The organism is Streptomyces sp. NPDC020422 (genome assembly GCF_044386705.1).
Lineage (GTDB): Bacteria > Actinomycetota > Actinomycetes > Streptomycetales > Streptomycetaceae > Streptomyces.
Genome location: NZ_JBIRVJ010000002.1, coordinates 163203 through 275939 on the forward strand (window position 1 = coordinate 163203; position 112737 = coordinate 275939).

At 73.0% G+C, this 112737-nt stretch carries 101 protein-coding genes and 3 tRNA genes (2 of these 104 running past the window's edge); 46 read left to right on the top strand and 58 right to left on the bottom strand.

Annotated elements, in window-relative coordinates; translation table 11 throughout:
• The 3 genes in view from ACH414_RS04830 to ACH414_RS04840 are tightly spaced (at most 20 nt apart) and all read left to right on the top strand, a layout consistent with a single transcriptional unit that may run on beyond the window.
• Positions 1-298 carry the end of a nitrate/nitrite transporter gene (locus ACH414_RS04830; protein WP_382543440.1) on the top strand. 935 nt of this gene lie to the left of the window's left edge, so 298 of the gene's 1233 nt are visible here — the last part of the coding sequence; its start codon lies beyond the left edge, outside the window; its stop codon occupies positions 296-298.
• A 20-nt stretch (positions 299-318) separates the two neighbouring features.
• A complete protein-coding gene (locus ACH414_RS04835) occupies positions 319-1806 on the top strand; it encodes an acyl-CoA synthetase (RefSeq protein ID WP_386564015.1) in 1488 nt (495 codons plus the stop codon).
• Positions 1799-3268, top strand: coding sequence for a carboxyl transferase domain-containing protein (locus ACH414_RS04840; RefSeq protein ID WP_398940800.1), 1470 nt, complete (start codon positions 1799-1801; stop codon positions 3266-3268). Before ACH414_RS04835 ends, ACH414_RS04840 begins: the two co-directional genes overlap by 8 nt.
• 94 nt (positions 3269-3362) lie before the next feature.
• Here the strand turns inward: ACH414_RS04840 and ACH414_RS04845 are convergent, their stop codons facing one another.
• From ACH414_RS04845 to ACH414_RS04865, 5 genes are all read right to left on the bottom strand, one after another.
• On the bottom strand, positions 3363-3542 hold the full coding sequence (locus tag ACH414_RS04845) for a hypothetical protein (RefSeq protein WP_382543449.1): 180 nt from the start codon (positions 3540-3542) through the stop codon (positions 3363-3365).
• A gap of 115 nt (positions 3543-3657) precedes the next feature.
• On the bottom strand, positions 3658-7329 hold the full coding sequence (locus ACH414_RS04850; RefSeq protein WP_398940801.1) for a S8 family serine peptidase: 3672 nt from the start codon (positions 7327-7329) through the stop codon (positions 3658-3660).
• 725 nt (positions 7330-8054) lie between these two features.
• The gene (locus ACH414_RS04855) at positions 8055-9311 is read right to left on the bottom strand and encodes an MFS transporter (protein WP_398940802.1); all 1257 of its coding nucleotides are present in this window, start codon (positions 9309-9311) and stop codon (positions 8055-8057) included.
• Positions 9308-9766 (bottom strand): GNAT family N-acetyltransferase, encoded by a 459-nt coding sequence (locus ACH414_RS04860; protein WP_386564025.1) that lies wholly within the window; start codon positions 9764-9766, stop codon positions 9308-9310. Before ACH414_RS04860 ends, ACH414_RS04855 begins: the two co-directional genes overlap by 4 nt.
• Before the next feature lie 82 nt (positions 9767-9848).
• On the bottom strand, positions 9849-10346 hold the full coding sequence (locus tag ACH414_RS04865; RefSeq protein ID WP_382543460.1) for a MarR family winged helix-turn-helix transcriptional regulator: 498 nt from the start codon (positions 10344-10346) through the stop codon (positions 9849-9851).
• 104 nt (positions 10347-10450) lie between these two features.
• Here ACH414_RS04865 and ACH414_RS04870 point away from each other — a divergent pair, with 104 nt between their 5' ends.
• Together ACH414_RS04870 and ACH414_RS04875 are read left to right on the top strand one after the other, a co-directional pair.
• The gene (locus ACH414_RS04870; RefSeq protein WP_382543463.1) at positions 10451-10867 is read left to right on the top strand and encodes an organic hydroperoxide resistance protein; all 417 of its coding nucleotides are present in this window, start codon (positions 10451-10453) and stop codon (positions 10865-10867) included.
• A gap of 252 nt (positions 10868-11119) precedes the next feature.
• A complete protein-coding gene (locus ACH414_RS04875) occupies positions 11120-13174 on the top strand; it encodes a phosphocholine-specific phospholipase C (protein ID WP_398940803.1) in 2055 nt (684 codons plus the stop codon).
• A 78-nt stretch (positions 13175-13252) separates the two neighbouring features.
• Here the strand turns inward: ACH414_RS04875 and ACH414_RS04880 are convergent, their stop codons facing one another.
• Both ACH414_RS04880 and ACH414_RS04885 read right to left on the bottom strand, forming a co-directional pair.
• The gene (locus ACH414_RS04880) at positions 13253-13687 is read right to left on the bottom strand and encodes a barstar family protein (RefSeq protein WP_398940804.1); all 435 of its coding nucleotides are present in this window, start codon (positions 13685-13687) and stop codon (positions 13253-13255) included.
• Positions 13688-13734: 47 nt separating this feature from the next.
• A complete protein-coding gene (locus ACH414_RS04885; protein WP_382543471.1) occupies positions 13735-14463 on the bottom strand; it encodes a hypothetical protein in 729 nt (242 codons plus the stop codon).
• 178 nt (positions 14464-14641) lie between these two features.
• Here ACH414_RS04885 and ACH414_RS04890 point away from each other — a divergent pair, with 178 nt between their 5' ends.
• From ACH414_RS04890 to ACH414_RS04900, 3 genes are all read left to right on the top strand, one after another.
• Positions 14642-14992 (top strand): hypothetical protein, encoded by a 351-nt coding sequence (locus tag ACH414_RS04890; RefSeq protein WP_382543473.1) that lies wholly within the window; start codon positions 14642-14644, stop codon positions 14990-14992.
• 19 nt (positions 14993-15011) lie between these two features.
• Complete coding sequence (locus ACH414_RS04895; RefSeq protein WP_398940805.1) at positions 15012-15503, top strand: hypothetical protein; 492 nt, start codon at positions 15012-15014, stop codon at positions 15501-15503.
• A 92-nt stretch (positions 15504-15595) separates the two neighbouring features.
• A complete protein-coding gene (locus ACH414_RS04900; RefSeq protein WP_398940806.1) occupies positions 15596-16327 on the top strand; it encodes a hypothetical protein in 732 nt (243 codons plus the stop codon).
• A 143-nt stretch (positions 16328-16470) separates the two neighbouring features.
• Here the strand turns inward: ACH414_RS04900 and ACH414_RS04905 are convergent, their stop codons facing one another.
• Positions 16471-17172, bottom strand: a complete 702-nt coding sequence (locus ACH414_RS04905) for a substrate-binding domain-containing protein (RefSeq protein ID WP_398940807.1) — start codon at positions 17170-17172, stop codon at positions 16471-16473.
• Between ACH414_RS04905 and ACH414_RS04910 the strand changes: the two genes are divergently transcribed.
• The 3 genes from ACH414_RS04910 to ACH414_RS04920 all read left to right on the top strand — a co-directional run bounded on the left by ACH414_RS04910 (position 17063) and on the right by ACH414_RS04920 (position 23989).
• Entirely contained in the window at positions 17063-18697 is a 1635-nt protein-coding gene (locus ACH414_RS04910) for a sigma-70 family RNA polymerase sigma factor (RefSeq protein WP_398940808.1), read from the top strand. The two genes, ACH414_RS04905 and ACH414_RS04910, sit on opposite strands and share 110 nt — an antisense overlap.
• Before the next feature lie 251 nt (positions 18698-18948).
• Entirely contained in the window at positions 18949-21318 is a 2370-nt protein-coding gene (locus ACH414_RS04915; RefSeq protein ID WP_398940809.1) for a non-reducing end alpha-L-arabinofuranosidase family hydrolase, read from the top strand.
• Between the two features lie 43 nt (positions 21319-21361).
• On the top strand, positions 21362-23989 hold the full coding sequence (locus tag ACH414_RS04920) for an RICIN domain-containing protein (protein ID WP_398940810.1): 2628 nt from the start codon (positions 21362-21364) through the stop codon (positions 23987-23989).
• Between the two features lie 24 nt (positions 23990-24013).
• Here ACH414_RS04920 and arr read toward each other — a convergent pair whose 3' ends face one another.
• The 4 genes from arr to ACH414_RS04940 form a co-directional block, all read right to left on the bottom strand.
• A complete protein-coding gene (gene arr / locus ACH414_RS04925) occupies positions 24014-24424 on the bottom strand; it encodes an NAD(+)--rifampin ADP-ribosyltransferase (RefSeq protein ID WP_398940811.1) in 411 nt (136 codons plus the stop codon).
• Positions 24425-24696: 272 nt separating this feature from the next.
• Positions 24697-24773 (bottom strand) — tRNA-Ile (locus ACH414_RS04930).
• A gap of 165 nt (positions 24774-24938) precedes the next feature.
• Positions 24939-25011, bottom strand: a tRNA-Asn gene (locus ACH414_RS04935).
• Between the two features lie 5 nt (positions 25012-25016).
• A tRNA-Asn gene (locus tag ACH414_RS04940) sits at positions 25017-25089 on the bottom strand.
• A 136-nt stretch (positions 25090-25225) separates the two neighbouring features.
• Between ACH414_RS04940 and ACH414_RS04945 the strand changes: the two genes are divergently transcribed.
• The 4 genes from ACH414_RS04945 (at position 25226) to ACH414_RS04960 (ending at position 30780) form a co-directional block, all read left to right on the top strand.
• A complete protein-coding gene (locus tag ACH414_RS04945) occupies positions 25226-25510 on the top strand; it encodes a YtxH domain-containing protein (protein ID WP_382543497.1) in 285 nt (94 codons plus the stop codon).
• A 79-nt stretch (positions 25511-25589) separates the two neighbouring features.
• Complete coding sequence (locus tag ACH414_RS04950; RefSeq protein WP_382543500.1) at positions 25590-27026, top strand: FGGY family carbohydrate kinase; 1437 nt, start codon at positions 25590-25592, stop codon at positions 27024-27026.
• Between the two features lie 95 nt (positions 27027-27121).
• Positions 27122-28855: an ABC transporter ATP-binding protein gene (locus ACH414_RS04955; RefSeq protein ID WP_382543503.1), complete on the top strand. Its 1734-nt coding sequence runs from the start codon at positions 27122-27124 to the stop codon at positions 28853-28855.
• Positions 28855-30780, top strand: coding sequence for an ABC transporter ATP-binding protein (locus ACH414_RS04960; RefSeq protein ID WP_382543506.1), 1926 nt, complete (start codon positions 28855-28857; stop codon positions 30778-30780). Before ACH414_RS04955 ends, ACH414_RS04960 begins: the two co-directional genes overlap by 1 nt.
• A 92-nt stretch (positions 30781-30872) precedes the next feature.
• On the opposite strand, the gene ACH414_RS04965 is transcribed toward ACH414_RS04960, so the two are convergent.
• The 6 genes from ACH414_RS04965 to ACH414_RS04990 form a co-directional block, all read right to left on the bottom strand.
• Positions 30873-32021, bottom strand: a complete 1149-nt coding sequence (locus ACH414_RS04965) for an RNA polymerase sigma factor (RefSeq protein WP_382543509.1) — start codon at positions 32019-32021, stop codon at positions 30873-30875.
• A 55-nt stretch (positions 32022-32076) separates the two neighbouring features.
• Complete coding sequence (dnaG, locus tag ACH414_RS04970) at positions 32077-33975, bottom strand: DNA primase (RefSeq protein WP_398940812.1); 1899 nt, start codon at positions 33973-33975, stop codon at positions 32077-32079.
• Between the two features lie 61 nt (positions 33976-34036).
• Positions 34037-35299, bottom strand: coding sequence for an NAD(P)/FAD-dependent oxidoreductase (locus ACH414_RS04975; RefSeq protein WP_382543514.1), 1263 nt, complete (start codon positions 35297-35299; stop codon positions 34037-34039).
• Between the two features lie 128 nt (positions 35300-35427).
• Positions 35428-36801, bottom strand: a complete 1374-nt coding sequence (locus ACH414_RS04980; protein ID WP_398940813.1) for a deoxyguanosinetriphosphate triphosphohydrolase — start codon at positions 36799-36801, stop codon at positions 35428-35430.
• A 35-nt stretch (positions 36802-36836) separates the two neighbouring features.
• The gene (locus tag ACH414_RS04985; RefSeq protein ID WP_386564065.1) at positions 36837-37664 is read right to left on the bottom strand and encodes a sirohydrochlorin chelatase; all 828 of its coding nucleotides are present in this window, start codon (positions 37662-37664) and stop codon (positions 36837-36839) included.
• A gap of 120 nt (positions 37665-37784) precedes the next feature.
• Positions 37785-38489, bottom strand: coding sequence for a hypothetical protein (locus tag ACH414_RS04990; protein ID WP_382543520.1), 705 nt, complete (start codon positions 38487-38489; stop codon positions 37785-37787).
• Positions 38490-38564: 75 nt separating this feature from the next.
• Here ACH414_RS04990 and ACH414_RS04995 point away from each other — a divergent pair, with 75 nt between their 5' ends.
• The 3 genes from ACH414_RS04995 (at position 38565) to ACH414_RS05005 (ending at position 42232) form a co-directional block, all read left to right on the top strand.
• A complete protein-coding gene (locus ACH414_RS04995) occupies positions 38565-39308 on the top strand; it encodes an aquaporin (RefSeq protein WP_382543523.1) in 744 nt (247 codons plus the stop codon).
• A gap of 41 nt (positions 39309-39349) precedes the next feature.
• On the top strand, positions 39350-40063 hold the full coding sequence (locus tag ACH414_RS05000) for a vancomycin high temperature exclusion protein (RefSeq protein ID WP_382543526.1): 714 nt from the start codon (positions 39350-39352) through the stop codon (positions 40061-40063).
• 72 nt (positions 40064-40135) lie between these two features.
• Positions 40136-42232 (top strand): molybdopterin oxidoreductase family protein, encoded by a 2097-nt coding sequence (locus ACH414_RS05005; RefSeq protein WP_398940814.1) that lies wholly within the window; start codon positions 40136-40138, stop codon positions 42230-42232.
• On the opposite strand, the gene ACH414_RS05010 is transcribed toward ACH414_RS05005, so the two are convergent.
• The 4 genes from ACH414_RS05010 to ACH414_RS05025 all read right to left on the bottom strand — a co-directional run bounded on the left by ACH414_RS05010 (position 42198) and on the right by ACH414_RS05025 (position 47921).
• A complete protein-coding gene (locus ACH414_RS05010; protein WP_382543532.1) occupies positions 42198-42605 on the bottom strand; it encodes a gamma-glutamylcyclotransferase family protein in 408 nt (135 codons plus the stop codon). The two genes, ACH414_RS05005 and ACH414_RS05010, sit on opposite strands and share 35 nt — an antisense overlap.
• Positions 42602-42946 carry a divalent-cation tolerance protein CutA gene (cutA, locus tag ACH414_RS05015; RefSeq protein ID WP_398940815.1) on the bottom strand — a complete coding sequence of 115 codons (345 nt, stop codon included), beginning with the start codon at positions 42944-42946 and terminating at the stop codon, positions 42602-42604. The genes ACH414_RS05010 and cutA overlap by 4 nt, the downstream gene beginning before the upstream one ends.
• Positions 42943-47229, bottom strand: coding sequence for a trypsin-like peptidase domain-containing protein (locus ACH414_RS05020; protein WP_398940816.1), 4287 nt, complete (start codon positions 47227-47229; stop codon positions 42943-42945). Before ACH414_RS05020 ends, cutA begins: the two co-directional genes overlap by 4 nt.
• 83 nt (positions 47230-47312) lie before the next feature.
• The gene (locus ACH414_RS05025) at positions 47313-47921 is read right to left on the bottom strand and encodes an NADPH-dependent FMN reductase (RefSeq protein ID WP_398941120.1); all 609 of its coding nucleotides are present in this window, start codon (positions 47919-47921) and stop codon (positions 47313-47315) included.
• Between the two features lie 121 nt (positions 47922-48042).
• Here ACH414_RS05025 and ACH414_RS05030 point away from each other — a divergent pair, with 121 nt between their 5' ends.
• The 3 genes from ACH414_RS05030 to ACH414_RS05040 all read left to right on the top strand — a co-directional run bounded on the left by ACH414_RS05030 (position 48043) and on the right by ACH414_RS05040 (position 50298).
• Positions 48043-48816 carry an aminotransferase class IV gene (locus ACH414_RS05030; protein WP_398940817.1) on the top strand — a complete coding sequence of 258 codons (774 nt, stop codon included), beginning with the start codon at positions 48043-48045 and terminating at the stop codon, positions 48814-48816.
• A 245-nt stretch (positions 48817-49061) separates the two neighbouring features.
• Positions 49062-49601: a hypothetical protein gene (locus ACH414_RS05035; protein ID WP_382543544.1), complete on the top strand. Its 540-nt coding sequence runs from the start codon at positions 49062-49064 to the stop codon at positions 49599-49601.
• 73 nt (positions 49602-49674) lie between these two features.
• Entirely contained in the window at positions 49675-50298 is a 624-nt protein-coding gene (locus tag ACH414_RS05040; RefSeq protein WP_386564085.1) for a class F sortase, read from the top strand.
• A gap of 10 nt (positions 50299-50308) precedes the next feature.
• Here ACH414_RS05040 and ACH414_RS05045 read toward each other — a convergent pair whose 3' ends face one another.
• Entirely contained in the window at positions 50309-51094 is a 786-nt protein-coding gene (locus ACH414_RS05045) for a sulfite exporter TauE/SafE family protein (RefSeq protein ID WP_398940818.1), read from the bottom strand.
• Between the two features lie 501 nt (positions 51095-51595).
• Here ACH414_RS05045 and ACH414_RS05050 point away from each other — a divergent pair.
• The 6 genes from ACH414_RS05050 to ACH414_RS05075 all read left to right on the top strand — a co-directional run bounded on the left by ACH414_RS05050 (position 51596) and on the right by ACH414_RS05075 (position 58570).
• On the top strand, positions 51596-52795 hold the full coding sequence (locus ACH414_RS05050) for an NAD(P)/FAD-dependent oxidoreductase (protein WP_398940819.1): 1200 nt from the start codon (positions 51596-51598) through the stop codon (positions 52793-52795).
• Positions 52795-55314 (top strand): nitrite reductase large subunit NirB, encoded by a 2520-nt coding sequence (gene nirB, locus ACH414_RS05055; RefSeq protein WP_398940820.1) that lies wholly within the window; start codon positions 52795-52797, stop codon positions 55312-55314. Before ACH414_RS05050 ends, nirB begins: the two co-directional genes overlap by 1 nt.
• Positions 55314-55658, top strand: a complete 345-nt coding sequence (gene nirD / locus ACH414_RS05060) for a nitrite reductase small subunit NirD (protein ID WP_382543559.1) — start codon at positions 55314-55316, stop codon at positions 55656-55658. The genes nirB and nirD overlap by 1 nt, the downstream gene beginning before the upstream one ends.
• Before the next feature lie 47 nt (positions 55659-55705).
• Positions 55706-56290, top strand: coding sequence for a TetR/AcrR family transcriptional regulator (locus ACH414_RS05065; RefSeq protein WP_382543561.1), 585 nt, complete (start codon positions 55706-55708; stop codon positions 56288-56290).
• Between the two features lie 86 nt (positions 56291-56376).
• The gene (locus tag ACH414_RS05070) at positions 56377-57729 is read left to right on the top strand and encodes an MFS transporter (protein ID WP_386564095.1); all 1353 of its coding nucleotides are present in this window, start codon (positions 56377-56379) and stop codon (positions 57727-57729) included.
• Between the two features lie 43 nt (positions 57730-57772).
• Positions 57773-58570: an SDR family NAD(P)-dependent oxidoreductase gene (locus tag ACH414_RS05075; protein ID WP_398940821.1), complete on the top strand. Its 798-nt coding sequence runs from the start codon at positions 57773-57775 to the stop codon at positions 58568-58570.
• 3 nt (positions 58571-58573) lie between these two features.
• Here the strand turns inward: ACH414_RS05075 and ACH414_RS05080 are convergent, their stop codons facing one another.
• From ACH414_RS05080 to dusB, 5 genes are all read right to left on the bottom strand, one after another.
• Positions 58574-58984, bottom strand: a complete 411-nt coding sequence (locus ACH414_RS05080; protein WP_382543570.1) for a VOC family protein — start codon at positions 58982-58984, stop codon at positions 58574-58576.
• A gap of 99 nt (positions 58985-59083) precedes the next feature.
• Positions 59084-60670: a right-handed parallel beta-helix repeat-containing protein gene (locus ACH414_RS05085; RefSeq protein ID WP_386564102.1), complete on the bottom strand. Its 1587-nt coding sequence runs from the start codon at positions 60668-60670 to the stop codon at positions 59084-59086.
• A 125-nt stretch (positions 60671-60795) separates the two neighbouring features.
• A complete protein-coding gene (locus tag ACH414_RS05090) occupies positions 60796-61818 on the bottom strand; it encodes an ArsR/SmtB family transcription factor (protein WP_382543576.1) in 1023 nt (340 codons plus the stop codon).
• A 577-nt stretch (positions 61819-62395) separates the two neighbouring features.
• Positions 62396-65107, bottom strand: coding sequence for a pyruvate, phosphate dikinase (gene ppdK, locus ACH414_RS05095; RefSeq protein ID WP_382543874.1), 2712 nt, complete (start codon positions 65105-65107; stop codon positions 62396-62398).
• 356 nt (positions 65108-65463) lie between these two features.
• Entirely contained in the window at positions 65464-66600 is a 1137-nt protein-coding gene (gene dusB, locus ACH414_RS05100) for a tRNA dihydrouridine synthase DusB (RefSeq protein ID WP_382543579.1), read from the bottom strand.
• A gap of 52 nt (positions 66601-66652) precedes the next feature.
• On the opposite strand from dusB, the gene ACH414_RS05105 reads away from it, so the two are divergent.
• On the top strand, positions 66653-68134 hold the full coding sequence (locus tag ACH414_RS05105) for an MFS transporter (protein ID WP_382543581.1): 1482 nt from the start codon (positions 66653-66655) through the stop codon (positions 68132-68134).
• On the opposite strand, the gene ACH414_RS05110 is transcribed toward ACH414_RS05105, so the two are convergent.
• A complete protein-coding gene (locus tag ACH414_RS05110) occupies positions 68104-69084 on the bottom strand; it encodes a helix-turn-helix domain-containing protein (RefSeq protein ID WP_382543584.1) in 981 nt (326 codons plus the stop codon). The two genes, ACH414_RS05105 and ACH414_RS05110, sit on opposite strands and share 31 nt — an antisense overlap.
• Before the next feature lie 101 nt (positions 69085-69185).
• On the opposite strand from ACH414_RS05110, the gene ACH414_RS05115 reads away from it, so the two are divergent.
• From ACH414_RS05115 to ACH414_RS05125, 3 genes are read left to right on the top strand one after another with little or no spacing between them, the layout of a single operon-like run.
• Positions 69186-70625, top strand: a complete 1440-nt coding sequence (locus ACH414_RS05115; protein WP_398940822.1) for an MFS transporter — start codon at positions 69186-69188, stop codon at positions 70623-70625.
• A 46-nt stretch (positions 70626-70671) separates the two neighbouring features.
• Positions 70672-71709 (top strand): aldo/keto reductase, encoded by a 1038-nt coding sequence (locus tag ACH414_RS05120; protein ID WP_398940823.1) that lies wholly within the window; start codon positions 70672-70674, stop codon positions 71707-71709.
• A 16-nt stretch (positions 71710-71725) separates the two neighbouring features.
• On the top strand, positions 71726-72313 hold the full coding sequence (locus ACH414_RS05125) for a TetR family transcriptional regulator (protein ID WP_382543593.1): 588 nt from the start codon (positions 71726-71728) through the stop codon (positions 72311-72313).
• Between the two features lie 80 nt (positions 72314-72393).
• On the opposite strand, the gene ACH414_RS05130 is transcribed toward ACH414_RS05125, so the two are convergent.
• Positions 72394-73776 carry a glycine--tRNA ligase gene (locus ACH414_RS05130; protein ID WP_382543596.1) on the bottom strand — a complete coding sequence of 461 codons (1383 nt, stop codon included), beginning with the start codon at positions 73774-73776 and terminating at the stop codon, positions 72394-72396.
• Between the two features lie 164 nt (positions 73777-73940).
• Between ACH414_RS05130 and ACH414_RS05135 the strand changes: the two genes are divergently transcribed.
• From ACH414_RS05135 to ACH414_RS05150, 4 genes are all read left to right on the top strand, one after another.
• Complete coding sequence (locus tag ACH414_RS05135) at positions 73941-74906, top strand: metal ABC transporter substrate-binding protein (protein ID WP_398940824.1); 966 nt, start codon at positions 73941-73943, stop codon at positions 74904-74906.
• A 23-nt stretch (positions 74907-74929) separates the two neighbouring features.
• Complete coding sequence (locus tag ACH414_RS05140) at positions 74930-75694, top strand: metal ABC transporter ATP-binding protein (RefSeq protein WP_382543602.1); 765 nt, start codon at positions 74930-74932, stop codon at positions 75692-75694.
• Between the two features lies 1 nt (position 75695).
• Positions 75696-76589: a metal ABC transporter permease gene (locus ACH414_RS05145; RefSeq protein WP_398940825.1), complete on the top strand. Its 894-nt coding sequence runs from the start codon at positions 75696-75698 to the stop codon at positions 76587-76589.
• Between the two features lie 71 nt (positions 76590-76660).
• Positions 76661-77071 (top strand): Fur family transcriptional regulator, encoded by a 411-nt coding sequence (locus ACH414_RS05150; RefSeq protein WP_046905672.1) that lies wholly within the window; start codon positions 76661-76663, stop codon positions 77069-77071.
• A gap of 68 nt (positions 77072-77139) precedes the next feature.
• On the opposite strand, the gene ACH414_RS05155 is transcribed toward ACH414_RS05150, so the two are convergent.
• Genes ACH414_RS05155 through ACH414_RS05175 form a run of 5 tightly spaced genes read right to left on the bottom strand, consistent with a single transcriptional unit; the run spans position 77140 to position 79516 of the window.
• Positions 77140-77391 carry a hypothetical protein gene (locus ACH414_RS05155; RefSeq protein WP_398940826.1) on the bottom strand — a complete coding sequence of 84 codons (252 nt, stop codon included), beginning with the start codon at positions 77389-77391 and terminating at the stop codon, positions 77140-77142.
• A gap of 47 nt (positions 77392-77438) precedes the next feature.
• Positions 77439-78263 (bottom strand): isoprenyl transferase, encoded by an 825-nt coding sequence (locus ACH414_RS05160; protein WP_382543612.1) that lies wholly within the window; start codon positions 78261-78263, stop codon positions 77439-77441.
• A 13-nt stretch (positions 78264-78276) separates the two neighbouring features.
• Positions 78277-79026, bottom strand: a complete 750-nt coding sequence (gene recO / locus ACH414_RS05165) for a DNA repair protein RecO (protein WP_382543615.1) — start codon at positions 79024-79026, stop codon at positions 78277-78279.
• Positions 79027-79073: 47 nt separating this feature from the next.
• On the bottom strand, positions 79074-79289 hold the full coding sequence (locus ACH414_RS05170) for a hypothetical protein (RefSeq protein WP_382543618.1): 216 nt from the start codon (positions 79287-79289) through the stop codon (positions 79074-79076).
• Positions 79286-79516, bottom strand: coding sequence for a hypothetical protein (locus ACH414_RS05175; protein WP_382543621.1), 231 nt, complete (start codon positions 79514-79516; stop codon positions 79286-79288). The genes ACH414_RS05170 and ACH414_RS05175 overlap by 4 nt, the downstream gene beginning before the upstream one ends.
• A gap of 117 nt (positions 79517-79633) precedes the next feature.
• Here ACH414_RS05175 and ACH414_RS05180 point away from each other — a divergent pair, with 117 nt between their 5' ends.
• From ACH414_RS05180 to ACH414_RS05190, 3 genes are read left to right on the top strand one after another with little or no spacing between them, the layout of a single operon-like run.
• On the top strand, positions 79634-80467 hold the full coding sequence (locus ACH414_RS05180) for a Scr1 family TA system antitoxin-like transcriptional regulator (RefSeq protein ID WP_382543624.1): 834 nt from the start codon (positions 79634-79636) through the stop codon (positions 80465-80467).
• Entirely contained in the window at positions 80449-80718 is a 270-nt protein-coding gene (locus tag ACH414_RS05185; RefSeq protein WP_386564124.1) for a DUF397 domain-containing protein, read from the top strand. Before ACH414_RS05180 ends, ACH414_RS05185 begins: the two co-directional genes overlap by 19 nt.
• Complete coding sequence (locus tag ACH414_RS05190; protein ID WP_398940827.1) at positions 80715-81512, top strand: hypothetical protein; 798 nt, start codon at positions 80715-80717, stop codon at positions 81510-81512. Before ACH414_RS05185 ends, ACH414_RS05190 begins: the two co-directional genes overlap by 4 nt.
• On the opposite strand, the gene ACH414_RS05195 is transcribed toward ACH414_RS05190, so the two are convergent.
• A complete protein-coding gene (locus tag ACH414_RS05195; protein WP_382543633.1) occupies positions 81496-82068 on the bottom strand; it encodes a DUF1707 domain-containing protein in 573 nt (190 codons plus the stop codon). The two genes, ACH414_RS05190 and ACH414_RS05195, sit on opposite strands and share 17 nt — an antisense overlap.
• Positions 82069-82072: 4 nt before the next feature.
• Positions 82073-82696: a TetR/AcrR family transcriptional regulator gene (locus ACH414_RS05200; RefSeq protein ID WP_382543636.1), complete on the bottom strand. Its 624-nt coding sequence runs from the start codon at positions 82694-82696 to the stop codon at positions 82073-82075.
• A 98-nt stretch (positions 82697-82794) separates the two neighbouring features.
• Between ACH414_RS05200 and ACH414_RS05205 the strand changes: the two genes are divergently transcribed.
• The 4 genes from ACH414_RS05205 (at position 82795) to ACH414_RS05220 (ending at position 87692) form a co-directional block, all read left to right on the top strand.
• Positions 82795-83349: a GNAT family N-acetyltransferase gene (locus ACH414_RS05205; protein WP_382543639.1), complete on the top strand. Its 555-nt coding sequence runs from the start codon at positions 82795-82797 to the stop codon at positions 83347-83349.
• A gap of 57 nt (positions 83350-83406) precedes the next feature.
• A complete protein-coding gene (locus tag ACH414_RS05210; RefSeq protein WP_398940828.1) occupies positions 83407-84582 on the top strand; it encodes an esterase-like activity of phytase family protein in 1176 nt (391 codons plus the stop codon).
• Between the two features lie 273 nt (positions 84583-84855).
• Positions 84856-86229, top strand: coding sequence for an FAD-dependent oxidoreductase (locus ACH414_RS05215; RefSeq protein ID WP_398940829.1), 1374 nt, complete (start codon positions 84856-84858; stop codon positions 86227-86229).
• 59 nt (positions 86230-86288) lie between these two features.
• A complete protein-coding gene (locus ACH414_RS05220) occupies positions 86289-87692 on the top strand; it encodes a LuxR family transcriptional regulator (protein ID WP_398940830.1) in 1404 nt (467 codons plus the stop codon).
• 66 nt (positions 87693-87758) lie between these two features.
• On the opposite strand, the gene ACH414_RS05225 is transcribed toward ACH414_RS05220, so the two are convergent.
• From ACH414_RS05225 to leuA, 3 genes are all read right to left on the bottom strand, one after another.
• On the bottom strand, positions 87759-88454 hold the full coding sequence (locus ACH414_RS05225) for a TerB family tellurite resistance protein (RefSeq protein ID WP_398940831.1): 696 nt from the start codon (positions 88452-88454) through the stop codon (positions 87759-87761).
• 132 nt (positions 88455-88586) lie between these two features.
• A complete protein-coding gene (locus tag ACH414_RS05230) occupies positions 88587-89882 on the bottom strand; it encodes a choice-of-anchor A family protein (RefSeq protein ID WP_391769109.1) in 1296 nt (431 codons plus the stop codon).
• A gap of 226 nt (positions 89883-90108) precedes the next feature.
• The gene (gene leuA, locus ACH414_RS05235) at positions 90109-91872 is read right to left on the bottom strand and encodes a 2-isopropylmalate synthase (RefSeq protein WP_382543656.1); all 1764 of its coding nucleotides are present in this window, start codon (positions 91870-91872) and stop codon (positions 90109-90111) included.
• A 295-nt stretch (positions 91873-92167) separates the two neighbouring features.
• Between leuA and ACH414_RS05240 the strand changes: the two genes are divergently transcribed.
• Together ACH414_RS05240 and ACH414_RS05245 are read left to right on the top strand one after the other, a co-directional pair.
• Entirely contained in the window at positions 92168-93214 is a 1047-nt protein-coding gene (locus ACH414_RS05240; protein WP_382543659.1) for a M4 family metallopeptidase, read from the top strand.
• A 20-nt stretch (positions 93215-93234) separates the two neighbouring features.
• A complete protein-coding gene (locus ACH414_RS05245) occupies positions 93235-93501 on the top strand; it encodes a protealysin inhibitor emfourin (protein WP_382543662.1) in 267 nt (88 codons plus the stop codon).
• A 12-nt stretch (positions 93502-93513) separates the two neighbouring features.
• On the opposite strand, the gene era is transcribed toward ACH414_RS05245, so the two are convergent.
• The 6 genes from era to ACH414_RS05275 all read right to left on the bottom strand — a co-directional run bounded on the left by era (position 93514) and on the right by ACH414_RS05275 (position 99050).
• The gene (gene era / locus ACH414_RS05250) at positions 93514-94464 is read right to left on the bottom strand and encodes a GTPase Era (RefSeq protein WP_382543665.1); all 951 of its coding nucleotides are present in this window, start codon (positions 94462-94464) and stop codon (positions 93514-93516) included.
• A 21-nt stretch (positions 94465-94485) separates the two neighbouring features.
• On the bottom strand, positions 94486-95439 hold the full coding sequence (locus ACH414_RS05255) for a WxL protein peptidoglycan domain-containing protein (RefSeq protein WP_386564140.1): 954 nt from the start codon (positions 95437-95439) through the stop codon (positions 94486-94488).
• A gap of 25 nt (positions 95440-95464) precedes the next feature.
• A complete protein-coding gene (locus tag ACH414_RS05260) occupies positions 95465-96811 on the bottom strand; it encodes a beta-xylosidase (protein WP_382543671.1) in 1347 nt (448 codons plus the stop codon).
• Positions 96812-97055: 244 nt separating this feature from the next.
• Positions 97056-97535 (bottom strand): hypothetical protein, encoded by a 480-nt coding sequence (locus ACH414_RS05265; RefSeq protein WP_386564144.1) that lies wholly within the window; start codon positions 97533-97535, stop codon positions 97056-97058.
• A gap of 206 nt (positions 97536-97741) precedes the next feature.
• Complete coding sequence (locus tag ACH414_RS05270) at positions 97742-98104, bottom strand: cytidine deaminase (RefSeq protein WP_386564147.1); 363 nt, start codon at positions 98102-98104, stop codon at positions 97742-97744.
• Between the two features lie 124 nt (positions 98105-98228).
• Positions 98229-99050 carry a helix-turn-helix transcriptional regulator gene (locus tag ACH414_RS05275; RefSeq protein ID WP_382543877.1) on the bottom strand — a complete coding sequence of 274 codons (822 nt, stop codon included), beginning with the start codon at positions 99048-99050 and terminating at the stop codon, positions 98229-98231.
• Between the two features lie 158 nt (positions 99051-99208).
• Between ACH414_RS05275 and ACH414_RS05280 the strand changes: the two genes are divergently transcribed.
• Positions 99209-100612, top strand: a complete 1404-nt coding sequence (locus ACH414_RS05280; protein WP_398940832.1) for an MFS transporter — start codon at positions 99209-99211, stop codon at positions 100610-100612.
• 59 nt (positions 100613-100671) lie between these two features.
• On the opposite strand, the gene ACH414_RS05285 is transcribed toward ACH414_RS05280, so the two are convergent.
• From ACH414_RS05285 to ACH414_RS05305, 5 genes are all read right to left on the bottom strand, one after another.
• A complete protein-coding gene (locus ACH414_RS05285; protein WP_382543683.1) occupies positions 100672-101025 on the bottom strand; it encodes an MmcQ/YjbR family DNA-binding protein in 354 nt (117 codons plus the stop codon).
• On the bottom strand, positions 101022-102329 hold the full coding sequence (locus ACH414_RS05290) for a hemolysin family protein (protein ID WP_382543686.1): 1308 nt from the start codon (positions 102327-102329) through the stop codon (positions 101022-101024). Before ACH414_RS05290 ends, ACH414_RS05285 begins: the two co-directional genes overlap by 4 nt.
• Positions 102330-102339: 10 nt before the next feature.
• Positions 102340-102837 (bottom strand): rRNA maturation RNase YbeY, encoded by a 498-nt coding sequence (gene ybeY, locus ACH414_RS05295; protein ID WP_041129173.1) that lies wholly within the window; start codon positions 102835-102837, stop codon positions 102340-102342.
• 12 nt (positions 102838-102849) lie between these two features.
• A complete protein-coding gene (locus ACH414_RS05300) occupies positions 102850-103899 on the bottom strand; it encodes a PhoH family protein (protein ID WP_382543689.1) in 1050 nt (349 codons plus the stop codon).
• Between the two features lie 104 nt (positions 103900-104003).
• Positions 104004-105134: a carbohydrate kinase family protein gene (locus tag ACH414_RS05305; RefSeq protein WP_382543880.1), complete on the bottom strand. Its 1131-nt coding sequence runs from the start codon at positions 105132-105134 to the stop codon at positions 104004-104006.
• A gap of 241 nt (positions 105135-105375) precedes the next feature.
• Here ACH414_RS05305 and ACH414_RS05310 point away from each other — a divergent pair, with 241 nt between their 5' ends.
• A complete protein-coding gene (locus ACH414_RS05310) occupies positions 105376-106563 on the top strand; it encodes an MFS transporter (protein WP_398940833.1) in 1188 nt (395 codons plus the stop codon).
• 179 nt (positions 106564-106742) lie between these two features.
• Here the strand turns inward: ACH414_RS05310 and ACH414_RS05315 are convergent, their stop codons facing one another.
• The 7 genes from ACH414_RS05315 to hrcA all read right to left on the bottom strand — a co-directional run.
• On the bottom strand, positions 106743-107747 hold the full coding sequence (locus ACH414_RS05315; protein WP_382543694.1) for an adenosine deaminase: 1005 nt from the start codon (positions 107745-107747) through the stop codon (positions 106743-106745).
• A gap of 10 nt (positions 107748-107757) precedes the next feature.
• A complete protein-coding gene (locus tag ACH414_RS05320) occupies positions 107758-108660 on the bottom strand; it encodes a ribonuclease Z (protein WP_382543697.1) in 903 nt (300 codons plus the stop codon).
• A 14-nt stretch (positions 108661-108674) separates the two neighbouring features.
• On the bottom strand, positions 108675-109034 hold the full coding sequence (locus tag ACH414_RS05325; RefSeq protein WP_382543700.1) for a histidine triad nucleotide-binding protein: 360 nt from the start codon (positions 109032-109034) through the stop codon (positions 108675-108677).
• A gap of 98 nt (positions 109035-109132) precedes the next feature.
• Positions 109133-109876 carry a 16S rRNA (uracil(1498)-N(3))-methyltransferase gene (locus ACH414_RS05330; protein ID WP_382543704.1) on the bottom strand — a complete coding sequence of 248 codons (744 nt, stop codon included), beginning with the start codon at positions 109874-109876 and terminating at the stop codon, positions 109133-109135.
• Complete coding sequence (locus ACH414_RS05335) at positions 109873-110952, bottom strand: nitronate monooxygenase (protein ID WP_382543707.1); 1080 nt, start codon at positions 110950-110952, stop codon at positions 109873-109875. Before ACH414_RS05335 ends, ACH414_RS05330 begins: the two co-directional genes overlap by 4 nt.
• A 359-nt stretch (positions 110953-111311) precedes the next feature.
• Positions 111312-112451: a molecular chaperone DnaJ gene (gene dnaJ / locus ACH414_RS05340; RefSeq protein ID WP_382543710.1), complete on the bottom strand. Its 1140-nt coding sequence runs from the start codon at positions 112449-112451 to the stop codon at positions 111312-111314.
• On the bottom strand, positions 112452-112737 hold the end of the coding sequence (gene hrcA, locus ACH414_RS05345; RefSeq protein ID WP_382543712.1) for a heat-inducible transcriptional repressor HrcA. It continues 734 nt past the right edge of the window; the window shows 286 of its 1020 coding nt (coding positions 735-1020); its start codon lies beyond the right edge, outside the window; the stop codon is at positions 112452-112454.

Here is a 112737-nt window from a genome sequence, read left to right on the forward strand (position 1 = left end):
CGGCCTCGGCACCGCGAGCGGCTCCGTCTTCGCCCTGGTCTCCCAGGTCACCCCGCAGTCCCAGGTCGGCAGCGTCACGGGCATCGTCGGCGCCATGGGCGGTCTCGGCGGCTTCGTGCCGCCGCTGGTCATGGGCGCCATCTACAGCGCCAAGGGCTCGTACTCGATCGGCTTCATGCTCCTGTCCGACCTGGCGCTCGCCGGCTGCGTCTACGCCTACGGACGGATGCGGAACGTCCGGCCGGAAGGCGAGGCGCCGCGCCCCGAGGTGAGCAAGGTCGCAGAGCGCAGCTCCTGACGCCTGGGCAGAATGCCACCATGAGCGCCCTCTTCCCGGCCCTGCGGGCCGGTTCCGGCCGGCCCGCCCTGCGCTTCGGCGCGGACACCCTGACGTACGAGGAACTGGCCGTCGCCGCCGGGTCCCTGGCGGTACGGATCCGGGACGCGGTGGGCGCGGCCCCGGCCGGCGGCCCGGCGCCCGTCGCGGTCTGGGCCACGCCGACCGCCCGCACCGCCGTCGCCGTCGTGGCGGCCCTGCTCGCGGGCGTGCCCGCCGTACCGCTCAACCCGCGGATCGGCGCCCGCGAACTCACCCACATCCTCGGCGACAGCGAGCCGGGCGCGGTCCTCGCCGGGGCGGCGGACGAACTCCCGGACCCGCTCGCGCGGCTGCCCCGCGTCGACGCCGGCGTCCGGGTGGCCGCCGACGGGCCGCGGCCCGGACCCGACCCGGACCCCGAGTCACCCGCCCTGATCGTCTACACCTCCGGGACGACCGGCCCGCCCAAGGGCGTCCTGCTCTCCCACCGGGCCGTCGCCGCCTCGCTGGACGCCCTGGAGGAGGCCTGGCGGTGGACCGCCGACGACGTCCTCGTCCACGCCCTGCCGCTGTTCCACGTCCACGGCCTGGTCCTCGGGATCCTCGGCCCGCTGCGCCGCGGCGGCGAGGTGCGCCACCTGGGCGCCTTCTCCGTCGAGGGGGTCGCGAAAGAGCTCGGCGACGGCGGCGGCACGATGCTCTTCGGCGTCCCCACCATGTACCACCGGCTCGCCGAGGCGCTCCCCGACGACCCGGCGCTCGTGCGGGCGCTGACCGGCGCCCGGCTGCTCGTCTCCGGCTCGGCGGCGCTGCCCGTGCACGACCACGAGCGGATCACGGCGGCGACCGGCCGGACGGTGATCGAGCGCTACGGCATGACCGAGACCCTCATGAGCACCTCCGTCCCCGTCGGCTCGGGCCCCCGCCCCGGCTCGGTCGGACTTCCGCTGCGCGGGGTCGAACTGCGCCTGGTGGAGGAGGACGGTTCGGTCCTCGACGCCCGGGACGGCCAGACCGTCGGCGAGATCCAGGTGAAGGGCCCGAACCTGTTCACGGCCTACCTCAACCGCCCGGACGCGACCGCTGCCGCCTTCGCCGACGGCGGCTGGTTCCGCACCGGGGACATGGCGGTGCGGGAGGCCGACGGGTACGTCCGGATCGTCGGCCGCAAGGCGACCGACCTCATCAAGAGCGGCGGCTACAAGATCGGGGCGGGCGAGATCGAGAACGCCCTGCTCGACCACCCCGGGGTCCGGGAGGCGGCCGTCACCGGCGAGCCCGACCCCGACCTGGGCGAGCGGATCGTGGCCTGGGTGGTGCCCGCCGACCCGGACCGGCCCCCGGCCCCCGGCGCCCTGGCCGACCACGTCACCGCCCTGCTGGCGCCGCACAAGCGCCCGCGCGAGGTCCGCTACCTGGCGGCGCTGCCCCGCAACGACATGGGCAAGATCCTCAAGAAGGCGCTGCCCGGGGCGCTCCATGCCTGAGCGGCTCACCGCCCGGCAGGCCGTCGCCCTGCTCACGGACTCCTTCACCCCCGACACCGCTCCCCCGCCCGCCCAGGCGCCTGACGGGCCGCTCGCCTGGACCGGCTACGACGCCTCCCGCGCCCGCGCCGCCGAGCGCACCGGCGAGGACGAGTCGGTCCGCTTCGGCACGGCGACCGTCGGGGGGCGGGCGTGCGTGCTCGTGGTCTTCGAGTTCGGCTTCCTGGGCGGCTCGCTCGGCCGGGCCGCCGGGGACCGGCTGGTCGCCGCCTACGCGACGGCGGCCGAGCGGCGGCTGCCGCTGGTCTCCCTGGTGGCGACCGGCGGCAGCCGCATGCAGGAGGGCATGGTCGCGCTCGCCCAGCTCCAGCGCGTGGCCGCCGCCGCGGTCGGCCTGCGGGCGGCGGGCCTCGCCCATCTGACGGTGCTCCGCGACCCGTCGACCGGCGGCGGCTGGGCCACCGTCGGCGCGGGCGCGGACGTCGTCCTGGCCCTCCCCTCCGCCCAGGTCGCCTTCGCCGGCTCCCGGGTCCGCCCGCGGGACGCGGACCCGGCGGCGTACACGGCCGAGGAGCAGCACGCGCACGGCCACGTGGACGCGGTCGTCCCGCCGGAGCGCCTGCGGGAGACGGTCGCGCTGTGGCTGCGGCTGCTCGGTGCGGGCGGCGGGGCGGGGGCGGGGGCTCCCGCTCCCCCGCCGCACGCGCTCGGGCCCCTCGGTCTGCCCGCCACCGGCTGGGACGCCGTCCGGCGGGCCCGCGGCGCGGGTCGCCCACGGGCCGGGGCCTACCTCGACGCGTACTTCACGGAGCGGGCGGCGATCCACGGCGACCGGGCCGGGGGCGTGGACCCCGGGGTGGAGTGCGGCTTCGGGGTGCACGAGGGGCGGGTCGTGGCGTACGCGGCGCAGGACGGCGGCGCGACCCGGCCGGCCGGCTTCCGGACGGTCGCGCGGCTCGTGCGGCTGGCCGGGCGGCTCGGCGTGCCGGTGCTCACGCTGATCGACACCCCGGGCGCCGCCAACGACGCCGAGGCCGAGCGGGCGGGCGCGGGTCCGGCCATCGCGGAGGCGTTCACGGCGATCGCGGAGGCCCCCGTGCCCGTCACCTCGCTCCTGGTCGGCGAGGGCGGTTCGGGCGGCGCCCTGGCGCTCGCGGCCCCCGGCAACACCTGGGCGGCGCCGGGCGGTTACTTCTCCGTCATCGCCCCCGAACTCGCCGCGCAGATCCTCAAGCGGCCGCCGCAGGAGGTCCCGGGGACGGCGGAACAACTGCGGCTGCGCCCGCAGGACCTGGTGGAGCTGGGGGTCGTCCGGGGGATCGTTGGTGGGGCTGATGGTGGGGCTGACGGTGGGGCTGACGGCGGCGTCGGTGGAGCGGCCGATGGCAGTGCCGGTGGAGGTTCCGGTGGGCCGGCCGACGGCGGTTCGACCGGTGGCGGTGCCCATCCGGGGGGCGGCTGAGGCGGCCGGCCCGGAACGGCACGAGGCCCCCTGCACCGGAACGGCACGAGGCCCCCTCCACCGGGAGGGGGCCTCGCAGCGCTTCAGGTGACGATCAGCCGTTGTCGCCCGTGCAGATGCTGAAGTCCTCACAGACGACGACGGTGTGGTCCACGACCGTCACGACGGTGTCGTCGCCCCCGTCCCCGTCCCCGTACCCGTGGGCGAGAGCGGTGCCCGAGCCCGAGAGGACGACGGCGGCGGCCAGGGCGGCCGTGGCGATGAACTTGCGCATGGAAACCTCCTGAAGAGCGGAATTGCTCGACCGGAGCCTGTCCGGCGCATAGGCCCGCGGCAAGCGCCCGCGCCCTGACCGAGGGTCGGGATGACCCGTTCGGGCGGCGCATTCGCTACTTCACGCCCACCGCCCGGATGATCTCCTGCGTCACCGCGCCGCCCTTGTCGTCGCGCGCGCCGGCCCGCAGCGAGACGGATTCCGCTCCGACCGGAACGCGCAGCTCAGCGCGCCAGGAACGGTCGAGCCCGACCTTCTTCCAGGTCTTCCCCGCGTCGTAGGAGACCTCCAGCGAGCCGCCGCCGATCCGTCCGGTGCCGGCCGCGCCCGTCACGTACGCGGCGAAGATCCGGACGGGGACCCTGGCGCCGGCCCGGACGTCGCCGACGAGGTCGGTGTCGAGGTCGAAGCCGAGGTTGATCAGCGGCAGGCGGGTGATCCGGTCGGCCGGGGTCTCGGCCGACCGGAAGGTCCACTCGGCGTGGCCCCTCGTGCCGAGCCGCCAGCGGCCCTCGTCCAGGGCGGTGTCGGTGACGACCTTGTACGTGGCCTCCTCGGCGGGGGCGTCCCAGGCGTAGGCGCCGGAGCTCGTCCTGCGGTCGACGCGGACGCCGTTCACGTACACCTCGGTGTACTGCGTCATCGAGTCGTCGCTCCACACGTTGCCGAAGCCGGTGTGGTCGGGGCCCGAGTCGCCCCAGCCGGGGGTGTTGAACTGCAGGTTGTTGCCGCTGCGCTCCTGGCCCCAGCCGAGGCCGCTGCCGAGCCAGGGGTGCCAGACCGGCTCGAACCAGTCGAGCGTCCGCTCGCTGCCGCCGCGGTAGACGGACTGTCCGCCGCGCTGCTCCAGGGAGTCGCCGAGGTCGACGGACTCGTGCCAGCGCTGGCCGGTGCCGGTGGAGACGTATTCGTTCCGCTGCGAGGGGAAGTCGATCCGCTCCTTGAAGCCGAAGCCGATCGGGAAGGTGTCGGTCAGCGAGTAGCGGAACTCGCCGCCGGTCTCCTTCCTGGCCGTCGGCATGTGGAAGTTGCTGTGGATGGTGGCCAGTTCGTTCCGCTCGGGACGGAACACCAGATCGGTGCCGATCGCCCCGGGATGCCCCTCGGAGAGGTCGTAGGTGTACGGGGTGTTGCGGGTGCCCGTCAGGTCGAGCGCTGCCCCGCGGGCGGCGGCGGTCGCGAGGCGCGCCGCGTCGACCGTGTTCACGGTGGCGACGGCGAGCGGCCGGTCCTGGTAGTCGGCCGTGCCGAACCAGGCCATCAGGCGCCCGGGTCGGGCGTCGGTCACGAACAGCGCCTTCGCACCCGCGTCCTGGGCGGCCTGGGCGAGCTCGACGGCGTCGGCGCCCTCGGTGCGGCGGACCAGGACGGCCTTGCCGGTGACGTTCCTGCCGGCGTACTCGGCGGGGGTGCCGGTGCCCGCGTCGACGACGCCGAGGCGGTGGCGCCCTTCCAGGAGGGCGGTGCCGGGCTGCGGGGTGGCGTCGGAGAGCCGGACCCCGCCGGCCTTCGCCTCCAGGAGCGGCTTGCCGAGCCGCCAGACCGTCCGGTACTCGAAGCTGCCGGTGGCGGGGCGGCGGGTGGGCGCGGCGAAGATCGAGTCGTAGGCCGTCGGGACCTGGACGGCGCCGCCGTAGGAGGCCCCGTTCGCCTTGCGGTCGAACTCCATCAGGAGCTGCCGGGTCTCGGTGCGCCGCTCGACCTCGGCGCGGATCTCGCGCAGCCGCCGCCCGTCGAGGGTGATCTCGCGGTCGCGGTCGAGGACGATCTCCGGCTCGGTGAGGAAGCCGAGGCCGAGGGAGTCCGCGCCGTGCGAGCCGCGGACGTCGAGGAAGGTGTCGACGGTGTACGTGCCGGGCCGCAGGCGCAGTTGGAGAGTTCCGGACTCGCCGACGTCGGCCGGGAACGGGTCGGTGTCGGCGGCCAGCCGCTGCACGCCGAGGCGGGCGGCGGCGGGGGCGCCGTCGCGGTCCTTGACGTGGACGGTGAGGGTGTAGCGCTCCTCCTCCTTGACCAGGCCGAGCGCGGTGTGGGCGACGGCGGTGCCCGCCGAACTCGCGGTGATCCGACCGGAGCTGTTGCCGACGGGGGCCTTGGCGCCGTCCCCGGTGACGGTGGTCGCGGCGGTGCCGTGGGCCGGCACGGTGAGGGTGGTGTCGGCGAGGGCCGCGGTGCCCTCGGGCATGCCCTCGACGGCCAGGTCCAACCGCACGGGCGCGTCGGAGGAGTTGGCGTACGTGACGGTCTTCGTCACGGGCTTGTTCGCCTCGTACGGCCAGGAGTAGAAGCCCAGGTCGGCGGAGCCGGTGGCGGTGACGTTCGCGGAGATCGCGGCGGCCACGTCGACGCGGCCCGCGCCGAGGTCGTACGCGGAGTCGGCGAGCGGCTTCGAGCTGGACATGAGCGCGTTCTTCAGCTGGGCTCCGGTCCAGTCCGGGTGCCGCTCGGCGAGCAGCGCGGCGACGCCGGCGACGTGCGGGGTCGCCATCGACGTACCGCTCATGGAGGTGTAGAGGCCGCTGCCCGCGACGAGCCGGGAGCGGGCGGCGAGGATGTCCACGCCGGGGGCGGAGACATCGGGCTTGAGCGCCTGGTCGCGGTAGCGGGGGCCCTTGCTGGTGAAGTAGGCGGCCTGGTCCTCGGAGTCGACGGCGCCGACGGTGAGCGCGGCGTCGGCGGCGCCGGGCGAGCCGATGGAGCCGGGGGCTCCGGTGTTGCCCGCGGCGATGACGAAGAGGGCGCCGGTCTCGGCGGAGAGGGTGTCGACGGCCTGGGCCATGGGGTCGGTGCCGTCGCTCGGTTCGGGCGACCCCAGGCTCATCGACACGATCTTCGCGTCGACGTCCCGCGCGGCCCACTCCATGCCGGCGATGATCTGCGACTCGCTGCCGGAGCCCTGGTCGCTGAGGACCTTGCCGACCGCGAGGGTGGCGCCGGGCGCCACGCCCTGCTCCCGGCCCGCGGAGCCCGCGCCGCTGCCGCCGACGGTGGAGGTGACGTGGGTGCCGTGGCCGTTGCGGTCGGCGACCTCCTGCCCCTCGATGAAGGAGCGGGTCTCGGCGACCCGACCGGCGAGATCGGGGTGGTCGGCGTCCACACCGGTGTCGAGGACGGCGACCTTGACGCCCTTGCCGGTGAGCCCGGCCTCCCAGGCCTTGGGGCTGCCGATCTGGGCGTTGGACTCGGCCATGTCCGCGGTGACCCTGGCGTCGAGCCAGACCTTGGCGGGACGGGCCGCCCGGGCGGTGGACCGTCCGGTGAACTCTCGCCAGAACGCGCCCGGTTCGGTGGCCGTGACGGCGACCCCGCCGATGCTGGGCAGCGCGCGCACGGACTCGGTGCCGCGCGGGGCGCCGACGGCGGCGCGGGCGCCGCGGCCGGAGCCGTACGTGACGATCAGCGGCAGCTCGCCGGTGACGCCCTGCTCGACGAGTCCGGTGACGTCGAAGAGGCGCCGGTCGAGGACCCCGGACTCCAGGTAGGGCAGGGCCTCGTCGGGTATGACGGTGACCCTGCCGTTCACGGTCTCGCTGCGGACGGCCCCGGTGGCGCCCTTGGCCCGCTCGACGGTCACGGTGCGCTGTCCGCCGCCGAGTTCGGTGAGCGTGACGCGGTCGCCGGTGAGGAGCGTGACGGTGGTGGAGGCGGCGGCGGGCCGGGCTCCCGTGAAGGTCGCGGGCACGGGCGCGACGGGGCCCGCGGCCGCCTGCCCGGTCGAGAGCAGCACCAGGGAGAGGCCCGCGGCGAGCAGGCCGGCTGCCCTTCCTCCTGCGGAAGGTCTGAACACGGAGACACTCCTCGGACGCCCGGGGGAAGGGATGGCTCCGGGCGTTGCGAGGAGTCTGGTCCGTGGCAGACGAGTTGAGCCCGTCCACGGCTGGCGGCTATGCGCCGTGGCGGCGAACCGCCAGGGGGCGGGGGGCGGGGGGCGACTGGCAGGGGCGAGGGGGGCGGGGGGTGACTGGCAGGGGCGAGGGGGGCGGGGGCGACTGGCAGGGGCGACGGGGGCGGGGGGTGACTGGCAGGGGCGAGGGGGGCGGGGGCGACTGGCAGGGGGGCGGGGGGGCCGGTGGTCGGGGGCGGGAGGCACAGGGGCCGCCGGCCCCGCCGGTCGCCTGTCGCCTGTCGCCTGTCGCCTGTCGCTGGTCGCTGGTCGCTGGTCGGGTCGGCCGCCGGTCAGGTGGCCGGGTCGGCCGCAGGCCAGGCGAACCGACCGGACACCGTTCAGGCGGTCCAGGCGGTCCAGGCGGCCGCAGGCCGTGCGGGGGCGGGGGGGGGGACGCCGGTCAGGCGGCTGGATCGGCCGCAGCCCAGGCGGTCCGACCAGCCACCAGCCACCGGTCACCGGCCACCGGTCACCGGCCGCCGACCAGGCGGAACGCCGGGGCGGCCGCCGGCCGGAGGCCGCGTCGCACGGCGCTCAGGCGGCTCGGGCGGTCAGACGGCCAGGCGGCTCAGACGGCAGACGGCAGACGGCAGACGGCAGACGGCAACCGGCAACCGGCAACCGGCTCAAGCGGTCGGGTTGTCCGCGTCGTACCGGCGGAAGCCCTTCGCGTACAGCGCGAGGACGCCGATCGCCACGACGCAGGCGAGGCCGCCCCCGGTGATGGCCACGGCCGGGGAGGTGAGGTCCGCGACGGACCCGGCGAGGAAGTCCCCGAGCCGCGGGCCGCCGGCCACGACCACGATGAACACGCCCTGCAGCCGCCCCCGCATCTCGTCCGGGGCGGCGACCTGCATCATCGTGTTGCGGAAGATCATCGAGACGGTGTCGGAGTATCCGGCGACGGCGAGCAGGAGCAGCCCGACCCAGAGGTTGCGGGTGAGGCCGAAGGCGGCGATGGCGGTGCCCCAGGCGCCCACGGAGAGCAGGATCGCCTGCCCGTGGTGGCGGATCCGTCCCTGCCAGCCGGAGAGCACCCCGCCCAGGAGCGCGCCGAACGCCGGTGCGGCGACGAGGAGTCCGGTGGTGCGGGCGTCCCCGCCGTACCAGAGGACGGCGACGGCCGGGAAGAGGGCGCGGGGGTGGGCGAGGATCATCGCGCAGAAGTCGGAGAAGAACGTCATGCGCAGATTGGGCCGGGTGGCGAGGAACCGCAGCCCGTCGAGGACGGAGGCCCGCTTGGCGCCCGTCCGCTCCGGCAGCATCGAGGGCAGCCGCCACATCGCGTAGAGGGAGGCGGAGAAGGCGACGACGTCGATGGAGTACGCCGCCTGGTAACCGGCCAGTCCGACGATGAGGCCGCCGAGGCTGGGCCCGACGAGGGTGCCGAAGGTCGTGGTCATCGCGTTGAGCGCGTTGGCGGCGCGCAGCTGCTCGGCGGGCAGCAGGCGCGGGATCATCGAGCTGCGGGCGGGCGCGTTGAGCGCGGCGCAGACGGCCTGGAGGGCGACGATCCCGTACAGGAACCAGACCCGGTGGAAGCCGGCGAAGGCGGCCGTCGCGAGCGCGGCGGAGAGCAGCGCCGAGCCGCCGGCGCTGGCGAGGCCGAGCTTGCGCCGGTCGAGGGTGTCGGCGACGGCACCGCCGTACAGACCGAAGACGACGAGCGGGACGAGCGAGAACAGTCCGACGAGCCCGACGGAGAAGGGCGAGCGGGTGATGTCGTAGACCTGGAGCGAGATGGCGAGGGTCGTCATGCCCTGGCCGACCCAGGTGACGGCGTTGCCGAACCAGAGGCGCCGGTAGTGGGCGGAGGTGCGCAGCGGGGTGAGGTCGGCGAGGAACCGGCGCTTGCCGGGTCCCGCCTCCTGGGTGGCGGTCACGCGGCGTCGGCCGTGACGTCGTAGCGGAGCTCGGGGCGTGCCCAGTGGATCCGGCCGGAGGGCGGGACGGTGCCGGTCCGGCGGGCGCCGGTGCGCAGGTAGAAGTCCTCGGCGGGCGGGTGGGCGACGACCCGTATGGAGCCGAGCCCGGCGGCCCGCGCCTCGCCGATCATGTGTGTCACGAGCAGCCGCCCGATGCCCAGCCCCTGGGCCTCGTCGGCGACGAACGCGAGGTCGAGCTCGGCCTCGTCGAGGAGCAGCGCGTAGAACCCGAGCACCTTCCCGTGGCCGTCGACGGCGACGTGTACGGGGTGGTGCTCGATGTACGTGCCGCCCACCTGGTAGCCGTCGACCATGGGCGCGTAGTCGCCCCGGTAGGCGCCGGATTTCCGGACGATCTGGGTGAGGCGCTTGGAGTCGTCCGCGGTGGCGCGCCTGAGGGTGATCTCGACCATGAAGGGAGTATAGGACCGCAACTGGAAACCGATCCTTACATTTAGATGTCGTCGCTCTCTGTTCGGCAGATACCGCCGCTCTCTATTCGCGCACCGCGCAGTCGGCGAGCCGGTCGGGGTCGACGGCGTCGAGGCGGGTGGCGAGGGCGTGCAGCCGGTCCCGCAGCTCGACGATCTCCTCCAGGTCGAGGCCGGTGGCGGCGGCGATGCTCCGGGGCACGCCGAGCGCCTTCTCGCGCAGCGCGGCCCCGTCGCCGGTGAGGCGCACGGTGACGGACCGCTCGTCCTCGACGCTCCGCCGCCGCTCGACGAGGCCGGCCGCCTCCAGCCGCTTGAGCAGCGGCGACAGGGTCCCGGAGTCGAGCCGGAGCCGCTCCCCGATCCCCTTGACGGGCAGCTCGCCGTGCTCCCAGAGCACGAGCATCACCAGGTACTGCGGGTAGGTGAGGCCGAGCTCCTTGAGCGCACCGCGGTAGACGCCGTTGAAGGCGCGGGTGGCGGCGTGCAGGGAGAAGCAGATCTGGTTGTCGAGCCGCAGGAAGTCCTCGTCCATGGAAGCCAGGGTACGGGAGACCCACATCACACGCGATTAAGTTGTGCACAACTAAATAGCCCACTAACAATAGAAGGGCACCACAGCACGCCCCACCCGCTCCCCTCCGGACAGAAACGGAAGAACGCCCCATGGACGCGATCTACACCGCAGTCGCCACCGCCAACGGCCGCGAGGGCCGCGCCGTCAGCTCCGACGGCCACCTGGACCTCCCCCTCGCCCACCCGACGGCCCTCGGCGGCAACGGCCAGGGCACCAACCCGGAGCAGCTCTTCGCCGCCGGCTACGCGGCCTGCTTCGCCAGCGCGATGGGCGTGGTGGCCCGCCAGGAGAAGATCGACATCTCCGACGCCTCCATCACCGCCGAGGTCTCCATCGGCAAGGACCCGTCCGACGGCGGCTTCGGCCTGGCGGTCGTGATGCGCGCGGAGTTCCCGGACCACCTCCAGGGCGAGGCGGGCGCGGCCCTCCTGGAGAAGACCCACGCCTTCTGCCCGTACTCGAAGGCGACGCGCGGCAACATCAAGGTGGAGCTGGTGGTCGAGTAGAGACCCCAAGCCCCCCTGGGTGCCGCCCTGTTCGTAACTGATCGCCCCCTGTGCGCTTTTCGCGCACAGGGGGCGTTCGTGTGTGGTCGTTCATGTTCGGGCACGGGGGATTCGCCTGCCGTATGGCGGGCAGTCATGGGACGGCCGCCGGGCGGTGGCTCAAGGGCGCTCTCCTTGGGGCGCCCCGAGCCGGCCCGTCGGCTCCGCACCCGCACTCCCCGTCCGATCCCATCCCCGGAGGACAACTCCCCCATGGCCGACCTCAATCGCCGCCGGTTCCTTCAACTGGCGGGCGGCACCGCCGCGTTCACCATGCTGTCCGACAGCATCGCCCGCGCCGCCTCCATACCGGCACAGGGATCAACCGGAACGATCCAGGACATCGAGCACATCGTCGTCCTGATGCAGGAGAATCGTTCCTTCGACCACTATTTCGGTGCGATGAAGGGCGTACGGGGCTTCGGCGACCCGCGCCCGGTGACGCTGCCCAGCGGCAAGCCCGTCTGGAACCAGTCGGACGGCAAGACCGAGACCCTGCCCTTCCGGCCGACCAGCGACAAGCTCGGCATGGAGTACCTCCAGGGCCTCAACCACGACTGGCAGGGTGGCCAGAGCGCGTTCAACAAGGGCAGGTACGACAACTGGGTGCCGGCCAAGACCAAGGCCACGATGGCGCACCTGACCCGCGAGGACATCCCGTTCCACTACGCGCTCGCCGACGCCTTCACCATCTGCGACGCGTACCACTGCTCGTTCATCGGCGCGACCGACCCCAACCGCTACTACATGTGGACCGGGTACGTCGGCAACGACGGCACGGGCGGCGGCCCCGTCCTCAACAACGCCGAGGCGGGCTACGGCTGGACCACCTACCCCGAGCGCCTGGAGGCGGCCGGGGTCTCCTGGAAGATCTACCAGGACGTCGGCGACGGCCTGAACGCCGCCGGCTCGTGGGGCTGGATCAACGACGCCTTCCGCGGGAACTACGGCGACAACTCGCTGCTCTACTTCAACAACTACCGCAACGCGCAGCCGGGGAACCCGCTCTACGACAAGGCCCGCACGGGCACGAACGCGAAGGCGGGCGAGGGCTACTTCGACAGGCTGCGCGCCGACGTGCAGTCGGGCAACCTCCCCCAGATCTCCTGGATCGCCGCCCCCGAAGCCTTCTCCGAACACGCCAACTGGCCCGCGAACTACGGCGCCTGGTACATCGCGCAGGTCCTGGACGCGCTGACCTCGAACCCGGACGTGTGGGCGAAGACGGCCCTGTTCATCACGTACGACGAGAACGACGGCTTCTTCGACCACGTCGTCCCGCCGTACGTCCCGGCCTCGGCCTCGCAGGGCCTGTCGACGGTCGCGACGACCCTGGACTACTTCCCGGGCAAGACCGGCTACGCGGCCGGCCCGTACGGCCTGGGCCCGCGCGTCCCGATGATCGTCGTCTCGCCCTGGTCGACCGGCGGCTACACCTGCTCGGAGACCTTCGACCACACGTCGATCATCCGCTTCATGGAGACCCGCTTCGGCGTCCGGGAGCCGCAGATCTCCCCGTGGCGCCGCGCGATCTGCGGCGACCTTACGTCGGCGTTCGACTTCACCCGCACCCAGACCCAGCCGGCCGCCCTGCCGCCCACCGCCGGCTACTACCCGCCGGACAAGAACCGCCACCCGGACTTCCTGGCGACGGCCCCGGCGGTGGGCACGATGCCCCGCCAGGAACGGGGCGCGAAGCCGACCCGCCCCCTCCGCTACGCCCCGTACGTGGACGGCACGGCGGACGTGGTCGCCGGCACCTACCGCCTCACCTTCAGCGGCGGCCCGTCGGCGGGCGCCCAGTTCTACGTCACCTCGGCGAACCGCACGGACGCCCCGTGGACGTACACGGCAGAAGCGTCCAAGTCCATCACGGACACCTGGAACACCAAGTACAGCAAGGGCGTCACAGACCTCACGGCCCACGGCCCCAACGGATTCCTCCGCCGCTTCCGCTCCCCCGGCAAGACGGCGGTCCCGGAGGTGGTGGCCCGCCACAACGCGACGACGGGCAACCTGGACCTGACCTTCACCAACGCGGGCCCGACGACGACGGTGACGATCACCAACGCCTACGCGGGCACCCCCCGGACCCTCACGATCCCGAAGGGCACGACGACCACCCACACCGTCGACCTCACGGGGTCGTCCCGCTGGTACGACGTGACGATCACGACGGCCGCCACGACGGACTACCTCCGCCGCCTGGCGGGCCACGTGGAAACGGGCACGGCGGGCGTCTCGGACCCGGGGATCCTGACGTACTGATCCCTGCACGCCCCTGAAACCACAGCCGCCCCGGCACCGTACGCACGGTGCCGGGGCGGCCGCGTCAGACGCGCCGACCTACTCCGGGGACCCCCAGTCCTGTCCCCAGTAGAGGAACTCGAGCTGCCAGGCTCCCTCTCCCTCGGACGCGATCGTCTCCGTCGCGCCCTGGAGCTGCCACGAGGTGTGCACGAACAGGCGGAGATCCCGCTGCGCGAGCTCGTCCGCCCCGGTCAGGCAGACGGCGATCCGGTCAGGCCGCTCCTGGAACTCGCTGACCAGCAGGTCGAAGAACCCGTCCCAGCCCCCACGGTAGAAGTCCGGGAAACCGAGGGCCCGGGCGACGGCCAGCGACGCCTCGCGCTCCGACCAAAGGCCGCTCACGTCGACGTGGCGCACCGTGAACCCGGCGCCGTCCAGCGCCTTCTCGTACCGGTCCCGGTCCCGCTCCCGGAGCAGATACGGCTCCCGGGCGGCCTCCGCGATCGCTCCGGAGACCGGACGCCACTTCATGCCACGCACCAACGTGCCCTCCCCTGTCGCCTGGAACGTCCGCAACCCTAGAAGATCTTCTTCCCTCCCTCGAAGAGCTTCTTGTGGTACATCGCGAAGTAGCCGCCGAGGTCCCCGCTGGTGACGCTGAAGCCCTGGACGGTCTCGTCGTCCGTCGTGAAGGCGCAGAACACCGTCTTCTCGTCGAGGACGGCGATGCTCAGGGCGTCCACCTGGGAGGTGGCGCGGGTGTCGTGCAGTTGGATCGAGTGGAGGCGGTACTTGCCGTTCTTGACGGACTTGGCCTGCTCCCGCTGTTCCTCGACCCACTCCCGCATCGCGTCGGTCTGCGGCTCGGCCATGACGCGCAGGAGGGCGCGGTCGGAGTCGGCGTTGGCCCAGGCGACGCAGGCCTTGAAGTAGTCCCTCGCGGCCTTCTCGTTCCCCGGCGGGACACGGCGGAAGTAGCTGGACCGCACCTCGTCGGTGGTGTCCTTGAGCGCGGTCTTCAGCGCCCCGTAGAACTCCCGTCCCGTCTTGTAGTGGGTGACCGAGGACGCGGACGCGATGATGGCGTCGACCTTCTCCTCGACGCTCTTCTGCTGCTTCTGGACGAGGTCGAGCCGCTGGAAGACCAGCCCGGCCAGGAACAACGCCACCGGCGCAGCCCAGCCTTCGGCGGACCAGGCCGCCGTGAACACGTTGCGGAGGGTGAGGATCGCGGCCCCCATGAGCGGGATCCACACGGTGGCGACGTGGGCCACCTTCTCCGCGGTGCGACTTACCTTCGCTTTCACCACAGGCTCCCTACTGCGATCGGGCGATGGCTGCCCTGGAGCAACGCTATGCGCGTAGGCACCCGCTCCATAGGGGTCCGGACCCTGAGACGTCCCGGAGCGCACGGAGGGGGCGCACGGAGGGGGATGAGTACGCGCACTCATGCGCCGTCGGCGGGCCCTGAGCTGTGCTGGGGCCATGCCCACCGACCTTCGCGAGACCCGTGCCACCCGCACCTGGGTCCCCCCGTTCCTCTCGACCCTGGTCACCCTCCCGCTGGGGTTCCTCGCCCTCGTGTACGCGATGCTCTCGCCGATGGCCTGCGACTCCTGCGGGCAGGAGGAGGGCCGGCGCTTCACCGACAGCTTCATGCCGGCCTTCACGACCTTCGTGGTGGGCCTGGTGGTGGCGCTGGTGCTGTTGGTGGTCAGCTGGGCGCTGCCCCGGCGGGCCCGGCACACCCCGCGCCGGCTGGTCCTCGCCGTGTGCGCCCCGGTCGCCGTCGTCTGCGCCTGGCTGGTCTTCCTCGGGCTCGTCGACTGGCCGTGAGCCCGTAGGGTGTGACGCCGTGAGCGAATGGCAGATATCCGATGAGGCGGGCGGCGCGCTCGCCGCGCGCTGGTGGCAGTGGGCGCTGTCGGCACCCGACGAGCTGAGCCCGGTCGCCGACGAGACCGGCGAGCACGCGGGCTGGCGGCAGCCCGAGGACGTGTGGTTCCTGGCGGGGACCTACGGCGGGCGGGTGGTCCGGCGCTGCGAGGTGCCCTCCGGGCGGAGGGTGTTCTTCCCCGTCGTCAACGTGCAGCACACCAAGCTCCTCTCCCGGAAGCCGATGAGCCTCGACGTCGCCCAGGCGAGCGCCCACCTCAACGGCGTCCCGCTGCCGCTGACCGAGTTCATCGCGCCGCCGTTCCGGGTGGGGCTGCGGATGCACCTGGCGTGGGGCCTCTGGACGGGGCTCGCCCCGCTGACGCCCGGTCAGTACGTGCTGGAGATCAAGGCCACCACGACCGAGGGCTTCTGGGTGGACACGACGTACCACCTCACCGTCACCGACTGAGGCGCCGCCTTGGGCGCCTGGGATGATGGCTGATCGTCCACGCGCCTGATGTTCAGGGGGAGTTGCAGGTGCCCACCGTCACGCCACCGCCCATGCCGTCCCGTCCGCCCTCGGTGCCGGCGCCCCCGCGTGAGCCCTCGCCGCTGCGGAACCGCGCGACATGGGTCACCGTCGTCGTCCTGCCGATGGTCGGCGCCCTCGTGCTGTGGCTCGCCCAGGGAGGGCTGTCGTGGGTGGCGGCGAAGATATCCGGGCCGCCCGGTCTCACCGTCTACGACGGGGGACTCGGCGGCTGCGTGCCCCGGTACGTGGACGCGTCGCTGGATGAACTGAAGCGGAATCCGGATGCCGCCGAGACGGGGGTGCCCGTCCACGGCGGCCGGTTCGATCCAGTCGAGCTGCCGCTGACCCTGCAGGCGAAGACCTCGCAGGCCATCGTCGTCACCGGCATACGGATCAAGATCCTCTCGATCGAGCCGCTCCCCCGTACCGGAGTCGTCGTCGAGCCCGACGGCTGCGGGGAGATCATGGAGCCGCGGCCCTTCGACGTCGCCCTCACCGAGAAGCCCGCCCCGGTGGCGCAGCCCGTGGCCGACGAGAACGGCAAGCAGGCCGACTTCCCGATCAAGGTCTCCGACAGCGACCCCGAACAACTCAGCCTCCGCTTGGACCCGCGCGGCAAGGACGTGCGCTTCACCGTGGAGGTGGAGTGGGTGGCCGACGGGGAGTACGGCAGCAAGGTCCTGGACAACAGGCGGCTCGGGTACCGGGTGATGGACATGGGCCGACTGCCCTCCCATCCGAAGGCGGCACTGTACCGGTAGGCCGAGCGGGGGGCCGCCCCCCCCCTTCGCCTGAGACGCGGTGCGCGGTGCGCGGTGCGCGGTGCGCGGCATCCGCGCGGTGCGCGGTGCGCGGTGCGGGGTGCGCGGTGCGGGGTGCGCGTACGCGTTCAGACCCGCCCAGCTCACCTCGTCGCCCGTGCCCCCGGTTCACTCGACCCCCGGACCACCAGCCGCGTCGGGGCCATGATCGTCCGGGCTCGGGTGCGGTCGCCGTCCAGGCGGGTGAGGGCCGTGGTGGCCGCTGCCTCGCCGATGGCCGCGGGGTCCTGCGCCACCACCGTCAGGGCCGGGTCGAGGACGTCGGCCAGGGGGAGGTCGTCGAAGGTGACGAGGGCGACGTCCTTGCGGCCCGCGCCGGTGCGGCGGGCGGTGACGCCGAGGGCCGTCGTGTTGTTCGCGGCGAACAGGGCGGTCGGCGGGTACCGGCCTCCGGCTCTTCGCCGAGGGAGGCACGGCCCGCCTGGACAGCACCAGGGTCTGGCAGATGCGGCCGTACCGCGACTGAACACGGCGCCGCGCGTCCCCCGCGTACCGGGCGCCGGCTCTGGCCGTGCCGGCCCCGCACCGGGCGCAGCCTTTGCCGCGCCCGCACCCCCGGGGCGCGGCATTCGCCCCGTCCCCGCCCCTCCCAGCCGCAGGCTTTGGCCGCGTCCCCCCGCCGCGGCTAGGGTGTGCCGCCGTACTCGGCGGATCGCTCCCCTGAAGAAGGTGGGAATGGGGCACATCGACGCAGACCACGTGGGGCTGGTCGTCGCGGCGCAGGCCGGCGACGACCGGGCGCGCGAGCAACTCGTCGCCGCGTACCTGCCCTTGCTGTACAACATCGCGGGGCGGGCGCTGGACGGACATGCCGATGTCGACGACGTCGTCCAGGAGACCCTGCTGCGCGTGGTGCGCGACCTGCCCGCCCTGCGAGCCCCGGAGAGTTTCCGGTCCTGGCTGGTGTCGATCACGATCCGTCAGATCAACACCCACTGGCAGCGTCGGCGTACCGTCGCCGACCGGACGACGGGCATCGACGAGGCACACCGTCTGCCGGCCGCAGGCGCCGAGCCCGTGGACGTCACGATCCTGCGGCTGCACGTGTCGGACGAGCGGCGCCGGGTCGTCGAGGCCGGCCGGTGGCTCGACCCGGACCACCGGATGCTGCTGTCGCTGTGGTGGCAGGAGTGCACCGGCCTGCTCGGCCGGGAGGACATGGCCGCGGCGACCGGGCTCACGGTCGCCCACGTCGGGGTGCGCCTGCAGCGCATGCGCGAGCAGCTGGAGCTGTGCCGGACGCTCGTCGCCGCGCTGGAGGCCGACCCGCGCTGTCCGGGGCTGGACGGGACCCTCGCCGGCTGGGACGGTCAGCCCGCGTCGGTGTGGCGCAAGCGGATGGCGCGGCACACCCGTGGCTGCCCGGTCTGCACGGCGCCGGCGACCGCGCCCGAACGGATCCCGGCCGAGCTGCTGCCCCTCAGCCTCACGGCGCTGGCCGTCCCGGCCGGCCTGGTCGCCCTGCTGACCGCCAAGGGCCTGCTGTCGGGTACGGCCGCCGGTGCCGCCGGGCTGGCCGCGGCGACGTCGACGCCCGCCGCCGGCACGGCGGCGGCAGCGGCAGCGGCGCCGGGCGGAGGCCTGCACGGCGCGCTGGGCGGCAAACTCCCGGTGGTGTCCGCTCATCCGCTGGCGAGTCTGGCCACCGTCGCGGTGCTCGTCGCCGGGGCCGCCACCTACGCGGCCTGGCCCGAACCGGCGCACCGGGAGCCCGGTGTCACCGCCGCTCCCACGGCGGCGCATCCCGCGCCGCTCCCCTCGCGCACCGCCTCGCGCACCCCCTCGCCGACCGGACCGTCCTCGACCGGACCGTCCCCGGCCGGACCGTCCCCGGCCGGCTCGCCCCCGCCGAACCCGTCCGCCCCCGCGGGCACCGTCCCGCTGGGCACGCGGTCCCTGGAGTCCGTGGACCGCCCGGGCCTCTTCGTCGCCTCCGCGGGCGACTTCGCGACGCTCGGCGGCGTCGACCCGGCCGGCGACGCCCAGGCGCGGCGACGCGTCGTCTTCACGGTCGTCGAGGGGCTGGCCGACCCCCGGTGCGTCACCTTCCGCGCCGCGGACGGCCGGTACCTCCGCCACCACTATCTGCGGCTGCGGCTGAGCGGCGACGACGGCAGCCGCCTGTTCCGTGAGGACGCCACCTTCTGCCCCCGCCCCGGCGCGGTCGCCGGTTCGGTGACCCTGCACGCGCACAACTATCCCGGTTCGGTCCTCCGCCACCGCGACGACGGCATCTGGCTCGACGGATCCGACGGCACGCGGGCCTTCGCCGGCCAGGCCTCCTTCGTCGTGCGCGCGCCCCGGGCCTGAGGGCGTCGCGCCGTCCGCCCACGGGACGCGTCATCGGGCGTTCCCTCGGCCGGCGCGGAATTTCTGTTACGAGGCCGCGCGCCCGAAAGCCTCCCCTTCAGGGGCGTCGTTCCCGCCGCTCGCCGTGACGTGCGGCGCGGCGGGATCGCCGACTCCCCCGCCGACGTGTCCCCTGAAGAAAGCCCCCCACCGATGACAGCACACACCCACGCCCCCCGGGCGACCGCTCCGCAGACCGGCCGAGGAACGTCGTGAAGGGCCTGCACCGGCTCCGCCGGCGTCCCCGCGTCATGGCGATCGGACTCACCGCCGGGGCGGTCGTCGCCGGTGTCGTGACGCTCCTCCCGAGCTCCGCGGGAGCCGCGCCCCTCGGCGCCGAGGCGGCCCCCTCGGGCCGGTACTTCGGCACGGCCGTGGCCGCAGGCAGGCTGGGCGACTCCGCGTACACCGCGATCGCCGACCGGGAGTTCACCATGGTCACCCCGGAGAACGAGATGAAGTGGGACGCCGTCGAACCGTCCCGCGGACGTTTCGACTTCACCCGCGCGGACCGGATCGTCGACCGCGCCCTGGCGCACGGGCAGCGCCTGCGCGGCCACACCGCGGTCTGGCACTCGCAGCTTCCCTCCTGGGTCACCTCCATCCGGGACGCGAAGACGCTGCGCGGCGTGATGAACCACCACATCACCACCGAGTTGACCCACTACAAGGGAAAGGTCTACGCCTGGGACGTGGTCAACGAGGCGTTCGCCGACGGCGGCAGCGGCCGGCTCCGCGGCTCCGTCTTCCAGGAGGTGCTCGGCGACGGCTTCGTCGAGGAGGCGTTCCGCACCGCCCGTACGGCCGACCCCGCGGCCAAGCTCTGCTACAACGACTACAACATCGAGAACTGGTCGGACGCCAAGACCCAGGGCGTCTACCGCATGGTCAGGGACTTCAGGTCCCGTGGCGTGCCCATCGACTGCGTCGGGTTCCAGAGCCACTTCGGGGCGGGCGGCCCGCCGGCGAGCTTCGCGACCACCCTGGCCGGCTTCACCGCGCTGGGCGTCGACGTCCAGATCACCGAGCTGGACATCGCCCAGGCACCTCCCAGCGCCTACGCGAAGGCGGTCGGCGCCTGTCTGTCCGTCGCCCGGTGCACCGGAATCACGGTGTGGGGCGTACGGGACGGCGACTCCTGGCGCAGCGGCGAAAGCCCCCTCCTGTTCGACGCCGGCGGCAGGCCCAAGCCCGCCTACGACGCCGTCGTCAACGCCCTGAGGGCCGGTTCCGGCACCGCCCCGGGCACGCCGGCCGGCGGCACCGGCGAGATCAGGGGCGTGGCCTCCGGCCGCTGTGTCGACGTCCCCGGCGCCGCCACCGCCGCCGCCGGCAGCCGGGCGCGCCTGTGGGACTGCGACGGCCGTGCGGGCCAGCGCTGGACCCTGACCGCCGACCGCCGGTTGCGGGTCCTCGGCGACAAGTGCCTGGACGCCCGGGGCGGGGGCACCGCCGACGGCACGCCGGTGATCGTCTGGCAGTGCAACGGCGGTGCCAACCAGCAGTGGACCGTCCGCGCCGACGGCACGATCGCCGGCGTCCAGTCCGGGCTGTGCCTCGACGCCGTCGGCGCGGCCACCGCGAACGGCACCACGATCCAGCTGTACGCCTGCGCGCCCGTCGGCAACCAGAAGTGGTCCGTCCCGTCCGGGCCGGGCGGCGGCGGCACGTGCGCTCTTCCGTCGACGTACCGGTGGAGTTCCACGGGCCCGCTCGCGCGGCCGTCGAACGGGTGGGCCGCGGTGAAGGACTTCACCCACGTGACGTACGGGGGCAGGCACCTGGTCTACGCGTCGAGCGCCTCGGGATCCTCGTACGGCTCGATGGCCTTCCGTCCCTTCGCGGACTGGTCGGACATGGCGGCCGCCGGTCAGACCGGGATGCGCCGGAACGCGGTGGCGCCCACGCTGTTCTACTTCGCGCCCAAGAAGGTCTGGGTCCTCGCGTACCAGTGGGGTGCGTCCCCCTTCGGCTACCGCACGTCGAGCGACCCCACCGACCCCGACGGCTGGTCCGCGCCGCGGCCCCTGTTCACCGGATCCATCCCCCGCGCCGAATCCGGCACCGGCCCGATCGACCAGACCCTGATCGCCGACGACAAGAACATGTACCTGTTCTTCGCCGGCGACAACGGCAGGATCTACCGGGCGAGCATGCCGATCGGGAACTTCCCGGGCAGCTTCGGCTCCTCGTACACGACGGTCATGAGCGACACGGCGAGGAACCTGTTCGAGGCGCCGCAGGTCTACAAGGTCAAGGGCCGGGACCAGTACCTCATGATCGTCGAGGCCCGGGGCGCGAACGAGCGCCGCTACTTCCGCTCGTTCACGGCCTCCAGCCTGAGCGGTACGTGGACCCCGCAGGCCACCGGCGAGGACAGGCCCTTCGCGGGCCGGGCCAACAGCGGCGCCACCTGGACCGACGACATCAGCCACGGCGACCTGCTCCGCAGCGACCCCGACCAGACGATGACCGTCGACCCCTGCAACCTGCAGTTCCTGTACCAGGGCAAGTCCCCCACCGCGGACGGCCCCTACGACCGCCTGCCGTACCGGCCGGGCCTCCTCACCCTGCAGCGCTGAGCTGCCCCCTTCCACGGTGATACGCAAGGAGCACACCCCCCTCATGAGCAACCCCACCCGCGGCAGGAGCCGCGGCCGTCACCGCCGGCGCTGGAGCGCCACCGCCCTGCTGCTCGCGGTGCCCGCCGCCGTCGTGCCGTACCTCCTGTTCACCCAGGACGACTCGCGGGCCGCGACGGTCGACGGCGACGTCTTCTACCGGCTGGTCTCGGTGCGCAGCGGCAAGGTGATGGACGTCGACGCCTTCTCCACCGCCGACGGCACCCGCATCCAGCAGTGGACCGACCAGAACACGCCCAACCAGCAGTGGCGGCTGAGGTCCACCGGAAACGGCTACTACGAGCTGGTGAACCGCAACAGCGGCAAGGTGCTGGGCATAGCGGGCGGCTCGACCGCCCGTTCGGCCGCCGCCGAGCAGCAGAGCGACAGCGCCTCCGCCTCCCAGGAGTGGCGGATCGACGCGGTGGGCGGTTCCGATGCCGTCACCTTCACCTCCCGCGCCGGCGGCCTGGTCCTCGACGTCTCCGGAGGGACCACCGCCCAGGGCGCGGCGATCATCCAGTATCCCGGCAAGGGCAGCACCAACCAGCAGTGGAGGCTGGTGAGGGCGGCCGCCGCCCCTCCGGCCGCGAGCGGACCGTACACCTGGCACAACGCCCAGGTGGTCGGCGGCGGTTACGTCACGGGGCTGGTGTTCAACCCCCGGGAGAAGGGCCTGCTGTACGCGCGCACCGACATGGGCGGCGCCTACCGCTGGGACGCCGCCGCCGAGCAGTGGCTGCCGCTCACCGACTGGCTCGGCGAGAAGGACTGGAACCTGCTGGGCATCGACGCGCTGGCCACCGACCCGGTCGCGCCCGACCGGCTCTACCTCGCGACGGGCACCTACACCAACGACTGGGCCGGCAACGGCGCGATCCTGCGCTCCACCGACCGGGGCCGCACCTTCCAGCGCACCGACCTGCCGTTCAAGCTGGGCGGCAACGAGGACGGCCGGGGGGCGGGCGAACGGCTCGTGGTCGACCCCTCGGACCACCGCGTCCTGCTGCTGGGCACCCGCAAGAACGGCCTGTGGCGCAGCACGGACAGCGGGGTGACATGGCGGCAGGTGTCCTCGTTCCCCGTCAAGGACGGGGCGGGCAGCGGCGCCGGGATCTCGTTCGTGACGTACGGCCCGGCCGGCAGCGGGACGGTGTACGTCGGCGTCGCCGACAAATCCGCCTCCCTGTACCGCTCCACCGACGGCGGCGCCGGCTGGCAGGCCGTCCCGGGGCAGCCCACCGGACGGCTGCCGCAGCACGGCGTGCTCTCCGGTGACGGCTCGCTCTACCTCACGTACACCGATGCCCTCGGACCCAACGGCGTGACGGCGGGCTCGGTCTGGAAGTACACGCCGGCCTCCGGTTCCTGGCGGAACGTCTCGCCCTCGCAGGGCGGCTACGGCTTCTCCGGCCTGGCCGTCGACCCGCGCAGGCCGTCCACGGTGATGGTCACCACCCTCGACCGCTGGTGGCCCGAGGACGAGATCTACCGCACCACCGACGGCGGCACGACGTGGACGGCGCTGGCGGACAAGTCCGTACGGGACGCCTCCGGCGCTCCCTACGTCGGCACCCACACCGGGCACTGGATGACCGCCCTGGCCATCGACCCCTTCGACTCCGGACATGTGCTGTACGGCACGGGCAACGGCATCTGGCGCAGCAAGGACGCCACCGCCACCGACAGCGGGGGCACCAGTCACTGGGCCGTCGGGGCGCGCGGCCTGGAGGAGACCGCCCTGATGGACGCGATCGCCCCGCCGGGCGGCGCCAGTGTCGTCACGGCCATGGGCGACCAGGGCGGCTTCCGCCACGACGACCTGACCAAGGTGCCCGCGGGGCGGCTGGGCAACCCGGTGATGACCAACAGCACCGACATCGACTTCGCGCAGGCGGCCCCCTCGATGATGGTGCGCGTCGGCCGTGGCGGGGCACAGGACGGCGCCTACTCCACCGACGGCGGCGGCACCTGGCACGGCTTCGCGGCGGAGCCGGTGGCCGGCGCCCAGGACGGGCACGTCGCGCTCGCGGCGGACGGCTCCACCATCGTCTGGACCCAGGCCGGTCAGGTCCCGTACCGCTCGACCGACAGGGGGGCGAGCTGGTCGAGGGTCGGCGGTCTCGGCGGCGATGCCGTCGTGGTCGCCGACCGCTCCTCGGCGCGGACCTTCTACGCGCTGTCCGGCGGCACGCTCCACGCCAGCACGGACGGCGGCGCGACCTTCACCGCCCGCGCCGGCAACCTGCCCGCCGGCGGCCGGCTCACGGCGGTCCCCGGCGTCGCGGGGGACCTGTGGATCACCGGCGGCGGCCAGGGGCTGCTCCACTCCACCGACGGCGGCCGCACCTTCGCCCCGCTCACCACGGTGAGGTCGGCCTCCGCCCTCGGCTTCGGCAAGGCGGCGCCCGGCGCCTCCTACCAGGCGCTGTATCTGATCGGCACGGTGAAGGACGTCACCGGCGTCTTCCGCTCCACCGACCGGGGCGCCACCTGGCTCCGCGTCAACGACGACGCCCACCAGTGGGGCGGCATCGGCGGCGTGGGCGTCATCACCGGCGACCCCGACCGCTTCGGCCGCGTCTACGTCGGCACCAACGGACGGGGCCTGCAGTACGGCGACCCGTCCTGAGCCCGAGCGGGCCCCTGGAGCCCCTCAGTTGATGATCTCGGCGCGGTCGTCGTCTCGGATCGCGGCCAGCCGGTCCCTCCACATGCGAAGGGCTTCGGGTGTCTGCCGCGTCCAGTCGGCGACCTCGCCGACGATCAGCAGCGGCTCCCGGCTGCGATAGGAGCGGGTGGGGTTGCCGGGGAACTTCTTGTCGGTGACGTTGGGGTCGTTCTCGAACTCCCCGGTCGGTTCGACCACGTACACGCGCGGGTCCCCGTCACCGGCGGCGAGTTCGGCGGCGAGACCCGCGCCGTCGCGCAACGCGGTGAAGTAGATGTGGTTCATCACGATCTCGGGCCGGTAGTTGGAACGGAAACCGGCGGTGAGCAGGTCCCCGATCCGCAGATCGGCCTTCGTACCGTGAAAGAACGGCCCCTCGTCCAGCACCTTGTCCATCGCCCCAGGCTACCCACCGGGACCCGACGCGAGCCGGGGGCGGCTTGGCCGCCCCGGGCGTGGGCCTACGACGGCCGGGGAGGGTTCAGAGGCGAAATCGGCGGAATGTGCGGCGTGTCACACGCGGGAGTCGCAGGACCGGCGTGGGACCATCGACGCGGCGTCGACATCGACGCTCCACCCGGAACCGCCGGGCAAGAGGGCACGGCCTCTGCGGGACCGCGCGCGAAAACACCCCTCAGGGGCGTTTCCGCAGGGCAGAACGTTTTTCTTGGTGGGGCGGGTGGGACTCGAACCCACGGCCGACGGATTATGAGTCCGCTGCTCTAACCGGCTGAGCTACCGCCCCGAACACCACGGCGCGTACAAGTGTGCGCGCCGTCTGCCGCAGCATAGCCGCTCATACGATCTCCTGCTCCGGATGGTCGGCCATGCTCGATCTAGAGGACACCGGGGGCGGGCCGTCGGTTCCCGGGGAAACGAAAAAGGACCCCGAAGGGTCCTTTTCGCTCTGCTCCCCCGACTGGACTCGAACCAGTAACCCTCCGGTTAACAGCCGAATGCTCTGCCAATTGAGCTACAGGGGATCGCGCTCCCCCGACTGGACTCGAACCAGTAACCTGCCGGTTAACAGCCGGCTGCTCTGCCAATTGAGCTACAGGGGATTGCTGCGTTGCCACGAACGGATCCACCTCTGGCCTTGCCAGGCGGCGGGCGCTCGCTGCGAGACATAGATTAGCGCAAGCAGGGGGGTGCTCCGCCAATCGGTATCCCCAGGGGCTCCAGGGAAGGGTCACAGCCGTGCGGTACAAGCTGATCTTCGTCGCGGGACTGGCCGTCGGGTTCGTGATCGGGACCCGCGCCGGGCGCGAGCAGTACGAGCGGATGAAGAAGTCCGCCCAGGCCGTCGCCCAGAACCCGGCCGTCCGCAACGCGGCCGAGTCCGCCGCCCAGACCGGGCGGCAGGTGGCCGGGAAGGCGCTGCACGCCGTCGGCGACCAGGCGCAGAAGATCCGGTCCCGGCGCGATCACAACGGGCAGTTCTCCGTGTACGAGGAGGACGACTGGGGGACCAGCAACACCTGACCGCGACGGTGTCCGCGGACCGGCGCGGACCGGTCCGCGCCGGTCCGCGGACGGCTCCGCGTACGGCAGAATCTCTGTCATGGGGATAGTCGCCGGACTCGACAGCTCTTCGGATTCCACCCGCATCGTCGTCTGTGACGCCGATACGGGTGCTGTGCTGCGGCAGGGGCATGCCCCGCATCCCCTCGATCCCAAGGCCACCGACGTCGATCCGCAGGCCTGGCTGCTCTCGCTCGGCGAGGCCGCCACCGGCGGGCTGCTCGAAGGCGTGGAGGCCATCGGCGTCTCCGCGCAGCACGGCCTCGTGCCGCTCGACCCGCAGGGCGGTCTCGTCCGGCCCGCGCTGGTCGGCAACGACAAGCGGGCCCAGGTCGCGGCCGCGGACCTCGTCGAGGGGCTCGGCGGCCGGTCCGCCTGGGCCGAGGCCGTCGGCACCGTCCCGCAGGCCGGACTCCCGCTCACCAAGCTCCGCTGGCTGGCCCGCAGCGAACCCGAGCACGCCCAGCGGATCGCGATGGTCCTCCAGCCGCACGACTGGCTCGTCTGGCAGCTGCTCGGCCGCCCCGCGCGCCGTACCACCGACCGCGGCGCCGCCTCCGGCACGGGCTACTGGTCCGCGCGGACCGGGGTCTACCGGCCCGACCTCGTCGAGCTCGCGCTCGGGCACCAGGCCGTCCTGCCGGAGGTGCTCGGGCCCGCCGAGGCCGCCGGCACCACCCCCGAGGGGCTCCTCATCTCCGCCGGCACCGGCGAGACCATGGCCGCCGCCCTCGGGCTCGGGCTCGGCGCCGGTGACGCCGTCGTCTCCCTCGGCGCCTCGGGCTCCGTCATGGCCGTCCACCACGAGGCCCTCGCCGACCCCGACGGCATGATCACCTCCTTCGCCGACGCCACCGGCATGCACCTGCCCGTCGTGCACACCGCGAACGCCGTACGAGCACTGCGCGGCACCGCCGAGATGCTGGGGGCGGAGTCCCTGGAGGAGCTCTCCGCGCTCGCGCTCAAGTCGACGCCCGGCGCCTCCGGCCTGGTGCTCCTGCCGTACCTGGAGGGCGAGCGCACCCCGCGGCTCCCCCACACCGCCGGCACCCTCGCCGGACTGCGCCGCGAGTCGATGAAGCCGGAGCACCTGGCCCGGGCCTCCTTCGAGGGCATGCTCTGCTCGCTCGCCGACGCCATGGACGTGCTGCGCCACCGGGGCGTCGAGGTGCGGCGGGTCTTCCTGCTCGGCGCCGCCGCCGGACTGCCCGCCGTACAGGCCCTCGCGCCCGCGCTGTTCGGCGCGCGGGTCGTCGTCCCCCAGCCGGCCGACTACGCGGCGCTCGGCGCCGCCCGGCAGGCCGCCTGGGCACTCGGGGTGTCCCGGGGCACGCTCTCCCCGACCGCTCCCCCGGCCTGGCAGGGCGCCGCCACCCAGGTCTTCGAGCCGGGCGAGGAGCTGGCCGTCGGCCAGGCCGTGCGCCAGCAGTACGTCGCGACGCGCGAGCAGATCCACCCGGGGGCCTTCGGGTCCTGAGGCGCCGGGGGCGTTCGTAAAGAGTTCACCAGGGCCCCGGCGCGGCTCGAAAACCGAGTCGTAACGCCACAGCGGTGCGGGCGATAGTAGAACCCGTGCTCATAAGACTTCTCCGAACCCACCTTGGGCCGTACCGAAAACCGATCGTCCTGCTCGTGGTGCTCCAGCTGCTGCAGACCAGCGCCACGCTCTACCTGCCGACCCTGAACGCCGACATCATCGACAACGGTGTCGTGAACGGGGACACCGGCTACATCCTGCGGTTCGGCGCGCTGATGATCGGCGTGTCCGTGATCCAGGTGGCCTGCAACATCGGGGCCGTCTACTTCGGCGCGCGCACCGCCTCCGCGCTCGGCCGGGACGTCCGGGCCGCGGTCTTCGACCGGGTGCAGTCCTTCTCGTCCCGGGAGCTCGGGCACTTCGGCGCGCCCTCGCTGATCACCCGGACGACCAACGACGTGCAGCAGGTCCAGATGCTGGTCCTGATGGCGTTCACCCTGATGGTCTCCGCGCCGATCATGTGCGTCGGCGGCATCATCATGGCGCTCAGCCTGGACGTGCCGCTGTCGGCCGTGCTGATCGCGGTCGTGCCGGTGCTCGGCATCGCCGTCTCGCTGATCGTGCGCCGGATGCGGCCGCTGTTCCGCACCATGCAGACCCGGCTCGACACGGTGAACCGGGTGCTGCGCGAGCAGATCACCGGCAACCGGGTCATCCGGGCCTTCGTGAAGGACGCCTACGAGCGCAAGCGGTTCGAGGGCTCCAACGCCGAGCTGACCGAGGTGTCGATGGCCACCGGGCGCCTGATGGCGCTGATGTTCCCGACCGTGATGACGGTCGTGAACGTGTCGTCGATCGCCGTCGTCTGGTTCGGCGCGCACCGCATCGACAGCGGCGGGATGGAGATCGGCGCGCTGACCGCCTTCCTCGCCTATCTGATGCAGATCGTCATGGCCGTCATGATGGCCACCTTCATGTTCATGATGGTGCCGCGGGCCGAGGTGTGCGCCGAGCGCATCGAGGAGGTGCTCGACACCGAGTCCAGCGTGGTGCCGCCCACCGAGCCGGTGCGCGAGCTGGACCGGCGCGGGCACCTGGAGGTCAGGAGCGCGGACTTCCGGTACCCGGGCGCCGAGGAGTCGGTGCTCAAGGACGTCGAGCTGGTCGCCCGGCCGGGCGAGACCACGGCGATCATCGGCTCGACCGGCAGCGGCAAGTCCACGCTGCTCGGGCTCGTGCCGCGGCTGTTCGACGTGACCGGCGGCGAGGTGCTCGTCGACGGCGTCGACGTGCGCACCCTCGACCCGAAGCTGATGGCGCGGACCGTGGGGCTCGTCCCGCAGAAGCCGTACCTGTTCTCCGGGACGGTCGCGACCAACCTGCGGTACGGCAAGCCGGACGCGACCGACGAGGAGCTGTGGCACGCCCTGGAGGTGGCCCAGGCCGCCGACTTCGTCCGGAAGCTGGAGCACGGCCTCAACGCGCCGATCGCGCAGGGCGGCACGAACGTGTCCGGTGGGCAGCGGCAGCGGCTCGCCATCGCCCGCACGCTGGTGCAGAAGCCGGAGATCTACCTGTTCGACGACTCGTTCTCGGCGCTCGACTACGAGACGGACGCCCGGCTGCGGGCGGCGCTCTCCGAGGAGACCGCCGACTCGACCGTGGTCATCGTCGCCCAGCGGGTGTCGACGATCCGGGACGCCGACCGGATCGTGGTCCTCGACGAGGGCCGGGTCGTGGGCACCGGACGCCACCAGGAGCTGATGGCCCGGAACGAGACGTACCGGGAGATCGTGCTCTCCCAGCTGACCGAGGCGGAGGCAGCCTGATGGCCGGTCCACGTATGCCCATGGCCGGGGGCGGCCCGGACTCCAAGTCGATGGACTTCAAGGGCTCCGGCAAGCGGCTGCTGCGGCAGCTGGCGCCGGAGCGCGGCGCCCTGTGGGTGATGCTGGTCGCCGGCGTGCTGTCGGTGGCGGCCTCGGTGGTCGGGCCGAAGATCCTCGGCCGGGCGACCGACCTGGTCTTCGCGGGCGTGGTCGGGCGGCAGATGCCCGAGGGCGCCACGAAGCAGGGGGCCCTGGACGCGCTGCGCGCCAAGGGCGACGGCGGGATGGCGGACATGCTGGCCGGGGTGGACTTCACCCCCGGCAAGGGCATCGACTTCACGGCGGTGGGCGAGGTCCTCGGCCTGGCGCTCGCCGTGTACGTGCTGGCGGGCCTGCTCATGCTGGTCTCGACGCGCATGTCGATCCTGGTGATCAACCGGACCGTGTACCGGATGCGGGAGGAGGTCCAGGCGAAGCTGGCGCGGCTGCCGCTGTCCTACTTCGACCGGGCCAAGCGCGGCGAGGTGCTGTCCCGGGCGACCAACGACATCGACAACATCTCGCAGACCCTCCAGCAGTCGATGGGCCAGTTGATCAACTCGCTGCTCACGATCGTCGGCGTGCTCGCGATGATGTTCTGGATCTCGCCGCTGCTCGCCCTGGTGGCGCTGGTGACGGTGCCGCTGTCGGTGGTGGTGGCGACGCGGATCGGCAAGCGCTCGCAGCCGCACTTCGTGCAGCAGTGGCGCTCCACGGGCAAGCTCAACGCCCATGTGGAGGAGATGTACACCGGCCACACGCTGGTGAAGGTCTTCGGCCGGCAGGAGGAGTCCGGGAAGGACTTCCACGAGCAGAACGAGGCGCTGTACGAGGCCGGGTTCAAGGCCCAGTTCAACAGCGGCGTGATGCAGCCGGTGATGCTGTTCGTGTCGAACCTGAACTACGTCCTGGTGGCCGTGGTGGGCGGTCTGCGGGTGGCGAGCGGCAGCCTGTCCATCGGTGACGTGCAGGCGTTCATCCAGTACTCCCGGCAGTTCTCGATGCCGCTGACCCAGGTCGCCTCGATGGCGAACCTGGTGCAGTCGGGTGTCGCCTCGGCCGAGCGGATCTTCGAGCTGCTCGACGCGGAGGAGCAGGCGCCCGACGCCGCGGCGAGCGAGAAGCCGACGGACCTCAAGGGCAAGGTCGCCCTGGAGGGCGTGGCCTTCCGCTACGAGGAGGACAAGCCGCTCATCGAGGACCTGTCGCTCGCGGTGGAGCCGGGGCAGACGGTCGCGATCGTCGGCCCGACGGGCGCCGGCAAGACCACGCTGGTCAACCTCCTCATGCGGTTCTACGAGGTGACCGACGGGCGGATCACCCTCGACGGGATCGACATCTCCCGGATGTCCCGCGAGGACCTGCGCGCCGGCATCGGCATGGTCCTCCAGGACACCTGGCTCTTCGGCGGCACCATCGCCGAGAACATCGCGTACGGCGCGACGCGCGAGGTGAGTCGGGCGGAGATCGAGGAGGCGGCGCGGGCCGCCCACGCCGACCGGTTCATCCGCACCCTGCCCGAGGGGTACGACACCGTCATCGACGACGACGGAGCGGGCGTCAGCGCCGGCGAGAAGCAGCTGATCACCATCGCGCGGGCGTTCCTGTCCGACCCGGTGATCCTGGTCCTCGACGAGGCGACCAGCTCGGTCGACACCCGTACCGAGGTGCTGATCCAGAAGGCGATGGCGCGGCTGGCGCACGGCCGCACCAGCTTCGTGATCGCGCACCGGCTCTCCACCATCCGGGACGCGGACGTGATCCTGGTGATGGAGAACGGCTCGATCGTGGAGCAGGGCACCCACGAGGAGCTGCTGGCCTCCGGCGGCGCCTATGCCCGCCTGTACGCGGCGCAGTTCGCGCAGGCGGTCGCCGAGGTCGACTGACCGGCCGGGTGCGAGGGCCTGTCCGGCGGGTGACGCGATCCGCCGGGCGGGCCCTGCCCTGCGGGCAGACGGCGCCACGTTCCGGGCACGGCCTAGTCGAGATAGCCGCGCAGCTGGTCCGCGTAGGCGTGGTCCCGCAGTTTGTTGAGGGTCTTGGACTCGATCTGGCGGATGCGTTCGCGGGTCACGCCGAAGAGCTGTCCGATCTCCTCCAGGGTGCGGGGCCGGCCGTCGTCGAGGCCGTAGCGCAGCTGGACGACCTTGCGTTCGCGTTCGCCGAGGGTGGAGAGCACGGCCTCCAGGTGTTCGCGCAGCAGCAGGAAGGCGGCGGACTCCACGGGGGACGCGGCGTCGCCGTCCTCGATGAGGTCGCCGAGGGCGACGTCCTCCTCCTCGCCGACGGGGGCGTGCAGGGAGACCGGTTCCTGGGCGAGCCGCAGCACCTCGCCTACCCGTTCGGGGGCCAGGTCGAGCTGGGCGGCGACCTCTTCGGCGGTGGGTTCGTAGCCGCGTTCCTGGAGCATCCGGCGCTGGACGCGGATGACCCGGTTGATGAGCTCGACGACGTGCACGGGGACGCGGATGGTCCGGGCCTGGTCGGCGAGGGCCCGGGACATGGCCTGGCGGATCCACCAGGTCGCGTACGTCGAGAACTTGTAGCCGCGCGCGTAGTCGAACTTCTCCACGGCCCTGATGAGGCCGAGGTTGCCCTCCTGGACCAGGTCGAGCATGGTCAGGCCGCGGCCCACGTAGCGTTTGGCGACGGAGACCACGAGCCGCAGGTTGGCCTCGATGAGCTTGCGCTTGGCGATCCGGCCGAGGACCACGAGACGGTCCAGGTCGAGCGCCAACTGCGAGTCGAGGTCGGGGGTGTTGGCGAGCTTCTCCTCGGCGAACAGCCCGGCCTCGACGCGCCGGGCGAGCTCGACCTCCTCCTCCGCGGTGAGCAGCGGCACGCGGCCTATCTCGCGCAGGTACTGCCGGAAGAGGTCGGAGGAGGGCCCGTTGCCGCCGTAGTCGCTCCGGCGTCGCTGGGCGGGGATCTCGGGCTCCGCCTCGACGGCGCCCAGCTCGACCGGGGAGGGTTCGACCGGGGAGGGCGGCTCGGCCTGGGGCGGTTCCTGGGACACGGTGACGGTCTGGGTCTGCACGGGGGGCGACCTCCAGGGTGGGTGATCGCTGCCGGTTCGGGGGCGTGACGGCAACGGGACGGCACCGTCACCCAGTGTGGGGTACGACACATCACCGCCACGAGGGGCGTGCGGTGACTTTTTGAATCGGCGGCGTCACCCGACGTTAAAGTGCCGCGGCCCCGTTGTTGCGCAGCGACTGGGCGTACTGGGTGAGCACCCACAGCTCGTTCTGCACCGCCGCCACCTGGCCGGGGTCGCCGTGGGCGCCGAGGCGGGCCAGGGTGCCCTGGACGTCGCGCAGGCGCCGGTCGACGGCGCGCAGCCGGACGGTGACGAGCTGGTCGCCCGCGTAGGCCTCGTCGACGGTCTTGGCGAAGATCGCCTCGACGGCGAGCTCGGTGACGAGGGCGCGGACGCTGTCGTCGGGGGCGGCCTCGCGGACCGCGTCGAGGTAGTCGGAGGGGGCGCCGGTGGCTCCGCCGGCGTCCTGGATGCACTGGCGGACGGCCGCGTAGGGCGGGGCGGTGAACTCGTCGATCCCGTACGCGTCGAAGGCCGGGGAGACCAGCTCGGGCCGCTGGAGGGCCAGCTTGAGCAGCTCGCGCTCGGTGCGGTGGGCGGGGCTGCGCAGGTTGAGCGCGGGCCCGGCGGACGCGACGGGCGCCTTGACCTCCTCGTACGAGCGCTGCCGGCGGCCGCCGTCGCGCGAGGGGCCCTGGTCCTTGCCGCCGCCGCGCTGCCAGCGGGCGATCTGGGCGACCCGGCGGACGACGAACTGGGTGTCGAGGATGCCGAGCATGCCGGCGAGCTGGACGGCGACCTCGTGCTGGGAGGCGACGTTCTTGATCCGGGCGACGATCGGGGCGGCCTCGTCGAGGGCGGCGGCCCGGCCGGAGGGGATCTCCAGGTCGTAGCGGTTCACGATCTGGCGCAGGGCGAACTCGAAGAGCGGGGTGCGCGGCTGGACGAGGTCGGCGACGGCCTCGTCGCCCTTGGCGAGGCGCAGTTCGCAGGGGTCCATGCCGTCGGGGGCGATGGCGATGTAGGTCTCGGCGGCGAACTTCTGGTCGTCCTCGAAGGCGCGCAGGGCGGCCTTCTGGCCGGCGGCGTCGCCGTCGAAGGTGAAGATCACGCGGGCCGAGCCGTTGTCCATGAGGAGGCGGCGCAGGATCTTGATGTGCTCGCCGCCGAAGGCGGTGCCGCAGGTCGCGATGGCGGTGGTGACGCCGGCCAGGTGGCAGGCCATGACGTCGGTGTAGCCCTCGACGACGACGGCGCGGCTGACCTTGGCGATGTCCTTCTTGGCCAGGTCGATGCCGTAGAGCACCTGGGACTTCTTGTAGATCGGCGTCTCGGGCGTGTTGAGGTACTTGGGCCCGTTGTCGTCCTCGCGGAGCTTGCGGGCGCCGAAGCCGACGACGTCGCCGCCGACGTCCTTGATCGGCCACATCAGGCGGCCGCGGAAGCGGTCGATGGGGCCGCGGCGGCCTTCCTGGGAGAGGCCGGAGAGGACCAGCTCGCGGTCGGAGAAGCCCTGGCCGCGCAGGAAGCGGGTGAGGTGGTCCCAGCCGGCCGGGGAGTAGCCGACGCCGAAGTGCTCGGCGGCGGCCTGGTCGAAGCCGCGCTCGGCGAGGAACTTGCGCCCGATCTCGGCCTCGGCGGAGCCGAGTTGCTCGGCGTAGTACCGCGCGGCGGCCTGGTGGGCCTCGACCAGGCGGGTGCGTTCGCCGCGCTGGTGGCCGGGGTTGTAGCCGCCCTCCTCGTAGCGCAGGGTGATGCCCGCCTTGGCGGCGAGGCGCTCGACCGTCTCCGAGAAGGAGAGGTGGTCGATCTTCATCACGAAGGCGATGGTGTCGCCGCCCTCCTGGCAGCCGAAGCAGTGGAAGAGTCCCTTGCTCGGGCTGACCTGGAAGGAGGGCGACTTCTCGTCGTGGAAGGGGCAGAGCCCCTTCAGGTTCCCGCCGCCGGCGTTGCGGAGCTGGAGGTACTCGGACACGACGGCGTCGATCGGGACCGCGTCCCGTACCGCCTTCACGTCGTCATCGTTGATCCTGCCTGCCACGCATAGAGTCTACGGGGGCGCGGGGGTGGCCCCCCGCACGGATGCCGCCTGCGGTGACGGTTCAGGCGGTCAGGTTCTCCAGCGGTACGGAGGGGTCGGCGAGGGCCTCGGTGTCCACGGCGGCACGGGAGCGGATCAGGCTCTGGATCCGGTCTGTGACGTCCCACACATTCACGTTCATGCCGGCGAGCACCTGGCGGTCCTTGAGCCAGAAGGCGATGAACTCGCGCTTGCCGACGTCCCCGCGCAGCACGACCTGGTCGTACGAGCCGGGCGGCGCCCAGCCCGAGTACTCGAGGCCGACGTCGTACTGGTCGGAGAAGAAGTACGGGACGCGGTCGTAGGAGACCTGCCGTCCGAGCATGGCGCGGGCGGCGGCCGGGCCGCCGTTGAGGGCGTTGGCCCAGTGCTCGACGCGCAGCCGGGTGTGCAGCCAGGGGTGGTGGGCGGCGGCGACGTCGCCCGCGGCGAAGATGTCGGGGTCGGAGGTGCGCAGCGACTCGTCGACGGCGATGCCGCCGCCGTCGGCGCGGTCGACGAGGGCGAGGCCGGCGTTCTCCGCGAGGGCGGTGCGCGGGGCGGCGCCGACGGCGGCGAGCACGTCGTGGGCGGGGTACTCCTCGCCGTCGTCGGTGCGCACGGCGAGGACCATGCCGTCGGCGCCGACGATCTCGGTGAGCCTGACGTCGAAGTGGAAGCGGACGCCGTGCTCGCTGTGCAGGTCGGTGAAGAGCTGGCCGAGTTCGGGGCCGAGGACGTGGTGGAGCGGGGTGGGGGCGGGCTCGATGACGGTGACCTCGGCGCCGTAGGTACGGGCCGCGGCGGCGACCTCCAGGCCGATCCAGCCGGCCCCGGCGATCACCAGGTGCCCGTTGTCGCGGCCGAGGGCCTGCAGGACGTGGCGCAGCCGCTCGGCGTGGGCGAGGCGGCGCAGGTGGTGGACGCCGGCGAGCCCGGTGCCGGGGACGTCGAGGCGGCGCGGCTCGGCGCCGGTGGCCAGGAGCAGCTTGTCGTAGCGGATCACGGTGCCGTCGCCGAGGCGGACGGTGCGGGCCTCGCGGTCGATGGCGGTGACGGTCTGGCCGAGGTGCAGCTCGATGTCCGCCTGCGCGTACCAGGCGGGCTCGTGGACGAAGACGGAGTCGCGGTCCTCCTTGCCGAGGAGGAAGCCCTTGGAGAGGGGCGGGCGTTCGTAGGGGTGGTCGCGTTCGTCTCCGATGAGGATCACCCGGCCGTTGAACCCCTCGGCGCGCAGCGTCTCCGCGGCCTTGGCTCCGGCGAGGCCCCCGCCGACGATGACGAAGGTCTGATCTGCGTCGACCACGTTGATTCCTCCTCGTTACGACCGGTTCACTACGCTACGCCCCCGAGCCGGGCCCGCCCCACAGTCCCGGGCCGGTGCATGCGAGGGTCCCGCACGAGCACCGGACTCGAAAAGGGGGCGAACGGCCCTTAGGGGCGCGGGTGGCGGAAGCGGGTGTGGAGGCTGCGGGCGGAGGCGTCGGTGAGGGAGGCGATCTGGTCGACGATCACCCGCTTGCGGGAACGGTCGTCGGGCGCGGCGTTGAACAGGGCGCGGAACTGCGGGTCGAGCCCCTCGGGCGCGCGGGCGGTCAGGGCCTCGGCGAGCTCGGCGACGACGATCCGCTGGTCGGCGCGGAGCGCCTCCTGTTCGGCGCGCTGCATCACGTACCGGTCGGCGACGGCCTTGAGTACGGCGCACTCGTTGCGGGTCTCGCGGGGGACGACGAGCTCGGCCCCGTAGCGGGTGAGGCGTCCGGAGCCGAAGGCCTGGCGGGTGGCGCCCTCGGCGGCGAGGCAGAAGCGCCCGATGAGCTGGCTGGTGGCGTCCTTGAGGCGGGCCTGGGCGCCGGCCGAGCCGTCGTAGCCGTGCGGCCACCACTCCTGGTCGACGAGCCGGTCGAGGGCGTCGGCGAGCTCCTGCGGGTCGGTGTCCTCGGGTACGTAACGGCCGAGGGCGACGGCCCAGATGTCGGCGCGCTCGGGCTCGGCGAGCAGCATGTTGGGGTCGATGTGCCCGGCGTGCAGCCCGTCCTCGAAGTCGTGCACCGAGTAGGCCACGTCGTCGGACCAGTCCATGACCTGGGCCTCGAAGCACTTGCGGTGGGCGGGGGCGCCCTCGCGGATCCAGGCGAAGACGGGCAGGTCGTCCTCGTAGACGCCGAACTTGGACGAGCCGGGGTCGGTGGGGTGGCCGCCGCGCGCCCAGGGGTACTTGGTGGCGGCGTCGAGGGCGGCGCGGGTGAGGTTGAGGCCGACGCTGAGGGGCTCGCCGGTGGCGGGGTCGGCGATGAACCGCTTGGGCTCGATGCGGGTGAGCAGCCGCAGCGACTGGGCGTTGCCCTCGAAGCCGCCGCAGTCCTTGGCGACGTCGTTGAGGGCCTGCTCCCCGTTGTGCCCGAACGGCGGGTGGCCCAGGTCGTGCGCGAGGCAGGCGGCCTCGACGAGGTCGGGGTCGCAGCCGAGCGCGGCGCCCAGCTCGCGGCCGACCTGGGCGCACTCCAGGGAGTGGGTCAGCCGGGTGCGGGGGCTGGCGTCCCAGGCGTGGCTGAGCGTGCCCGGCGTGACGACCTGCGTCTTGCCGGCGAGCCTGCGCAGCGCGGCCGAGTGCAGGACCCGGGCCCGGTCGCGCTGGAAGGCGGTGCGCCCGGGCCGCTTGTCGGGCTCGGCGGCCCAGCGCTCGGTGGCGGCGGGGTCGTAGCCGGGGGTGTCGGTGCCGTCGATGCCGGGGGTGCCGTCGATGCCGTGGGTGCCGTCGATGCCGTGGGTGCCGTCGATGCCGTGGGTGTCTTCGAAGCCTTCCATGCACCGACGGTATCCGGCGGGACGGACAACCGGGACTAAGCGGAGGCGAGTTCCCTCGTGGGGCCGGTGTGGGCGAGGGCCTGGTCGTAGCGGTGCAGGACCAGGCGGGCCAGCGCCGGGTGGGCGCCGAGGGGGGCCGAGGCGATCCAGGGGGCGTGGGCGGCGCTGCGGGTGGCGAAGAGTCCGGGGGCGGTGAAGCAGGAGGCGACGGCGACGCGGTGGTGGCCGCGGGCGGCGAGGGCGCGGAGGGCCTCGGGGACGGTGGGGGTGGCGGCGGAGGCGTAGGCGGGGACGACGGGTACTCCCCCGAGGCGTTCGCCGAGGAGTGCGGCGAGCCGGCGGGTGTCGGCGCCCGACTGCGGGTCGCGGGAGCCGGCGGCGGCGAGCACGACCGCGGTGCCCTCCCCGGCGGTCCAGCCCGCCTCGGCGAGCCGGTCGGCGAGGGCCTCGACGAGGAGCGGGTGGGGGCCGAGCGGGGCGGCGGTCCGGGTGGGGCGGCCGGGTGCGGCCGCGGCCGCGGCGGGCAGGTCGTGCTTGACGTGGTGGCCGCGGGCGAAGAGCAGCGGGACCAGGACGGCGCCGCCCTCCGGCTGTGCGGCGAGCGCGTCGGGCAGGAGCGGGGGGTTCAGCTCGATGTGCGCGAGCCGTGCGTCGAGTCCGGGGCGCAGTTCGCGGACCCGGTCGAGGAGCAGCCGCAGCGTGGCGGTGGCGCGGGGGTCGCGGCTGCCGTGCCCGACGGCTATCAGCGCGGGGCCGCGCGTCCCGGGGCGCACCTGGCGCAGGCGGGCGCCGAGCTGGGTCCCGATGCGGCCCAGCAGGTCGGCGCTGCTGGAGAGGGTGGGGTCCGGCTCGTGCGTCGTCATGGACCGATCCTGCCCGGTCCGCATTGCCTGCCCGTTTCCCCCGCGTCACACCCGTTTGCCGACCGCTCACGGAGCCGGGAGCGGCGCGGTCAGGTCCCGCCGGGCTCCGCCCTGGGGGGCCTAGCTCGCCAGCCACACCCGCAGGGGGCCGATCGGCTCGAAGCCGGCGGCCACCGCCGCGGTCAGGTCGTCGCCCGACTCGTAGCCGACCGCGGCGCGGCCGGGGGCGACGAGGGAGAGGGCGCCCGCCCAGCTGCCGGCGACGTCCGCGGCGGCCGTCGCGAAGAGGTTGGAGATGCCCGTCACCGTGCCGCTGTCGGTGAGGACCGCGCCGCCGAGGATCGCGCCGTCCGGCGCGTGGCCCGCGACGATCCTGGTGCCGGCCTCGGCGAGGAGCTCGGGGCGGAAGAGGGCCGCCTCGTCCTCGTCGCCGTCGCTCCAGGCCAGCGCCCAGGCCGCGAGTTCCGCCGGGGTGCGGACGGGCCGCCAGCCGGCGGGGGCCGCGGGGCGCGGGAGCCCGGCGGGGCGGTGGATCCACTGGGCGTCGAAGAGCGGCCGGAAGCCCTCGCCGGTCAGGTCGAGGCGCGCGTGGCTGTCCTTGACCGAGGCGCCGGGCGCCGTGCGGTCGATGCCTGCCACGACGTCGTCCGCCTCCGCGTCCGCGGCCAGGGTGACCGCGTCCGGGTAGTAGAGGGGGGTGCGGCGGGCGTTGGTCCAGGCACGGGGGCCGAACGCGCCGGGGAGGCCGTGGGCGCGGCACATGGTGTCGCACCAGAGCGCGTTGTTGCGGACGGCTTCGCCGAGGACGGCAGGCTCGATGATCATGCGCCGAGAGTACGGAAGGGACACCCCTCACCTCCCCTCTTTTTTCCTTCCGAATCACGGAATATCTTTTCCGTTATGAGAATGTCCCCCGCGTCGCTCCCCCGACGCGTCACCGCCGAGTTCACCGGCACCGCCGCCCTCGTCGCCGTCATCGTCGGCTCCGGCATCCGCGCCGACTCCCTCAGCCAGGACATCGGCGTCCGGCTGCTCGCCAACGCCCTCGCCTCCGCCATCGGCCTGGGCCTGCTCATCGCCCTCCTCGGCCCGCTCTCCGGCGCCCACTTCAACCCCGTCGTCACCCTCTCCGAGTGGTGGGCGCGACGCCGCGAGGACGAGGGTGCGGGAGCCGGCGCGGCCGTCGGCTACATCGCCGCCCAGCTCACCGGCGCCGTCGCGGGCGCCCTGCTCGCCGAGGCGATGTTCGGTCGGGCACCCGGCGCCCTCGCCACCGAGCGGCGCGCCGAACTGCACCTGCTGCTCGGCGAGGCCGTCGCCACCGCCGGGCTCGTCCTCGTCGTCCAGGGCCTGCGCCGCATCGGCCGCCCCTCCCTCGCCCCGGTGGCCGTCGCCGGCTACATCGGCGCGGCGATCTGGTTCACCTCCTCCGGCTCCTTCGCCAACCCCGCGGCCACCGTCGGCCGCGCCTTCTCCGACTCCTTCACCGGGATCGCCCCCGGCTCCGTCCCCGCCTTCGCCGCCGCCCAGCTGCTCGGCATGCTGCTCGGCATGGGCCTCGCGGCCCTGCTCTACGGGACCTCGCCCGGCCCGGCCGGCCCGGCAGGCGAACCGAACGGACTTCCCGCGCGTCCGAGCAGGTGAACGACCGAAGACCAGAGATCCATACGTCCACGGAGGACCCCATGCGCGGCGTACGCCTGCCGCTCCCCCGGACCACCCGGGCCCGCCGCCGCACCGTCCAGGCCGTCATGCTCGGCGCCGTCCTCGCCCTCGCCCCCGCCACCTGGATGCACACCGCCGCCGGGGACCGGCTGCGCACCACCGCCGACGTGCCGGCCGAGGACGTCGCCGTCGTCTTCGGCGCCGGCCTGTGGAAGGGGCGCCCCACCCCGTACCTCGCGCACCGCCTCGACGCAGCCGCCGAGCTCTACCGCACCGGCAAGGTCAAGGTCCTCCTCGTCACCGGCGACAACAGCCGCACCGAGTACGACGAGCCCAGCGCCATGCGCGCCTACCTCGCCGCCCGCGGCGTCCCCGACTCCCGGGTCGTCAGCGACTACGCCGGCTTCGACACCTGGGACTCCTGCGTCCGCGCCAAGAAGATCTTCGGCGTGGACCGGGCCGTCCTCGTCACCCAGGACTTCCACATCAAGCGGGCCGTCGCCCTGTGCGGCGCGGCCGGCGTCGAGGCGTACGGCGTCGGGGTCGCCGAACCCCACGACGCCACCTGGTACTACGGCACCACCCGCGAGCTCGCCGCCGCCGGGAAGGCGGCCCTGGACGCGAGCCTGCGCCCCGACCCGCACTTCCTCGGCGACCGGGAGGACGGCGTCGCCCAGGCCCTGGCCGCCCCCGCCGCGCCGGCCGCGCCCGCCTCACCCCGGCCCCGGCCCTGACCTGAGGGCCTGGCACCTCGCCCGTAATGCGGCGGGAGCCCTCCCGTAACACGCCCGTCGCAGCATCGATCCATGCCAGAGGTCAGCACCGTCCCCACGCACTGCCCCTACTGCGCCCTGCAGTGCGGCATGAAGCTGCGCCCCACCCCGGGCGCGGAGCTCCCCGTGGAGGTGGTCGACCGCACCGACTTCCCCGTCAACCGGGGCGCGCTCTGCGGGAAGGGCCGCACCGCCCCCGCCGTGCTCTCCCGGCGGGTCAGACTCACCGAGCCCCTGGTCCGCTGCCCCGACACGGGGGCCCTGAAGCCCGCGTCCTGGGAGGAGGCGCTCACCGCCGTCGCCGACGGACTGCGCCGGACCCGCGCCGACCACGGTCCCGATGCCGTGGGGGTCTTCGGCGGCGGCGGGCTCACCAACGAGAAGGCGTACGCGCTCGGCAAGTTCGCCCGGCTGGCCCTCGCCACCTCGCAGATCGACTACAACGGGCGCTTCTGCATGTCCTCCGCGGCCGCCGCCCACCAGCGGGCGTTCGGCCTCGACCGGGGCCTGCCCTTCCCGCTGGAGGACGTCCCGAAGACCGGCTGCGTGATCCTCGTCGGCTCCAACCTCGCCGAGACCATGCCGCCCGCGCTGCGCTACCTCACCGAGCTCAAGGCGAACGGCGGCCGGCTCATCGTCGTCGACCCGCGCCGCACCCGCACCGCCGAACAGGCCGACCTGCACCTCGCACCCCGCCCCGGCACCGACCTCGCGCTCGCCCTCGGCATGCTCCACCTGGTCGTCGCCGAGGGCCGGGTCGACGAGGAGTTCGTCGCCGCCCGCACCGACGGCTGGCCCGCCGCCCGCGCCGGGGCCATGTCCCACTGGCCCGAGCACGTCGAGCGGCTCACCGGGATCCCGGTGCCGCAACTGCGCGCGGCGGTACGGATGTTCTGCGAGGCCGAGACCGGCATGGTGCTCACCGCCCGCGGCCCCGAGCAGCAGTCCAAGGGCACCGACACGGTCGGCGCCTGGATCAACCTCTGCCTCGCCACCGGCAAGGCCGGGCGCCCGCTCAGCGGCTACGGCTGCCTCACCGGCCAGGGCAACGGGCAGGGCGGCCGCGAACACGGCCAGAAGGCCGACCAGCTTCCCGGCTACCGCAAGCTCGACGACCCGGCCGCCCGGGCCCATGTCGCCGGGGTGTGGGGGATCGCGCCGGAGTCCCTGCCGGGGCCGGGACGCAGCGCGTACGAACTCCTCGACGCGCTCGGCGGCGAGGTGAAGGCGCTGCTCCTGATGGGCTCCAACCCGGTCGTCTCCGCGCCCCGCGCCGCGCACGTCGAGGGCCGGCTGCGCTCCCTCGACTTCCTCGCCGTCGCCGATGTCGTGCTCTCCGAGACGGCCGAACTCGCCGACGTCGTCCTGCCGGTGACCCAGTGGGCCGAGGAGACCGGGACGACGACCAACCTGGAGGGACGGGTGCTGCTGCGCCGCCGGGCCCTCGCCCCGCCGCCCGGGGTCCGCAGCGACCTGGAGGTGCTGCACGGCCTCGCCGGGCTGCTCGGCTGGGAGAAGGGCTTCCCGACCGACCCGGAGGAGGTCTTCGACGAGCTGCGGCGCGCCTCGGCGGGCGGCCCCGCCGACTACGCGGGGATCGGCTACCGCCGCATCGAGGAGGAGCAGGGCGTGTTCTGGCCCTGCCCCGAGACCGGCCCCGGCGAGCCCCCGCACCCGGGCACCCCGCGCCTCTTCCTCGACCGCTTCGCCACCGCCGACGGGCGCGCCAGGTTCGTGCCCGTCGTGCACCGGGCGGCGGCCGAGGAGACCGACGCCGAGTACCCGGTGCTCCTCACCACCGGCCGGGTCGTCTCCCAGTACCAGTCGGGCGCGCAGACCCGGCGGGTCGCCGAGCTGAACGCGGCCGCGCCCGGCCCCTTCGTGGAGCTGCACCCGCGGCTCGCCGAGCGGATCGGCGTCGCCGAGGGCGAGCGGGTCGCGGTGCACTCGCGGCGCGGGACCGCGGTGGTGCCCGCCCGGATCACGACGGCGATCCGCCCGGACACGGTCTTCATGCCGTTCCACTGGGCCGGCGAGGGCCGCGCCAACACCCTCACCAACCCGGCGCTCGACCCGGTCTCCCGGATGCCCGAGTTCAAGGTGTGCGCGGTCCGCCTGGAACGCGCCTGAACCAGTCGCCGCTCGCGATGACCGGGCCCAGCGGCGCGCCCGGCGCCGCCACGTACACCCAGGCGGGCACCCGCGCCCCGTCCCGGGCCCTGACCACCGGCCGGGCGACCCGCTCGTAGCCGGCGGGTTCCTCCAACCGGTCGAGCACGTCGAGCAGTTCGGCGTACCGGCCGGGCGCGGCCGTCAGCAGCGCCCCCGCGATCCGGCCCTCGCCCGGCACCGCGAACGGATAGCCTGGCCCGTCGTGCAGCAGCGCTCCCGGCAGCACGGCGTCCTCCTCCGCGCCGGTGCGGCCGGCGAGGAACCGGTCGTGGTTGTACGCGCCGGGGCGCAGCGTCCCGTAGACGAAGAACGGCAGCGCCTCGCCCGTCACGGCGCCGTGGTCTCCCGCTCGACCCACCGCGCGTAGTCGGCGCTCGCCCGCGCGACCGGGCTCGCGAGGATCTCGGGCGTCTCGTAGTCGTGCGCGGCGAGCAGATGGGCCTGGAGGGCCTCGTACCGGGCCTCGGTGGTCTTGAACACCACCTGCCACTCCTGGGCGGTCTCCACCGTGCCCTGCCAGCGGTAGACGGACGTGACGGGACCGGAGACCTGCGCACAGGCGGCGACCCGGGCCTCGACGGCGCCCCGGGCCAGGGCCTCGGCCTTGGCGGGGGCGTCGGTGGTGGTGAGCACGGCGAGGAGGGCGGGGACGCCTGTGGTGTCGGGGGTCACGGGCCCACCGTACGACAGGGGGGCGCGGTGTCCGCGCCGGGCGGCAGCAGGGCGCGTTCGGCGGCCGTGAAGTCCCGGTCGAGCCCGTTCCGGCAGAGGGCCTTCGCCATCTCCTCGGGGCGCAGGTCGAGGGCCTGGTACCAGCCGTCGCCGGCGGCGAGCAGGCTCGCGCCGTGGACCGTGAGGCCCAGGTGGGCGGGCAGCGGCAGTTCGGCGAGGAGCCGGCCCGTGCTCGGGTCCCAGACGCGGGGGTCGCCGCTCGGGCCGGAGGTGACGAGGAGGCCGCCGGGGCCCTGGCCGATGAGCTGGGTGTAGCCGTCGCCGGTCGACAGGGGCGGCGCGGCGGGGCGGCCGGTGTCGACGTTCCACCGGCGCAGGAAGCCGTCCCCGTGGGAGGTGGTGAGGGTGCGGCCGTCGGGGCTGAAGAGGAGCGGGAAGGGGCGGCTGAGCTCGACCGACGGGTGCAGGAGGCCGACGGTGAGGGTGCGCAGGCGGGTGCGGGTCCGCAGGTTCCACAGCTGGACGTGGCCGTCGCCCGTGTCGCTGCCGGTCAGGACGGCGATCTCGTCGGGGTGTTCGGGGCGGGCGCGGAGCCGGCCCCGGCTCCGGAAGACGTCGCTGAGCTCCGCCGCCGACCTGGGACCGAACCGCACGGCCGGGGCCGAAGCACGGCCGGTGGCGGCGTCGAAGAGGGTGAGCCGCCCGTCGGAGGTGAGGACGGCGACCTCGCTGCCCGCGAGCGGTTCGATCGCCTCCACCTGGTCCGCGTCCGGGTCCCAGGGGCCGAGGTCGAAGTCGACCCGGCGCCGGGGGTCGGCCGCCGCGAACGCGGCGACCCCGCCCCTCTGTTCGAGCACCACCCAGCTGGAGTCGGCCGTCCAGAACGGGAGGGAGTCGTTGGACTGCGGATTCTGGGGAGCGCGCCGCGAGCGGCCGGTGGCGGTGGTCACGATCTCCAGGAACGTGTCCCCTCCCCGGGCGAGGCCGGTGCCGTCCGGCGAGAGCGCGCCGTCGACCTGCTCGGCGGGCGCGTCCGGGCCGGGCAGTGCGTCCACCGGATCGGCCCGGGCGGTCAGCAGGGTGTCCGCGACGGGGACGAGCACGGTGACGCTCGTCCCCGGGCCGGGCACGACGGCGAGCACCGCGTCGGGGTGTTCGAGTTCCGGGATCCTGGTCCGGTGGAGCCGGCCGGTCCGCACGTCGACGAGGGCCGTCTCCAGCCTGCCGTTCGTGCCGCCTCCCCCTTGCTGGATCACGGCGTACCGGCCCGTCCCGTCCAGCGTCTTCACGTCGTCGACGAGCGGGTGCAACCGCGTCGGACGGCCCGGCGGGCCGCTCGTGGGGTAGACCCGGGCGGGGTTGCCCGCGACGAGCCGTTCGCCGCCCGAGGCGATCACGCCCGACCTGTAGTCCGCGTCGAAGGACCGGACCTCCCGTCCGGTCGCGAGCTCGCGGACCACGGTCTTGCCGTCGCCTTCCGGCAGGAAGACGACCAGGCCGGGGTCGGCGGTGAAGGCGGCGGTCCTGGGATCCCCCGGGATCAGACCGGGTGCCGACGGCAGCCGCCGGCCCGAGGCGGCCTCCCAGGCCGAGACGGTGGCGTAGCGGTCCCCCGGGCCGGTGGAGCCGGTGCCGTCGTAGAAGGAGAGCATCCGCAGCAGGCGGCGGCCGTCGCTGCTGAAGTCCATCTGGACTGCGTTGACCTTGCGGTTCTTCGCGTCGGCGGAGCGCAGTTCGCGGGGCGGGGCGTCCGGATCGGCGCCCGACAGGCTCCAGACCCACACCGTGCCGTCCCCGTTGGCGAGGGCGAAGGTCCGCCCGTCCGGGGCGAGTTCGCTCGTCCTGGGGCGGTCGGTGTCCTCCAGGGCCCTGGCGGGAACCTGCCGGAGCCGCAGGGAGCGGGGACTGCCCCCGTCGAGGTCCGTGAGCACCGACAGCGCCCGCGCGCCGTCGTCGAGGAGCGAGAGGACCACCGCCGCCCGGCCGTCCGACGTGACGTCCATGCTCTGGAAGGCGCCGGGCCAAAGGCCGGGGTGGCTGCCGGTGAGCGTCTGGCCCCGCGCGTACGCCCGCAGCAGCGCCCCGTACGTCTCCGGGCTCGGGTCCGTCGCGCGGGCGGCGAGGGCGAGCTGGAGGGAGGTCGCGGGGCCGGTGACCTCGTGGCGGAGGGAGGTGTCGGCGAGGATGCGGGCGGCCTGGCCGCGCAACTGCCCCTGGTAGAGACGGTTGTTGTACAGCGCCCAGCCCGCGAGCCCGCCGGCGATCAGGGCCAGGGCGGCGAAGACGGCGATGGCCGTGTACAGCCTGCGGGTGCCGCGGCGGGCCTGGTGGTCGCCGAGGAGGATGTACGCGCGTTCCGCGTCGCTGACGTCCTCCGGCCGGCGGGCCAGCCGGTCGAGGGCCGTGGCGAGGCTGGAGCCGCGGAGCAGGGCGGCCGGTTCGCGGTCCTGCTCGCGCCAGCGGGCGAGGTCCCGGCGCAGCTGCTCCTGCCAGGCGCGGAAGTCGCGGGACTCGGCGAGCCAGGCGTTCAGGCGGGGCCAGAGGGTGGTGAGGGACTCATGGGCGAGCTCGACGGTCTCGACGGGCGCGCCGCCCTCCTCGGCCACGCTCGCCAGCACGACCAGCTTCGTCGGGGCGAGCCGCCGGGCGAGGGCCGCCAGGTCCTCGGCGAGCTCGGCGGTGCGGGCCGGGCGGCGGGCGAAGGAGTGGTCGCCCGCGGGCCGGGCCAGCTGGACGAACAGGCGCCGGGCGAGGGGCTCTTCGCCGGGGCCGAGCCGCTCGCGCAGGGCCTCCTCCGCGTAGCCGACGAGGGCGCCCGCGACGCCGCCGACGGCGTCGTAGGCGGCGTGGGTGAGCAGGCCGCCCTCGCGGGCCTCCCACAGGCGGGTGAGGGCGAACTCGACGAGCGGCATCCGGCCGGGCTCCTCGCCCGCGTCGGCGACGATCCGTTCGGGCAGGCCCGGTTCGAACCACAGGCCGGGGACGGCGGCGACCGGCCCGGTGACGGCCCGCAGCAGTCCCTCGCCGGAGAGGGGGGCGAGCAGCCGGGTGGCGTCGCTCAGCACGTCGGCGGCCTCGGGGGTGACCAGGACGCCCAGGGACTCGGCCCGGGCGGTGGCCACCACCCGTAACGCGGGGCGGTCCGGCTGCCCGGCGCCGAGGGCGACGAGGAGCCGGGTCAGGGCGCGGGCGGCGTCCGGGTCGGCGGCGGCGTACTCCTCCAGCTGGTCCACGAACAGGACGTGTCCGCCGTCGCCCGCGTGGGCGAGGACCCGGTCGCGCAGGGCGCCCGGCAGCCCGTCGGCCGTGTCGAGGAGCCGCGCGAGCTCGGCCGTCTCGCGCAGCCGGGCCACCTCGCCGAGGCCGGGTTCGAGTACGGGGACGAGGGCGCGGGCCAGAGCGGCGCCGGGGCGGGTGCCGGGGACGGCGCGGAGTTCGCCGACGGTGGCCCCGGCGGCCCGCAGCGCGGGCAGCAGCCCGGCCCTGACCAGGGAGGACTTACCGGACCCCGAGGGGCCGACGACGAGGGTGAGCGGGCGGCGGGCGACGGCGTCGAGGAGCCGCCGGGTCTCGTCCTCCCGCCCGTGGAAGAGGTCCGCGTCGGCCTCCGTGAAGGGGGCGAGGCCGCGGAACGGGCTGCGCGGCGGAAGCACCACCGGGTCGAGGAGGGTGCCGAGCGGGATGAGGTACGCGGTGGTGGAGCCGGTGGCGCCGTCGGCGGCGACCGTCATGCCGACGACGCCGCCCTGCGTCTCGTCCCACACGGCGGCGCCGCTGAAGCCGGGGACGATCCGCTGCCCGGGCACGCCGGTCTCCATCTGGACCCAGCCCTCGCCCTGCGGCCCGCGCAGGGTGCCGCCGGCCCACACTCCGGCGTCGGAGTGCGCGGTGAAGCCGAGGACCCGGAAGGGGTGCTGCCACAGCCGCGTGCCGGCGGCGTCGGCGAGGGGCACCGGGCGACTGCCGGGGACGGGCGCGTCGAGGCGGAGCAGGGCGACGTCGGCGGCGGGCCGCCAGACCAGGACCTCGGCGAGGACGGCCGGCCCCGCGGGGGGCCGTTCGCCCGCCTCCCGGCCGGGCAGGAGCGGGAAGTCGAGGCGGACCGGCCCGTCCGGCGGCTCCTCGGGGATGCCGGGTTCGCCCGCCGCCTCGGCGACGACGTGGGCGCAGGTCGCCACCGTGTCGGGCGCGACGAGGAAGCCCGCTCCGACCACCCGCCCGGAAGGGGTGCGGACACGGACGACGGAACGCGTCAGGATCTCTTCCTCGTGGACGGCGGCCACCGGCTGTCCCCCTCCTCGCAGCGCTCCCGCGGCGGTCCCGCCACGATAGGCGAACTCCCCTCGCGCCGGGACCCTTCGTCGACTCAACCGGCGTACGGGCGGACCGACTTGGCGTCGCGCAGGGCGTGGGCCCACCAGGCGAGCTGGTCGAGCATGACCGTGGCGGCGGCGTCGGGCCCGGTGGGGTCCTTGGGGGTGCCGCCCTCGTCGAAGCGGCCGTGGGCGCCGTGGAAGGAGACGGTGTCGCGGACCGTGACGGCGTGCATCTCGGCGTAGACCTGGCGGAGTTGCTCGACGGCGCGCAGTCCGCCGGACATCCCGCCGTAGGAGACGAAGCCGACGGGCTTGGCCTGCCACTCGGTGAAGTGCCAGTCGATCAGGGACTTGAGGGAGGCGGGGAAGGAGTGGTTGTACTCGGGGGTGACGACCGCGAAGGCGTCGGCGCCGGCGAGGACGGGGCCGACCTTGTCGAGTTCGGCGCGGACGGCGGGAGCCGGGCGGTGGGAGAGGGCGGTGGGCAGGTCGACCTCGGCGAGGTCGACGCGGTCGACGGCGAAGTCGTCGCGCTCGGCGGTGCGGGCGCTGAACCAGTCGGCGACGACGGGGCCGAAGCGGCCCTCGCGGTTGCTGGCGACGATGACGGCGAGGCGGAGGGGGCCGGGATCAGGGCTCGGGCCAGGGCTCGCGCTCATGTTCGCGTCCGGGATCGGGTTCGTGATGTCCACGGCAGGGATCGTGATGTCCATGACGGGGATCGTGGTACCTCAAGTTTGGTTGAGGTCAAGCCCGGCGCTCCGGGCATACGGTGGGGCCATGAATCCGGCACCGTTCGACACCCCCGCGCTGCACATCGAGGTGGACGGCTCCCCCGCCGCCGACCCGGAGCTCCTCGCGACCCTGATGAGCGGCTACGGCCACTTCACCGCCATGCAGGTGCGCGACGGCCGGGTGCAGGGCCTCGGCCTGCACCTCGACCGGCTGGACCGGGCCACCCGGGAGCTGTTCGACCGGGGCCTCGACGGCGGCCGGATCCGCGCCCTGATCGGCGGGGCCCTGGAGGCGGCGGGGCGGCGGGACGCCTCGGCGCGGGTGTACGTGTACGACGGGGGCAGGACGGTCGTGACCGTACGGGCCCCGTTCCCGCCGGACCGCACCCCCCGGGCCCTGCGCTCGGTCACGTACTGGCGCCCCGCCGCGCACATCAAGCACCTGGGCGGCTTCGGCCAGACCTTCCACGGCGAGGAGGCCCGCCGGGCGGGCTTCGACGAGGCGCTGCTGACCGCGCCGGACGGCGAGATCGCGGAGGGCGCGGTCACCAACATCGCCTTCTGGGACGGCGCCTCGGTGATCTGGCCCTCGGCACCGTGCCTGGCCGGCGTCACCATGAGCCTGCTCGCCACGCGCCTGCCGTCGACGAGCCGCCGGGTGACGATGGCGGACGTGCCCTCGTTCCGCTCGGCCTTCGTGACGAGCTCGCGGGGCATCGCGCCGGTCTCGCGGATCGACGGGGTCGAACTGACGGTGGACGAGACGCTGATGGACCGGGTGTACGGGGCGTACGAGGCGGCGCCGTGGGAGACGGTGTGAGCGGCCGCGCGGGTGAGGCGCCGGGCCGCCCGCGCACCCCCCTCACCCGTTCGGCACGCCCCGTCACCTGACGCCTCGAAACCCGATCCGACCTGCGAAAACTCAGCTCCTCCAGCCGACGCGCCGTATCGGACGGAGCAATTCTGATGGGACATCAGCAGGCGCCGGGCGCGGGCGGGCGTTTACCTCGGTCCTACGGAAGCCCCTTTCCGGAAGACCGTCCGCGCCGCGCCACGGAGGCCCCCATGCGCCGCACCCCTGTCCCCCTGCTCACCGGTACCGCGCTGACGCTCGTCGCCCTCGGCGCCTTCGCCGCCGCCGCGCCCCTGGCGTATGCGAACGACGGCAACGACGGGCACTCCGGCCACTCCGAGTCGCTGGAGGTCTTCCCTTCCTCCGCCGACCCGGGGACCACGGTCACCGTGAACACCCTCGCCTGCGGCTCCCACGGCCACGGCGTCGGCGACGCGAACTCGCTCGGCGCGGGGGAGTTCCAGCTGAACCCCAGCACGCACAAGGAGGTCGTGGTCGGCCAGTTCACCGTGCCGCACCACGCCAAGGCCGGCACCTACGGCATCAGCGTCGCCTGCGACAACGGGCGCACGGCCCGCGGCGACGTCATCGTCAAGCACAGGAGCCCGAGCGGCCATGTGCAGACCGGTGTCGGCGGCAGCGTGGGCCCCGACACCGCCCAGGTCACGGCGGGCGCGGCGGTGCTGGCCGCGGCTGCCGTAGGCGGTACCTGGCTCCTGCGCCGCCGGGCGAGCGGCGCGCAGGGCTCCTGACCGTACCGCCGGCGTCCTGCCCCCGCCGCCGTGCGGCGGGGGCAGGACCACAGCACGCCCTGGGAGGACGTCCGTGAGCAACAGCAGCAAGGGCTGGGGCATAGCCGTCGCGGCCTGTGTGGGCCTCTGGCTGATCCAGAACGGCTCGGGCGAGGTCACCCCGCCGGTCCCGTCGGCCGCCCAGGCCTTCGCGGCCGGGCCCAGCGTCCACACCGACGCCGCCGCGGACCCCCTGCCTGCCTCGCCGCCGGTCCGGCTGCGGATCCCCGAGATCGACGTGGACGCGCCCGTGACGGACCTCGGGCTCGACGCCTCGGGCGCCCTCGAGGTGCCGCCGGCGGCCGACCGCAATCTGGCCGGCTGGTACGAGGACGGCACCCGGCCGGGCGCGAAGGGCACCGCGATCGTCGCGGGCCATGTCGACAACGAGAAGGGCCCGGCGGTCTTCTACGCGCTCGGCGCGCTGAAGAAGGGGCACCGGATCGAGGTGCTCCGGCAGGACGGGCGCACGGCGGTCTTCACGATCGACGCGGTCGAGGTCTACGACAAGGAGCACTTCCCCGACGCCAAGGTGTACGGGGAGGCGGACCGGGCCGAGATCCGGGTGATCACCTGCGGGGGCGGCTTCTCGCGGAAGGCGGGCGGCTACCAGGGCAACGTGGTGGCGTTCGGCCACCTCATCGGCTCGCGCCCCTGACCGGGCGCGCTCACGCCCACTGGTCGAAGGCGAGCTTGGCGACCAGCGAGAAGACGACGACCAGCAGCACGCCGCGGACGAACTCGGCCCCCTTCCGCAGGGCCATCCGCGCGCCGATCATCCCGCCGGTCAGGTTGAAGACGGCCATGACGGCGGCGAGCTGCCACAGGACGTGCCCCTGGTAGGCGAACATCGCGAGGGCGCCCGCGTTGGTGCAGACGTTGACGATCTTGGCGGTGGCGGAGGCGGTCACCAGGTCCAGGTGGAGCACGGCGGTCAGGGCGAGCACCAGGAAGGTCCCCGTGCCGGGCCCGAACAGCCCGTCGTAGAAGCCGATCCCGCCGCCGACCACGACGATCGCGGTGGCGACGCGGGCGCGGGTGAGCGGGTGCCGCTCCTCCCCTTCGGCGCGGGTGCCGAAGGACGGCCGGAAGAGCACGAAGCCGGCGACCCCGAGCAGCACGACCATGATCACCGGGCGCAGTACGTCGCTGCTGATCCCGGCCGCGAAGAAGGCGCCGCCCATGGAGCCGGCGAGCGCGGCGAGCCCGATCCGCACGGCCCGGCCCACCTGGACGGGCGCCTTCCTGACGTAGGTGACGGCCGCGCCCGAGGTGCCGACGATCGCGACGGCCTTGTTGGTGCCGAGGATCTGCGCGGCGGGGAGGTGCGGGAGTCCGAGCAGCAGGGCGGGGAGGAGGAGCAGGCCGCCGCCGCCGACCACGGCGTCGATCCAGCCGGCCAGGAGGGCGGCGAGGCAGAGCAGGACGAGGGTGGTCAGCGATATGTCAGGCATGCCGCGACCCTAAACTCCGCCGCGCCCCCGCCCCCCACACTTGAGCAACGCCAGAGCTTCCCCACCCACGCACCCGCACCCCGCGCGGCCCGCCTTCGCCCGCGGAGTGCGCGCCGCCGTGCCCCTGCCCGTGCGGGCCGCCTCCGCCTCGCCCACCCCCGTGTGGGCAATCGTCCCGCAGGGCGGGACGGGTGGGCACACGGGGCGGCGCCCTTAGCAGCGCCCCCGCTCGCAGTGCCTTGACGCCCGCCCCCGCTGTGCCGCACCAGGGGTGCGGGTCAGGGCGCGGGAGCCTAGGCCCGGCAAGGGGCGCCGTCCGTTGTGCCCACCCGTTCCGCCCCAGCGGAACGAATGCCCACAACGGCGGGGTGCGGGCGCGGCCGGGAGGGTGGGCACCGGGCGGGGGCCTCACAGTGGGGTTCCGGTGGGGTGAGGGCAGCGTTCCTCGTGGGTAACAGGCGGGATGCCGACGGGTAACACCCACCCCGCACGCTTCCCCGCATGAGTACACGGATCGTGGTGGTCGGGGCCGGAACGGCCGGTGCCCGGCTCGCCCAGCGCCTGCCGGTCACGCTCCTCGGCGAGGAGCCGCACGCCCCCTACAACAGGGTGCTGCTCGCGGACGTCCTCGCCGGACGGTACGGCCCCGAGGTCATCGCCCTCCCCGAGCCCCGGGAGCCGCCCCGGCTCGGCGCCCGGGCGGTGCGGATCGACCGCGAGGCCCGCACCGTGGAGTGCGCGGACGGCTCGCTGGTCGGCTACGACCGGCTCGTCCTCGCGACCGGCTCCGCGCCCGTCCTGCCACCCCTCCGCGGCCTCCGCGGCCCGCGCGGGACACAGCCCCCGAAGGGCGTGCACCCGTTCCGCACCCTCGACGACTGCCTGACCCTGCGCGGGCTCGTACGTCCCGGCACCCGCGCCGTCGTCATCGGCGGCGGCCTCCTCGGCGTCTCCGCGGCCCGCGCCCTGGCCGCCGTCGGCGCCGACGTCGTCCTCGCCCAGCAGGGCGAACGCCTGATGGAGCGCCAGCTCGACGCGCACTCCTCGCTCCTCCTGCGCGAGCACCTCACCGCCCTGGGCGTCGAGGTGCACACCGAGTGCCGGGTGAGCGGCCTGCTCCGGCACGGCGACGCCGTCACCGGCGTCCAGCTGGCCGACGGCTTCGTGCTCGACGCCGAGGCCGTCGTCCTGGCCTGCGGCGTCCGCCCGCGCGTCACCCTCGCCCGCGAGGCCGGACTGGACGTCCGCCACGGCATCGTCGTCGACGACGAGCTGCGCACCTCCGACCCGTACATCCACGCCGTCGGCGACTGCGCCGAACACCGGGGCCGGGTCTACGGCCTGGCGGAACCGGCCCTGGACCAGGCGGATGTGCTCGCCGAGGTGCTCCGGGGCACCGCGGGCCCCCGCTACGCCGGCACCCGCGCCCTCACCCGCCTCACCCTCGGCGGCCCCGAGGCGCTCGACCTCGCGAGCTTCGGCGACACGACCCCAGCACCCGGCGACGACGTCGTCCAGCTCACGGACGCCACCCGCCGCGCCTACCGCAAGGTCGTCGTCCGCGGCGACCGCCTCGTCGGCGGCGTCCTGCTCGGCGACCTCGGCGCCGTCGGGACGCTCGCCCGGGCCTGGGAGGGCGACGAGGCCCTGCCCGACGACGCCCCGCTGCTGCACCTGCTCACCCACGACGGAGGCTCCTGATGTCCCCCACCCCCACCATCGTCCTGGTCGGCCACGGCATGGTCGGCCAGCGGTTCCTGGAGGCGCTCGCGGACCGGGGCGTCACCGCGCGGGCCCGCGTCGTGGTGCTCTGCGAGGAGCCGCGGCCCGCCTACGACCGCGTCCAGCTCACCTCGTACTTCTCGGGCCGGACCCCCGACGGGCTCTCCCTGGTCGAGGACGGCTTCATGGAGCGGCACGGCATCGAGCTGTACACCGGCGACCCCGCGGTCTCGGTCGACCGCGGGGCCCGCACGGTCACCGCCCGGTCCGGGCGGGTCTTCGGGTACGACACCCTCGTCCTGGCCACCGGCTCCTACCCCTTCGTCCCGCCGGTCCCCGGCAGGGAGGCCCGCGGCTGCTTCGTCTACCGCACCATCGAGGACCTCCTCGCCATCGAGGAGTACGCGAAGGGCCGCACGACGGGCGCGGTCGTCGGCGGCGGTCTGCTCGGCCTGGAGGCGGCCGGTGCGCTCAAGGGCCTCGGGCTTCGGACGCACGTCGTCGAGTTCGCCCCGCGTCTGATGCCGGTGCAGGTCGACGAGGGCGGCGGCGCGGCGCTGCTGCGCACGATCGAGCAGATGGGCCTGAGCGTCCACACCGGGACCGGCACCCAGGAGATCGTCACCGAGGACGGCGCCGTGACGGCGATGCGGCTCTCCGACGGATCCGAACTCCCCACGGACATGGTGGTGTTCTCGGCCGGCGTCCGGCCCCGCGACCAGCTGGCCCGGGACTGCGGTCTGACCGTCGGCGAGCGCGGCGGCATCGCGGTGGACGAGCTGTGCCGGACCTCCGACCCGGCGGTGTTCGCGATCGGCGAGTGCGCCCTCGCGGTCGACGGGCGGGTGTACGGCCTGGTCGCGCCCGGCTACGAGATGGCGCAGACCGCGGCGGCGGCGATCGCCGAGGAGGAGGACGCCGAGGGCTTCACCGGCGCCGACATGTCGACCAAGCTGAAGCTGCTCGGCGTCGACGTGGCCTCCTTCGGCGACGCGCACGGCACCGCCGAGGGCTGCCTCGACGTCGTCTACTCGGACTCCCGCTCCGGCGTCTACAAGAAGCTGGTCGTCGACGGCGAGGGCCGGCTGCTGGGCGGTGTCCTGGTCGGCGACGCCGAGTCGTACGGCATGCTGCGCCCGCTCACCGGCACCAGGCCGCCGGTCTCCCCCGAGCGGCTGGTCCTCCCGGCGGGCGCGGGCGCGCCGATGGCGCTGGGCCCGTCCGCGCTCCCCGACGACGCGGTGATCTGCTCCTGCCACAACGTCACCAAGCACGCGATCACCCGGTGCGCCACGCTGCCCGAGGTCAAGAAGTGCACCAAGGCCGGCACCGGCTGCGGCGGTTGCGTGAAGGTGATCGAGAAGCTGCTGCCCGCGGCGGCCGACAAGGGCCTGTGCGGCTGCTTCTCGTACACCCGCAGCGAGCTCTACGAGATCGCCCGCACCCTGCGCGTCACCTCCTTCGCCGCCCTGCTCGACTCGCACGGCCGCGAGGAGGCGAAGGGCGGCGAGGGCTGCGAGGTGTGCAAGCCGACCGTCGGGTCGATCCTGGCCTCGCTCAACAACGGCTACATCCTGGACGGCGAGCAGGCCGCCCTGCAGGACACCAACGACCACCACCTCGCCAACCTCCAGCGCAACGGCTCCTATTCGGTGGTGCCGCGCATCCCCGGCGGCGAGATCACCCCGGAGAAGCTGATCGTGATCGGGGAGGTGGCCCGCGACTTCGGCCTCTACACGAAGATCACCGGCGGCCAGCGGATCGACCTCTTCGGCGCCCGGGTGGACCAGCTCCCGTCCATCTGGACGCGGCTCGTCGACGCGGGCTTCGAGTCGGGCCACGCGTACGGCAAGGCGCTGCGCACGGTGAAGTCCTGCGTGGGGCAGACCTGGTGCCGCTACGGAGTGCAGGACTCGGTGGCGATGGCGATCCGGCTGGAGCTGCGCTACCGGGGGCTGCGCGCCCCGCACAAGCTGAAGTCGGCCGTCTCGGGCTGCGCCCGGGAGTGCGCGGAGGCCCAGTCGAAGGACTTCGGGATCATCGCGACGGCCGGCGGCTGGAACCTGTACGTGGGCGGCAACGGCGGCGCGACCCCGCGCCACGCCGACCTCCTCGCCCAGGACCTGTCGGACGCCGAGCTGGTCCGGCTGATCGACCGGTATCTGATGTTCTACATCCGCACGGCCGACCGGCTGGAGCGCACCTCGGTGTGGCTGGAGCGCCTGGAGGGCGGACTCGACCACCTCCGCGACGTCGTCGTGCACGACTCGCTGGGGCTGTGCGAGGAGTTGGAGGCGCTGATGGCGGCGCACGTGGCGGACTACCGGGACGAGTGGGCCGAGACCCTCGACGACCCGGAGCGGCTGCGGCGCTTCGTCTCCTTCGTCAACGCGCCGGAGGCACCGGACCCGACGGTGCGGTTCGTGCCCGAGCGCGACCAGATCAAGCCGGACCTGACGGTCCTGACCATCGGAACGCGCGAAGGGGCGATGGCCTGATGATGCTCGAACTCTCCCACGACACGACGGCCGACTCGTGGACGCCCGTCTGCGAGGAGCAGCGGCTCACCCCGGGCCGGGGGGTCGCGGCGCTGCTGCCGGACGGGCGGCAGGCCGCGGTCTTCAGGGACCGGGCGGGGCGCACGTACGCGATCGACAACCGCGACCCCTTCACCGGGGCGCAGGTGCTCTCGCGGGGCCTGGTCGGCTCCGTGGGCGGGCGCCCCTTCGTGGCCTCGCCGCTCCTGAAGCAGCGGTTCGACCTGGAGACGGGACGGTGCCTGGACGACGAGGAGGTCGCCGTCGCGGTCTATCCGGTCCGCGCCACGGCCGCACGGGACTGAACGAATTCACTTGACCGTTCGTTCCAGAAAGCCGTACGGTCTGAGGCATGGCAAGGACCAAGGAATTCGATCCGGACGCGGCCCTGCGCTCGGCCCTCGACCTGTTCTGGGAGCGGGGTTACGAGGCGACGAGCATGGCCGACCTGGTCGAGCACCTCGGGATCGGCCGCGCGAGCCTCTACGCGACCTTCGGCAACAAGCACGAGCTGTACCTGAAGGCGATGGAGCGGTACGCGCAGACACAGGACCCGCGGCTGTTCGACGAGCTGTCCGCGCCCGGGCCCGCACTGCCGGCCGTCCGGGCGCTGGTGCGCCGCTTCGCCGCCGAGTCCGGCGCCGACGAGACCCGGCTGCGCGGCTGCCTGGTCACCAACTCGGCCGCTGAACTCGGGCCGCACGACGCCGGCGTGGCCCGCCGCGTGGAGCGCAGCTGGGAGCAGCTGGAGACGCTGCTGCACGCGGCGCTCGCGCGGGCCGCCGCCCAGGGGGAGCTCCCGCCCGACCGGGACCCGCGGGCGCTCGCCCGGATGCTGCTGGTCCTGATGCAGGGCCTGCGGGTGGTCGGCAAGGCGTCGAGCGACCCGGGGCGCGTGCACGACGCGGCGGAGCAGGCGCTGAGACTCCTGGACTGAACGCGCGACGAGGGCGCCGATCGCCGATCGGCGCCCTTGCTTCGGAACTCATTCTGGAATGTACGGTCAATTACAAAGGGGGGACCATGACCGTCACCACCCCGCCGGCACCCCTGGCGCGCCACGCGGCCCGCCCGGCCTTCGCCCTGCTCGGCACCGTCCAGGCGACGCTGATCTTCACCCTCGCCTGCCTCGCCGTGCCCCTCCCCCGCATCGCCGCCGAACTGCGCCTGGACCGGGCCGATCTGATCCTGCTCAGCGCCGCCTACGGGCTGACCTTCGCCGGACTGCTGCTCTTCGGCGGCCGGCTCGCCGACCGCCACGGCGCGCGCCGGGCCCTGACCGCCGGCCTCCTCGTCTTCGGCGCCGCCTCCGCCCTCGCCCCGCTCGCCCCCGGCTACGGCACCCTGCTCGCCGCCCGCTTCGCCCAGGGGACCGGCGCCGCGCTCGTCGCCCCCGCCGCGATGGGCGTGCTGCGCGCCCTCCACCCGGCGCCCGCCGCGTACGGCAGGGCCATGGGCACCTGGGGCGGGCTCTCCGTGCTGGGCGCGACCGCGGGCAATCTGCTCTCCGGGGTGATCTCGGCCGCCGCCTCCTGGCGCTGGACCTTCGCCGTCCCGCTCGCCGTCACCGCCGTCGCCCTGCTCCTGGGCCCGCGGCTGCTGCCCGCCGCCGCGCCGACCGGGGCCGCCCGCGGGCTCGACCTGCCGGGCGCGCTGCTCGCCACCGGCGGGATCACGCTCGCCAGTTACGGGCTCGTGCTCACCGACGCCCGCCCCTGGGGCTCGCCGGACGTCCTGGTACCGCTGCTGCTCGGGCTCGCCCTGCTCGCGGGCTTCGCGCTCGTCGAGCGGCGCGCCGCCGAGCCCCTGCTGCCGCCCGCGTTCCTGCGCGACCGGCGCCGGGGCCTCGGGCTCGCCGCCGTCGCGGTCACCGCCGCCGGCACCGCGGGGGTCTTCGTCCTGCTGTCGCTCGGGCTCCAGCAGGGGCGCGGCTGGTCCGCGCTGCTCACCTCCGGCGGCTTCGTGCCCTTCGCCGTGGCGCTGCTGCTCGCGGGCCGCGCGGCCGGGCCGCTGATCCGGCGGTACGGGGCGGGGCGGGCGACGGCCGCGGGGCTGGGCACCGGCGCCGTGGGCCTGGCGCTGCTCGCGGCCACCGGCCTGGATCCCGCCGTGCCCTACGCGTACGGGCTGCTGCCCGGCCTGCTGCTGCTCCCGGCCGGCGCCGCCGTCTCCTTCGCCGGGGCGAGCGTCCTCGCCACCGAGGGCGTGCCGCCCGGCGAGGGCGGGCTCGCGGGCGGGGTCCTGAACACCGCCATGGAGCTGGGCCCCACCGTCGTCTTCGCCGTCGTGCTGACCCTGGGCACGGACGCCGCCTCGCTCGCGGCGACCGCCCTCGCCTTCGCGGCGCTGGCCGCGTCGGCCATCCGCCTCACGTGAACCGCCCGTGAACCACCCCCACCCACAAAGGAGTCGACCACTCATGTCCACGCCCACGCCCACGCCCGCGCCCACGCCCGCGTCCGGCCGTTTCGCCGGCCGCGCCGTGCTCGTCACCGGGGGCGGCACCGGCCTCGGCCGGGCCATCGCACTCGCCTTCGCCGCCGAGGGCGCGAAGGTCGCCGTCGCCGGCCGCACCGCCGCGCCCCTCGCCGAGACGGTGGCGCTGGTCCGGGCCGCCGGCGGCACCGCCACCGCCTTCACCGCCGACGTGGCGGACGCCGAGTCCATGCACCGGCTGGTGGGTGCGACGGTCGCGGCCTTCGGCGGTCTCGACGTGGCCGTCAACAACGCCGGGGTCTTCCGCGGCGGTCACGCGGCCGCCGACTTCCCCCTGGCGGACTGGCAGACGCTGCTCGACATCAACGTGACGGGCGTGCTGCACGCGCTCCAGGCGGAGATCGGCCATATGCGCGGCCACGGCGGCGGGGCGATCGTCAACATCTCGTCCAACCTGGGCCCGCACGTCCGCGTCCCGGGCGTCTTCGGCTACCAGGTCTCCAAGGCGGCCGTCTCGGCCCTCACCCGGGCCGCCGCCCTCGACCACGTCGCCGACGGCATCCGGATCAACGCGGTCAGCCCCGGGGCCGCCGAGTCCTCGATGTCGCTGCGGCCCGGCGAGACGGAGGCCGAGCGGGCGGTGCGGATGAAGGAGGAGTCGCCGCTGGGGCGCATCTCCTCCGCCGCGGAGGTGGCGGCGGCGGTGCTGCACCTGGCCTCCGACGCCGCCGGGTCCACCGTCGGGGCGGACCTGGTGGTCGACGGAGGCGTCTCCGCCTGACGCTCAGCCCTGGACGGCGGCCGGGTCCATCCAGAACACCTCCCAGTGGTGCCCGTCGAGGTCGGCGAAGGAACGCCCGTACATGAAGCCGTGGTCCTGCGGCTCCTTCGCCGCACTGCCGCCGGCGGCGAGGGCCGCGTCGACCAGCTCGTCGACGGCCTCGCGGGAGTCGCGGCTCAGGGTGATCAGCACCTCGGTGCTCTTCGTCGCGTCGGAGATCTCCTTGCCCGGCGCGGTGAAGCTCCGGAACTTCTCCTCGCTGAGCAGCATGGAGTAGATCGTGTCGCTGATCACCAGGCAGCCCGTGGACTCGTCCGAGAACTGCGGGTTGAAGGAGAAGCCGAGCTTGGTCCAGAAGGCCTTGGTGGCGTCGAGGTCCTTGGCGGGCAGGTTCACGAAGATCATCTGCGGCATGGTGTGCTCTCTTCCGTCGCGTGGTGGCGCTTACGAGAGTGAAGACGGGGGGCGGCGACGAAACTCATCGCCGCGCCGGAAGTTTTTTCGGATCGTTCCTCAGACCGCGTTCTTGACGAGCGTCGTCCCGGTCCCCGAGTCCACGATCGACGGGACTCCGGCCCCCCGCCCGGTCAGGTCGTTGCCCGCCACCCAGGTGTCGCTGGAGCCCGCCATCACGCCGATCGCGCCGCCCGCGCCGCCGCCGGTGACGGCGCCGACGGTGTTGTTCTGGACCAGGGCACCGGCGGCGCTGCCGCCGATGCGCAGGGCGTACGTGGTGGCGCCGGTGACCCGGTTGCCGCGCACGGTGGCGCCGCTGACGCCCGCGTTGATGCCGTGGCCGGTGGTGGTGAGGACCGTGTTGTCGGCGACGAGGGCGCCGGTGGCGGCGCTGTCGACGCCGATGCCGTCGCCCTGGGCGTCCGAGACGCTGTTGCCGACGACGAGCGCGTTCGGGGAGCTCTGGACGTGGATGCCCTGGCAGTTGCCGGTGGGGCCGAGGCGCAGGGTCGTGGTGACGGTGTTGCGGGTGACGGTGAGGCCGTCGGTCGCCGCCGCGTAGATCCCGGCCTCGCCCCTGACCGACTCCAGGGTGTTGCCGGTGACCGTGATGTCCTGGTGGCGGGCGCCGCCGGTGCCGACGGTGACCGAGATGCCCCCGCTGCCCTCGACGTTGCGGATGGTGTTGCCGGAGACGGTGATGCCGCGGAGGGCGTTGCCCTGGGGCGAGTTGAGGTAGACGGCGTGGGAGGCGGTGGCGCTGATGGTGTTGTCGGCGATGACCGAGTCCTGCCAGTCGGCGGCCCGGATGCCGAAGGCGCCGCTCTTCTCGACCGTGTTGCCGATGACCCGGATCCGCCGGTGGGTCACGCCCTTGGCGCCCCAGTGGTCCCCGCACAGCGCGCCGAACGGCCCGGTCGTCGTCCCGGGGCGCAGGGTGCAGCCGGTGATGAGGATGTCCTCGCAGGGGGTCGCGTCGTAGGCCGGGGCGGGCAGGTTGCCCTCGGTGGCGCAGGTGATCTGGACGGCCTCCTTCATGGTGAGGCTCGCCCCGTCGCCGGGGTGGTGCCCGTCGAAGACGCAGTCGACGACGGCGGCGTCGCGCACCGCGTTCAGCTCGACGGCGTGCGCGGAGGGGACGTCGACGAAGGTGCAGTCCTTGACCAGGACGCCCTCGCAGTGGGCGAAGCCCATGGCGTCGCTCTGCTTGCTGAAGACGCCGCCGCGCATGTCCCAGGTGCCGCCGAGGACGGCGATGGAGCCCGCGCCCTGGTAGCCGTACACGGCCGTGACGCCGTCGAAGTTCTTCAGCAGGCCGCCGTTGTCGCCGGTGCGGACGATGCGCGCGCCGTACGCGGAGACGGTGGTCCCGGCGCCGACGACGAGCCCCTTGCCGATCGGGTAGGTGCCCGGCGGTATCAGCAGGGTCGCCCGGCCCGGGACCGCCTTCACGGCGTCGAGCGCCTTCTGGAACGCGGCCGTGTCGTCGGTCGAGCCGTCGCCCTTGGCGCCGTACGCGACGGCCGTGACGTCGATGACGGTCCCGCCGCCGGCCGCGGCGGCCGGCGGCGCGCCCAGGACGGCGCCGGCGCCCCAGGCTCCCACGAATCCGCCCATGGCCAGCATCAGCGAACGGCGTTCCATGCGTTCCCCCTCTTTCGGTGTCCGGAGTGTCGGTGTCCGGAGGAGGAGGCTACGTCAGGAGTCGATCTTGCGAGGGGAGGGCCTGGCCCGGTCCCACCCGGGAGCGGGACCGAGCGGGGCCTTCCCTACGAGGCGCCCGAGCCGTTTCGCGCGTACACCCGCGTCTCCCGGGGGCTCCGGGCGCCGCCCAGCAGCGCGGCGCCGAGCGGCGTGAGGGTGTGCAGGACCGCGTTGCCGTGCCGCAGCGTGGCGACCAGGCCGGCCTCGCGCAGCACTCCCGCGTGCTGGCTCGCGGAGGCGAGGGAGACCCCCGCCCTGCGGGCCAGTTCGCTGGTGGTGCCGCCGTCGCCGATGGCGCTGAGCACGGCGGAGCGGGTGTGGCCGACGAGTTTGGCGAGCGAGGGCAGCCCCGGCTCCCGCACGGTCGGCGCCTCGCAGTGCGTCACGGGATAGACCAGCACCGGCGGCAGGCCGGGGTCGCGGAGCACGACCGGGGTGCCGCGGCAGAAGTAGGACGGCTGGAGCAGCAGTCCGCGCCCGTCGAGGTGGACGTCCCGTTCGACGGGGTAGTCGGCCTCCAGGACGGGGCTGCGCCAGCGGAGCATCGGGGGCAGCGAGGAGAGGAGTTCCTCCGCGCCCCCGTCGAGCAGGGCCCGCCCGCGCACCGCCCGGTCGGCCTCGACCCGGGCCTGGATGTGTCCCCAGTACGGTTCGACGGCGGCCCGGTGGTAGCTGCGCAGGGCCGCGACGAGCCGCCCGAGGGGCTCGGAGGCGCCCTCCGCGAGGGCCCGCAGCGCGGCGGGCACGGCGGGGCGGCCGGCGCGGCTCGCGCCGATCAGGGACACCTCGGAGTGGATCCGCCCGGGCGGGGTGGCCCGGATCGCGTCGAGGGCCTCGTCGACGCCGAGGATCCCCTGGGGCGGGGTCAGGAAGTCCGGGAAATAGCCGCGGCCCGGCACGAGCGCGGCGAGCAGCCGGGTCTCGGCGCCCAGCCGTATCCGTGCCTCGGACCGCCATTCGCCGTACACCACCGGCCCGCGTCGGTCCCTTAAACGGTGAAAACTGAGAATCGTTTCCCACAGAACATCAGGCCGGGCCGCCATCCGGACCCCGGCCAAGTCGTTTCCGCTGAAATGAATCCGCAGCATCGAACCCCCACCTGTGCACTCGCAACCACCCCCGACGACGAGTATGCACAGCATCACTGCACGTTACCAGGGTGTTTCAGCCACACTTGAAAAGCCTCGCGGCGAACACGGGTCAACCGAAAAGCTGTGCGTGTCGGGCAGGAAACCTTCAGGACCGAGGTGACGTGGCGAAGACCGTGGGGGGCTTTGCCTCGTCCGGCGGCGGTCGGCGAGGTTGCGGCTCACCTGCCCGATGAAAAATGGGCGCGGCCTCCGGGTGGGGATCCGGAGGTCGCGCCTGTCTCATTCTTTGCGAAAGTTCCGAAAGACCGGGGCCTTGGTAAGTCAGGTCCCCCTCGGATGTTCAACGTCCAATAATTCAATGCCGCGCATACCAATGCTTACCCTTGCGCATTCCGGCATGGAGTTGAACAGGAACTCACATTCTCCCAACGATCATGTAACGCCGCACCCGGACGAAATACGACGGGGCGGACACCTCCGCACAAGGTGTCCGCCCCGTCTCTCTTGGAAACCGGAACCGCCGCCCATCGGTATTGAGGGTCGGGGACGAGCGGCGGCTCCGGTGGTCAGGGGGTCAGCGGCTGTCGCTGCCCTTCGCCTCGGCCGCCGCGCGGCCGGCCTCCAGGCGCGCCACCGGGATCCGGAAGGGCGAGCAGGAGACGTAGTCGAGGCCCACCTCGTGGAAGAAGTGCACCGACTCCGGGTCGCCGCCGTGCTCGCCGCAGACGCCGAGCTTGATGTCGGGGCGGGTGGCGCGGCCGGCCTGGACGGCGCTGCGGACGAGGGCGCCCACACCGTCCTTGTCGATGGTCTCGAAGGGGCTGACGCCGAAGATGCCCTTCTCCAGGTACGCGGTGAAGAAGCTGGCCTCCACGTCGTCGCGGGAGAAGCCCCAGACCGTCTGGGTGAGGTCGTTGGTGCCGAAGGAGAAGAACTCGGCGGCCTCGGCGATCTGACCGGCGGTCACGGCGGCGCGCGGCAGCTCGATCATGGTGCCCAGGGCCAGCTTGAGCTCGACGCCGGTCTGCGCCTGGACCTCGGCGATGACCTCCTCGGCCTCCTCGCGGACCAGCTCCAGCTCCTGGACGGTGCCGACGAGCGGGATCATGATCTCGACGCGCGGGTCGCCCTTGGCGTCGATGCGCTGGGCGGCGGCCTCGGCGATGGCGCGGACCTGCATGGTGAACAGGCCGGGGATGACCAGGCCCAGGCGGACGCCGCGCAGACCCAGCATCGGGTTCTGCTCGTGCAGCCGGTGCACGGCCTGGAGCAGGCGCAGGTCGTTCTCGTGCGGCTCCTTGCGGGCCTCGGCGAGGGCGACGCGCACCGACAGCTCGGTGATGTCGGGCAGGAACTCGTGCAGCGGCGGGTCGAGCAGGCGGACGGTGACGGGCAGTCCGTCCATCGCCTCGAAGAGCTCGACGAAGTCCTGCTTCTGCAGCGGGAGCAGCGCCTTCAGCGACTCCTCGCGCTCCTCGTCGGTGTCGGCGAGGATGAGCCGCTCGACGTACTGGCGGCGCTCGCCGAGGAACATGTGCTCGGTGCGGCACAGGCCGATGCCCTGGGCGCCGAAGCGGCGGGCGCGCGAGGCGTCCTCGGCGTTGTCGGCGTTGGCACGGACCCGCAGCCGGCGGACGCGGTCGGCGTAGGCCATGATCCGGTGGACCGCCTGGACCAGCTCGTCGGCGTCGTCGGCGCCGGCGTGCATCCGGCCCTCGAAGTACTCGACGACCGGGGACGGTACGACGGGTACCTCGCCGACGTAGACCTTGCCGGTGGAGCCGTCGATGGAGACGACGTCGCCCTCCTCGATGACCACGCCGGAGGCGGTGGTCATCCGGCGGCGCTTGGTGTCGACCTCCAGCTCCTCGGCGCCGCAGACACAGGTCTTGCCCATGCCGCGGGCGACGACGGCGGCGTGCGAGGTCTTGCCGCCGCGGGAGGTGAGGATGCCCTCGGCGGCGATCATGCCGTCCAGGTCGTCCGGGTTGGTCTCACGGCGGATGAGGATGACCTTCTCGCCGGAGCGGGACCACTTGACGGCCGTGTACGAGTCGAAGACGGCCTTGCCGACGGCCGCGCCCGGGGAGGCGGCGATGCCGCGCCCGATCTGCTCGACCTTCGCGTTCTCGTCGAACTTCGGGAACATCAGCTGGGCGAGCTGGGCGCCGTTGACGCGCTGCAGCGCCTCGGCCTCGTCGATGAGGCCCTGGTCGACGAGCTGGGTGGCGATGCGGAAGGCGGCACCGGCGGTGCGCTTGCCGACGCGGGTCTGCAGCATCCAGAGCTGGCCGCGCTCGATGGTGAACTCGATGTCGCAGAGATCCTTGTAGTGGGTCTCCAGCGTGTTCATGATCTGCATGAGCTGGTCGTACGACTTCTTGTCGATCGACTCGAGCTCGGCGAGCGGCACGGTGTTGCGGATGCCGGCGACGACGTCCTCGCCCTGCGCGTTCTGCAGGTAGTCGCCGTAGACGCCCTCGTGGCCGGAGGCCGGGTCACGGGTGAAGGCGACACCGGTGCCGGAGTCGGGGCCGAGGTTGCCGAAGACCATGGAGCAGACGTTGACGGCGGTGCCGAGGTCGCCCGGGATGCGCTCCTGGCGGCGGTACAGCTTCGCGCGGTCGGTGTTCCAGGAGTTGAAGACGGCCTCGATCGCGAGGTCCATCTGCTCGCGCGGGTCCTGCGGGAAGTCGCGGCCGGTCGCGGTCTTGACGATCTTCTTGAACTGCTCGACGACCTTCTTGAGGTCGGCGGCGTCCAGGTCGGTGTCGCTGGTGACCTTCTTCGCGGCCTTGGCCTCGTCGAGGGCGTCCTCGAAGAGCTCGCCGTCCACGTCGAGGACGGTCTTGCCGAACATCTGGATCAGCCGGCGGTACGAGTCCCAGGCGAAGCGCTCGTTGTCGGCCTGGGCGGCGAGACCCTCGACGGAGGCGTCGGAGAGGCCGATGTTGAGGACGGTGTCCATCATGCCGGGCATCGAGAACTTGGCGCCGGAGCGGACGGAGACGAGCAGCGGGTTGTCGGCCTGGCCGAGCTTCTTGCCCATCTGCCGCTCCAGGGCGTCGAGGTGCGCGGTGACCTCGTCGCGGAGCTCGACCGGCTCGGAGCCGCTCTCGAGGTAGACCTTGCAGGCCTCGGTCGTGATCGTGAAGCCGGGGGGGACCGGCAGACCGAGGTTGGTCATCTCGGCCAGGTTCGCGCCCTTGCCACCGAGAAGGTCCTTGAGGTCCTTGTTGCCCTCGGTGAAGTCGTAGACGAACTTCTGATCATTAATTTCCGACACGGGTCCCGACTCCTCGACGACTCGGTTGGCTGCCCTGACGGCGAGGAACATACCCAGATCGAAGGCTTCTGGGGAGGTACGCCTACCGGTCATCCGGTCTTAACCACCCGTCCGCCAGCACATCGAAAGTAACTGACCGGTAGCTTCCGCTTTCAGGCCCCGAAGCTCGTTTGACTCAAACCAGAGCTTCACCGCTCGGATGAGCGGCTAAACGAGCATCTGCGTTCAACTCTTGAACGCAAAAAGGGTGGCACTCCGTGCCACCCTTCAAGCGGGAGACGGGCCCGTAACCTGCTCATCTGAGCAGTACCCCTATCAAGGGTGGCGAGAATCACTCGCCAGAAAGGGCCCGGATCTCAGCCGCCGGACGTGTCCAGCTCCGCGTCCTCGCTCACCCCGGCGCAGTCGTAGGGGTCCTTCAACCAGCCGTCCGGCAGGACAACCCGGTTGTTTCCGGACGTACGACCCCGGGGACCGTCCGCACCGACCGGCCACGGCTGGTCCAGGTCCAGCTCGCTCAACTGAGCGCTCAGTTCGTCCAGGGATGAGGTGATGGCCAGCTTCTTGCGCATCTCGGAGCCGACCGAGAAGCCCTTGAGGTACCAGGCGACGTGCTTGCGGAAGTCGACGACACCGCGCGACTCGTCGCCCAGCCACTCGCCGAGCAGGCGCGCGTGCTTCACCATCGTGTCCGCGACCACCCGGAGCCCGGGCTGCGCGTACTCCCCGGTGCCCTCGAAGCCCGCCACGAGGTCGCCGAACAGCCAGGGCCTGCCGAGGCAGCCGCGGCCGACGACCACGCCGTCGCAGCCGGTCTCGCGCATCATGCGCAGCGCGTCGTCCGCGGACCAGATGTCGCCGTTGCCCAGCACCGGGATCTCCGGCACGTGCTCCTTGAGCCGCGCGATGGCGTCCCAGTCGGCCGTGCCGCCGTAGTGCTGGGCCGCCGTCCTGCCGTGCAGGGCGATGGCGGTGACGCCCTCCTCGACGGCGATCCGGCCGGCGTCGAGATAGGTGATGTGGTCGTCGTCGATGCCCTTGCGCATCTTCATCGTGACCGGCAGGTCGCCCGCGTTGGTCACGGCCTCGTTCAGGATCGCCCGCAGCAGCGGGCGCTTGTACGGGAGCGCCGAGCCGCCGCCCTTGCGGGTGACCTTGGGCACCGGGCAGCCGAAGTTCAGGTCGATGTGGTCGGCCAGGTCCTCGTCCACGATCATGCGGACGGCCTTGCCGACGGTCACCGGGTCCACGCCGTACAGCTGGATCGAGCGCGGCTTCTCGGTCTCGTCGAAGCGGATGAGCTGCATGGTCTTCTCGTTGCGCTCGACCAGTGCCCTCGTCGTGATCATCTCGCTGACGAACAGGCCCTTCCCTCCGGAGAACCCACGGCAGAGGGTGCGGAACGGAGCGTTGGTGATGCCGGCCATCGGCGCGAGCACCACCGGCGGCTGCACGATGTGCGGCCCGATGGCGAGGGGGGAGAACGCGGTCATTCGCCCATTGTCCCGCACTGCGCACGTCGTGGGTCAGCCGTACTATCCGCACATGGCCGAGCTCACATCACCGCAGCTCAACACCGCCCCGCTGCCCCGGCGCCGTCAGCTGCTCGTCCTCGGCATCTGCTGTCTGAGCCTGCTGATCGTCAGCCTGGACAACACCGCCCTCAATGTGGCGCTCCCCTCCATCCAGCGCGACCTGGACGCCTCCGTCTCCGGACTGCAGTGGGTCATCGACGCCTACACCCTGGTGCTCGCCTCGCTGCTGATGCTCTCCGGCTCCACCGCCGACCGGATCGGCCGCCGCCGGGTCTTCACCACCGGGCTCGTCCTCTTCGTCCTCGGCTCGCTGCTCTGCTCCCTCGCGCCCACCCTGGAGACGCTGGTCGCCTTCCGGATGGTGCAGGCGGTGGGCGGCTCGATGCTCAACCCGGTCGCGATGTCGATCATCACCAACACCTTCACCGACCCGGCGGCCCGCGCGCGGGCCATCGGCGTCTGGGGCGCGGTCGTGGGCGTCTCCATGGCGACCGGCCCCCTGGTGGGCGGGCTCCTCGTCGGGTCGGTCGGCTGGCGGGCGATCTTCTGGGTCAACCTGCCGATCGGCCTGACCGCGCTGGTGCTCACCCTGCGGTACGTCCCCGAGTCCCGCGCCCCCCGCCCCCGCCGGGTGGACCCGGTGGGGCAGGTCCTGGTGACGGCGCTGCTCGGCTCGCTCACGTACGCGATCATCGAGTCCAGCCCGCTGTTCGCGGGGGTCGCGGCCGTCGCCCTGGCCGGGATCCTGCTGTACGAGCCACGGCGCCGCGAGCCGCTGATCGACCTGCGGTTCTTCCGCAGCGCGCCCTTCAGCGGGGCCACCGTGATCGCGGTCTGCGCCTTCGCCGCGCTCGGCGGCTTCCTCTTCCTGAACACCCTCTACCTCCAGGACGTCCGGGGCCTGTCCGCCCTGCACGCCGGGCTCTACATGCTGCCCATGGCGGCGATGACCTTCGTCTTCGCGCCGCTTTCGGGGCGCCTGGTGGGATCCCGCGGCCCGCGGCCCTCGCTGCTGCTCGCCGGGTCGGCGATGGCGGCGGGCGCGCTGCTCTTCGCCGCCTTCCACGCGGAGACCAGCACACCGCTGCTCTTCACCGGGTACGTGGTCTTCGGCATCGGCTTCGGCCTGGTGAACGCGCCGATCACCAACACCGCGGTGGCCGGCATGCCCCGCGCGCAGGCCGGGGTGGCGGCGGCCGTGGCCTCCACGAGCCGCCAGATCGGCCAGACGCTGGGGGTCGCGGTGGCGGGCGCGGTGCTGAGCGCGGGGCTGGGCCCGGGCGCGTACGGGAAGACGGCCGACGCCACGGCGGGCTTCGTGGCGGCGAGCAAGCCGGTGTACTGGATCATCACGGGCTGCGGACTGTGCGTGCTGCTCGCCGGGGCGCTGACCAGCGGGGCGTGGGCGCGCCGGACGGCGGAGCGGACGGCGGAGCGGCTCGCCGCGGAGGGCGACGGGGCTCAGGCGGCGGCGAGGGCGTCCTCGCCCTGAGCGGCGGCGGCCTCGGCGGCGTCCCTTGCCGTGGCGGCCTCCTCGGTGGCGGCCTCCCCGGCGGCGAGCTCTGCGGTGGCGGTCTCCCCGGCGGCGGCCTCCTCGGCCAGGATCAGCGCCTGGAGCCGTTCGATCCCCGCCCGGGTGGCCTCGTCCACCGGCACGTACGTGACGAGCCGCGGCCCCGCGGCGGGGCCGAGGTAGAGGTTGGTGTGCTCCAGCCTGAGCAGCCCGACGTGGGCGTTGGCGACGAGCTTGGTCCGCCCGGACTGGTCGATCACGTCGTGCCTGGCCCAGATCTCCCGGAACTCCGGCGAGGCCGTGCGCAGCCGGTGCAGCAGCTCCTTCCATGCGGGCTCGGCGAGGTGCTCGGCCATGGCGGCGCGGAGCTTGCCCGCGAGCGAGGTGAGGACCTCGGGCAGTTCGGTGACGGCGGCCCGGAAGTCCTCGTTCGTGAAGGCGAGCCAGAGGCTGTTGCGGTCCTCGCGGGGCAGCGCGTCCAGGTCGCAGAAGAGGCGCCCGAAGGTGCGGTTGTAGGCGAGGAAGTCGTAGCGGCTGTTCTGCACGGCGGCGGGCACGGGCTCCAGCTGGTCGAGGAGCCTCCGCAGGGCGGGCGTGACGGTCGGGCAGGGCGTCTCGGGGTGCGGGTCGGCCTGTCCGGCGAGGGCGAAGAGGTGGTTCCGCTCGGTGGGGTCGAGCAGCAGCGCGCCGGCGAGGGCGTCGAGGACCTGCGGGGAGACCTGGATGGGCCGCGCCTGCTCCAGCCAGGTGTACCAGGTGACGCCGACGGCGGAGAGCTGGGCGACCTCCTCGCGGCGCAGCCCCGGGGTGCGGCGGCGGCGCCCGCGCGGGAGTCCGACCTGCTCGGGGCTGATCCGTTCGCGGCGGCTGCGCAGGAAGGCGGCGAGCTCGTGCCTGCGGATGTCCGTGCCGACCGTCATGACTGTCATGCTCCCAGGGTGCCGGGGCGCTCAGCCCGTTTCCAGGTGCTGCTTGTACCAGGATAAAGACACTCTGGTACCAGGCTGAGCGAGCGCCGATCGTCGGTGGTGTGACGACGACATCCACTCCTCCCCGTACCGCCGCGGCCGTCGGACCGGCCCGGCCGGCCCTCGGCTCCCTGGGCCTGTTCACCGTGCTCCTGGGCGCGGCGCTGCCCCTGATCGACTTCTTCATCGTCAATGTCGCCCTGCCGACGATCGACCACGACCTCGCCGCGGGTCCGGCGCTCCTGGAGCTGGTGGTCGCCGGGTACGGCCTGTCGTACGCCGTGCTGCTCGTGCTCGGCGGGCGGCTCGGCGACCTCTTCGGGCGCCGCCGGCTGTTCCTCGCGGGGATGGCCGCCTTCGGTCTGACCTCGCTCGCCTGTGGTCTGGCTCCGGACGCCTGGAGCCTGGTCGGGGCCCGGGTGGCACAGGGTGCCGCGGCGGCGCTGATGCTGCCGCAGGTGCTGGCGACCATTCACTCCTCGACGTCGGGAGCCCGCCATGCGAGGGCGCTGAGCCTGTACGGGGCGACCGCGGGGCTCGCGATGGTGGCCGGGCAGATCCTGGGCGGCGTCCTGGTCGCCGCCGATCTCGCGGGCAGCGGCTGGCGGGCGATCTTCCTGGTCAACGTGCCGGTGGCGCTGCTCGGACTGCTGCTGGCGGCGCGTTCGGTGCCCGAGACCCGCTCGGACCGGCCGGCGCCGGTGGACGCGCCGGGCACGCTGCTGCTGGCGCTGAGCCTGCTGTCGCTGCTGGCCCCGTTGACCGAGGGCCGGGCGGCGGGCTGGCCGCTGTGGACCTGGCTGTCGCTCGCCGCCTTCCCCTTCGCGGCCGGGGCGTTCTGGTGGGTCGAGCTGCGGGCGGACCGCCGGGGCCGTACGCCGCTGGTGCCGCCGCGGCTGCTCGGCCTGGTCTCGCTGCGCCGGGGCCTCGCGGTGGTGCTGCCGCTGTCGGGCGGCTTCAGCGGCTTCATGTTCGTGATCGCGGTGGCGCTCCAGCAGGGACTCGCGATGGGCGCGGTGGCCTCGGGTCTGGCGCTGGTGCCGATGGCGGTGGCGTTCTTCGGCGCCTCGCTGGCGGGTCCGCGGCTGGTGCGGCGCTGGGGCACCCGGGTGGTGCCGGTGGGCGCCGTGTTCCAGGGGGTCGGGATCGGCCTCATCGCCTGGGCGGTGGGCGGCGGCTGGTCGGAGCTCTCGGTGCTCGACCTGCTGCCGGGCATGGCGGTCGCGGGCTTCGGCCAGGGTCTCCAGCTGCCGGTGCTCTTCCGGGTGGTGCTCTCGGAGGTGCCGGGCGAGCAGGCGGGTGTGGGCAGCGGGGTCATGGTGACCACGCAGCAGTCGGCGATGGCGCTGGGCGTGGCGACGCTGGGTTCGCTCTTCCTCTCGCTGGCCTCCTCGCCGGCCGCGATGGGGTCGGCGCTGACCACGACGCTGCTGGTGCAGGTGGGGGTGGTGGTGCTGACGCTGCTGCTGAGCCTGCGGCTGCCGCGCTCCGTGAAACAGTGAATGACAGATATTGAAATCTGTCATCGGTCATGTCATGGTTGATGGCATGACGACGACGACCCCCCGCACCGGCCGCCCCCTCCCCACCCGCTCCCTCGGCACCACCGGCCCCGAGGTCTCCGCCCTCGGCCTCGGCTGCATGGGCATGTCCGCCCTGTACGGCGAGGCCGATCGCGCCGAGTCGATCGCGACGATCCACGCCGCCCTCGACGCCGGCGTGACCCTCCTGGACACCGGCGACTTCTACGGAATGGGCCACAACGAGCTGCTGATCAACGAGGCTCTGCGCACCGCCCCCGCGGCGGCCCGCGACCAGGCCCTGACCAGCGTGAAGTTCGGCGCCCTGCGCACCGTGGAGGGCGGCTTCACCGGGTACGACGGACGCCCCGCCGCGGTGAAGAACTTCGCGGCGTACTCGCTCCAGCGCCTCGGCACGGACCACATCGACATCTACCGGATCGCCCGCGTCGACCCCGACGTGCCGATCGAGGAGACCGTCGGCGCCATCGCCGAGCTGGTCGAGGCCGGCCATGTGCGGCACATCGGCCTCTCCGAGGTCGGCGCCGACACCCTGCGCCGGGCGGCGGCGGTCGCCCCGATCGCCGACCTCCAGATCGAGTACTCGCTGATATCCCGCGGCATCGAGGACAGGATCCTGCCCACCGCCCGGGAGCTCGGCATCGGCGTCACGGCCTACGGGGTCCTCTCCCGCGGCCTGATCAGCGGCCACTTCACGCGGGAGCGCACCCTCGGCGCGGGTGACTTCCGCGGGATGTCCCCCCGCTTCCAGGGCGACAACCTCCAGCGGAACCTGGACCTGGTCGACCGGCTGCGCGAGGTCGCCGAGACCAAGGGCGTGACGGTCGCGCAGATCGCCATCGCCTGGGCGCTGTCGCGCGGCGAGGACGTCGTGCCGCTGATCGGCGCCCGCCGCCGCGACCGGCTCGCCGAGGCGCTCGACGCCCTGGAGGTCACCCTCGACGCGGCCGATCTGGCGGCGATCGAGGAGGCCGTCCCGGCGGGCGCGGCGGCCGGCGCCCGCTACCCGGAGGCGCAGATGGCCCACCTGGACAGCGAGCACTGACAGGTACTGTCATTCCATGGCCACCACGGAGACCCTGACCGCCGAGCGCATCCTCGAAGCCACCGAGGAGGTGCTGCGCCGCTACGGCCCCGCGAAGGCGACGGTCGTGGACGTGGCCCGGGTGCTCGGCGTCAGCCACGGCAGTGTCTACCGGCACTTCCGCACCAAGGCGGCGTTGCGCGAGGCGGTCACGGAGCGGTGGCTCTCGCGCACGGAGGTCGCCCTCGCCGAGCTGACCGGCGCCCCGGGCCGGCCCGCCCCGGAGAAGCTCCAGGCCTGGTTCGCGACCCTCTTCGAGGCCAAGCGGCACAAGGCGGGCGACGACCCGGAGCTGTTCGCGACCTATGGCGTGCTGATCGACGAGAACAGCGGCGTGGTCGACCGGCATATCGAGGTGCTGGTCGAGCAGGTCCGCTCGATCGTCGAGGAGGGCACCCGGGAGGCGGAGTTCACCGCCCCCGACCCGGAGGCCACGGCCCGCGCGCTCTTCTACGCGACCGCCCGCTTCCACGACCCGGCCTATGCGCCGGAGTGGCGGCGGCCCGCGATCCAGGGGGAGTTCGACGCGGTGATCGAGCTGCTGCTGCGCGGCCTGCGCCCCTAGGCCTCGCCTCTCTGCCGATGCGGGAAGGCCCCCGGTTCCTGGAACGGAACCGGGGGCCTTCCCGTACGGGCGGAGCGGACTCAGCAGCCCAGCAGACGGCTGCCCAGGTAGCCCTGGATCTGGTCGAGGGAGACGCGCTCCTGCTTCATCGTGTCGCGCTCGCGCACGGTCACCGCGTTGTCCTCGAGGGTGTCGAAGTCGACGGTGACGCAGAACGGGGTGCCGATCTCGTCCTGGCGGCGGTAGCGGCGGCCGATGGCGCCGGCGTCGTCGAACTCGATGTTCCAGTTCTGCCGCAGGTCGGCCGCGAGGCCCTTGGCCTTCGGCGAGAGCTGCGGGTTGCGGGACAGCGGCAGGACGGCGACCTTGACCGGGGCCAGGCGGTGGTCGAGGCGGAGCACGGTGCGCTTCTCCATGACGCCCTTGGCGTTCGGCGCCTCGTCCTCGACGTAGGCGTCGAGCAGGAAGGCGAGCATGGTGCGGCCGACACCGGCCGCCGGCTCGATGACGTACGGCGTGTAGCGCTCGCCCGTCTCCTGCTCCAGGTACGTCAGGTTGGCGCCGGAGGCCTTGGAGTGCGCGCTCAGGTCGTAGTCGGTGCGGTTGGCGACGCCCTCGAGCTCGCCCCACTCGCTGCCGCCGAAGGAGAAGCGGTACTCGATGTCCGCGGTGCGCTTGGAGTAGTGGGAGAGCTTCTCCGCCGGGTGCTCGTACCAGCGCATGTTCTCCTCACGGAGCCCCAGGCCGGTGTACCAGTTCCAGCGCTGCTCCATCCAGTACTCCTGCCACTGCTCGTCCTCGCCCGGCTTGACGAAGAACTCCATCTCCATCTGCTCGAACTCGCGCGTGCGGAAGATGAAGTTGCCCGGAGTGATCTCGTTCCGGAAGGACTTGCCCATCTGCGCGATGCCGAACGGGGGCTTCTTGCGCGAGGTGGTCTGCACCTGGGCGAAGTTGGTGAAGATGCCCTGGGCGGTCTCGGGGCGCAGGTACGCGACGGAGCCGGTGTCCTGGGTCGGGCCGAGGTGGGTGGAGAGCAGGCCGGAGAACTGCTTGGGCTCGGTGAAGGTGCCCTTGTTGCCGCAGTTGGGGCAGTTGAGCTCGGTGAGGCCGTTCTCGGGGAGGCGGCCGTGCTTCTCCTCGTAGGCCTCTTCCAGGTGGTCGGCGCGGAAGCGCTTGTGGCAGGAGGTGCACTCGGTCAGCGGGTCGGTGAAGGTGGCGACGTGGCCGGAGGCCTCCCAGACCTCGGTGGCCAGGATGACCGACGAGTCGATACCGACGACGTCCTCGCGCGCGGTGACCATGTAGCGCCACCACTGACGCTTGATGTTCTCCTTGAGCTCGACACCCAGCGGTCCGTAGTCCCAGGCGGCACGCTGACCGCCGTAGATCTCGCTGCACGGGTAGACGAAGCCACGGCGCTTGCTCAGGCTGACGATGGTGTCGATCTTGTCGGCGGCCACGGTGCTCTCTTCATTACGACGACGAAGTGCGAATGCCTCAGGTTACCGGCGCCCGCACCCCCCGTATCAAATCGGTTCGTGCGGCTCCGGAGTGCTCGGGAACACAGCAGGACGAAGCGTTCGGCAATTGACAACCGTTTCCAGTTTTGTTGAAAATGAGTGTCATGAACGTACGCCGACTGATACCCACCACCGCCGTCGCCGGAGCCGTCACCCTCGGTCTGATCACCCTCTCCGCCTGCTCCGGGACCTCGGACGCGGCCGACAAGGGGAGCGGCGACAAGCTGGACGTGGTCGCGTCGTTCTACCCGATGCAGTTCCTGGCCGAGCAGATAGGCGGCACGTACGTCACCGTCAACACGCTCACCAAGCCGGGCGTCGAGCCGCACGACCTGGAGCTCAAGCCGAAGCAGGTCGGCGAGCTCGGCGACGCCGACGTCGTCCTCTATCTCAAGGGCATCCAGCCCGCCGTCGACGACGCCATCGCGCAGTCGAACGCCGGCACCACGATCGACGCCGCGACGCTCACCAAGCTCGAGGAGCACGGCACCGAGGTCGGCCACGACCACGGTGCCGAGGAGGCCGGCCACGACCACGGCTCCGAGGCCGGCGCCGACCCGCACATCTGGCTCGACCCCGTGAAGTACGGAGAGGTCGCCCAGGGCGTGGGGGCCGCCTTCGAGAAGGCCGACCCCACCCACGCCGCCGCGTACAAGGCGAACACCCAGGCCCTGATGACGAAGCTCGCCGCTCTGAACAGCGAGTTCGAGAACGGTCTGAAGAACACCGCCACGAAGACCTTCATCACCACCCACTCCGCCTTCGGCTACCTCGCCGAGCGCTACGGCCTGGAGCAGGAGGGCATCACCGGCATCGACCCCGAGGCCGAGCCGAGCCCCGCCCGCGTCAAGGAGCTCCAGGAAATCGCGAAGAAGGACAAGGTCTCCACCGTCTTCTTCGAGACCCTCGCCAGCGACCGGACCGCCAAGACCCTCGCCACCGACACCGGCCTCAAGACCGACGTGCTCGACCCCCTCGAGGGAATCACGGACAAGTCCAAGGGCGATGACTACATCGAGGTCATGCGCTCCAACCTCGCCGCGCTGCAGAAGGCCCTCGGCGCGAAGTGAAATCCGGCAAGCAGGAGGTACTCGTGAGCGACGAGACCGTCATCTCCGTCCGCGGAGCCACCGCGGCCCTCGGCTCGCGCCCCGTCCTGCGCGGCGTCGACCTCACCGTGCACCGCGGTGAGGTCGTCGCGCTGCTCGGCGCCAACGGCTCCGGCAAGTCGACCGCCGTCCGCTCCGTCATCGGCCAGGTGCCGCTGACCGGCGGCACCATCGAGCTGTTCGGCACGGAGCAGAAGCGGTTCCGCGACTGGGCGCGCGTCGGCTACGTACCGCAGCGCACCACCGCCGCGAGCGGCGTGCCCGCCACCATCCGCGAGGTCGTCGCCTCCGGCCGGCTCTCCCGCCGCCGCTTCGGCCTCACCACCAGGGCCGACCGGGCCGCCGTCGACCGGGCCATCGAGCTCGTCGGACTGAGCGACCGCGCCCGGGACTCCGTCTCCGCCCTCTCCGGCGGCCAGCACCAGCGGGTGCTCATCGCCCGCGCGCTCGCCTCCGAGCCCGAGCTGCTGATCATGGACGAGCCGATGGCCGGCGTGGACCTGGCCAGCCAGGAGATCCTCGCCGCGACCCTGCGCGAGCAGGTCGCCGGCGGCACCTCCGTCCTCCTCGTCCTGCACGAGCTCGGCCCGCTGGAGCCCCTCATCGACCGCGCGGTGGTCCTGCGCGACGGCTGCGTCGTCCACGACGGCCCGCCCCCGAAGGCCGTCGGCCAGCACGCGCTGCCCGGCCACGACCACGTCCATCCGCACGCGGCCGACGAGCCCCTCCGCACGGGACTGCTGACCTGACATGGAATTCCTCAACGACGCCTTCATGCAGCGGGCCCTGCTGGCCGCCCTGCTGATCGGCATCACCGCGCCCGCCGTCGGCATCTACCTCGTGCAGCGGCGCCAGGCCCTGATGGGCGACGGCATCGGCCACGTCGCCATGACCGGTGTCGGCCTCGGCTTCTTGATGTCGGCCAACCCGGTGTGGATGGCCACCCTGGTCGCCGTCGTCGGCGCCGTCGTCATGGAGCTCATCCGCGCCTACGGCAAGACCCGCGGCGACCTCGCCCTCGCGCTGCTCTTCTACGGCGGCATGGCGGGCGGCGTCATGCTGATCAACCTCTCGGACACCGGCTCCAACGCGAACCTGACCTCGTTCCTCTTCGGCTCGCTGACGACCGTGTCCCGCGAGGACACCGTGACGATCACGATCCTCGCCGCCTTCGTCATCCTCGTCACGGTCGGCCTGCGCAAGCAGCTCTTCGCCGTCAGCCAGGACGAGGACTTCGCCCGCGTCACCGGCCTGCCGGTCCGCTTCCTCAACCTGCTCATCGCGGTCACCGCCGCCGTCACCGTCACCGTCGCCATGCGCGTCGTCGGCCTGCTCCTGGTCAGCGCGCTGATGGTGGTGCCGGTCGCGGCCGCCCAGTCGCTGTCCCGCTCCTTCCGCGCGACCTTCGCCATGGCGGTCGCGATCGGCGTCTGCGTCACCCTGACCGGCACCGTGACCACCTACTACGTCGACGCGCCGCCCGGCGCGACGATCGTGCTCCTCGCGATCGCGGTCTTCGTCACCCTCACGGCCCTGTCGACCCCGCTCGCCCGGCGCCGGGCCCGCGCCGCCGAGGCCGCCGCGCGCGACTGCGACGCGTCGGTCCCCGGCAGCCGGCGCCCCGCCGACGACGTGAGGGTCTGACCGCGGTCCGGCTTCAAGGGGACGGGGGGCTGGCAGAATGGCGGGGGCAGACAAGATTCAAGGAGGCCCCCGTGGTGACGGCAGGACCCCCCGTACGAGGCCGCTCGACCAAGCAGCGGGCCGCCGTGTCGGCGGCGCTGAACGAGGTGGACGAGTTCCGCAGCGCCCAGGAGCTGCACGACATGCTCAAGCACCGCGGCGACTCCGTCGGCCTCACCACCGTCTACCGCACGCTCCAGTCCCTCGCGGACGCGGGCGAGGTGGACGCGCTGCGCACGAGCGACGGCGAGACGGTCTACCGCCGCTGTTCGACCGGCGACCACCACCACCATCTGGTCTGCCGCGTCTGCGGCAAGGCCGTGGAGGTGGAGGGCCCGGCGGTGGAGCAGTGGGCGGAGACGATCGCGGCCGAGCACGGCTTCGTGAACGTGGCGCACACGGTGGAGATCTTCGGCACCTGCGCGGAGTGCGCGGCGAAGTGACGTGACGTGACATGCGGAAGGGCCCGTACCGGACGAGTGCCGGTACGGGCCCTTCCGCATGCCCGCGCTCAGAGCCGGGTGATGTTCCGGCCCGGGAGCGTACGGAGCCGGTCGGCGTCGGCCGGGTCGGCGAGCCCGCGCTCGGGGAGCGTGGCGACGCCCACCCGGCCGTTGTCGGCCGAGAGCAGCACGAACGGCGTCGGCGTCTCGGTGTACCGGGACATCAGCGACCAGCGGCCCACGACCTCGCCGTCCCGGGTGGTCCGGCGGGCCCCCAGCCGCGCCCGCCGGAAGGTCCCGAACCGCATCTGGACGTTCACGGCGTCGAGGATGTCCTCGCGCGTGGGCGTGTAGGCCGGCTCCGCCGTCAGCCCTTGTCGAGGACGGCGAGGTCCGCCGGGTCCACGCCGCCGAAGCGGCGGTCGCGCTGGGCGTACTCGACGCAGGCCCGCCACAGGTCGCGGCGGTCGAAGTCGGGCCACAGCACGTCCTGGAAGACCATCTCGGCGTACGCGCTCTGCCAGATCAGGTAGTTCGACGTGCGCTGCTCGCCGCTGGGCCGCAGGAAGAGGTCCACGTCCGGCATGTCCGGGTAGTAGAGGTACTTCTGGATGGTCTTCTCGGTGATCTTCGCCGGGTCCAGCTTGCCGGCCTTCACGTCCTCGGCCAGCGCCTGCGCCGCGTCCGTGAGCTCCGCGCGACCGCCGTAGTTCATGCAGAAGTACAGCGTGAGCTTGGTGTTGTCCTTGGTCTGCTCCTGGGCGACCTGGAGCTCCTTGGCCACCGACTTCCACAGCTTGGGCATCCGGCCGACCCAGCGGACCCGGATGCCGAGCTCGTCGAGCTGGTCGCGGGTCTTGCGGATGAAGTCGCGGTTGAAGTTCATGAGGAAGCGCACCTCCTCGGGCGAGCGCTTCCAGTTCTCGGTGGAGAAGGCGTAGAGCGAGATCGCGCCGACGCCCATCTCCAGCGCGCCCTGGAGCACGTCGAGCACCTGCTCGGCGCCGACCTTGTGCCCCTCGGTGCGCGGCAGACCGCGCTCCTTGGCCCAGCGGCCGTTGCCGTCCATGACGATCGCCACGTGCTCGGGCACGAGCTCCGGCTGAAGCTTCGGCGGGCGGGCGCCGGACGGGTGCGGCTCGGGGGTCCTGTACTCCCGTCGCTGGCGCCCGAGGAGTCGTGCGATGGCCATGGCGTGGTCTCTCCTAGCTCTTCTCTACGTACCGCAGCGAGCGCAGCCCGCGCTCCAGGTGCCAGTGCAGATAGGCGGACACGAGGCCGCTGCCCTCCCTGACGTGACGCGGCTCGCACGCGTCCGCGGTCTCCCAGTCGCCGGTGAGCAGCGCGCTGAGCAGGCCTACGGCCTCCGCAGAGGGTACGACGCTTCCGGGCACCCGGCAGTCTCCGCATATGACTCCGCCCGCTGCGACCGAAAAGAACCGGTTCGGCCCGGGAAGTCCGCACTTGGCGCAGTCGTCGAAGCTGGGCGCGTAGCCGTTGACGGCGAGCGAGCGCAGCAGGAAGGCGTCCAGAATCAGATGCGGGGCGTGCTCGCCGCGCGCGAGCGTCCGCAGTCCCCCGACCAGGAGCAGGTACTGCTGCACGGCCGGCTCGCCCTCGTGGTCGGTGAACCGTTCCGCCGTCTCCAGCATCGCCGTGCCCGCGGTGTAGCGGGCGTAGTCGGTGACGATCCCGCTGCCGTACGCGGCGATGGTCTCGCTCTGCGTGCACAGCGGGAGCCCGCGCCCGATCAGCTCGCTCCCCCGGGCGAAGAACTGCACGTCCACGTGAGAGAAGGGTTCGAGCCGCGCCCCGAACTTCGACTTGGTCCGCCGCACCCCGCGCGCGACGGCGCGTACGCGCCCGTGACCGCGCGTGAGCAGCGTGATGATGCGGTCCGCTTCGCCCAGCTTCTGGGTGCGCAGCACGATGCCGTCGTCGCGGAACAGACTCATGGACCCATTGTCCCGTACCGGCGGGGCGGCCCGGGCCGGGTCTCACCTCACGGCACCTCGCCCCGGCTCCGCGCGTTCGCGTGCGCGGTGGCCGCGCTCAGCCGCTCGGCCGCGGTCGCCACCCGCACCCCGTCCGGCTCGCACTCCCACTCGCGCCCGCCGCCGATGGGCCGCACCTGGAGATACGGCCCCTCGTGCCCCATCAAGGTGCCGACCCGCCCCGTGCTGATGTCGACGACGTACGCCCCGATGGGCAGGTTCATCCCCGCTCCCCTTCCCGCGTCAACGCCGCGGCGATCCGCCGCGCCGTCTCGACCGTGCAGCGTCCCAATTCGACCAGCGGCCGGGGCGGCTCCGCGGAGAGCGTGAGGGCGTCGAGCCCGAGCGAGGGCAGCACGATTCCCGCCCGCGCCAACGCGTCCCGCAATTCCGCCACCGCCTGAGCCGCTTCGGCAATCGGCGAGAGCTGCGTGTTGTCTTCGTTCTTCACCAACGCGTTCCTTTCCGAATCCATTTCCCGCTTACTCCACCGAGGGTGGGGGCCGATCCGTAGAATCGGGAGACGCGCTGGGGCTACAAGTGCGGTGTAGGGGTCAGGAGTTAATCAATGGCCAACGGCGATCGCCAGGACGCTTGGGAGTTCTTCGGAGACCTCCTGAAGGAGCGCCGGGAGGCGGCGGGGCTTTCGCGGAACGACCTGGGCGCACGGGTGTTCGTTTCGGGGTCGTACATCGGCCTGTTCGAGCAGGGAATCAGGAAGCCGCAGCTGGACGTGGCGCAGAGAATCGACCAGGTGCTACAAACCGGCGGTATTTTCGAACGCACCTGCAGAAAGCTGATCGACAAGTCGCCGTACGCGGACTATTTCCACGCGGTGGCGGAGCTGGAGGCGGTGGCGACGAAGATCTGCGAGTTCGCGCCGACGGTGGTGCCGGGGTTGTTGCAGACGGCGGAGTACGCGCGGGCGGTGACGATCGCGGCGAACCCGTTCGCCGCGGAGGCGTACGTCGAGGAGAAGGTCACCTCACGGATAGAGCGGGCCGCAATCCTCAAGGCTGCTACAAGACCGGAGTATTGGGTCGTCCTCCACGAGAACGCGGTACGGACCCCCGTCGGCGGCGCCGGGGTCATGGCCGCGCAGTTGGAGCACATCGCGGAGCTGGCACGGCGGCGGTGGGTGCTGGTGACGGTGCTGCCGCGGGCGGCCGGAGCGCACGCTTCCATGGACGGCTCACTCCGGCTCATGGAGTTCGAGGATCAGCCGCCAACGGCCTACACGGAGACCGCCTTTTCAGGCACGCTTCTCGAAAATCCGACGGTGGTGAAGCGCGCACAGCGCGCCTACGATCTGCTCAGGGTCGCCACGCTGTCGCCGGCGGCGTCCCTGGCCCTGATCGAGTCGGCGGCGGAGGACTACAGACGATGCGCGAGTACGACCTGACCAACGCCACCTGGTTCAAGAGCTCCTACAGCGACGGCGACGGCGGCAACTGCGTCGAGGTCTCGTACGAGTTCGCGGGCGCGGCCTGGCGCAAGAGCAGCTACAGCAACGGTGAGGGCGGCAACTGCCTCGAAGTCCTCGACGGCATCCCCGGCATCGTCCCCGTCCGCGACAGCAAGAACCCCTCCGGCCCCGCCCTCGCCGTCCCGGCCGCCGCCTGGTCCGTGTTCGTGGCCGCCGTCAAGGGATGACCGTCCTGCGCGGCGGTGGCGGCGCCGCACTCCGGCACGAGGGCGACGCGTTGACGCTGCGGCGCGGGGACGAGGAGCTGCGGATCCCCCTGCGGGCGGTGCAGCGGGTCTCGCCCGGGGGCGAGGCGGTCGTCGTGGCGCTGCGGGTGCCGGAGGGCGCGGAGCCCGTCGTGCACGTGGTGCGGGGGGTGAACGACATGCACGGGTACGCGTTCGCGTCGGCGATGGGCGCGGTGCTGGGCCGCCTGCCGGAGCCCGGGCCGTCGTTCGACGGCACCGCGCTCGTGACGACCCGCTCCCTGGGCACGCGCGGCGGCTGGGGGCTGCCCCCGGCGGGGGTCCTGGCGGTGCTGGCCCCCGGGGTCGGCGCGTTCCTCGCGATGAGCGTGCTGGTCGTGCTGCGCGGGGAGCCGGCCGCGCTCGTGCTCGCGTTCCTGCTGGGGATCGCGGTGGTCGTGCTCAACCTGTCGAGCGTCGCCGCGGCGGATCGGGCGATCCAGATGTGGCGGCTGCCCCGGCGGGGCGTCACGGTGACGGCCGTGCGGACCGGCCCGTACGGCAGGTCGGGGACGTACGCGTACACGGACGGGTGCGGGACGGTCCACGGCTACCGGCGGAACTCGTACGCCGACGAGGTCCGGATCAGCTTCCACCCGAAGGCCCCGGGGCGGGCCGTCGGCGTCTACCCCGGACCCGTGCGGGTGCTGGTCGCGCTCGGGGCGCTGGTGCTGTGGGCGGCGACGGGCGGGCTCGGCTGCGCGATGGTCTTCTTGGGGCTCAGCGTCGGGGCGTGACGGTGCGGGTGACGACCGCTCCGAAGAGGGCGAGGCCCGTGATCACCACGCGCGGGGTGCCGGGCTTGCCGGTGCGGTGGGCGGCGCGCTCGGCGAAGACGCCGAAGAGGCCGAGGCCTCGGACGTCGACCTCGATGTCCTCGGGGACGAGGATCTTGGTGCCGCCCCAGAGGGCGACCGCGCGGATGACGGTGTCGTGACCGGTGAAGCGCGCCTCGGTCAGGTCGATCAGGCCGCCGCCCCACATCGACCAGAGGGTCATGCGCCGCGGCACGACCCACTGGCCCTTGCGGTGGAAGCCGCCGAAGATCCCGGCGACGAAACTGCCGGAGGTCGGCGCGCGGTCGACGACGAGGGCGTCGCGGGGGCCGGGCGCGGGCAGGCCGCGGCAGGCGGTCTCCAAATCGCCGCGGGTGCGCGAGGCGTGCACCTCGTCGAGGCGGGGCCCGAGTCGGTCCAGGGGCAGGCGGCCGTTCTCGACGGCGGCCCGCAGCCGCTCCTCGGCCGTGTGCCGCTCCTGGTCGGAGGCGAGGATGTCGAGGTCGTACCGGGTCATGGCGTCAGCCTTCGAGGTAGGCGGCGAGCGCGGAGGACAGGGCGGTGCGGTAGGCGTCGTCGCGGCCCGGCTCGTCGGGGTCGTGGCCGAGGTCGGTGAGCCAGTGGCGCCGGCCCAGGGCGTAGCCGTACGCGCCGGACAGGGCGAGGAGCACGAGCATCTCGATCCGTTGGCGGTCCGGCCCTTCGGGCGGTGGCGGCAGCACCAGGCGGACGCCGTCCTCGACGGCGTCGACCAGGCGGGCGAGATCGGTCGGGGAGCCGGGGGCCTCGGCGTCCTCCCGGGCGTGGAGCTGGGACCAGGTCCAGAGCCGGACGTAGCGCTCGTCCCCGAGGATCTCGAAGAGCACCCGGGTCATGCCGTCCGCGTAGGGCACCCGGCCGTCGGCCCGCAGCCGTTCCCGTACGAGCTCGCGCTTGCGCTCGTTCTCGCGCCGGAGCACCGCGCGGACGAGAGCGGCGTAGGTGCCGAAGTAGTGGCTGACGAGCCCGTGGGTCACCCCGGCGGCGTCGGCGACGCGGCGCAGGCCGACGCCGTCGGGACCGTGCCGGGCGATGAGGTCGGTGGCGGCGTCGAGGATCTCGGTGCGGGCCTGCTCGGGGGTGCGCCGTCGCCGTTTCGTCGCCATGTTGACCAGCTTGCCAATAATGCCTCCGGATCTCAACCGGAGTGCGGCGGGCGGTAATTCGTTTGCCGCCGGGCGGAGCGTGCGGATAGGAAACTCGCATGCTGAGAGGGAGCAGGGTGGGGCTCAGGGCCCGACACGAGGACGACATACCGGTTCTGCGGGACGAGCTCTTCAACGACGTGGTGAACGCCTCGCGGGCCGAGGGCGGTCCGTGGCGGCCGGTGTCTCCGGGCGCCAAGGACCCGCGGCTGGCGGTCGACGGCACGGCGGAGGGGCACGTCCCGTTCTCCATCGTGGAGCTGGACGGCGGGGCGCTGGTCGGCACGGCGAACCTGTGGGGCATCGACACCCACAACCGGTGCGCCCACATCGGCCTCGGACTTCTGCCCTCCGCCCGCGGCAAGGGCTACGGCACCGACGTGGTCTCCGTGCTGTGCCACTACGGCTTCGTGGTGCGCAGCCTGCGCCGGCTCCAGATCGAGACGCTCGCCGACAACACCGCGATGCTCCGCGCCGCCGAGCGCAACGGCTTCGTCCGCGAGGGCGTGCTGCGCTCCTCGGCGTGGGTGATGGGCGAGTTCCTCGACGAGGTGCTGCTCGGCCTGCTGCTCGACGAGTGGAAGCCCACGGGCCCGGCGTCACCCGGGAATTGACAGCAGCACCCGATTGGGCGACTGCGGCGCGCGGGGGCGAAGCGACAAGATCATCGAATGCGATCTTCCCTGACGCGCCGCGCGTGCGCCGCGGCCCTGCTCCTCGCCTCGACCCTCTCCCCCGCCGTGGCCACGGCCGCCGCCCGGCCCGCGGACCCCGCCCAGCCGACGGCCCGCGCGGCACACGCCCGCCTGCTCGGCGAGAAGACCGTCCCGTACAAGCTCGACTTCCAGGGCACCACCGTCGGCGGCCTCTCCGGCATCGACCGGGACCCGTGCACCGGCGAGTACGTGTTCATCAGCGACGACCGGGGGTACACCCAGCCCGCCCGCTTCTACACGGCCAAGCTGGACGTGGACGCCGGGGGTGTGCACGCGGTCGACTTCACCGGCACCCACTCCTTCCGCCGGCCCGACGGCTCGCCCTATCCGTCGCCGGCGCTCGACGACGGCAATGCCGTCGACCCGGAGGAGATCCGCGTCGACCCCGTCGCGTGCGACTACTGGTGGGGCCAGGAGGGCGACCGGCCCAAGACGGCCGGCCCGCCGGTGATCCAGCCGTCCATCCGGTTCGCCTCCCCCTCCAGCGGCGCCTACCTCGGCGAGCTGCCGCTGCCGGGGAACTACGCGATCACCGCCGACCGCGGCCCGCGCCGCAACCAGGCGATCGAGGCGCTCACCTTCGAGGCCCGGGGCCGCGTCCTGACCAGCGCGATCGAGGGCCCGCTGCTGCAGGACGGCCCCGAGCCGACCACGGAGCACGGCGCGCTCGTCCGGGTGACGAAGCAGCGGCGGGACGGCTCGGTGCTCGGGCAGTTCGCGTACCCACTGGAGAAGATCTTCGCCGTGAACGACCCGAACAGCCCCTGGGGCCCGGACACGGGCGTCCCGTCGATCCTGGCCTTCCCCGACGACCCCGACCGGTATCTGGTCCTGGAGCGCACCTGGGTGGCCGGCGCCGGCTACAAGGTCCGCCTCTTCGAGGCGACCACGCGCGGGGCGACGGACGTGAAGGACCTGGACTCGCTGGCGACCGACGGGGAGGCGGTCAAGCCGATGCGCAAGAAGCTCGTCGCGGACTTCCACGACCTGGGCCTGTCCACCGTCGACAACACCGAGGGCATGACCTGGGGCCCGTACCTGGGCCGCGGCGAGCGTGCGCTGATCCTGGTCAGCGACGACAACTTCGCCGAGGACGCGGTCACCCAGCTCGTCGCCCTCGGGATCCGGTAGAGAGCCCACCCCGTCAGGCCCCCGGCCCCCGCCGGGGGCCTGATCGTCTTCCGGCCCCCGGCGGTCCGGGGTGCCGCCGCTGACCTACACTTTGAACGCGTTCAAGCCCTAGTGTGCGCAGAGGGAGGCTCCCACCCCCACTTATGGAACCCATAAGTCCACCTTATGAGGCCATAGACCGGGGGCGGGTACCGAACTCCTCGGCGCGTTATTTAGGGTGACCTAAGTGCGGCGGGCCCTCGCCGTCACGTCGCTTGCGAAGGGAAACCCGTCATGCCCCGCCCCCTCCGGGTCGCGATCGTCGGCGCCGGCCCCGCCGGAATCTACGCCGCCGATGCGCTGCTGAAGTCCGAGGCCGCCACCGCGCCGGGTGTGTCCATCGACCTCTTCGAGCGGATGCCCGCCCCCTTCGGCCTGATCCGCTACGGCGTCGCGCCCGACCACCCCCGCATCAAGGGCATCATCACCGCCCTCCACCAGGTCCTCGACAAGCCGCAGATACGTCTCTTCGGCAACGTCGACTACGGCACCGACGTGCACCTGGACGACCTGCACGCGTTCTACGACGCCGTGATCTTCTCCACCGGTGCCACCGCCGACCGCGCCCTGGACATCCCGGGGATCGAGCTCGACGGCTCCTACGGCGCCGCCGACTTCGTCTCCTGGTACGACGGGCACCCGGACGTCCCCCGCACCTGGCCGCTGGAGGCCGAGAAGGTCGCCGTCCTCGGCGTCGGCAACGTGGCCCTCGACGTGGCCCGCATCCTCGCCAAGACCGCCGACGAGCTGCTGCCCACCGAGATCCCGGCGAACGTCTACGACGGCCTCAAGGCCAACAAGGCGCTGGAGATCCACGTCTTCGGCCGCCGCGGCCCCGCCCAGGCCAAGTTCAGCCCCATGGAGCTGCGCGAGCTGGACCACTCGCCCAACATCGAGGTCATCGTCAACCCCGAGGACATCGACTACGACGAGGGCTCCATCGCCGAGCGGCGCAAGAACAAGCAGACCGACATGGTCGCCAAGACCCTGGAGAACTGGGCGATCCGCGACATCGGCGAGCGCCCGCACAAGCTCTTCCTGCACTTCTTCGAGTCGCCCGCCGAGATCCTCGGCGAGGACGGCAAGGTCGTCGGCCTGCGCACCGAGCGCACCGAACTCGACGGCACCGGAAACGTGAAGAGCACCGGCCGGACCACCGACTGGGACGTCCAGGCCGTCTACCGGGCCGTCGGCTACCTCTCCGACGAGCTGCCCAAGCTGCCCTGGGACGCCGCCAGCGGCACCGTCCCCGACGAGGGCGGCCGGGTCATCGAGGAGAGCGGCACCCCGCTGCCCTCCACCTACGTCACCGGCTGGATCCGGCGCGGCCCCATCGGCCTCATCGGCCACACCAAGGGCGACGCCAACGAGACCGTCGCCAACCTCCTCGACGACCACGCCAACGGGCGGCTCCTCACGCCCGAGAACCCGGAGGAGGACGCGGTCGTGTCCTTCCTCCAGGGCAAGGGCATCGCGTACACCACCTGGGAGGGCTGGTACGCGCTCGACGCCGCCGAGAAGGCGCTCGGCGAGCCGCAGGGCCGCGAGCGCGTGAAGATCGTCGAGCGCGAGGAGATGCTCCGCGCCAGCGGCGTCGACCTGGGCTGACCAGGCCTTCCTCCCCTTCCCGGTCCTACGCTGGAAGGACCGGGAAGGGAGGAGACGCCATGGCCGCCACGGCAGTCACCGGCCCCGCCGAGCTCGACGCCCTCGCCGACTCCGCCTGGTGGACCGGCCACGTCGACGAAGCCGTCGCCGCCCGGCTGCGGGCCCATGCCGCGTACGTCGCCGCGCACGACCCCCGCGGCGCCGGACGCACGGCCTGGTGGCTGGCAGCCGAGTACCGCAGGCTCGGGCGCCCCGCCGCCGCCTCGGGCTGGCTGCACCGGGCCCGCCACCACCTGGAGGGCTCGCCCGACTGCCCCGAGCAGTGCCTCCTCGCCTGGTCCGACATCGCGGACGCCGAGGAGCACCACGCGCCCGCCGCGGCCCGCCGCGCCGCCCGGCGCATGACACGGCTCGCCGCCCGCTCCGGCAGCCCCGAACTCCTCGCCCAGGCCCGGCAGGCGGAATCCGCTGTCCTGCTCGCCCAGGGCCGGCGCTCCGAGGCGCTCCCCCTCCTCGACGCGGCGATGGCCGCGGTCACCGCGGGCCGGCTGGACGCGCTCGCCACGGGCCGGCTGTACGACCTCGCCCTCGGCGAGTGCCTGCGCGCGGGCGAGCTGGAGCGCGCGACGGCCTGGGCCGAGGCGGCGACGGCCTGGTGCGCCGCCTTCCCCGACAACCCCTTCCGCGCCCCCTGCCGCATGCACCACGTCGAGGTGCTCGACCTCCTCGGCGACTGGGCGCGGGCGGAGGAGGAGGCCCGGCTCGTCTGCCAGGAGGTCCTGCCGGACTCCCTCGACCGGGCCGCCGCCGCCTCGTACACCGTCGGGGAGATCCAGCGGCGCCGGGGCAGGCAGGCCGACGCGGCCCGCTCCTACGCCCACGCCCACGCCCTGGGCCGGGTCCCCCAGCCGGGGCTCGCCCTGCTGCGGCTGGCCCAGGGGCGCCCCGACGCGGCCCTCGCGGGCCTCCGACTGGCCCTGGACTGCCAGAGCGACCCCGCGCACGACCGCCTCGGCCGCGCCCGCCTGCTCGCCGCCCTCGTCGAGACGGCCCTGGCCACCGGCGACCACACCACCGCCGGGCGGGCGGCGGCGGAACTGGCCCGGGCCCCGGACACGCCCCTGCTCGCCGCCCTGTCCGCAACCGCAGACGGCTCCCTGGCGCTGGCCCGGGGCGCCGGGGCACGGGAGCCGCTACGCCGGGCCCTCGTCCTGTGGCGGGAACTGCGGATCCCGTACGAGGCGGCCCGGACGCACCTGCTCCTCGCGGCGGCGGAACGGGCCGCGGGCGCCGATGCGGCGGCCCGGCGCGAACGCGACGCGGCCCGCACGACGTTCGGCCGCCTCGGGGCGGACCCGGCGCCCCGCCCGGCGGCCGCCCTGCCCGGCCGGGCCGAATCGCGACGGTGGGCGGCGGGACAGGACCCGCCCCGACGCACCGCCCCCGCGGCCACCGCGGAGTAGGACCGGCCCGCGGCCACCACGGGGCCGGCAGCCGCCGGGCCTCGGACCCGCGGAGCCGGCCGCGCCCTACCGCGACGACGTGCGCGCCATCGCGAGCAGACGGGCCGTGTCGTCCGCGCACAGGGCGAGCGCGTTGCCCACCGTGCCGAGGACCTCGCGCTCGGCCTGGCTGTACGGACCGTCGGCGAGGGCGATGCGGGCACCCTGGAGCAGGATCGATTCGCGGCCGGGGACGGACAGGTGCGGGGCGAGGGGTTCGAGGGCCTCGTGCAGTTCGATGGCGAGGGCCGCTCCCCCGCTGCTGATGTCGGGCAGGAAGCGCCCGGTGTCGGCGGCGAGCGCGTCGACGAGGTCGACCAGTTGCAGGGACGTACAGTCCGCGAACCCTGCCGCCCGCACCCCGGCCGCTGCGGTGTCGACGGCGGTGCGGGACGAGGTGCCGCCCGCGGCCAGGACGGCGAGGGCGACGGTGTGCACGGCGTCCCGCAGCATCGCCGAGAACCTGCTGGTCGTCGGGTGCGTCAGCACGTCCGTACCGAAGTGGGTGTGGCAGGCGGCGCACTCGACGACCGGTCCCGCGGCGCCCCGGGGAAGCAGCGGCACCCCCAGGAGGGCGAAGCGGCGACGGCCGGTGCGACGGCGGTAGTTGCGGTCGCCGCCGCACTCCTCGCAGAAGAACTCGCCGTCGCCGACCGTGTTCCAGGAGGTGCGGATCCCGCAGAGAACCCTGCTCCGCTCCCGTGACTTCCGCGCTGACCGCACGCCGCACCTCCTTCACGTCCCGGCAACACTGCCGGCGTTGGCGTGATGTTAGCCACATCGATGATGTGGCGTCAGCACCTCGTCAGCAGAACGCCAGGGAGATGGCCGAGACCCGCCGCGCTCCCGGGCGGCTCAGGAGGCGCGCTTGCGCAGCTTCGCGAAGGCCAGGAGGCCGCCACCCAGCACGACCACCGCTCCCGCGACGCCCATCGCGCCAGGTCCGAAGGCCGAGCCCGTCTGGGCGAGATCACCCTCCGGAGTGGACGAGGGCGAGGGCGCGGGCGCCCCGGCCGACGTGGAGCCGGAGGGCGTCGGGGCGGAAGTGGCCGGTGAGGAGGGCTTCGGGGTGGCGGTCGCGGTCGCGGTGGGGGTCGCGGGAGCCGTCGGCACCGGGGTCTCGGTCGGCTTCGGCTGCTCCGGGGTGACGACCGGACCGGGCTGCCGCCCGCCGGGCAGGCAGCCGGTGAAGTTCATCTGGTGGGTCTCGGCGCCGGGCACGGTGATCAGGTTCTCGGCGATCACGGAGCCGTTGACGTGGCCGGGGCCGACGCCCTTGCCGCCCATCTCGACGGTGGCGTTCGGCGCGAGGAGGGTGCCGGGCCAGGAGGTGTAGTTCTTCTTCACGCTCCTGGCCCCGGGGAAGTTCCACAGCAGCCGGGAGCGGATCTGCCGGAACTCGTCGCTCGCCAGGTCGTAGTCGTCGATCACGGGGGCGCCGCTCTCGCCCTGGTAGTAGACGCCGTACGTGGCCGAGGTGTTCATGTCGTACGAGGCGCCGAGCACGTTCACGAGGGTGGAGGAGCCGGCCGGGACCTTCAGGGTGATCGCGCGGGCCTTCTCCAGGTCGGCGGCGTTCACGGCGAAGACGTTGAGCTTCTTGTCCGTCCCGGTGAGGAAGAGGCCCTGGGCGCCCTGGTCGCTCGCGACGGTGCCGTTGGGGTCGACGGACGCCCACCCGGCCGACAGCGCGCGCAGCGAGCCGAACTCCCTGCCGAAGTCGATCGGAGAGGGGCCCTCCTTCACCTTGTCGCCGTCGACGCCGAAGCCGGAGCCCTTGGTGGAGCGGTCGACGACCTTGCCGGCGATGCCGGTGCCCTTGTCGAGGACGACCTGGTTGGCGTAGAGGGTGCCGCCGACGACGAGGCTGTGCCCGCCGGGCAGGGCGGCGAGGTCGCCGGAGGTCAGGCGGCTGCCGACGGAGAAGCCGGAGGGGGCCTTCGGGTCGCCGAAGGTGGCGTCGCCGCCGACGGCGACGGCGCCCTCGGAGTCGGAGTGGCGTACGGAGTCCTTCTCGACGAACTCGGCGTAGTGGCCGGCGGTGCCGAGCGGATTCGGCTCGCACGCGGAGGTGGCGGAGGCGGCGGGGGCCCAGGTGAGGGCGGCACCGGTCACCGCGAGGACGGCGGCCACGGCAGCGGACGTGCGCATGCGAGCTCCAGGTCGAGGAGTGCGGGGAGGGAGGTGTCCGAGGGGACGAGCCGACCTTCCGCCAGACGCTGATGTGGCGTCAACTCACCTGATATGGCGCCGATTCCGGCATGTCGTGAGGATCTTCCTTAAGTGAACCTGAAACGGCGTGCGAGCGTGACGCAGCTCACACGCACCACTGCCCCGCTCCCCTCGAAGGGGTGCGGGGCAGCGCGGGGGAAGTGCCTCAGCGGGCCGAGCGGTTGACCGCGGAGACGACCGCCTTCAGCGAGGCGCGGGTGGTGTTGGCGTCGATGCCGATGCCCCACAGGACCTTGCCGTCGATGGCGCACTCGATGTACGAGGCGGCCTGCGCGGAGGCGCCCTCGCTCATCGTGTGCTCCTGGTAGTCCAGCAGGCGGGCGTCCACGCCGACCGCCTGCAGTGCGGCGAAGAAGGCGGAGATCGGACCGTTGCCGGAGCCGGTCAGGACCGTCTCGACGCCGTCGACGACCGCCTCGACCTTCAGGGTGTCGGTGCCGTCCGTGTCGGAGGTCGACTGGCCGGAACGCAGCTGGATGCGGCCCCAGGCGTTGTCCGGGTTGGGCAGGTACTCGTCCTGGAAGACGGACCAGATCTGCGCCGGCGTGACCTCGCCGCCCTCGGCGTCGGTCTTCGCCTGGATGATCCGCGAGAACTCGATCTGCATCCGGCGGGGCAGGTCCAGCTTGTGGTCGTTCTTCAGGACGTACGCGATGCCGCCCTTGCCGGACTGCGAGTTGACCCGGATGACGGCCTCGTAGGAGCGGCCGACGTCCTTCGGGTCGATCGGCAGGTAGGGCACGGCCCACTCGATGTCGTCGACGGTCTTGCCCTGGGCGGCCGCGTCGGCCTCCATGGCGTCGAAGCCCTTCTTGATGGCGTCCTGGTGGGAGCCGGAGAAGGCGGTGTAGACCAGGTCGCCCGCGTAGGGGTGGCGCGGGTGGACCTCCATCTGGTTGCAGTACTCCGAGGTCCGGCGGACCTCGTCGATCTGCGAGAAGTCGATCTGCGGGTCGACGCCCTGGCTGAACAGGTTCATGCCCAGGGTGACCAGGTCGACGTTGCCGGTGCGCTCGCCCTGGCCGAACAGGCAGCCCTCGATGCGGTCGGCGCCGGCCATGATCGCCAGCTCGGCCGCGGCCACGGCCGTACCGCGGTCGTTGTGCGGGTGCACGGACAGGCAGACGTACTCGCGGCGGGTCAGGTGGCGGGACATCCACTCGAAGCGGTCCGCGTGCGTGGAGGGCGTCGAACGCTCCACGGTGGCGGGCAGGTTGAGGATGATCTCGCGGCCCGGGCCGGGCTGCCACACGTCGCAGACGGCCTCGCAGACCTCCAGGGCGAAGTCCAGCTCGGTGTCGGTGAAGATCTCCGGGCTGTACTGGTAGCCGAAGGTGGTCTCCGGACCCAGCAGCTTCTCGGCGTACTCCATCACCAGCCGGGTGCCGTCGACGGCGATCTGCTTGATGTCGTCCTTCGATCCGCGGAAGACGACCCGGCGGAAGGTGGGCGCGGTGGCGTTGTACAGGTGGACGGTGGCGCGCTTGGCGCCGACCAGGGACTCCACGGTCCGCTCGATCAGGTCCTCGCGGGCCTGGGTCAGCACGGAGATGGTGACGTCGTCCGGGATCGCGCCCTCTTCGATGATCGACCGGACGAAGGCGAAGTCGGTCTCGCCGGAGGACGGGAAGCCGACCTCGATCTCCTTGTAGCCCATCCGTACCAGCAGGTCGAACATCTCGCGCTTGCGGGCGGGGCTCATCGGGTCGATCAGGGCCTGGTTGCCGTCGCGCAGGTCGGTCGACAGCCAGCGGGGCGCCTTGGTGATGCGCCGCTCGGGCCAGGTGCGGTCGGGGATGTCGACGGCCTCGTACTGCCCGTACTTGTGCACCGGCATGCCGGACGGCTTCTGCAGGTGCGTGGCGTTGGTGACGGGCGTCGGTCGGCTGATGAAGGGCGACTGGGACATTGCGTAGGGCTCCTCGGAAGTCCTGCGGGAGGGACGGCCGACTGTCGAACGCAACGCCAATACCCGCGGGGAGGGGGTCGGCCTACGACTACAGGCCCTCGCCGCGGCAGCTAAGGAGAAGCAGCCCGAAACGCATGATGTGCGTCACCATAGCCCAGGACCGGCGGGGGCGGACGTCCCGTTCCAGTATGCGGGACGGCCTCCGCGTCAATAACGAAACGTGACTCATCACTCCATTTCGCCAATCGTCGTCACAGCTAGTGACAACGGCGGTACACGGTGCCACATTTCCGGTATGACACCCCACTTCTGCACGATCGTCCCGCCCCACATCCTGGAGCGGGTCGCGCGCTCGGCCGACCCGGCCCTCGCCGAGGCGGCCCGGCGGACCCTCGTCGTCGACGCGGCGCAGCGCACCGCCCGCAGCCTCCCGCCCGCCGAGCCGGCGACCCGGGACCGGGCCGGGAGGGCCGCCGGGGTCCGGCGCACGATCCACGACGTCCACAACGGCACCGAGCTGCCGGGCGACAAGATCCGCGACGAGGGCGGCGAGGAGACCGACGACGTCACCGAGAACCGGGCGTACGCGGGCCTCGGCGCCACCTACGACCTCTTCAAGAACGTCTACGGCCGCGAGTCGATCGACGGCGAGGCCATGCCGCTGCTCGCGAGCATCCACTTCGACGAGAAGTACGACAACGCCTTCTGGAACGGCGAGCAGATGGTGTTCGGCGACGGGGACGGCGAGCTCTTCCTCGACTTCACCATCCCGCTGGACGTCATCGGCCACGAGCTGACCCACGGCGTCACCCAGCACACCGCGGACCTCGCCTACTACGGGCAGTCCGGGGCGCTCAACGAGTCCATGTCCGACGTCTTCGGCTCGCTCGTGAAGCAGTACGCGCTGGGGCAGACCGCCGACCGGGCCGACTGGCTCATCGGCGCCGGGCTGCTGGGGCCGGCCGTCGACCGGGGCGAGGCCCTGCGCTCGATGAAGGCGCCCGGCACCGCGTACGACGACGACGTCCTCGGCAAGGACCCGCAGCCCGCGACGATGGACGACTACGTCCGCACCCACGCCGACAATGGCGGTGTCCACATCAACTCGGGCATCCCCAACCACGCCTTCTATCTGGTCGCGACCGCGCTGGGCGGTCACGCCTGGGAGCGGGCCGGGCAGATCTGGTACGACACGCTGACCGGCGGGAAGCTGAGCTCGGAGGCCGATTTCGCCGAGTTCGCGGCGGCCACGGTCGCGGCGGCGAAGGCCCGCTACGGGGACGGCGAGGAGGTGACGGCCGTGCGGGACGCCTGGTCGGCCGTGGGCGTGCCGGTCGACTGAGCGTGCGGTAGACAGGCCCCATGAGGATTCGCGTCGTACGCACAGGGGGCTTCGCGGGGATCGAGAAGTCGGCCGAGGTGGAGACCGAGGGCCGGCCCGACGACGAGCGGATGCGGGCGCTGGCCCACGAGGCACTCGCCGCACCGCCGCCGCCGGAGAGCCGTGGGGTGCCCGACGGCTTCTCCTACGAGATCACCGTCGACGGGCGGACGGTGCGGTGGGCGGATCCCCACCTCACCGCCGAACAGCGCGAGCTGATCCAGCTCGTGCTCAAGGAGGGCGCCTAGCCAGGCGTCCGGCTAGAAGCCCAGCTTCCTGAGCTGCTTGGGATCCCGCTGCCAGTCCTTGGCCACCTTCACGTGGAGGTCGAGGAAGACCGGGGTCCCGAGCAGCGCCTCGATGTGCTTGCGGGACTTCATGCCGACCTCCTTGAGGCGGCTGCCCTTGGGGCCGATGATGATGCCCTTCTGGCTGGGGCGCTCGATGTAGACGTTGGCGTGGATGTCGAGCAGCGGCCGGTCCGCCGGGCGGTTCTCGCGCGGGATCATCTCCTCGACGACCACGGCGATGGAGTGCGGCAGCTCGTCCCGCACGCCTTCGAGCGCGGCCTCGCGGATGAGCTCGGCGACCATGACCATCTCGGGCTCGTCGGTGAGGTCGCCCTCCGGGTAGAGCGGCGGGGACTCCGGCAGGAGCGGGATCAGCAGGTCGGCGACGAGCTGGACCTGCTTGTTGCCGACGGCGGAGACGGGCACGATCTGGGCCCACTCGAAGCCGAGCTCCTTGCCGAGCTGGTCGATCGCGATCAGCTGCTCGGCGAGGGTCTTGGAGTCGACCAGGTCGGTCTTGGTGATGATCGCGACCTTGGGCGTCTTCTTGATCTCGGCGAGCTCCTTGGCGATGAAGCGGTCGCCGGGGCCGAGCTTCTGGTCGGCGGGCAGGCAGAAGCCGATCACGTCGACCTCGGCCCAGGTGGTGCGCACGACGTCGTTGAGGCGCTCGCCCAGCAGGGTGCGCGGCTTGTGCAGACCGGGCGTGTCGACCAGGACGAGCTGCGCGTCGGGGCGGTGCACGATGCCCCGGACGGTGTGCCGGGTGGTCTGCGGGCGGTTGGAGGTGATGGCCACCTTCTGGCCGACCAGAGCGTTCGTGAGGGTGGACTTGCCCGCGTTGGGGCGGCCGACGAAGCAGGCGAAGCCGGCCCGGTGGGGGGCGGTGTTCTCATCAGTACGAGCGCTCATGGGGGCCATTCTCCCCGATGCGCGGCCGCCTCACGTACTCAGCGTCCGGCGCCGCCGTATCCACAGCCCGAGGAGACCGGCCGTGCCGCCGGCGACGAGGACGGTGAGGGGCAGCCAGGGCAGCGCGAGGAAGGAGACCGCGCCGGTCTCGCGGACGTCCTTGGCGGTCGCGGTCAGGGTCAGCTCGCCCCAGTCGAGCTGCGGCGAGCCGGTCCACCGCTCGCTGAGCCGGATCCGCTGCCGGGGCAGCAGCTCGGCGGGCAGCCGGTCCAGGTCGCGGCTGAGCAGGGTGCGGCCGAAGAGCCCCTCGGCCTTGAGGGCGACCCGGGGGTTGAGCGTGACGTTTCCGCGGTTGTGCAGCGTGTACGAGACGACGGCGCTGCTCGTGCCGGTGCCCGGGACGAGGGGCCGGTCCTGGTCGAGGGTGACGTCCTCGACGGCCAGCGCGGGGACGGTGGGGCCGCCGACCCGCAGATAGACCCGGGCGCCGACCGCGCGCTGCACCCCGAGGGCGACGGAGCCGCCCGCCCCCCTGGCGATCCGCTCGTCGAGGGCGACGACGGCGCCGGGGTGGTCGCCGGGGTCGGCGTCGGCGGGGACGGTGAGGGTGTACGGCACGGTGACGGCGGAGTGCGGCGGGACGGTGACCCGGTCGCGGGCGGGCCTGATCCAGGCGCCGGCGCCGGTCTGCTTCTCCTGCCGGCTGCGGACGGCGAAGCCGCCGTCGCGTTCGGTGTTGTAGGCGTCGGCCCCGTAGAGCAGGAAGCTGAGCGGGGCGGCGGTCTTGTTGGCGACCGTGACCCGGTCGGTGACGGTGGCGCCGGGGTCGGCCGAGAGGTAGAAGTACGGGCGGCTGCCGAGCCGGGAGGCGGCCGGGTAGACGGCCCACTCGCCGTTCTCCGCGGCGGTGGCGGGGGGCGCCCCCTGGACGCCGAGCAGCAGCACGGCGCCCAGGAGGCTCAGGAGGACGTACGTCTTGCGCACGGGTGCGGACCCCTTTGCGTAGCGGTCAGGACAGCGTCAGCGTGAGAACGCCCGCGTAGCTGCCGGGTGCGGTGAACGCCGGGACGTCGAGGGAGAGCCCCGCGTCGATGGTGAACTCGCCGCCGGTGAGGGTGCCGTTGGGCGTGGAGGCGAGGGTGGCGCCGGTGGCGCCGACGGGACCGGCCGTGCCCGGGACGCAGGTGCTGGGGCTGCCGGCCTTGGTGGTGCAGGACGGCGTCCAGCTGAGCTTGTCGCCGCCGATGGCTCCGCCGGGTCCGGTGAAGTCGGTGACCTTGCCGGTCAGGGACCAGCCCGCGGGGCCGCCGCGGAAGTCCTTGACCGTCACCGTCTGCAGGGGCCCGGTGGCGGCGCCGCCCTGGCCGAAGTCGACGCCCGAGAGCTGCACGGCGTCACCGGCCTGGGTCATGGACAGCTGGCCCGCCCGGACCGAGGCCGTGATCTTCTGGCTGTTCGGCGGGGCCGGGGTGTCGTCGATGACCTGGTACGCGACGGGGCCCGCGCCCTTGTCGGGGTCCCAGGCCGCGCCCTCGTAGGCCACGATCCCGGTGGTCGCCTTGTCGTTGACCTTCAGGCGGGCCGCGAAGCCGCCCTCGCTGTCGGTCGTGACGGTCATCCGGTCGGCGGTCTCGGCCGCTCCGGCCCGGCCGACGACGGTGACCTCGGCGAGCGGGGTGAACTTGGTGCCGGTGACGGTGACCCGGACGCCGGGCGCGCCGGAGGCGTTGTCGAGCTGGAGGGCGCGCTCGTTGGCGCCGGGCTGCGCGGCCGCCGTGACCGTCTCGGAGACGGGTGCGGGCGGGTTGGTGACGGTGCAGGGGGTGTCCAGCTCCATGAGGTAGCTGGTGTGGATGTTGTAGTCGCCGGGCGAGAGGGTGATCGCGCCGGGCGCGGTGACCGTGAAGGTGCCGGTCATCGAGAACGGCGGGAAGCTGCCCTTGCCCGGGACGGGGGGGTTCTTCTTCGGTCCGGTGACGGTGACCGCGCCGGACTGGGCGCCGCCGAGGGTGACCTTGCCGCTCGGGGTCATGATGTCGGCCGGGAGGGCCAGGTCCACCGGGTTGGAGGCGGCGGGCTTGGTGACCGTGTAGGTGACGGTCACCGTGTCGCCGACCTTGGGCGCGGCGTTGTCGACGGTGATCTGCGCGGTGGTGGTCCCGTCGATCGGCGGGATGCCGGCGATCGGCGGCGGCACGCAGTGGGTGGCGAACTCCACCGGGGTGGAGGCGGCGGTGAGTGCGCCCGCGGGTGCGGCGAGCGCGCCCCCGGCGGTGAGCGCGAGCGCGGTGGCGCCGAGGACGGCGGTCCAGCGACGCCGTCTTCGAGCCGCCGGGCGGCTTCGTTCGAGTGCCATGTGGGTCCCCTCCTGAGGGATGAGAGGGCGCCATTGACGGCTGCGGGCCGAGAGAAGTCAATGCCATCGAAATGCACCGACTGATGACCCATCAGATAATGTCAAGATCAGCAGCTCGCCTGGATCTCCGCAGGTCAGACGGGTCCGGACAGGCGCGGACGGGTGCGGACGGGTGCGGACGGGTGCGGACACAGCAACGACCGGCACCGCCCCTGGCGGTACCGGTCGGCCGTGCGGGAGGAGCTCAGCTGAACACGAAGGGACCGGGCGACTGCGAGGTGACCGCGTCGCAGTTCACCGTGACGCCGAAGATCACCATCTTGAGCGCGGTGCCCGCGAAGTAGGAGTTGAGGCTGTCGCCGGAGGCGACGGTCCCACTGAGCGGGCCCATGGTGACCGACTGGCCGGCGGACAGCGCCGGGTTCTTGGTCCCGGTGAAGACCCGGGTGCCGCCACCGGCCTTGGCCAGGGTCAGGGTGGAGTTGATGGTGTCCTTGGCGACCGCGACCGGCGTCTTCACCGCCGAGGTGATCGTGATCGTCGCGGACGTGCCGCTCTGCGTGGCGGTCAGGGTGGCGCCGCCGCCGCCCCAGGACCCGCAGTCGTAGGTGGCGGTGGCCGAGCCCGGCGACACCGCGTAGGCGCCGGGGGCGAAGGCGAGGCCGGCGACGGCGAGGGCTCCGGCGAGCACCGCGGCCGTCCCTAAGCTGCTTCTGCTTCTCATGGCGAGTCGTACCCCTTCCGATGGCAACGCAGGGGTGCGGACACTGCGTCTGCGATGAGATCTGACGGTCCGTCGGACCGGTCGCTGCTATTGATGCGCACCGGAGCGGGGAAGGCAAGAGAAGTTCCGTTGATCCTTCACAAACACACAAGGGCCCGGCGCTCGACGAGCGCCGGGCCCCCGCACACGGAGACCGCCCACGGACTTCAGCCCGCGGAGACCGCCGTCTTGAGGCGCCCGTCGGGCCCCGCGAGCAGCACCGGCGTCTGGGGACCACCCAGGTCCCGCACCGCCGCGCGGTCCTCGTCGGACGCGGCCTCCGCGGCCGAGACGACCGCGGCGGCCTCCAGCGACCGGGCACCGCTGGCCACCGCCATGGCGACCGCGGTCTGCAGCGCGCTCAGCTTGAGCGACTCCAGCTCCACCGTCCCCGCGACGTACGTCCGGCCGGTCTCGTCGCGCACCGCGGCACCCTCCGGCACCCCGTTGCGGGCGCGGGCGCTGCGCGCCAGCGTGATGATCTTGAGGTCCTCTGCGCCGAGGTCGTCGTGCTCGCGGTTGAGTGTCATGATCCGAGCATAGGACGGGCCCCAGCTCAGCCCCGCGCGCCCTTGGCGAACTCCTCGGCGGCCGGCCTCGCGAGGACGGCGTACAGGCCACGGGAGGAACGCGTACGCGTGAAAGCCCGGGCCCTCAGCCCGCCACCGGGTACATGGCGCCCCGGCGGCCCTCCGGCGAGACCAGCCACTCCAGCTTCGCCGCCGTGTCGGCCTCCGGGAGCGGGGTGTGCAGGACGATCACCAGGTCGGGGCGGGCCGGCACGCGCAGCTGGGTGGACTCCACCACCAGGGCTCCGACCAGCGGGTGGTCCAGCTCCTTGCGGTTCTGCCCGCCCGGCAGGATGTCCCGGCGCTCCCACAGCCGCGCGAACTCCTCGCTCGCCGCCTTGGCCTCCTCCACCACCTGCTGGAAGCCCTCGTCGTCCGGGCAGTCCGAGCAGGCCGAGCGGAACTGGGCGACGACCTTCGCCGCGAGCTCCTCCCAGCCCGTCGTCCGCTGGCGGTAGAGCGGGTCCGTGAAGAAGGCGATCATGCAGTTCTGCACGGTCTCCGGACGCATGCCTAGCACGATCGACGCCGCTTCGTTGTACATCACGGTGTTCCAGTACTGGTCCATGATGTGCGCCGGGAACGGCATCCAGGTGTCGATCAGCCGCCGCAGCCCCTGGCACATGTCCCGGTCCTCCGGGGCGAGCTCCGGCGCCGGCGGGTTGAGCGCCGCGAGGACGTAGAGGTGGCGGCGCTCGGTCGGGCTGAGCCGCAGCACCCGCGCCACCGAGTCGAGCACCTGCGGCGAGACCGTGATGTCCCGGCCCTGCTCCAGCCACTGGTACCAGGAGACCCCGACCCCGGCGAGGACGGCGACCTCCTCGCGGCGCAGCCCCGGGGTGCGGCGCCGGGCGCCGCCGTCGGGCAGCCCCGCCTCGGAGGGGGTGACCCGGGCCCGACGGCTCATCAGGAACTCGCGGAGTTCGGCCAGTCGGTGCCGTTTGGCGGCGGAACTCTCCAGTGCCGTGGCCACGTGCGCTTCCTCCCCCTGGCTGCCTGGTGGTGCGACCAACAGGATAAGTTCCCGCTCCCCACCGTTGTTCCCGCGCGACGAGAGTCCTGGGCATGGCAACAGTGACCTCTCCCCCGACCCGGACCGCTCCCGACCCCGCTCCCCCGGCCCTCGACGGCCGCGCCCGGCTGATCCTCTTCGTGCTGTGCGCCGCCCAGTTCATGGTGGCGCTCGACTTCTCCGTGCTGAACGTGGCGCTGCCCGTGCTCGGTGCCGACCTCGGCTTCGACCCCGCCACCCTGCAGTGGGCGGTCACCGCCTTCGCCCTGCCCTCGGGCGGCTTCCTGCTGCTGTTCGGCCGGATCGGCGACCTGTACGGACGCAAGCGGCTCTTCCTGGCCGGCCTGGTGCTCTTCGGCGCCGCCTCGCTGCTCGCCACCCTCGCCTGGAACCCGGGCGTCTTCCTGGCGGGCCGCGCCCTCCAGGGCCTCGGCGCCGCGGTGATCGTGCCGACCGGCATGGCCCTGCTGACCACCGCCTTCCCCGAGGGCCCGCTGCGGGCCCGGGCGCTCGGCATCTCCGGCACCCTGATGTCGCTGGGCTTCACCATCGGCATGGTCCTCGGCGGCGTCATGACCGACACCCTCGGCTGGCGCTCCACCATGGCCCTGCTCGCCGTCTTCACCCTGCTCGTGCTGCCCCTCGCCCCCGGACTGCTGCCCGAGTCCCGCACCCCGGAGCGCCCGCGTCTCGACGTGCCCGGAGCGGTGACCGTCACCCTCGGTCTGCTCGCGCTGATCTACGCCCTGTCGACCGCCGCCCAGCAGGGCTTCGGCGGTGCGGACGTCCTGGTCACCCTGGTGGCGGGCGTGCTGCTGCTCGTGGTCTTCGCCGTCGTCGAGTCCCGGCACCCGGCCCCGCTGGTCTCGCTGCCGGTGCTGCGGCGCCGCACGGTCGCCTTCGGCAACGTGGGCGGACTGGTCACCTTCTCGATGATGTCGACCATCGTCTTCGTGCTGACCCTCTACCTGCAGGAGACCCTCGGCCTCTCGGCCTTCGCCTCGGGCCTCGTCTTCGGCGTCCAGGGCCTCTTCTCGGTCCTCGCCGGCATGCTCACCCCGAAGGTCATCGGCCGGCTCGGCGCCCGCCGCACCCTCGTGGTGTCGCTCGTCGCCCAGGGCCTGCTCACCGCAGGACTGCTGGGCATCGAACGGGAGTCGGGCGCGGTCCTGGCGACGGTGGCCGTGACGCTGGCGTCCATGTTCCACCTGGGCGCGATCATCTCGTACGGCGTGACCGTCACCTCGGGCGTCTCCGACGAGGAGCAGGGCCTGGCGACCGGCCTGGTCACCACGACCCAGCAGGTCGGGCTCACCGTCGGCATCCCGATGCTCGGCGTCCTCGCCACCACCGGCACCGACCTGTTCTCCGGGGTCCGCACCGTCATCGCGCTGGACACGGCGATCGTGCTGGCGACGGCGGCGGTGGTCGCCCTGGGGCTGCGGAAGAGGGCCTGATCCGCCGGCCGGGCCCCGAGGCCTCGTCCGGCCCCGGGGCCTCGTCCGGCCCCGGGGCCTCAGGGCCGGTCGAGGCGGAGCCGTACCGCCTTCGGCAGACCGGCGACGACGAGGTCGTAGGAGTCCTCGACCAGCTCCCGGACCATCCGGTCCGGGAGCTCGCCGACCGTCACCGTGTTCCAGTGCCGCTTGTTCATGTGATAGCCGGGGGCGATCGCCGGGTGCTCCTCGCGGAGCCGTACGGCGTCGTCCGGATCGCACTTGAGATTGACCCGCAGCGGCTCGGAGTCCAGCGCCGACAGCGCGAACACCTTCCCGGCGACCTTGAAGACGGAGGTCTCCGGGGTGAACGGGAACTCCTCCGTCGCGTCGTTGAACCCCAGGCAGAAGGCACGCAGCTGGTCGGGCGTCACGACTCCGGATCCTCCTCGGCGGGCGGCGGCTCGACCGGTTCGGCGAGCACGGTCACGATCTTGTTCCGACGGCCGGCCGGGGACTCGGCGGTCAGCCGGAGCCGGCGTCCGTCGGGCAGCTCCACGACGGCGTTGGCGCCGGCGATCGGCACCCGGCCGAGGGCCTTGGCGAGCAGTCCGCCGACGGTCTCCACGTCCTCGTCGTCGTACTCGTCCGGGCCGAAGCCGTAGAGCTCGCCGAGGTCGCCGATGTCGAGACGGGCGGTGACCCGGTAGCGGTCGTCGCCGAGCTCCTCGACGGGCGGCAGCTCCCGGTCGTACTCGTCGGTGATCTCGCCGACGATCTCCTCCAGGATGTCCTCGATGGTGACGATCCCGGCCGTGCCGCCGTACTCGTCGATGACGACGGCGACGTGGTTGCGCTCCTGCTGCATCTCGCGCAGCAGGTCGCCCGCGTTCTTGGTGTCGGGGACGAAGGCCGCCGGGCGCATCGCCGTGGACACCAGGTCCGCCTCGGCGTCCCGGTTGATGTGCGTCTTGCGGACCAGGTCCTTCAGATACACGATGCCGACGATGTCGTCCTCGTTCTCCCCGGTCACCGGGATCCGGGAGAAGCCGGAGCGCAGCGCGAGGGTGAGCGCCTGCCGGACGGTCTTGTACCGCTCGATGCAGACGAGGTCGGTGCGCGGCACCATCACCTCGCGCACCAGGGTGTCGCCGAGCTCGAAGACCGAGTGCACCATCCGGCGCTCGTCGTCCTCGATCAGCGACTCCTGCTCGGCGAGGTCGACCATCGCCCGCAGCTCCGCCTCGGAGGCGAAGGGGCCCTTGCGGAAGCCCTTGCCGGGCGTGAGGGCGTTGCCGATGAGGATGAGCAGCTGCGGGATCGGGCCCATGATCCGGGCCAGCGGCAGCAGCACGTACGCGGCGGCGGTCGCCGTGTTCAGCGGGTGCTGGCGGCCGATGGTGCGGGGCGAGACGCCGACCGCGACGTACGACACGAGCACCATCACGGCGATGGCGACGAGGAGCGCCTCCCAGGTCTCCGGGAACTCCTCCAGGCAGGCGTAGGTGACGAGGACGCCGGCCGCCATCTCGCAGGCGACGCGGACCAGCAGGGCCACGTTGAGATAGCGGGTCGGGTCCGAGGCCACCTGGGCGAGCTTCTCGGCACCGCGCCGCCCCGACCGGACGGCCTCGGCGGCGCGGAAGCTGGAGACGCGGGCGATGCCGGCCTCGGCGCAGGCGGCGAGCCAGGCGACGACGACCAGGGCGACCGCGCCCAGGATCAGCTGAGCACTCATGGCCGCCCGCTCAGGAGACGGTCGGCGCCGGCGAGGGCCCGGTCAGGCCCTTCTCCGCGCGCCAGCCGTCCACGATGGCCGCCTGGAGGCCGAACATCTCGGCCTTCTCGTCCGGCTCCTCGTGGTCGTAGCCGAGCAGGTGCAGCACCCCGTGGACGGTGAGGAGCTGGAGCTCCTCGTCCATGGAGTGCTGCGTCGGGGCGTCCTTGCCCTGCTGGGTGGCGACCTCGGGGCAGAGCACGATGTCGCCGAGGAGCCCCTGCGGGGGCTCCTCGTCGTCCTTCGACGGCGGACGCAGCTCGTCCATCGGGAAGGACATGACGTCCGTCGGGCCCGGGAGGTCCATCCACTGGATGTGGAGCTGCTCCATCGCCTCGGCGTCCACCACGATCACCGAGAGCTCGGAGAGCGGGTGGATCCGCATGCGGGCGAGCGCGTAGCGGGCGATGTCGAGGATCGCCTGCTCGTCGACCTCGGTTCCGGACTCGTTGTTGACGTCGATCGACATGTGCTGCTGTGTCTACTTCCCGTTGCGGCCGCCGCCACGGCTCTCGCCGCGGCTTTCGGTGCGGATGTCGTACTGCTCGTACGCGTCGACGATACGGCCGACGAGCTTGTGCCGTACGACATCCTGCGACGTGAGCGTCGAGAAGTGCACGTCGGGGACCCCGTCCAGGATGTCCCTGACCTGGCGCAGACCGCTCTTCGTGCCGCCCGGCAGGTCGACCTGGGTGATGTCGCCGGTGATGACGATCTTCGAGTCGAAGCCGAGGCGGGTGAGGAACATCTTCATCTGCTCGGGGTTCGTGTTCTGCGCCTCGTCGAGGATGATGAACGCGTCGTTGAGCGTCCGGCCTCGCATGTACGCCAGCGGCGCGACCTCGATCGTCCCGTTCGCCATCAGCTTGGGGATCGAGTCGGGGTCGAGCATGTCGTGCAGCGCGTCGTAGAGCGGCCGCAGATACGGGTCGATCTTCTCGTAGAGCGTGCCGGGCAGGAAGCCGAGCCGCTCGCCCGCCTCGACGGCCGGCCGGGTCAGGATGATCCGGGTGACCTGCTTGGACTGCAGGGCCTGGACCGCCTTGGCCATCGCCAGATACGTCTTTCCGGTGCCGGCGGGGCCGATGCCGAAGACGATGGTGTGCTTGTCGATGGCGTCGACATAGCGCTTCTGGTTGAGGGTCTTGGGACGGATGGTGCGACCGCGGCTGGAGAGGATGTTCTGCGTGAGCACCTCGGAGGGCGTCTCGAGCGCCGCCTCCCCGTTCTCCTCCCGGAGCATCGCGATCGAGCGTTCCACGGCATCCTCCGTCATCGGCTGTCCGGTGCGGAGCACCAGCATCATCTCGTCGAACAGGCGCTGGATCAGGGCGACTTCCTTCGCGTCACCGATCGCGCTGATCTCGTTTCCCCGAACGTGGATGTCCGTCGTCGGGAACGCTTCCTCGATCACGCGCAGGAGCGCGTCGCCTGATCCCAGCATCGTCACCATCGGGTGCTTGGCGGGGACGGTGAACTGCGCGCGCGCCTGCCCCGGACCGGGGGTGTGGGCTGTGGGTGTCTGAGTCATGGGCCGGCACTCGGGCCTGCACATACCTCCTGTTGCAGGGTTCTCGCTGCTCGACAACCTTCGGGTCCAAGCCTACGACTCGCCTGCGACATCGCCGAAGGGGTTTACGGGGCGGGGGCCGCCCGGAAGCCGATGGTCGGCACGGCCCTGCGCAGCGGCCAGCTGCGGTCCGGGACCGGCAGCAGCCGCTCCAGGAAGGCGTACCGGGCGCGCAGCGCCTGGGGGTCCTGTACCTCGTGGTCCTGGACCCGCTGCCACCAGGCGGCGATCTCGCCCCAGGTGGGCGCGGAGAGCGAGCCGCCGAACTCCTGCACGGACAGCGCCGCGGTCAGTCCGGCGAAGGCCAGCCGGTCGGCGAGCGGCCAGTCGGCGAGGGTGCCGGTGACGAACCCGGCGACGAAGACGTCCCCGGCACCGGTCGGGTCCAGGGCGGAGACCTGGATCGCGGGCACCTCGGCGGTCTCGCCGGTGGCCCCGTCCACGGCGTACGCCCCCTCGGAGCCGAGCGTGACGACGGCGTAGCGCACCTTGTCGGCGAGGGCCCGGGCCGCCGCGCGCGGGCAGTCGGTGCGGGTGTAGCGCATCGCCTCGGCGGCGTTGGGCAGGAAGGCCTCGCAGTGCTCCAGGTCGGCCAGTCCCGCCAGGTCCCAGCGCCCGGTGTCGTCCCAGCCCACGTCGGCGAAGACCTTGGCGCCGCCGCGGGCCGCCCTGGCCACCCACTCCTCGCTGCGGCCGGGCACCAGGGAGGCGACGGCGGCGCGGGCGTGCGGCGGGTAGGCGGGCAGCGCCCCGTCCAGCGGCGGGGCGGCGTGCCCGTGCGACACCATGGTCCGCTCGCCCTCGTACGCCATGGACACGGTCACGGGCGAGTGCCAGCCCGGGACGGTCCGCGACAACGAGAGGTCGATGCCCTCCCCCTGCTCCAGCGCGTCCCAGCAGTACTCGCCGTAGTGGTCGTCGCCGAACGCGGCGGCGAGCGAGGTCCGCAGCCCGAGCCGGGCGAGGGCGGTGGCCATGTTGGCGACGCCGCCCGGGCTCGATCCCATGCCCCGGGCCCAGGACTCGGTGCCGCGCACGGGGGCGCTGTCGAGGCCGGTGAAGATGATGTCGAGGAAGACCGTGCCGGTGAGGAACACGTCGCAGTCGGGGTCGGTGGGCTCGCGCAGGCTCACCAGCGGATCGACGTCGGTGTCGCGTTCGGTCACGGCAGGCTCCCCGGTCGTGGTGCGGCGGATCGGCACCGCGGTGCTGATCCGGACAGTGTGCCCGAAGGGGGTGGCGGGACAGGGGAGACGCAACGAAGTTGCCCCTTGATACCCATCGAAAGACCACTCCAAACCGATCGTGACCCAGATCACAGACCGAATCGGGGGATGGCGCCTTCTCCGCCCACTCGGATGCTTGATACACATGGTGCCGCGACCGTGTGGATCACCGGGCGTCATCTCATTTCCCTGTTCAGTCCCTGGAACGCCCATGCCCGCGCGCCCGCGCGCCCTGGGGGCCCTCGTCGCCCTTTTCACGGCCGGTTATCTCGCTCCGTACCTGCTGCCGACGCTCGTCGGCAGGCTCTCCGCCGGGCTCGGGCTGAGCAGCGCGCAAGCCGGTCTCATCGGCTCGGTCCTGCTGCTCGGCTCCTCCTGCGCCGGCTTCGCCCTCGCCTCTAGCGTGGAGCGGATCGGGCCCCGCGGGGCCGCCCGGCTCGGCCTCGCCTGCATGGCCCTCGGATACGGGACGGCCGCGGCTTCCGCAAGCCTGTCGCCGGTCGTGGCGGGCGCGGTCCTCGGCGGCTTCGGCTCCGGCACCGCCACCGCCGTCGCCGCCTCGGGCATCAGCGGCCGCCCCGACCCCCACCGCGCCGCCACCCTGGGCCTGCTCACCGTCTCCGCGACGGCGGGCGGCCTCTACCTGACCCTGCCGCACCTGGGCACCGGCCACGCCCTGCCGTTCGCGGCGATCGCCGCGGCGGCCCTGCTGGTGTGGCCGCTGACGGGGTGGCTGCCCGGTGGCACGGCCGCGCTCCGCCGCACCCCCGTCGGCCCCCTCCCGTCCCGACGGGCCGGAGCCGTGCTCGCGGCCTCGATCCTGTGCTGGTCGATGGCCCAGAACGCCCTCTGGGGCGTCAGCGGACGCATCGGCCTGACCCAGGCCGGCCTCTCCGAGGTCGCCCTCGGCCTGGTCTTCGCCGTCGCCCTCGGCGCGGGCCTCGCGGGCGTCACCGCGGCCGGCGCCCTCGGCCCGCGGCTCGGCCGCGCGGCCCCGATCGGCGTCGGCACGGCCCTCATCGCGGGCTGCGTCGTGCTCAGCGCGGCCGCGGACGACGCGGGCTCCTTCGCGACCGGCGAGATCCTCTGGAACGCGCTCTACCCGGTCGTCCTGTCCCACCTCCTGGGCCTGGCCGCCACCCTGGACCCGCGGGGCCGCTGGGCGGTCCTGGTCGGCTCGGCGTCCTCACTGGGGGTGGCGTGCGGGCCGGTGACGGGGAGCCTGCTGTCGGAGGCGGTGGGGTATCCCGGGATGGGGCTGGCGCTGGGCGCGTTGCTCCTGGTGGTGGCGGCGCCGATGACGGGGGTGGCGCGGCGGGGCGCCTTCTCCGCCGGGCCCCTGGGGAGCGGGGCCGGAGTGCGCCCGCTGAGCGAGGAAGTCAGCCCGTCCGGCGTTTGAGGAAGAGGCCGCGGCCGTCCGGGGGGCCCGGGTGCGGAGCCCCTGGTTCCCGGAAGGGGCGGGAAGGGGCGGTGTGGGTCGGGGTGCGGGAAGGCCCGCCGCAGGCGCCCCGCCCACCCACGGCCCGCGGCCACAGCCCACGGCCTACGGCCCACGGCCCACGGCCCACGGCCCACGGCCTACGCCCCGCCGACCCCGAACTCGTACGCCTCGACCTCCGCGAGATAGCGCTCCCGCAGCCCCTCCGCGTCCTCCAGGAAGGCCGCCAGGAACGAGTTCCGGGCCAGCGTCCGCAGCTCCTCCGGGCCCAGCTCCAACGCCTCCCGCACCGCGTCGAAGTTGTCCCCCACGTAGCCGCCGAAGTACGCGGGGTCGTCGGAGTTGACCGTCGCCACGAGCCCCGCCGCCAGCATCGTCCGCAGCGGGTGCTCCTCGATCACGTCGATCGCCCGCAGCCGCACGTTGGACAGCGGGCACAGGGTCAGCGGCACCCGCTCCCGGACGAGCCGCTCGACCAGCTCCGGGTCCTCCAGGCAGCGCAGACCGTGGTCGACGCGCTCCACGCCGAGCACGTCCAGGGCCTCGCGGATGTACTCCGCCGGCCCCTCCTCGCCCGCGTGCGCGACCCGCCGCAGACCGAGCCCGGCGGCCTCCTCGTACACCTCGCGGAACTTCGCCGGCGGGTGGCCGACCTCCGCCGAGTCGAGGCCCACGCCCGTGATCCGGTCGAGGTACGGCTTCGCGGCCTCCAGGGTCGCCATGGCCGACTCGGCGGACTCGTCGCGCAGGAAGCACATGATGAGCCGGGTGGAGATCCCGTACCGCTCCTCCGCGCGGTCGAGGGCCGCGCACAGCCCCTCCACCACGACCCCGAGCGGGACCCCGCGGGCCGTGTGCGCCTGCGGGTCGAAGAAGATCTCGGCGTGCCGCACCCCCTGCGCCCCGGCCCGCGCCAGATACGCGTCGGCGAGCTCGGTGAAGTCCTCGGCGGTGCGCAGTACGGCCATCAGGCCGTAGTACAGGTCGAGGAAGGACTGCAGATCGCTGAAGCGGTACGCCTCGCGCAGGGCCTCGGTGTCCGCGTACGGCAGGGTGACGCCGTTGCGCGCGGCGAGGGCGAAGGCCAGCTCGGGTTCGAGGGTGCCTTCGATGTGGAGGTGCAGTTCGGCCTTGGGGACGGGCATGGTGCGGTTCTTATCTCTTCGGTACGGGGACCCTCATCAGGTCCTGGGCAATGCTCAGCTCCCCCTCGAACCCGGCCGCCCGCGCCTGCCGCTCGAACTCCCCCGGATCGGAGTAGCGCTGCGAGAAGTGGGTCAGCACGAGATGGCGCACGCCCGCGTCCCGGGCGACCGCCGCGGCCTGGCCGGCCGTCAGATGTCCGTGGTCGGTGGCGAGCCGCACGTCCTCGTCGAGGAAGGTCGACTCGATGACGAGCATGTCGGCGCCCTCGGCGAGCGCGTACACCCCGTCGCACAGCCGGGTGTCCATCACGAAGGCGAAGCGCTGGCCGCGCCGGACCTCGCTCACCTCGTCGAGGGTCACGCCGTCCAGCACGCCCTCGCGCTGGATCCGGCCGACGTCGGGGCCCTTGATGCCGTGCGCGGCGAGCCGCTCCGGCAGGATGCGGCGGCCGTCGGGCTCGGTGAGCCGGTAGCCGTAGGACTCCACGGGGTGCGAGAGCAGCCGGGCGTCGAGGGTGTACGCCTCGGTGACGGCGAACGGCCCGTCGGCGTCGACCGGCGCCTCGGTCAGCGGCACGGTCTCCCGGTAGGCCGTGGCGTACCGCAGCCGCTCGAAGAAGCGCTGCCCGCTCGCCGGGTAGTGCGCGGTGACCGGGTGCGGGACCTGGTCGAGGTTGATCCGCTGGATCACCCCGGCCAGGCCCAGCGAGTGGTCGCCGTGGAAGTGCGTGACGCAGATCCGGTTCAGGTCGTGCGCCGCGACGCCGGCCCGCAGCATCTGGCGCTGGGTGCCCTCGCCGGGGTCGAAGAGGATGCCCTGGCCGTCCCAGCGCAGCAGATAGCCGTTGTGGTTGCGGTGCCGGGTCGGCACCTGGCTCGCGGTGCCGAGGACGACCAGTTCACGTACGGACACGGTGGGGTCCCGGCCTATCCGGGCGGCCAGTTGAGGCCGCGGCCGCCCAGGACGTGCGCGTGGGCGTGGAAGACGGTCTGGCCCGCGCCGGCACCGGTGTTGAACACGATCCGGAAGCCGCTGCCGTCGATCTTCTCCTGCTCGGCGACCTCGCCGGCCTCCCGCAGCACGTCCGCGGCGACCGTCGGCGCGGCGGCGGCGAGGGAGGCGGCGTCCGGGTAGTGCACGCGCGGGATGACGAGGACGTGGGTGGGTGCCTGGGGATTGATGTCGCGGAACGCGACCGTGGTCTCGGTCTCGCGCACGATCGTCGCAGGGACCTCCCCTTCCGCGATCTTGCAGAACAGGCAGTCGCTCTGCGGCTCTCCGGCCATGGCCCGGTCCTCCTCGCCTCCGTTGATCAGTACACGCGCATGCTATCGGGACCCCGCCGGGCCCGGGGCCGGGCCCGGAAGCCCGCACCGGCCGGGTTTCACGCCCAGCGGCCGGTGCGGCCGAGCACGAGCGCGGCGGCCGCGGTGCCGGCCGTGGAGGTGCGCAGCACGCTGTGCCCCAGGCGGTACGGCCGGGCGCCGGCCTCCTCGAAGAGCGCCAACTCCTCCGGGGAGACGCCCCCTTCGGGCCCCACGACCAGCACGATCTCGCCGGTGGCGGGCAGTTCGGCGGTGGCGAGCGCGCCGCTGGGGTGCGCCCGGTCCTCGTGCAGCACGGCCGCGAAGTCCGCGGTCGCGAGGAGGGCGGCGACCTGCTTGCCGGTCATCGCGTCGGCCACCTCGGGGAAGCGGGTGCGGCGCGACTGCTTGCCGGCCTCGCGCGCGGTCGCCCGCCACTTGGCGAGGGCCTTCAGCCCGCGCTCGCCCTTCCACTGGGTGATGCAGCGCTGCGCGGACCACGGCACGATCGCGTCCACGCCGGTCTCCGTCATGGTCTCGACGGCCAGTTCGCCGCGGTCGCCCTTGGGCAGGGCCTGGACGACGGTGATCCGGGGCGCGGGCTCCGGGTCCTCGTGGACGGCGGTGACCTCGACGGTCAGCTGGTCCTTGCCCTCGGCCGCGGCGACGACACACGCGGCCCAGGCCCCGTTCCCGTCGGTCAGCACCAGCTCCTCCCCGGCGCGCAGCCGCTTCACGGACACCGCGTGGCGCCCCTCGGGCCCGTCGAGGAGGAAGCCGCCCACCGGGGGGACGGTGTCGACGACGAAGACGGGTGCGGTCACGTGGCGCTCCTGGAGCTTTCGAGGGCGGTGGAGAGTTCTTCGGCGAGGACCCCGACGAGCCGGCCGGCCGGGAGGTCGCGGGCCAGGCGGTGGCCCTGTCCGGCCCACAGGGCCATGCCCTGCGGGTCGCCGGCGGTCGCGGCGGCCTTGCGCAGCGGGGCGGTCAGGTGGTGGACCTCGGGGTAGGCGGCGGGGGCGTACGGCCCGTGCTCGCGCATGAAGCGGTTGACCAGTCCGCGGGCCGGGCGGCCGGAGAAGGCCCGGGTGAGCTCGGTGCGGGTGAACAGCGGGTCGGTCAGGGCCCGCTTGTGCAGCGGGTGCGCCCCGGACTCGGGGCAGGCGAGGAACGCGGTGCCGAGCTGGGCCGCGTCGGCGCCCGCGGCGAGGACGGCGGCTATCTGCCGGCCGCGCATGATGCCGCCGGTGGCGACGATCGGCAGCGAGACGTTCTCGCGCACCTCGGTGAGCAGCGCGAGCAGCCCGGCGCCGCTCCCGGCGGACGGCCCGTCGGCCGGGTCGTCGCGGTGGGTGCCCTGGTGCCCGCCCGCCTCGGTGCCCTGCACGCACAGGGCGCCGGCGCCGGCCCGCTGGGCGGTGCGGGCCTCCTCGACGGAGGTGACGGTGACGATCGTGAAGGTGCCGACCCGGGCGAAGGCGTCGAGCGCGTCGCGGTCGGGGCAGCCGAAGGTGAAGGAGACGACCGGCACCGGGTCGTCGAGGAGGATCGCCAGCTTGGCCTCGTACCCGTCGTCGCGCCCCTGGTCGGGGTCGCCGAGCTCCGTCTCGTACCAGCTCGACTCCCCGGCCAGCTGGTGCCGGTAGACCTCGACGGCGGCGGGGTCGGCGGGCTGGCCGCTCTGCGGCATGAAGAGGTTGACCCCGAAGGGCTGCGCGGTGAGCCCGCGGACCTGCTTGATCTCCTGGTAGAGCCCGCCCGCGGTCTTGTACCCGCCGGCCAGGAACCCGAGCGCCCCCGCCTCGCACACGGCGCCGACGAGCTCGGGACAGGAGGCGCCACCCGCCATGGGGGCCTGCACGATCGGATGCCGAGAGAGATCGTTCAGTGCGGTGGACATGCAGGCATCGTGCCATGCGGGGACGGCCGGGCCGAATCGGTCCCGCACGCGAAGGAACGGCCCGCACGAGTGCGGACCGCCCCTTGATCACGTACGGGACACGTACGGGACTCGGCGCCCGTTGAAGGACGCCCTCCGGCGCCCCAGCGGAACCCCTAGCGCCCGTTGAACGCGTCCTTCAACCGCGAGAACAGCCCCTGCTGCCCGGGCTGACCGTGCCGACCCGGGGGACGACCCCCGGACCCCCAGCCGAACCCCTAGCGCCCGTTGAACGCGTCCTTCAACCGCGAGAACAACCCCTGCTGCCCGGGCTGACCGTGCCGACCCGGGGGACGACCCCCGGACCCCCAGCCGAACCCCTAGCGCCCGTTGAACGCGTCCTTCAACCGCGAGAACAACCCCTGCTGCCCGGGCTGGAACTGCCCGGTGGGGCGCTCCTCGCCGCGCAGCTTGGCCAGCTCGCGCAGGAGGCGCTCCTGCTCCGGGTCGAGCTTGGACGGGGTCTGCACCTCGACGTGGACGATCAGGTCGCCCCGGCCGTTGCCGCGCAGGTGCGTGACGCCGCGGCCGTGCAGCGGGATCGACTGGCCGGACTGGGTGCCCGGGCGGATGTCGACGTCCTCCAGGCCGTCGAGCGTCTGCAGCTGCACCTTCGTGCCGAGCGCGGCGGCCGTCATCGGGATGGTGACCGTGCAGTGCAGGTCGTCGCCGCGCCGCTGGAAGACCTCGTGCGGGGTCTCGTGGATCTCGACGTACAGGTCGCCGGCGGGGCCGCCGCCGGGGCCGACCTCGCCCTCGCCGGCCAGCTGGATCCGGGTGCCGTTGTCGACACCGGCCGGGATCTTGACCGTGAGCGTACGGCGGGACCGCACGCGGCCGTCGCCGGCGCACTCGGGACACGGCGTCGGCACGACCGTGCCGAAGCCCTGGCACTGGGGGCAGGGGCGGGAGGTCATGACCTGGCCCAGGAAGGACCGGGTGACCTGGGAGACCTCGCCACGGCCGCGGCACATGTCACAGGTCTGCGCGGAGGTGCCGGGCGCGGCACCCTCACCGGAGCAGGTGGTGCAGACGACGGCCGTGTCGACCTGGATGTCCTTGGTCGTGCCGAAGGTCGCCTCGTCGAGCGTGATCTCCAGCCGGATCATCGCGTCCTGCCCGCGCCGGGTGCGCGAGCGCGGGCCGCGCTGGGACGCCGTACCGAAGAAGGCGTCCATGATGTCCGAGAAGTTCCCGAAGCCGCCCGCGCCGAAGCCGCCGCCGGCCCCACCGCCGCCGGAGGCGGACAGCGGGTCGCCGCCGAGGTCGTAGACCTGCTTCTTCTGCGGGTCCGACAGCACCTCGTAAGCGGCGTTGATCTCCTTGAACCGCTCCTGGGTCTTCGGGTCCGGGTTCACGTCCGGGTGAAGCTCGCGGGCGAGTCGGCGGAAGGCCTTCTTGATCTCGTCCTGCGACGCGTCGCGGCGTACGCCGAGTACGGCGTAGTAGTCCGTGGCCACTTACGACTCCGCCAGGATCTGTCCGACGTAACGTGCCACTGCGCGTACCGCTCCCATCGTTCCGGGGTAGTCCATGCGGGTCGGTCCGACCACGCCGAGTTTGGCGACTGCCTCGCCGCCGGAACCGTAGCCGACCGAGACGACCGACGTGGACGTCAGCCCCTCGTGGGCGTTCTCGTGCCCGATGCGTACGGTCATCCCCGACTCCTTGGCCTCGCCGAGCAGCTTGAGGAGCACGACCTGCTCCTCGAGTGCTTCCAGGACGGGCCTGATCGTCAGGGGGAAG

Coding starts and splice junctions, on each gene's coding strand:
- arr (WP_398940811.1), bottom strand. CDS start 24,424: ATGGACAAGGTGCTGGACGAGGGGCCGTTCTTTCACGGTACGAAGGCC.
- ACH414_RS05215 (WP_398940829.1), top strand. CDS start 84,856: ATGCCCCGCCCCCTCCGGGTCGCGATCGTCGGCGCCGGCCCCGCCGGA.
- ACH414_RS04880 (WP_398940804.1), bottom strand. CDS start 13,687: ATGAAGTGGCGTCCGGTCTCCGGAGCGATCGCGGAGGCCGCCCGGGAG.
- ACH414_RS05180 (WP_382543624.1), top strand. CDS start 79,634: ATGGCCAACGGCGATCGCCAGGACGCTTGGGAGTTCTTCGGAGACCTC.
- ACH414_RS05105 (WP_382543581.1), top strand. CDS start 66,653: ATGGCCGAGCTCACATCACCGCAGCTCAACACCGCCCCGCTGCCCCGG.
- ACH414_RS05265 (WP_386564144.1), bottom strand. CDS start 97,535: ATGAGAAGCAGAAGCAGCTTAGGGACGGCCGCGGTGCTCGCCGGAGCC.
- leuA (WP_382543656.1), bottom strand. CDS start 91,872: ATGTCCCAGTCGCCCTTCATCAGCCGACCGACGCCCGTCACCAACGCC.
- ACH414_RS05220 (WP_398940830.1), top strand. CDS start 86,289: ATGGCCGCCACGGCAGTCACCGGCCCCGCCGAGCTCGACGCCCTCGCC.
- ACH414_RS05160 (WP_382543612.1), bottom strand. CDS start 78,263: ATGGCCATCGCACGACTCCTCGGGCGCCAGCGACGGGAGTACAGGACC.
- ACH414_RS05170 (WP_382543618.1), bottom strand. CDS start 79,289: ATGAACCTGCCCATCGGGGCGTACGTCGTCGACATCAGCACGGGGCGG.
- ACH414_RS04995 (WP_382543523.1), top strand. CDS start 38,565: ATGAGAATGTCCCCCGCGTCGCTCCCCCGACGCGTCACCGCCGAGTTC.
- ACH414_RS05145 (WP_398940825.1), top strand. CDS start 75,696: ATGGAATTCCTCAACGACGCCTTCATGCAGCGGGCCCTGCTGGCCGCC.
- ACH414_RS04980 (WP_398940813.1), bottom strand. CDS start 36,801: ATGGAAGGCTTCGAAGACACCCACGGCATCGACGGCACCCACGGCATC.
- ACH414_RS05090 (WP_382543576.1), bottom strand. CDS start 61,818: ATGCTGCGGATTCATTTCAGCGGAAACGACTTGGCCGGGGTCCGGATG.
- ACH414_RS04865 (WP_382543460.1), bottom strand. CDS start 10,346: ATGTGGGTCTCCCGTACCCTGGCTTCCATGGACGAGGACTTCCTGCGG.
- ACH414_RS05050 (WP_398940819.1), top strand. CDS start 51,596: ATGAGTACACGGATCGTGGTGGTCGGGGCCGGAACGGCCGGTGCCCGG.
- ACH414_RS05135 (WP_398940824.1), top strand. CDS start 73,941: ATGAACGTACGCCGACTGATACCCACCACCGCCGTCGCCGGAGCCGTC.
- nirD (WP_382543559.1), top strand. CDS start 55,314: ATGATGCTCGAACTCTCCCACGACACGACGGCCGACTCGTGGACGCCC.
- ACH414_RS04900 (WP_398940806.1), top strand. CDS start 15,596: ATGCCGTCCCGTCCGCCCTCGGTGCCGGCGCCCCCGCGTGAGCCCTCG.
- ACH414_RS05080 (WP_382543570.1), bottom strand. CDS start 58,984: ATGCCGCAGATGATCTTCGTGAACCTGCCCGCCAAGGACCTCGACGCC.
- ACH414_RS05005 (WP_398940814.1), top strand. CDS start 40,136: ATGCCAGAGGTCAGCACCGTCCCCACGCACTGCCCCTACTGCGCCCTG.
- ACH414_RS05205 (WP_382543639.1), top strand. CDS start 82,795: ATGCTGAGAGGGAGCAGGGTGGGGCTCAGGGCCCGACACGAGGACGAC.
- recO (WP_382543615.1), bottom strand. CDS start 79,026: ATGAGTCTGTTCCGCGACGACGGCATCGTGCTGCGCACCCAGAAGCTG.
- ACH414_RS05120 (WP_398940823.1), top strand. CDS start 70,672: ATGACGACGACGACCCCCCGCACCGGCCGCCCCCTCCCCACCCGCTCC.
- ACH414_RS04860 (WP_386564025.1), bottom strand. CDS start 9,766: ATGGTCGAGATCACCCTCAGGCGCGCCACCGCGGACGACTCCAAGCGC.
- dusB (WP_382543579.1), bottom strand. CDS start 66,600: ATGACCGCGTTCTCCCCCCTCGCCATCGGGCCGCACATCGTGCAGCCG.
- era (WP_382543665.1), bottom strand. CDS start 94,464: ATGGCCCCCATGAGCGCTCGTACTGATGAGAACACCGCCCCCCACCGG.
- ACH414_RS05110 (WP_382543584.1), bottom strand. CDS start 69,084: ATGACAGTCATGACGGTCGGCACGGACATCCGCAGGCACGAGCTCGCC.
- ACH414_RS05230 (WP_391769109.1), bottom strand. CDS start 89,882: ATGCGCACGTCCGCTGCCGTGGCCGCCGTCCTCGCGGTGACCGGTGCC.
- ACH414_RS04890 (WP_382543473.1), top strand. CDS start 14,642: ATGCCCACCGACCTTCGCGAGACCCGTGCCACCCGCACCTGGGTCCCC.
- ACH414_RS05300 (WP_382543689.1), bottom strand. CDS start 103,899: ATGACTCAGACACCCACAGCCCACACCCCCGGTCCGGGGCAGGCGCGC.
- ACH414_RS05065 (WP_382543561.1), top strand. CDS start 55,706: ATGGCAAGGACCAAGGAATTCGATCCGGACGCGGCCCTGCGCTCGGCC.
- ACH414_RS04950 (WP_382543500.1), top strand. CDS start 25,590: ATGGGGATAGTCGCCGGACTCGACAGCTCTTCGGATTCCACCCGCATC.
- ACH414_RS05035 (WP_382543544.1), top strand. CDS start 49,062: ATGCGCCGCACCCCTGTCCCCCTGCTCACCGGTACCGCGCTGACGCTC.
- ybeY (WP_041129173.1), bottom strand. CDS start 102,837: ATGTCGATCGACGTCAACAACGAGTCCGGAACCGAGGTCGACGAGCAG.
- ACH414_RS05025 (WP_398941120.1), bottom strand. CDS start 47,921: ATGAGCGCGAGCCCTGGCCCGAGCCCTGATCCCGGCCCCCTCCGCCTC.
- ACH414_RS05000 (WP_382543526.1), top strand. CDS start 39,350: ATGCGCGGCGTACGCCTGCCGCTCCCCCGGACCACCCGGGCCCGCCGC.
- ACH414_RS05075 (WP_398940821.1), top strand. CDS start 57,773: ATGTCCACGCCCACGCCCACGCCCGCGCCCACGCCCGCGTCCGGCCGT.
- ACH414_RS04990 (WP_382543520.1), bottom strand. CDS start 38,489: ATGATCATCGAGCCTGCCGTCCTCGGCGAAGCCGTCCGCAACAACGCG.
- ACH414_RS05125 (WP_382543593.1), top strand. CDS start 71,726: ATGGCCACCACGGAGACCCTGACCGCCGAGCGCATCCTCGAAGCCACC.
- ACH414_RS05085 (WP_386564102.1), bottom strand. CDS start 60,670: ATGGAACGCCGTTCGCTGATGCTGGCCATGGGCGGATTCGTGGGAGCC.
- ACH414_RS05185 (WP_386564124.1), top strand. CDS start 80,449: ATGCGCGAGTACGACCTGACCAACGCCACCTGGTTCAAGAGCTCCTAC.
- ACH414_RS05045 (WP_398940818.1), bottom strand. CDS start 51,094: ATGCCTGACATATCGCTGACCACCCTCGTCCTGCTCTGCCTCGCCGCC.
- ACH414_RS05195 (WP_382543633.1), bottom strand. CDS start 82,068: ATGACCCGGTACGACCTCGACATCCTCGCCTCCGACCAGGAGCGGCAC.
- ACH414_RS04845 (WP_382543449.1), bottom strand. CDS start 3,542: ATGCGCAAGTTCATCGCCACGGCCGCCCTGGCCGCCGCCGTCGTCCTC.
- nirB (WP_398940820.1), top strand. CDS start 52,795: ATGTCCCCCACCCCCACCATCGTCCTGGTCGGCCACGGCATGGTCGGC.
- ACH414_RS04870 (WP_382543463.1), top strand. CDS start 10,451: ATGGACGCGATCTACACCGCAGTCGCCACCGCCAACGGCCGCGAGGGC.
- ACH414_RS04835 (WP_386564015.1), top strand. CDS start 319: ATGAGCGCCCTCTTCCCGGCCCTGCGGGCCGGTTCCGGCCGGCCCGCC.
- ACH414_RS04875 (WP_398940803.1), top strand. CDS start 11,120: ATGGCCGACCTCAATCGCCGCCGGTTCCTTCAACTGGCGGGCGGCACC.
- ACH414_RS04960 (WP_382543506.1), top strand. CDS start 28,855: ATGGCCGGTCCACGTATGCCCATGGCCGGGGGCGGCCCGGACTCCAAG.
- ACH414_RS04905 (WP_398940807.1), bottom strand. CDS start 17,172: ATGTTGTACAGCAAGGGCAGGTACGCGGCGACGAGTTGCTCGCGCGCC.
- ACH414_RS05190 (WP_398940827.1), top strand. CDS start 80,715: ATGACCGTCCTGCGCGGCGGTGGCGGCGCCGCACTCCGGCACGAGGGC.
- ACH414_RS05310 (WP_398940833.1), top strand. CDS start 105,376: ATGCCCGCGCGCCCGCGCGCCCTGGGGGCCCTCGTCGCCCTTTTCACG.
- ACH414_RS05315 (WP_382543694.1), bottom strand. CDS start 107,747: ATGCCCGTCCCCAAGGCCGAACTGCACCTCCACATCGAAGGCACCCTC.
- ACH414_RS05200 (WP_382543636.1), bottom strand. CDS start 82,696: ATGGCGACGAAACGGCGACGGCGCACCCCCGAGCAGGCCCGCACCGAG.
- ACH414_RS05335 (WP_382543707.1), bottom strand. CDS start 110,952: ATGTCCACCGCACTGAACGATCTCTCTCGGCATCCGATCGTGCAGGCC.
- ACH414_RS05290 (WP_382543686.1), bottom strand. CDS start 102,329: ATGAGTGCTCAGCTGATCCTGGGCGCGGTCGCCCTGGTCGTCGTCGCC.
- ACH414_RS05260 (WP_382543671.1), bottom strand. CDS start 96,811: ATGGCACTCGAACGAAGCCGCCCGGCGGCTCGAAGACGGCGTCGCTGG.
- ACH414_RS05270 (WP_386564147.1), bottom strand. CDS start 98,104: ATGACACTCAACCGCGAGCACGACGACCTCGGCGCAGAGGACCTCAAG.
- ACH414_RS04840 (WP_398940800.1), top strand. CDS start 1,799: ATGCCTGAGCGGCTCACCGCCCGGCAGGCCGTCGCCCTGCTCACGGAC.
- ACH414_RS05245 (WP_382543662.1), top strand. CDS start 93,235: ATGAGGATTCGCGTCGTACGCACAGGGGGCTTCGCGGGGATCGAGAAG.
- ACH414_RS05275 (WP_382543877.1), bottom strand. CDS start 99,050: ATGAGCCGTCGGGCCCGGGTCACCCCCTCCGAGGCGGGGCTGCCCGAC.
- ACH414_RS05210 (WP_398940828.1), top strand. CDS start 83,407: ATGCGATCTTCCCTGACGCGCCGCGCGTGCGCCGCGGCCCTGCTCCTC.
- ACH414_RS05325 (WP_382543700.1), bottom strand. CDS start 109,034: ATGGCCGGAGAGCCGCAGAGCGACTGCCTGTTCTGCAAGATCGCGGAA.
- ACH414_RS04920 (WP_398940810.1), top strand. CDS start 21,362: ATGAGCAACCCCACCCGCGGCAGGAGCCGCGGCCGTCACCGCCGGCGC.
- ACH414_RS05280 (WP_398940832.1), top strand. CDS start 99,209: ATGGCAACAGTGACCTCTCCCCCGACCCGGACCGCTCCCGACCCCGCT.
- ACH414_RS05240 (WP_382543659.1), top strand. CDS start 92,168: ATGACACCCCACTTCTGCACGATCGTCCCGCCCCACATCCTGGAGCGG.
- ACH414_RS05030 (WP_398940817.1), top strand. CDS start 48,043: ATGAATCCGGCACCGTTCGACACCCCCGCGCTGCACATCGAGGTGGAC.
- ACH414_RS04985 (WP_386564065.1), bottom strand. CDS start 37,664: ATGACGACGCACGAGCCGGACCCCACCCTCTCCAGCAGCGCCGACCTG.
- ACH414_RS04910 (WP_398940808.1), top strand. CDS start 17,063: ATGGGGCACATCGACGCAGACCACGTGGGGCTGGTCGTCGCGGCGCAG.
- ACH414_RS05070 (WP_386564095.1), top strand. CDS start 56,377: ATGACCGTCACCACCCCGCCGGCACCCCTGGCGCGCCACGCGGCCCGC.